Source organism: Aliicoccus persicus (genome assembly GCF_900110815.1).
GTDB lineage: Bacteria > Bacillota > Bacilli > Staphylococcales > Salinicoccaceae > Aliicoccus > Aliicoccus persicus.
Window position 1 is genome coordinate 626,307 of record NZ_FOIT01000001.1, and the last position, 115,343, is coordinate 741,649.

General features: G+C 37.7%; 109 protein-coding genes and 1 riboswitch. Of the genes, 36 read left to right on the forward strand and 73 right to left on the reverse strand.

What is annotated here, in order from left to right; genetic code table 11:
• Positions 1-643: 643 nt before the first annotated feature.
• The 9 genes from icd to BMW30_RS03070 all read right to left on the reverse strand — a co-directional run bounded on the left by icd (position 644) and on the right by BMW30_RS03070 (position 13,010).
• A complete protein-coding gene (gene icd / locus BMW30_RS03030; RefSeq protein ID WP_091473768.1) occupies positions 644-1,909 on the reverse strand; it encodes an NADP-dependent isocitrate dehydrogenase in 1,266 nt (421 codons plus the stop codon).
• Positions 1,910-1,930: 21 nt separating this feature from the next.
• Positions 1,931-3,049, reverse strand: coding sequence for a citrate synthase (gene citZ, locus BMW30_RS03035; protein WP_091473770.1), 1,119 nt, complete (start codon positions 3,047-3,049; stop codon positions 1,931-1,933).
• 136 nt (positions 3,050-3,185) lie between these two features.
• Positions 3,186-4,100, reverse strand: coding sequence for a membrane lipoprotein lipid attachment site-containing protein (locus BMW30_RS10510; protein ID WP_091473771.1), 915 nt, complete (start codon positions 4,098-4,100; stop codon positions 3,186-3,188).
• A 24-nt stretch (positions 4,101-4,124) separates the two neighbouring features.
• On the reverse strand, positions 4,125-5,885 hold the full coding sequence (gene pyk / locus BMW30_RS03045; RefSeq protein WP_091473773.1) for a pyruvate kinase: 1,761 nt from the start codon (positions 5,883-5,885) through the stop codon (positions 4,125-4,127).
• Positions 5,886-5,895: 10 nt separating this feature from the next.
• Complete coding sequence (gene pfkA / locus BMW30_RS03050; protein ID WP_091473775.1) at positions 5,896-6,852, reverse strand: 6-phosphofructokinase; 957 nt, start codon at positions 6,850-6,852, stop codon at positions 5,896-5,898.
• Between the two features lie 177 nt (positions 6,853-7,029).
• Positions 7,030-7,986 (reverse strand): acetyl-CoA carboxylase carboxyltransferase subunit alpha, encoded by a 957-nt coding sequence (locus BMW30_RS03055; RefSeq protein WP_091473776.1) that lies wholly within the window; start codon positions 7,984-7,986, stop codon positions 7,030-7,032.
• 3 nt (positions 7,987-7,989) lie between these two features.
• Positions 7,990-8,838, reverse strand: coding sequence for an acetyl-CoA carboxylase, carboxyltransferase subunit beta (gene accD, locus BMW30_RS03060; protein ID WP_091473778.1), 849 nt, complete (start codon positions 8,836-8,838; stop codon positions 7,990-7,992).
• Between the two features lie 25 nt (positions 8,839-8,863).
• Entirely contained in the window at positions 8,864-12,019 is a 3,156-nt protein-coding gene (locus BMW30_RS03065) for a DNA polymerase III subunit alpha (protein ID WP_091473779.1), read from the reverse strand.
• A gap of 16 nt (positions 12,020-12,035) precedes the next feature.
• Positions 12,036-13,010, reverse strand: a complete 975-nt coding sequence (locus BMW30_RS03070; RefSeq protein ID WP_091473780.1) for a DHH family phosphoesterase — start codon at positions 13,008-13,010, stop codon at positions 12,036-12,038.
• Between the two features lie 74 nt (positions 13,011-13,084).
• On the opposite strand from BMW30_RS03070, the gene BMW30_RS03075 reads away from it, so the two are divergent.
• On the forward strand, positions 13,085-13,495 hold the full coding sequence (locus BMW30_RS03075; protein ID WP_091473782.1) for a YtpI family protein: 411 nt from the start codon (positions 13,085-13,087) through the stop codon (positions 13,493-13,495).
• Between the two features lie 2 nt (positions 13,496-13,497).
• Here BMW30_RS03075 and BMW30_RS03080 read toward each other — a convergent pair whose 3' ends face one another.
• Positions 13,498-14,772, reverse strand: a complete 1,275-nt coding sequence (locus tag BMW30_RS03080) for a DRTGG domain-containing protein (RefSeq protein WP_091473784.1) — start codon at positions 14,770-14,772, stop codon at positions 13,498-13,500.
• Positions 14,773-14,808: 36 nt separating this feature from the next.
• Positions 14,809-15,492, reverse strand: a complete 684-nt coding sequence (locus BMW30_RS03085) for a metal-dependent hydrolase (protein ID WP_091473785.1) — start codon at positions 15,490-15,492, stop codon at positions 14,809-14,811.
• Positions 15,493-15,573: 81 nt separating this feature from the next.
• Between BMW30_RS03085 and BMW30_RS03090 the strand changes: the two genes are divergently transcribed.
• Positions 15,574-16,155 carry a hypothetical protein gene (locus BMW30_RS03090; protein WP_091473787.1) on the forward strand — a complete coding sequence of 194 codons (582 nt, stop codon included), beginning with the start codon at positions 15,574-15,576 and terminating at the stop codon, positions 16,153-16,155.
• Positions 16,156-16,204: 49 nt separating this feature from the next.
• Here the strand turns inward: BMW30_RS03090 and ald are convergent, their stop codons facing one another.
• Positions 16,205-17,326 carry an alanine dehydrogenase gene (ald, locus tag BMW30_RS03095; RefSeq protein ID WP_091473789.1) on the reverse strand — a complete coding sequence of 374 codons (1,122 nt, stop codon included), beginning with the start codon at positions 17,324-17,326 and terminating at the stop codon, positions 16,205-16,207.
• Positions 17,327-17,469: 143 nt separating this feature from the next.
• Here ald and BMW30_RS03100 point away from each other — a divergent pair, with 143 nt between their 5' ends.
• Positions 17,470-17,970, forward strand: coding sequence for a universal stress protein (locus BMW30_RS03100; protein WP_091473791.1), 501 nt, complete (start codon positions 17,470-17,472; stop codon positions 17,968-17,970).
• A gap of 59 nt (positions 17,971-18,029) precedes the next feature.
• On the opposite strand, the gene BMW30_RS03105 is transcribed toward BMW30_RS03100, so the two are convergent.
• The 5 genes from BMW30_RS03105 to sppA all read right to left on the reverse strand — a co-directional run bounded on the left by BMW30_RS03105 (position 18,030) and on the right by sppA (position 22,298).
• Positions 18,030-19,220, reverse strand: a complete 1,191-nt coding sequence (locus BMW30_RS03105; protein WP_091473792.1) for an acetate kinase — start codon at positions 19,218-19,220, stop codon at positions 18,030-18,032.
• 20 nt (positions 19,221-19,240) lie between these two features.
• A complete protein-coding gene (locus BMW30_RS03110; protein WP_091473794.1) occupies positions 19,241-20,143 on the reverse strand; it encodes a class I SAM-dependent methyltransferase in 903 nt (300 codons plus the stop codon).
• Positions 20,144-20,206: 63 nt separating this feature from the next.
• Positions 20,207-20,701 carry a thiol peroxidase gene (gene tpx, locus BMW30_RS03115; RefSeq protein WP_091473796.1) on the reverse strand — a complete coding sequence of 165 codons (495 nt, stop codon included), beginning with the start codon at positions 20,699-20,701 and terminating at the stop codon, positions 20,207-20,209.
• 25 nt (positions 20,702-20,726) lie between these two features.
• Complete coding sequence (locus tag BMW30_RS03120) at positions 20,727-21,287, reverse strand: RDD family protein (protein ID WP_091473798.1); 561 nt, start codon at positions 21,285-21,287, stop codon at positions 20,727-20,729.
• Positions 21,288-21,299: 12 nt separating this feature from the next.
• On the reverse strand, positions 21,300-22,298 hold the full coding sequence (gene sppA, locus BMW30_RS03125; RefSeq protein WP_180366190.1) for a signal peptide peptidase SppA: 999 nt from the start codon (positions 22,296-22,298) through the stop codon (positions 21,300-21,302).
• 112 nt (positions 22,299-22,410) lie between these two features.
• Between sppA and BMW30_RS03130 the strand changes: the two genes are divergently transcribed.
• The gene (locus BMW30_RS03130; RefSeq protein ID WP_377910930.1) at positions 22,411-23,217 is read left to right on the forward strand and encodes an NAD kinase; all 807 of its coding nucleotides are present in this window, start codon (positions 22,411-22,413) and stop codon (positions 23,215-23,217) included.
• A gap of 16 nt (positions 23,218-23,233) precedes the next feature.
• Here BMW30_RS03130 and thiI read toward each other — a convergent pair whose 3' ends face one another.
• From thiI to BMW30_RS03145, 3 genes are read right to left on the reverse strand one after another with little or no spacing between them, the layout of a single operon-like run.
• Positions 23,234-24,430 (reverse strand): tRNA uracil 4-sulfurtransferase ThiI, encoded by a 1,197-nt coding sequence (thiI, locus tag BMW30_RS03135; RefSeq protein WP_091473803.1) that lies wholly within the window; start codon positions 24,428-24,430, stop codon positions 23,234-23,236.
• Positions 24,427-25,548 (reverse strand): cysteine desulfurase family protein, encoded by a 1,122-nt coding sequence (locus tag BMW30_RS03140; protein WP_180366191.1) that lies wholly within the window; start codon positions 25,546-25,548, stop codon positions 24,427-24,429. Before BMW30_RS03140 ends, thiI begins: the two co-directional genes overlap by 4 nt.
• A 46-nt stretch (positions 25,549-25,594) precedes the next feature.
• Entirely contained in the window at positions 25,595-27,295 is a 1,701-nt protein-coding gene (locus tag BMW30_RS03145) for a septation ring formation regulator EzrA (protein WP_091473808.1), read from the reverse strand.
• 98 nt (positions 27,296-27,393) lie between these two features.
• Here BMW30_RS03145 and BMW30_RS03150 point away from each other — a divergent pair, with 98 nt between their 5' ends.
• From BMW30_RS03150 to BMW30_RS03165, 4 genes are all read left to right on the forward strand, one after another.
• Positions 27,394-27,864 (forward strand): GAF domain-containing protein, encoded by a 471-nt coding sequence (locus BMW30_RS03150; RefSeq protein ID WP_377910933.1) that lies wholly within the window; start codon positions 27,394-27,396, stop codon positions 27,862-27,864.
• A 237-nt stretch (positions 27,865-28,101) separates the two neighbouring features.
• A complete protein-coding gene (gene rpsD, locus BMW30_RS03155; RefSeq protein ID WP_091473810.1) occupies positions 28,102-28,704 on the forward strand; it encodes a 30S ribosomal protein S4 in 603 nt (200 codons plus the stop codon).
• A 67-nt stretch (positions 28,705-28,771) separates the two neighbouring features.
• On the forward strand, positions 28,772-29,134 hold the full coding sequence (locus BMW30_RS03160) for a hypothetical protein (protein ID WP_091473812.1): 363 nt from the start codon (positions 28,772-28,774) through the stop codon (positions 29,132-29,134).
• A gap of 79 nt (positions 29,135-29,213) precedes the next feature.
• On the forward strand, positions 29,214-30,170 hold the full coding sequence (locus tag BMW30_RS03165) for an LCP family glycopolymer transferase (protein ID WP_091473814.1): 957 nt from the start codon (positions 29,214-29,216) through the stop codon (positions 30,168-30,170).
• A gap of 49 nt (positions 30,171-30,219) precedes the next feature.
• Here BMW30_RS03165 and BMW30_RS03170 read toward each other — a convergent pair whose 3' ends face one another.
• Genes BMW30_RS03170 through BMW30_RS03180 form a run of 3 tightly spaced genes read right to left on the reverse strand, consistent with a single transcriptional unit; the run spans position 30,220 to position 32,423 of the window.
• Positions 30,220-30,603 carry a fimbrial protein gene (locus BMW30_RS03170; protein WP_091473816.1) on the reverse strand — a complete coding sequence of 128 codons (384 nt, stop codon included), beginning with the start codon at positions 30,601-30,603 and terminating at the stop codon, positions 30,220-30,222.
• Between the two features lie 16 nt (positions 30,604-30,619).
• Positions 30,620-31,825 (reverse strand): M20 metallopeptidase family protein, encoded by a 1,206-nt coding sequence (locus BMW30_RS03175; protein ID WP_091473818.1) that lies wholly within the window; start codon positions 31,823-31,825, stop codon positions 30,620-30,622.
• On the reverse strand, positions 31,797-32,423 hold the full coding sequence (locus BMW30_RS03180; RefSeq protein ID WP_091473820.1) for a GNAT family N-acetyltransferase: 627 nt from the start codon (positions 32,421-32,423) through the stop codon (positions 31,797-31,799). Before BMW30_RS03180 ends, BMW30_RS03175 begins: the two co-directional genes overlap by 29 nt.
• 386 nt (positions 32,424-32,809) lie before the next feature.
• Between BMW30_RS03180 and BMW30_RS03190 the strand changes: the two genes are divergently transcribed.
• Positions 32,810-33,409 carry a histidine phosphatase family protein gene (locus BMW30_RS03190; protein WP_180366192.1) on the forward strand — a complete coding sequence of 200 codons (600 nt, stop codon included), beginning with the start codon at positions 32,810-32,812 and terminating at the stop codon, positions 33,407-33,409.
• Positions 33,410-33,457: 48 nt separating this feature from the next.
• Here the strand turns inward: BMW30_RS03190 and BMW30_RS03195 are convergent, their stop codons facing one another.
• The 7 genes from BMW30_RS03195 to BMW30_RS03225 all read right to left on the reverse strand — a co-directional run bounded on the left by BMW30_RS03195 (position 33,458) and on the right by BMW30_RS03225 (position 40,480).
• The gene (locus BMW30_RS03195) at positions 33,458-35,401 is read right to left on the reverse strand and encodes an FtsX-like permease family protein (protein WP_091473825.1); all 1,944 of its coding nucleotides are present in this window, start codon (positions 35,399-35,401) and stop codon (positions 33,458-33,460) included.
• A complete protein-coding gene (locus BMW30_RS03200) occupies positions 35,391-36,146 on the reverse strand; it encodes an ABC transporter ATP-binding protein (protein WP_377910938.1) in 756 nt (251 codons plus the stop codon). Before BMW30_RS03200 ends, BMW30_RS03195 begins: the two co-directional genes overlap by 11 nt.
• Before the next feature lie 101 nt (positions 36,147-36,247).
• Positions 36,248-37,246, reverse strand: a complete 999-nt coding sequence (locus tag BMW30_RS03205; protein WP_091473827.1) for a sensor histidine kinase — start codon at positions 37,244-37,246, stop codon at positions 36,248-36,250.
• Positions 37,243-37,929: a response regulator transcription factor gene (locus BMW30_RS03210; protein WP_091473829.1), complete on the reverse strand. Its 687-nt coding sequence runs from the start codon at positions 37,927-37,929 to the stop codon at positions 37,243-37,245. Before BMW30_RS03210 ends, BMW30_RS03205 begins: the two co-directional genes overlap by 4 nt.
• 9 nt (positions 37,930-37,938) lie before the next feature.
• Positions 37,939-39,117, reverse strand: coding sequence for a DUF418 domain-containing protein (locus tag BMW30_RS03215; protein WP_091473831.1), 1,179 nt, complete (start codon positions 39,115-39,117; stop codon positions 37,939-37,941).
• A 54-nt stretch (positions 39,118-39,171) separates the two neighbouring features.
• Entirely contained in the window at positions 39,172-39,480 is a 309-nt protein-coding gene (locus BMW30_RS03220) for a hypothetical protein (protein ID WP_091473832.1), read from the reverse strand.
• 58 nt (positions 39,481-39,538) lie between these two features.
• Positions 39,539-40,480, reverse strand: coding sequence for a dipeptidase (locus BMW30_RS03225; RefSeq protein ID WP_091473834.1), 942 nt, complete (start codon positions 40,478-40,480; stop codon positions 39,539-39,541).
• 82 nt (positions 40,481-40,562) lie between these two features.
• On the opposite strand from BMW30_RS03225, the gene BMW30_RS03230 reads away from it, so the two are divergent.
• The gene (locus tag BMW30_RS03230) at positions 40,563-41,894 is read left to right on the forward strand and encodes a YjiH family protein (protein WP_091473836.1); all 1,332 of its coding nucleotides are present in this window, start codon (positions 40,563-40,565) and stop codon (positions 41,892-41,894) included.
• Positions 41,895-41,964: 70 nt separating this feature from the next.
• On the opposite strand, the gene BMW30_RS10515 is transcribed toward BMW30_RS03230, so the two are convergent.
• The 3 genes from BMW30_RS10515 to tyrS are packed head-to-tail and all read right to left on the reverse strand — an operon-like array spanning position 41,965 to position 44,720.
• Positions 41,965-42,810 (reverse strand): TPM domain-containing protein, encoded by an 846-nt coding sequence (locus BMW30_RS10515; protein ID WP_091473837.1) that lies wholly within the window; start codon positions 42,808-42,810, stop codon positions 41,965-41,967.
• Positions 42,810-43,412, reverse strand: a complete 603-nt coding sequence (locus BMW30_RS03240; protein ID WP_091473839.1) for a LemA family protein — start codon at positions 43,410-43,412, stop codon at positions 42,810-42,812. The genes BMW30_RS10515 and BMW30_RS03240 overlap by 1 nt, the downstream gene beginning before the upstream one ends.
• Positions 43,413-43,454: 42 nt before the next feature.
• Positions 43,455-44,720, reverse strand: coding sequence for a tyrosine--tRNA ligase (gene tyrS, locus BMW30_RS03245; RefSeq protein WP_091473841.1), 1,266 nt, complete (start codon positions 44,718-44,720; stop codon positions 43,455-43,457).
• Between the two features lie 560 nt (positions 44,721-45,280).
• On the opposite strand from tyrS, the gene BMW30_RS03250 reads away from it, so the two are divergent.
• Entirely contained in the window at positions 45,281-47,875 is a 2,595-nt protein-coding gene (locus BMW30_RS03250) for a transglycosylase domain-containing protein (protein ID WP_091473842.1), read from the forward strand.
• Between the two features lie 142 nt (positions 47,876-48,017).
• Here the strand turns inward: BMW30_RS03250 and BMW30_RS03255 are convergent, their stop codons facing one another.
• Positions 48,018-49,685, reverse strand: coding sequence for a formate--tetrahydrofolate ligase (locus BMW30_RS03255; RefSeq protein ID WP_091473844.1), 1,668 nt, complete (start codon positions 49,683-49,685; stop codon positions 48,018-48,020).
• A gap of 94 nt (positions 49,686-49,779) precedes the next feature.
• Positions 49,780-51,498 carry an acetate--CoA ligase gene (gene acsA, locus BMW30_RS03260; protein WP_377910971.1) on the reverse strand — a complete coding sequence of 573 codons (1,719 nt, stop codon included), beginning with the start codon at positions 51,496-51,498 and terminating at the stop codon, positions 49,780-49,782.
• 99 nt (positions 51,499-51,597) lie between these two features.
• Between acsA and BMW30_RS03265 the strand changes: the two genes are divergently transcribed.
• From BMW30_RS03265 to BMW30_RS03275, 3 genes are read left to right on the forward strand one after another with little or no spacing between them, the layout of a single operon-like run.
• Positions 51,598-52,230, forward strand: a complete 633-nt coding sequence (locus tag BMW30_RS03265) for a GNAT family N-acetyltransferase (protein ID WP_091473848.1) — start codon at positions 51,598-51,600, stop codon at positions 52,228-52,230.
• An 11-nt stretch (positions 52,231-52,241) separates the two neighbouring features.
• Positions 52,242-52,871, forward strand: a complete 630-nt coding sequence (locus tag BMW30_RS03270) for a CBS and ACT domain-containing protein (protein ID WP_091473849.1) — start codon at positions 52,242-52,244, stop codon at positions 52,869-52,871.
• Between the two features lie 3 nt (positions 52,872-52,874).
• Positions 52,875-54,017, forward strand: coding sequence for an acetoin utilization protein AcuC (locus tag BMW30_RS03275; protein ID WP_091473851.1), 1,143 nt, complete (start codon positions 52,875-52,877; stop codon positions 54,015-54,017).
• A 60-nt stretch (positions 54,018-54,077) separates the two neighbouring features.
• Here BMW30_RS03275 and BMW30_RS03280 read toward each other — a convergent pair whose 3' ends face one another.
• The 9 genes from BMW30_RS03280 to BMW30_RS03320 form a co-directional block, all read right to left on the reverse strand.
• A complete protein-coding gene (locus BMW30_RS03280) occupies positions 54,078-55,070 on the reverse strand; it encodes a substrate-binding domain-containing protein (RefSeq protein WP_091473853.1) in 993 nt (330 codons plus the stop codon).
• A gap of 122 nt (positions 55,071-55,192) precedes the next feature.
• Positions 55,193-55,603, reverse strand: coding sequence for a hypothetical protein (locus BMW30_RS03285; RefSeq protein ID WP_091473855.1), 411 nt, complete (start codon positions 55,601-55,603; stop codon positions 55,193-55,195).
• A 34-nt stretch (positions 55,604-55,637) separates the two neighbouring features.
• On the reverse strand, positions 55,638-56,099 hold the full coding sequence (locus tag BMW30_RS03290; protein ID WP_091473857.1) for a DUF948 domain-containing protein: 462 nt from the start codon (positions 56,097-56,099) through the stop codon (positions 55,638-55,640).
• A 66-nt stretch (positions 56,100-56,165) separates the two neighbouring features.
• Positions 56,166-57,464, reverse strand: coding sequence for a UDP-N-acetylmuramate--L-alanine ligase (murC, locus tag BMW30_RS03295; RefSeq protein WP_091473859.1), 1,299 nt, complete (start codon positions 57,462-57,464; stop codon positions 56,166-56,168).
• Positions 57,465-57,479: 15 nt separating this feature from the next.
• Positions 57,480-59,198 (reverse strand): FtsK/SpoIIIE domain-containing protein, encoded by a 1,719-nt coding sequence (locus tag BMW30_RS03300; protein WP_091473861.1) that lies wholly within the window; start codon positions 59,196-59,198, stop codon positions 57,480-57,482.
• A gap of 15 nt (positions 59,199-59,213) precedes the next feature.
• Positions 59,214-59,798 carry a YtpR family tRNA-binding protein gene (gene ytpR, locus BMW30_RS03305; RefSeq protein WP_091473863.1) on the reverse strand — a complete coding sequence of 195 codons (585 nt, stop codon included), beginning with the start codon at positions 59,796-59,798 and terminating at the stop codon, positions 59,214-59,216.
• On the reverse strand, positions 59,799-60,608 hold the full coding sequence (locus BMW30_RS03310) for a DUF1444 family protein (RefSeq protein WP_091473865.1): 810 nt from the start codon (positions 60,606-60,608) through the stop codon (positions 59,799-59,801).
• Between the two features lie 15 nt (positions 60,609-60,623).
• Positions 60,624-61,616, reverse strand: coding sequence for a PTS sugar transporter subunit IIC (locus tag BMW30_RS03315; RefSeq protein WP_091473867.1), 993 nt, complete (start codon positions 61,614-61,616; stop codon positions 60,624-60,626).
• Positions 61,617-61,622: 6 nt separating this feature from the next.
• The gene (locus BMW30_RS03320) at positions 61,623-62,696 is read right to left on the reverse strand and encodes a M42 family metallopeptidase (RefSeq protein ID WP_091473869.1); all 1,074 of its coding nucleotides are present in this window, start codon (positions 62,694-62,696) and stop codon (positions 61,623-61,625) included.
• Positions 62,697-62,763: 67 nt separating this feature from the next.
• Here BMW30_RS03320 and BMW30_RS03325 point away from each other — a divergent pair, with 67 nt between their 5' ends.
• A complete protein-coding gene (locus tag BMW30_RS03325; RefSeq protein WP_091473871.1) occupies positions 62,764-63,063 on the forward strand; it encodes a hypothetical protein in 300 nt (99 codons plus the stop codon).
• Here BMW30_RS03325 and BMW30_RS03330 read toward each other — a convergent pair.
• The 7 genes from BMW30_RS03330 to BMW30_RS03360 all read right to left on the reverse strand — a co-directional run bounded on the left by BMW30_RS03330 (position 63,050) and on the right by BMW30_RS03360 (position 70,558).
• Complete coding sequence (locus BMW30_RS03330; protein WP_091473873.1) at positions 63,050-64,243, reverse strand: MalY/PatB family protein; 1,194 nt, start codon at positions 64,241-64,243, stop codon at positions 63,050-63,052. The genes BMW30_RS03325 and BMW30_RS03330 overlap by 14 nt on opposite strands.
• A gap of 85 nt (positions 64,244-64,328) precedes the next feature.
• Entirely contained in the window at positions 64,329-64,961 is a 633-nt protein-coding gene (gene trmB, locus BMW30_RS03335; RefSeq protein WP_091473875.1) for a tRNA (guanosine(46)-N7)-methyltransferase TrmB, read from the reverse strand.
• A 15-nt stretch (positions 64,962-64,976) separates the two neighbouring features.
• Complete coding sequence (locus tag BMW30_RS03340) at positions 64,977-65,768, reverse strand: phosphotransferase family protein (protein ID WP_091473877.1); 792 nt, start codon at positions 65,766-65,768, stop codon at positions 64,977-64,979.
• A gap of 394 nt (positions 65,769-66,162) precedes the next feature.
• A complete protein-coding gene (gene pepV / locus BMW30_RS03345) occupies positions 66,163-67,572 on the reverse strand; it encodes a dipeptidase PepV (RefSeq protein WP_091473878.1) in 1,410 nt (469 codons plus the stop codon).
• A 70-nt stretch (positions 67,573-67,642) separates the two neighbouring features.
• A complete protein-coding gene (locus tag BMW30_RS03350; RefSeq protein WP_091473880.1) occupies positions 67,643-68,164 on the reverse strand; it encodes a hypothetical protein in 522 nt (173 codons plus the stop codon).
• A 60-nt stretch (positions 68,165-68,224) separates the two neighbouring features.
• Entirely contained in the window at positions 68,225-68,920 is a 696-nt protein-coding gene (locus BMW30_RS03355; RefSeq protein WP_091473881.1) for a pseudouridine synthase, read from the reverse strand.
• Positions 68,921-70,558 carry a putative polysaccharide biosynthesis protein gene (locus BMW30_RS03360; RefSeq protein WP_091473883.1) on the reverse strand — a complete coding sequence of 546 codons (1,638 nt, stop codon included), beginning with the start codon at positions 70,556-70,558 and terminating at the stop codon, positions 68,921-68,923. It lies immediately after the preceding gene.
• A gap of 76 nt (positions 70,559-70,634) precedes the next feature.
• Between BMW30_RS03360 and BMW30_RS03365 the strand changes: the two genes are divergently transcribed.
• Entirely contained in the window at positions 70,635-71,888 is a 1,254-nt protein-coding gene (locus BMW30_RS03365; protein WP_091473885.1) for a BaiN/RdsA family NAD(P)/FAD-dependent oxidoreductase, read from the forward strand.
• 52 nt (positions 71,889-71,940) lie between these two features.
• On the opposite strand, the gene leuS is transcribed toward BMW30_RS03365, so the two are convergent.
• The 3 genes from leuS to BMW30_RS03380 all read right to left on the reverse strand — a co-directional run bounded on the left by leuS (position 71,941) and on the right by BMW30_RS03380 (position 76,265).
• A complete protein-coding gene (leuS, locus tag BMW30_RS03370; RefSeq protein ID WP_091474029.1) occupies positions 71,941-74,355 on the reverse strand; it encodes a leucine--tRNA ligase in 2,415 nt (804 codons plus the stop codon).
• Between the two features lie 254 nt (positions 74,356-74,609).
• Complete coding sequence (locus BMW30_RS03375; RefSeq protein WP_245705616.1) at positions 74,610-75,089, reverse strand: methylated-DNA--[protein]-cysteine S-methyltransferase; 480 nt, start codon at positions 75,087-75,089, stop codon at positions 74,610-74,612.
• Positions 75,090-76,265 carry an MDR family MFS transporter gene (locus BMW30_RS03380; RefSeq protein ID WP_091473887.1) on the reverse strand — a complete coding sequence of 392 codons (1,176 nt, stop codon included), beginning with the start codon at positions 76,263-76,265 and terminating at the stop codon, positions 75,090-75,092.
• Between the two features lie 71 nt (positions 76,266-76,336).
• Here BMW30_RS03380 and mnmL point away from each other — a divergent pair, with 71 nt between their 5' ends.
• A complete protein-coding gene (mnmL, locus tag BMW30_RS03385) occupies positions 76,337-77,311 on the forward strand; it encodes a tRNA modification radical SAM protein MnmL/YtqA (protein ID WP_091473889.1) in 975 nt (324 codons plus the stop codon).
• The gene (gene mnmM / locus BMW30_RS03390) at positions 77,283-77,843 is read left to right on the forward strand and encodes a tRNA 5-(aminomethyl)-2-thiouridylate-methyltransferase MnmM (protein WP_091473891.1); all 561 of its coding nucleotides are present in this window, start codon (positions 77,283-77,285) and stop codon (positions 77,841-77,843) included. The genes mnmL and mnmM overlap by 29 nt, the downstream gene beginning before the upstream one ends.
• Before the next feature lie 508 nt (positions 77,844-78,351).
• On the opposite strand, the gene BMW30_RS03395 is transcribed toward mnmM, so the two are convergent.
• A complete protein-coding gene (locus BMW30_RS03395) occupies positions 78,352-79,158 on the reverse strand; it encodes an alpha/beta fold hydrolase (protein WP_091473893.1) in 807 nt (268 codons plus the stop codon).
• Positions 79,159-79,236: 78 nt separating this feature from the next.
• Here BMW30_RS03395 and BMW30_RS03400 point away from each other — a divergent pair, with 78 nt between their 5' ends.
• Together BMW30_RS03400 and BMW30_RS03405 are read left to right on the forward strand one after the other, a co-directional pair.
• Positions 79,237-79,743, forward strand: coding sequence for a gamma carbonic anhydrase (locus BMW30_RS03400; RefSeq protein WP_091473895.1), 507 nt, complete (start codon positions 79,237-79,239; stop codon positions 79,741-79,743).
• Between the two features lie 17 nt (positions 79,744-79,760).
• The gene (locus BMW30_RS03405; protein WP_091473897.1) at positions 79,761-80,756 is read left to right on the forward strand and encodes a proline dehydrogenase family protein; all 996 of its coding nucleotides are present in this window, start codon (positions 79,761-79,763) and stop codon (positions 80,754-80,756) included.
• Between the two features lie 38 nt (positions 80,757-80,794).
• On the opposite strand, the gene BMW30_RS03410 is transcribed toward BMW30_RS03405, so the two are convergent.
• On the reverse strand, positions 80,795-82,219 hold the full coding sequence (locus BMW30_RS03410) for an FAD/NAD(P)-binding protein (RefSeq protein WP_091473899.1): 1,425 nt from the start codon (positions 82,217-82,219) through the stop codon (positions 80,795-80,797).
• Between the two features lie 45 nt (positions 82,220-82,264).
• Positions 82,265-83,173, reverse strand: a complete 909-nt coding sequence (locus BMW30_RS03415) for a nuclease-related domain-containing protein (protein WP_091473901.1) — start codon at positions 83,171-83,173, stop codon at positions 82,265-82,267.
• A gap of 182 nt (positions 83,174-83,355) precedes the next feature.
• On the opposite strand from BMW30_RS03415, the gene BMW30_RS03420 reads away from it, so the two are divergent.
• Positions 83,356-83,616 carry a hypothetical protein gene (locus BMW30_RS03420; protein WP_091473903.1) on the forward strand — a complete coding sequence of 87 codons (261 nt, stop codon included), beginning with the start codon at positions 83,356-83,358 and terminating at the stop codon, positions 83,614-83,616.
• Between the two features lie 69 nt (positions 83,617-83,685).
• Here BMW30_RS03420 and metK read toward each other — a convergent pair whose 3' ends face one another.
• The gene (gene metK, locus BMW30_RS03425) at positions 83,686-84,870 is read right to left on the reverse strand and encodes a methionine adenosyltransferase (protein WP_091473905.1); all 1,185 of its coding nucleotides are present in this window, start codon (positions 84,868-84,870) and stop codon (positions 83,686-83,688) included.
• Positions 84,871-84,951: 81 nt separating this feature from the next.
• A riboswitch (SAM riboswitch) is annotated at positions 84,952-85,055 on the reverse strand.
• A gap of 148 nt (positions 85,056-85,203) precedes the next feature.
• Between metK and pckA the strand changes: the two genes are divergently transcribed.
• Positions 85,204-86,784, forward strand: coding sequence for a phosphoenolpyruvate carboxykinase (ATP) (pckA, locus tag BMW30_RS03430; RefSeq protein ID WP_091473906.1), 1,581 nt, complete (start codon positions 85,204-85,206; stop codon positions 86,782-86,784).
• A 239-nt stretch (positions 86,785-87,023) separates the two neighbouring features.
• The gene (locus BMW30_RS03435) at positions 87,024-88,508 is read left to right on the forward strand and encodes an AcpB/EbpR/MafR family transcriptional regulator (protein ID WP_091473908.1); all 1,485 of its coding nucleotides are present in this window, start codon (positions 87,024-87,026) and stop codon (positions 88,506-88,508) included.
• 47 nt (positions 88,509-88,555) lie between these two features.
• On the opposite strand, the gene BMW30_RS03440 is transcribed toward BMW30_RS03435, so the two are convergent.
• Complete coding sequence (locus BMW30_RS03440; protein ID WP_091473909.1) at positions 88,556-89,311, reverse strand: alpha/beta hydrolase family protein; 756 nt, start codon at positions 89,309-89,311, stop codon at positions 88,556-88,558.
• Positions 89,295-89,753, reverse strand: a complete 459-nt coding sequence (gene ytkD, locus BMW30_RS03445) for an RNA deprotection pyrophosphohydrolase (RefSeq protein ID WP_245705617.1) — start codon at positions 89,751-89,753, stop codon at positions 89,295-89,297. Before ytkD ends, BMW30_RS03440 begins: the two co-directional genes overlap by 17 nt.
• Positions 89,754-89,804: 51 nt before the next feature.
• Here ytkD and yidD point away from each other — a divergent pair, with 51 nt between their 5' ends.
• Complete coding sequence (gene yidD / locus BMW30_RS03450; protein WP_091474033.1) at positions 89,805-90,047, forward strand: membrane protein insertion efficiency factor YidD; 243 nt, start codon at positions 89,805-89,807, stop codon at positions 90,045-90,047.
• 329 nt (positions 90,048-90,376) lie between these two features.
• On the opposite strand, the gene menE is transcribed toward yidD, so the two are convergent.
• Genes menE through BMW30_RS03475 form a run of 5 tightly spaced genes read right to left on the reverse strand, consistent with a single transcriptional unit; the run spans position 90,377 to position 96,461 of the window.
• Positions 90,377-91,765, reverse strand: a complete 1,389-nt coding sequence (gene menE, locus BMW30_RS03455) for an o-succinylbenzoate--CoA ligase (RefSeq protein WP_091473912.1) — start codon at positions 91,763-91,765, stop codon at positions 90,377-90,379.
• 60 nt (positions 91,766-91,825) lie between these two features.
• Positions 91,826-92,647 carry a 1,4-dihydroxy-2-naphthoyl-CoA synthase gene (gene menB, locus BMW30_RS03460; protein ID WP_180366198.1) on the reverse strand — a complete coding sequence of 274 codons (822 nt, stop codon included), beginning with the start codon at positions 92,645-92,647 and terminating at the stop codon, positions 91,826-91,828.
• Positions 92,647-93,438, reverse strand: coding sequence for a 2-succinyl-6-hydroxy-2,4-cyclohexadiene-1-carboxylate synthase (gene menH, locus BMW30_RS03465; protein WP_091473916.1), 792 nt, complete (start codon positions 93,436-93,438; stop codon positions 92,647-92,649). Before menH ends, menB begins: the two co-directional genes overlap by 1 nt.
• The gene (menD, locus tag BMW30_RS03470) at positions 93,425-95,101 is read right to left on the reverse strand and encodes a 2-succinyl-5-enolpyruvyl-6-hydroxy-3-cyclohexene-1-carboxylic-acid synthase (protein WP_091473917.1); all 1,677 of its coding nucleotides are present in this window, start codon (positions 95,099-95,101) and stop codon (positions 93,425-93,427) included. Before menD ends, menH begins: the two co-directional genes overlap by 14 nt.
• Positions 95,076-96,461 carry an isochorismate synthase gene (locus BMW30_RS03475; RefSeq protein ID WP_091473919.1) on the reverse strand — a complete coding sequence of 462 codons (1,386 nt, stop codon included), beginning with the start codon at positions 96,459-96,461 and terminating at the stop codon, positions 95,076-95,078. The genes menD and BMW30_RS03475 overlap by 26 nt, the downstream gene beginning before the upstream one ends.
• A 122-nt stretch (positions 96,462-96,583) precedes the next feature.
• Here BMW30_RS03475 and BMW30_RS03480 point away from each other — a divergent pair, with 122 nt between their 5' ends.
• The 5 genes from BMW30_RS03480 to BMW30_RS03500 all read left to right on the forward strand — a co-directional run bounded on the left by BMW30_RS03480 (position 96,584) and on the right by BMW30_RS03500 (position 101,175).
• On the forward strand, positions 96,584-97,498 hold the full coding sequence (locus tag BMW30_RS03480; RefSeq protein WP_091473921.1) for a 1,4-dihydroxy-2-naphthoate polyprenyltransferase: 915 nt from the start codon (positions 96,584-96,586) through the stop codon (positions 97,496-97,498).
• Between the two features lie 112 nt (positions 97,499-97,610).
• Positions 97,611-99,398 carry a hypothetical protein gene (locus BMW30_RS03485; protein WP_377910955.1) on the forward strand — a complete coding sequence of 596 codons (1,788 nt, stop codon included), beginning with the start codon at positions 97,611-97,613 and terminating at the stop codon, positions 99,396-99,398.
• A gap of 47 nt (positions 99,399-99,445) precedes the next feature.
• Positions 99,446-100,216, forward strand: a complete 771-nt coding sequence (locus BMW30_RS03490) for a class I SAM-dependent methyltransferase (protein ID WP_091473922.1) — start codon at positions 99,446-99,448, stop codon at positions 100,214-100,216.
• Positions 100,217-100,239: 23 nt separating this feature from the next.
• Positions 100,240-100,557, forward strand: coding sequence for a hypothetical protein (locus BMW30_RS03495; RefSeq protein ID WP_091473924.1), 318 nt, complete (start codon positions 100,240-100,242; stop codon positions 100,555-100,557).
• A gap of 15 nt (positions 100,558-100,572) precedes the next feature.
• Complete coding sequence (locus BMW30_RS03500) at positions 100,573-101,175, forward strand: DNA-3-methyladenine glycosylase (RefSeq protein ID WP_091473926.1); 603 nt, start codon at positions 100,573-100,575, stop codon at positions 101,173-101,175.
• 112 nt (positions 101,176-101,287) lie between these two features.
• Here the strand turns inward: BMW30_RS03500 and BMW30_RS03505 are convergent, their stop codons facing one another.
• The 4 genes from BMW30_RS03505 to BMW30_RS03520 all read right to left on the reverse strand — a co-directional run bounded on the left by BMW30_RS03505 (position 101,288) and on the right by BMW30_RS03520 (position 105,070).
• Positions 101,288-101,986, reverse strand: a complete 699-nt coding sequence (locus tag BMW30_RS03505) for a hypothetical protein (RefSeq protein WP_091473928.1) — start codon at positions 101,984-101,986, stop codon at positions 101,288-101,290.
• Between the two features lie 8 nt (positions 101,987-101,994).
• Positions 101,995-102,681: a hypothetical protein gene (locus tag BMW30_RS03510; RefSeq protein WP_091473929.1), complete on the reverse strand. Its 687-nt coding sequence runs from the start codon at positions 102,679-102,681 to the stop codon at positions 101,995-101,997.
• Between the two features lie 109 nt (positions 102,682-102,790).
• Positions 102,791-104,002, reverse strand: a complete 1,212-nt coding sequence (locus BMW30_RS03515; protein WP_091473932.1) for a hypothetical protein — start codon at positions 104,000-104,002, stop codon at positions 102,791-102,793.
• A gap of 108 nt (positions 104,003-104,110) precedes the next feature.
• A complete protein-coding gene (locus tag BMW30_RS03520) occupies positions 104,111-105,070 on the reverse strand; it encodes a LysM peptidoglycan-binding domain-containing protein (RefSeq protein ID WP_091473933.1) in 960 nt (319 codons plus the stop codon).
• 97 nt (positions 105,071-105,167) lie between these two features.
• Here BMW30_RS03520 and BMW30_RS03525 point away from each other — a divergent pair, with 97 nt between their 5' ends.
• The 3 genes from BMW30_RS03525 to BMW30_RS10780 all read left to right on the forward strand — a co-directional run bounded on the left by BMW30_RS03525 (position 105,168) and on the right by BMW30_RS10780 (position 107,447).
• On the forward strand, positions 105,168-105,782 hold the full coding sequence (locus BMW30_RS03525; protein ID WP_091473935.1) for a thermonuclease family protein: 615 nt from the start codon (positions 105,168-105,170) through the stop codon (positions 105,780-105,782).
• An 84-nt stretch (positions 105,783-105,866) separates the two neighbouring features.
• Positions 105,867-106,808, forward strand: a complete 942-nt coding sequence (locus BMW30_RS03530; protein WP_091473937.1) for an agmatinase family protein — start codon at positions 105,867-105,869, stop codon at positions 106,806-106,808.
• Positions 106,809-107,321: 513 nt separating this feature from the next.
• Positions 107,322-107,447, forward strand: a complete 126-nt coding sequence (locus BMW30_RS10780) for a hypothetical protein (protein WP_281242133.1) — start codon at positions 107,322-107,324, stop codon at positions 107,445-107,447.
• 218 nt (positions 107,448-107,665) lie between these two features.
• Here the strand turns inward: BMW30_RS10780 and BMW30_RS03535 are convergent, their stop codons facing one another.
• The 3 genes from BMW30_RS03535 to BMW30_RS03545 all read right to left on the reverse strand — a co-directional run bounded on the left by BMW30_RS03535 (position 107,666) and on the right by BMW30_RS03545 (position 110,231).
• Entirely contained in the window at positions 107,666-108,190 is a 525-nt protein-coding gene (locus BMW30_RS03535) for a hypothetical protein (RefSeq protein ID WP_091473939.1), read from the reverse strand.
• Between the two features lie 8 nt (positions 108,191-108,198).
• Positions 108,199-108,879 (reverse strand): hypothetical protein, encoded by a 681-nt coding sequence (locus BMW30_RS03540; RefSeq protein WP_091473941.1) that lies wholly within the window; start codon positions 108,877-108,879, stop codon positions 108,199-108,201.
• Positions 108,880-108,986: 107 nt separating this feature from the next.
• Entirely contained in the window at positions 108,987-110,231 is a 1,245-nt protein-coding gene (locus BMW30_RS03545; protein ID WP_091473943.1) for a hypothetical protein, read from the reverse strand.
• Between the two features lie 213 nt (positions 110,232-110,444).
• Between BMW30_RS03545 and BMW30_RS03550 the strand changes: the two genes are divergently transcribed.
• A complete protein-coding gene (locus BMW30_RS03550) occupies positions 110,445-112,055 on the forward strand; it encodes an alkaline phosphatase (RefSeq protein ID WP_091473944.1) in 1,611 nt (536 codons plus the stop codon).
• Between the two features lie 253 nt (positions 112,056-112,308).
• Here BMW30_RS03550 and BMW30_RS03555 read toward each other — a convergent pair whose 3' ends face one another.
• Positions 112,309-112,593: a hypothetical protein gene (locus BMW30_RS03555; protein WP_091473946.1), complete on the reverse strand. Its 285-nt coding sequence runs from the start codon at positions 112,591-112,593 to the stop codon at positions 112,309-112,311.
• A gap of 448 nt (positions 112,594-113,041) precedes the next feature.
• Between BMW30_RS03555 and BMW30_RS03560 the strand changes: the two genes are divergently transcribed.
• The 3 genes from BMW30_RS03560 (at position 113,042) to BMW30_RS03570 (ending at position 115,341) form a co-directional block, all read left to right on the forward strand.
• Positions 113,042-113,710, forward strand: coding sequence for an Ltp family lipoprotein (locus tag BMW30_RS03560; RefSeq protein ID WP_091473948.1), 669 nt, complete (start codon positions 113,042-113,044; stop codon positions 113,708-113,710).
• Positions 113,711-113,883: 173 nt separating this feature from the next.
• Positions 113,884-114,069: a hypothetical protein gene (locus tag BMW30_RS03565; RefSeq protein WP_091473950.1), complete on the forward strand. Its 186-nt coding sequence runs from the start codon at positions 113,884-113,886 to the stop codon at positions 114,067-114,069.
• Between the two features lie 27 nt (positions 114,070-114,096).
• Positions 114,097-115,341: an aminoacyltransferase gene (locus BMW30_RS03570; protein WP_091473951.1), complete on the forward strand. Its 1,245-nt coding sequence runs from the start codon at positions 114,097-114,099 to the stop codon at positions 115,339-115,341.
• The last annotated feature ends 2 nt before the right edge of the window (positions 115,342-115,343 follow it).

Sequence of the window (115,343 nt, forward strand, 5' to 3'; positions counted from 1 at the left end):
ATTAATGTTCAACTTTCACACGTGAGTTCATTGAAATGAACACTTGATGCAATTAGTGTTCAACTTTCACATGTTACTCCAGGATTGGAACTTCGCGACGAAAAATTATGCTGAAGTTCCAATTTTTCTTCGGTGTGGGAACTTCACAACGAAAAATCACCGCGAAGTTCCGCGAAACAGAATCTCTATCTACTTGTTGATGATAAAACGTGGTGATATGGACATTTATGCAAGATACACTAAATCAAAAGAACAGCATATGACTCATATCAACGATATTGTCCTAGGGAAGAGTGATTCCTAACACATAATCGTCGTTTTGTCCTAAGGAGACTTGCTCCTTGACACATAATCGTCGATTTGTGTTGCTCGTTGGCGTGATTCCAGTTTTAATGGACAGCGAGCGCTGCCCGTTGGCGGAATTCGAGTTTTAACGGACAGCGAGCGCTGCTCGTTGGCGCGATTCGAGTTGTAATGGACAGCGAGCGTTGCTCGTTGGCGCGAATACAGTTTTAACGGTCGGCGAGCAACGTTCGTTGACCGTTGTTGCTTCTCACCCTCACCGCACACCAAACCTACACCAACCCACACAAAAAAGCCACCCTCCATCAATCAAAGGGTGGCTCAGATCTCAAAACCAAGATTACATATTTTTAACGAGTTCTTCACCGAACTCTGAACATTTCACTTCAGTTGCGCCATCCATCAGACGGGCAAAGTCATACGTCACAACTTTAGAAGCAATTGTCTTCTCCATTGATGCTGTAATTAAATCAGCAGCTTCTTGCCAACCTAAATGCTCAAGCATTAACACACCACTCAAAATAACTGATGAAGGGTTCACCTTATCTAGTCCAGCATATTTAGGTGCCGTACCGTGTGTTGCTTCAAAAATTGCATGACCCGTTTCGTAGTTGATGTTCGCACCTGGTGCGATACCAATACCACCAACTTGTGCAGCCAGTGCATCTGATACATAGTCACCGTTTAAGTTCATCGTCGCAACAACATCAAAGTCTTTTGGACGTGTTAAGATCTGCTGTAAGAAGATGTCTGCAATCGCATCTTTAACAATTAACTTACCTGCTGCTTCAGCTTCGCCTTGTTTTTTATCGGCAGCTTCGCGCCCTTCAGCTTCAGCGATCTTATCGTATTCGTTCCAAGTGAAGACCTTATCACCAAATTCACGTTCTGCTAAGTCATAGCCCCATGACTTAAAGGCACCTTCAGTGAACTTCATGATGTTCCCTTTGTGTACAAGTGTGACTGATTTTCTGTTGTTATCCAAAGCATACTGAATTGCTGATCGAACAAGGCGTTCTGTACCTTCTTTAGATACTGGTTTAATACCGATACCAGATGTCTCAGGGAAACGGATGTTTTTCTGACCCATTTCATTTTGTAAGAAATCAATCACTTTCTTCACTTCGTCCGTGCCTTCTTTAAACTCAATACCTGCATAGATGTCTTCAGTGTTTTCACGGAAGATTACCATATCAGTATCTTCTGGACGTTTCACTGGTGAAGGTACACCTGTGAAGTATCGAACAGGTCGTAAGCAAGCAAACAAGTCTAGCTCCTGACGGAGTGCAACGTTCAATGAGCGAAATCCGCCACCTATTGGTGTCGTTAATGGTCCTTTAATTGCAATTAAATACTCATCGATTGTATCGAGTGTTTCCTGAGGTAACCATTCGCCTGTTTGATCGAATGCTTTTTTTCCCGCAAGTACTTCTTTCCACTCAATTTTTTTCTCGCCATTATATGCTTTTTCAACCGCTGCATCTAATACTTTTACTGCTGCGCTCCATATATCTGGACCTGTTCCATCACCTTCGATGAATGGAATAATCGGATTATTTGGTACATTTAATACACCGTTCGTTGTTGATACTTTTTCTCCAGCCATGTATATCCTCCTAAAATTATATTAATTTCTCTCATCAATTGATGTATATTTTCTTACATCTGGGCCGACATACTCCGCACGTGGTCGAATCAGACGGTTGTCAGCATATTGCTCAAGAATATGCGCTAACCAACCTGACACACGACTCAATGTGAAGATCGGAGTAAATAAATCATGATCGATACCCAGTGAGTGATAGACTGTCGCACTGTAGAAGTCTACGTTTGGCAATAAACCTTTTTCATTCTTCACAATTTCAGCAATGCGAGATGACATTTCATGAAGTTCAGGTTCGCCTTGTTGTTCAGTTAACAACTTAGACATCTCTTTTAAGTACTTCGCACGTGGGTCACCTTCTTTATACACGCGGTGTCCCATACCCATAATTTTTTCTTTATTTTCAAGTTTACTGTGAATGTACGCATCCACGTTATCAAGTGAACCAATTTCACCTAACATTTTCATTACTGCTTCATTTGCACCACCATGAAGTGGTCCTTTTAAAGCACCTGCTGCAGCAACGACACCTGAATATATATCTGATAATGTCGCCACACATACACGTGCAGTAAATGTAGAAGCATTTAACTCATGATCTGCATGAAGAATCAACGCTTTATTGATTGCTTCTTCTTCAACATCACTTGGTAACTCACCATTTAACATATATAAGAAATTTGCTGCGAATGAAAGGTCAGAATTTGGTTCTATAATATCTTTGTTATTTCTAACACGTGCTATTCCCGCAACAAGTGAAGCGACTTTCGCTTGAATGCGAATTGCTTTTTCCTTGTTCTTTTCTTCACTCATATCATCTGCATCTTCATCAAAATGAGCCAACATAGAAATCGATGTACGCAGTGCTGCCATCGGATGCACCTTCGTTAAATCATAAGATTTAAGATGTGCTTTCATACCATCTTCTAAGCTCATGTATGAATTTAGTTTTGCTTTGAAATCAGCAAGTTCTGCTTTGTTAGGCAACTTTTGATTCCAAATAAGATAAACGACTTCTTCAAACTGAGCATTCTCTGTTAAGTCGTCAATTTCATAACCACTATATGTCAATTGCGTTCCGATGATCGAGCTAATTTTCGTCTCAGCCGCAACGATACCTTCGAGACCTTTCTTTTCTGCCATATTCATTCTCCTTTGTAGATTTTATCAATGTCAGGTTAAGACATTTTTGTATCCTTATATATAATTTTAAAGTATTTGAATGAACTTCTCAATATAAGAAACATTTATAGTACTTATTTACAATGATAAGTTTTTGTTACTCAGCGTCCTCATTATCTGTACCTTCTACTTCTGTTTCATCAGTTTCAGCTTCTTCATCCGATTCAAACGAATCGACATTCTCTTCTGCCTCTTCCTCTGTCACTTCATCATTACCTTCAGATGCGCCTTCTGGTGAAGATAATTCTGATGGTGCACCATCAGGTAACACGATAAAATCAATGTTGCCGACATTCAATACTTCAATATCTGTTTGGATACCGATATCGGAATCTGTCGTTGTAATCGTAATATTTAAGTTTGCATCCGTGTAAACAAAATCGCTATTAAAATTAATTTCTACTTCACCGCTCACATCTTCTGCACGTTCTTCAAACAATGCTAAATCATTTTCATCAAGGAATGGTGTTAAATCACTCAATTCATTAATCTCACTAATGATTGTATAGCCATCCGTCGAGTTTGTTAATTCAGCTTCGCTAAACTTATCCAGTGTTTCTAGCAAATCACCATAAGTGGCCCCTTCATTTGTGATGTCTGCCTCTAGGTCAGTAAACTCTTCATTTCTATGTGTGAAGCTGTTGCCATCTTGTAAATAATAATGCGTGACTGTATTACCATCACTATCTAAAAACTGAAGCTGTAAATTCCCATCTTCATCTATCATTGTCGACGAAGTACTATCTGTGATATCTTCTTCAATCGTCATCTGAGTCGTCAACACGACTTCGTGACTGATGACATCACCATGAAGTGATTGAGCTTCTTCGATTACAGCTGCTGCGGTATCGATCGTTTCTTCGCTTGTTTCTTCACTTGTCTCTTCTGATTCCTCTTCGTCTGTACTTTCCTCTTCTGTATCCACTTCTTCTTCTGGTTCTTCTTCAGGTTCATCGTTACCACAGGCAGCAAGTAATAGTACAACGCCTGTTGCTAATAAAATCTTCTTCATACAAACACTCCTAACTCCGTAAGGTTATAATACTTTCGCGTGACCGTTAAAGACATTGTTCTGTTCTGAATCCACGGTTACGGTCATATCATTTTTCAAGATTGTCAATGCTTCTTTTGCACCGACTATCGTTGGTAATTCTAAGTTTAATCCGACGATTGCACCGGTAGAAGTCAGTCCACCTTCAACCGTTACCAGTGCTGCTGCTTCTTTCAAATACGGTGTCATCTCTTGAGTGACTGACTGAACAACAACGACTTTGTTTGCAAGTTGTGTCTCTGATAAATCCTCAATGGTATGCGCAATTAATACTTGGCCAACCGCACTTTTACGTCCGATCCCTTGTGCTCGAATTAACACATCACCAACGATGTGCAGTTTCATTAAGTTCGTCGTACCCGCTTCACCTGTCGGTACACCAGCAGTAATAATCAATAAATCACCTGTTGATGCATATCCTTTTTCAATCGTCACACTCACAGATGTATTTAACACACCATCTGTATCATATATGCCATCCGTAACAATCGGTGTGACACCCCATACAAGTTGCAATTGTCTCGCAACATATTCATGTGGTGTAACAGCAATGATATTCGATTTCGGTCGGTATTTTGAAATCATACGTGCGGTGTGACCCGATTCAGTTGAGGCAACAATTGCTTTTGAATCGAGATTGAGTGCAGTATGTGCTACCGATACTCCAATCGCAGTGACAAGATTCGTTTCTTGTTGTTTCGTACGATACGATAACATTTTTTTATAGTCTTGTGCTTCTTCTGCTCTTACTGCGATCTTTGCCATCGTGCTTACCGCTTCTTCAGGATAATCTCCTGCAGCTGTCTCACCACTTAACATTACCGCATCGCTGCCATCGTAGATTGCATTTGCAACGTCACTTGCTTCTGCACGTGTACAGCGTGGATTATGTTGCATTGAATCTAACATTTGCGTTGCCGTAATGACCGGTTTACCAAGTTCATTACAGATGCGAATCAGGTCCTTTTGAACCATCGGCACGCTCTCCGGTGGAATTTCAACACCCATGTCACCGCGTGCAACCATCAATCCTTCTGATACTTCAAGGATTTCATGGATGTTATCAATACCCTCTTGGTTTTCAATCTTTGGAATGATGTTAATGTAATTCGCATCATTATTTTCTAACAGTTCTCTAATTTCCAATACATCGCTATTGCTTCTGATAAATGATGCAGCAATAAAATCTACTTTTTCTTCAATACCAAATAAAATATCAGCTTTGTCTTTCTCCGTTAATCCAGGTAGTTTCAGCGATACGCCAGGTACGTTCACACCTTTTTTATTTTTCAACAGACCGTTGTTCATTACTTTACAAGTGATTGTCCCATTGGCTTTATCGATGGATTCTACGATCAATTCAACCAGTCCATCATCTAGCAAAATGGTATCTGACTCTGAAATATCTTCAATTAATTGATCATAAGTAACAGAGAATCGTTCATTATTTCCGAGTACTTCAGTCATTGAAATGTCGATCGTTTGTCCTCTCTCTAACTCGACTTGATCATTTTCCATATTGTGTGTGCGGATTTCAGGCCCTTTCGTGTCGAGTAAAATTGCGACTGTCTTATCCAATTTTCTTGCAATCATTCTTATGTTGTCTATTCTCGCTTTATGCTCCTCGTGGTCTCCGTGTGAGAAGTTAAGTCTAGCAACATTCATACCTGCTAAAATTAGTTTTTCTAACATTTCTGGTGATTCAGATGCCGGACCGATCGTACAGACGATTTTTGTTTTACGCATTGATATCCTCCTAAATAGATAGCTCTTTCGATAATTTATATAGTTTTTCATCGTATGGTTGTGCTTCTTTAAATACTTGATGAAATTCAGTTTTGTTTAGTTCGTTGTTCATCATCCCAACGGCATAACCACTTTCTCCAGCCGTTAATAATTCTACTGCGTATGCGGCTAGCCTCGATGCGAGCACACGATCGCGCCCAGATGGTTTACCACCTCGTTGAATATGTCCGAGTACACTTTCTCTTGTATCGACGTTGATGTAGTGTCGTAGTTCCTTCCCGCATTCCGCAGCTGACATCACGCCTTCAGCGACGATGATAATCGAATGCTTTTTACCACGATCCATCCCCATTTGGATACGTTCGGCAACTTCTTTAATATCCATCGGCGACTCAGGGATAAGAATTGTCTCCGCACCACCGGCAACGCCTGCCCATAATGCCAAATCCCCTGCATGACGACCCATAACTTCAATGATAAACGTACGTTCATGACTCGTCGCAGTGTCTCTGATTTTATCGACTGAGTCGATAATCGTATTGAGTGCTGTATCAAAACCAATTGTAAAGTCAGTTCCATAGATATCATTATCAATCGTTCCAGGGACACCAATTGTTGCAATGCCTTCTTCATGCAAACGCTGTGCACCATGAAATGATCCGTCACCACCGATTACAATCAGTTTATCAATACCATGATTCTTTAAATGTTCAATTGCTTGTTTACGTGCTTCTTTATTTTTAAATTCAGGACAGCGTGCGGAATACAGTACAGTACCACCGCGTTGGATAATGTCACCAACATCACCAAGTTCTAGCTTTTTAATGTTGCCTGTCATCAAGCCTTGAAAACCTTGATAGACGCCATAGACCTCTATACCATTGAAAATACTTTTTCTGACGACGGCGCGGATTGCTGCATTCATTCCAGGTGAATCTCCACCGCTTGTTAAAACCGCAATTTTCATTTGAAAGTGCCTCCAAAATCTATAAATTCACTTCTTAAAAATACCATATTATATATACCCTATTCTATACTAATTAAAGGATGATTAAGAACTTTTAACCCAATTTGCACAATCATTACAATTGAATTGACACGATTCAAAAAAACTGAGGCAAATGCCCCAGTTTCTTATTAGTTTTTATTCTTCAATTTCTTCAAACTGACCGATGTTCATATACTTTTCAAATCGGTCCTCTTTTAATGCGTCACCATCGAGTGCTTTTAACTCTTTTAAATGTTTTTCAATCATTTCATCAACACTCGAGAACATCGCTGGTTTATCTTTATGTGCACCACCGAGTGGTTCTTTGATAATATCATCGGCGATTTTTAGTTCAAATAAATCATTTGCTGTAATCTTGAGCGATTCTGCTGCTATTTCCTTAAGTGCAGCGTCTTTAAATAATATACTCGCAGCGCCTTCTGGAGATATGACTGAGTAAGTAGCATTTTCGAGCATAAGCAGTCGATTACATACGCCAAGTGCGAGTGCGCCACCTGAACCACCTTCACCGATAACAATACTGATCACAGGCACTTTTAAGCCGGCCATCTCAACTAAGTTTCGTGCGATTGATTCACTCTGACCACGTTCTTCGGCAGCTTTACCTGGGTACGCACCTTTCGTATCGACGAAACAGATGATCGGACGATTGAATTTATCAGCTTGTTTCATTAGGCGAAGTGCTTTGCGGTATCCATCTGGATGTGCCATACCGAAGTTACGTGCAATATTGTCTTTCGTGTTTTCACCACGCTGATGGCCAATTACTGTAACAGGCTTGCCCTTATACGTTGCAATACCACCGATTACTGCTTTGTCGTCACTGTAGACACGGTCGCCGTAAAATTCGATATAATCTTCAAATAATGCATCGATATACAGCTGAGTTGTTGGACGTTCAATAAACCGTGCAATTTCAACACGTTGCCACGGTTTTAAATGATTATAAATCTCCTCTTGCTTATCAACAAGTTTGCGTTCAAGAAACTCTATCTCTCGCGTCAAATCCTGTTTGTTTTTAGTCGCATATTTTTGTAATTCTTTAATTTTTTCGTCGAGTTCAACGAGTGGTCGTTCAAAAGAGAATGCCATCGGTTATACCTCCTTGTGCATGCTTAATATTTTCGACAATGTCCGCTTCATGTCTGTGCGATTAACAACACGATCAAGCTGACCGTGTTTCACAAGAAATTCCGCTGTCTGGAAGTCGTCTGGCAACTTTTCTTTTATTGTCTCTTCAATGACACGTCGACCAGCAAACCCAATCAGTGCGCCCGTCTCAGCCAAGTTAATATCGCCGACAGATGCAAAGCTTGCTGACACACCGCCTGTTGTTGGATTCGTCATATATGCAATATAAAGTAGCCCTGCTTCATCGTGGCGCTTTGCCGCAACACTCACCTTTGCCATCTGCATCAATGAAATGATACCCTCCTGCATTCTGGCACCACCTGAAGCGGTGAAGATGATGATGGGCAAGCGATTTTCAGTCGCATAAGTAAAGCTGCGCGCTAGCTTTTCACCAACAGCACTTCCCATACTTCCCATTCTAAATCGAGCATCCATGACACACACGACGGCTTCATTACCGTATATCATGCCGCGTGCTGTTAAGACTGCTTCATTTAAACCCGTCTTCTTCATGTCCCCTTCTAATTTTGACTCATAGTCCGGAAAATCAAGCGGGTTCACCGATACGATTCCGTTGAAAAGTAACTCGTACTCACTGTTATCCATTAGCGCGTCCAAACGGTCAGGTGCAGTAAACGGCATGTGATGATTACAATTACCACAGACGTTTAAACGCTTCTTTAAGTCTTTAGTAAATAATATTTTTTTACAATTCGAACATTTGGTCATAATTGCTTCGCTTTGATCCGATGTTTCTTTATTTTGTATATCATTGGCACGTTTATTTAACTTATAAAACAAATCTTTTAACATAATTTAAAATAGCCTCCAACTGTTTTCACTCAGTTAACCGAATATCTACAGGGGAAATTGCTTCAAGTAATATTGGTATATGTTCTCGTTTGACGTATCCGAGTGGTGTTTTTTGCTCAAAATCAATGACAGGAATTCCCATTGAATCAAGTTGATTGATTACATTATACTGATTAATGTTCCGAATATAAATTAATTTCGTGTTTTTTATTTTGAAATCCGTATATTCATCAATGGTCATTAAGTTGTTAATGACGAGTTGATCTTTCCCATCACGTTTTTTTATTGCCCCATTTGCAACGACTGTCTGCTCTTTAATTAAATGAAATACGTCACCATAAGTCGATGGAAAAATGACCGCATCCATCTCAATTTGCCCATCGCTCACAGTAAGAAATGCCATGTCTTGGCTGCGCTTCGTTTTTATCTTACGTATATCTGTTAAATACACCAGGTAATCTCCGACTTTCTCTTTGTCAGTCAGTCGAGCAGGTCGCGCGAATTCCAGTGCCTTTCGCTCTTCGATTATCGGATGATCACTGATAAAAAACCCGAGTACTTCTTTTTCAAAATTCAGCTTATCCAACACTGGCATCTCTTCTATATGTTCAGCTTTAAAATGAAAACCCATCTCGCTTAATACAGATTGATGTGCATAATTTTCATCTGCAACTGATACGCCAGACACCATTTGCAGCAACTGCTTTCTAGAGTAACCAAAGCTATCTAGTGCACCGCTTTTTATAAGTGCTTGAATGGCATTTTTATTGAGTGATTTATCATCAATTCTACTATTCAACTCGAAGAGATCTTTAAATGCACCGTTTTCGTTGCGTTCTGCTACGATGCGTTTTGCGAGTTCTACATTGATTCCTTTAATAAATGCTAATCCGAGCCGAATGTTTTCATTTGTTGTATTAAACACTTGTGATTCGTTGATACACGGCGGTTCAACTTTAATCTTATAGACATCCATCTCTTTAATTAAATCATTCAATTTCGTCGCATCACTACGATTGTCCATCAGCATCGTCTGGAAGAATATATGACGGTAGTACAGTTTAATATAAGCCATCCAATAAGAAATCTTAGAGTAAGCAACCGCGTGAGATTTTACAAAACCATACGATTCAAACTTTTGAATGTAGTTATATATTTCTTCAGCAACGGATTGATCATAGCCCTTATTTAAGGCACCGGCAATAAACTTCGAACGCATGGATGACAGTGCATCATGATCTTTTTTACTCATCGCACGACGTAAAATATCAGCTTCGCCGTATGTAAATCCACCAAACGACACGACGATTTGCATAATTTGTTCTTGGTAAATAATGACACCATATGTACTTTTTAAAATATGTTCTAAATCAGGATGAAGGTACTTAATATTCTCTGGATTTCTCTTCCCTTCAATAAAAGTAGGGATACTTTCCATCGGACCTGGTCTGTATAGAGATACCATCGCCACGAGTTCATTAAAGTTTGATGGTTTCACTCGTCGGAGTGCCTCACGTATACCTTGTGATTCAAATTGGAAAATACCAGTCGTTAATCCAGAAGAAAATAAGTTAAAAATACGTGGGTCATGTGATTCAATGTCAATATCAGACAATTGAAATGACGGGTTTACACGCTTGATGTTTTGAATCATATATTTAATATGTGTCAGCGTCTTAATAATTAATATATCGATCTTCAACAGTCCCACTGCTTCGACCTGTTCCATCGGCCATTGTGACATTAAGAAACGCCTTTGACCATCATACTCAAACGTCACTGGAATGCTTTTATTGATCGGTGCATCCGAAATTAAGACACCTGATGCATGTGTGACAGTGTGGTTTGGTAAATTTATAATTTTTTGTACAAGTTGTTCGAGTACGATATATTTCTCATCGACATCACGGAGGTCTTGAAATGCTTTTGAGTTAAACACATCAGGAGAATCATTCGCCGATCTAAGAATACTCGAGATGTAATTTAGCTCCTCTGTTGAAAAGTCCAACACCCGTCCAATTGCACGCGTTGCAGCACGAAGCGATAGACGGCTAATATTCGCAATGTGTGCCACATGCATATCCCCATATGTATCAATTAAGTAATAGATCACTTCATTGCGTCTCACGTCATCAAAATCAATATCGATATCTGGCATCGTCACGCGTTCTGGGTTTAGAAACCGTTCGAAAACCAAGTCATATTTTAAAGGATCAACCTCTGTAATGTTAAGTAGATACGCGACTAAACTTGCACTGGAGGATCCACGGCCAGGGCCAACTAATATACCACTCCGTTTAGCAAAACTTACTGCATCATGAACAATTAAAAAGTATGACTCGTATGACATATTACATATGACATCATACTCATACTTTAGTCGTTCATGATACTCTTTTGTCGCTGGTGTTTTATCTGGTAGAGCTGTTGTTAGCAGTTGCCATAAATAATCTTTCGCACTTAAATTCGTGTTGTGTTTAAACGATGGTAATGTGCGTTCTACACGCGGTAAATTCACACGGCACTTCTCTACTAGTTCACGGTGATTATTCAATAAACTGCGTTCTTGCTCGGTTAAATCACTCATTAATCGAACGTAATGATCGCCTTCTGTATGAACTAAGTCATGTGCATCAACGCGTGTATTATCACGAATTGCTTCAACGACTGTGAGTACCGATTCATCTTTAGCATTTAAATAGTAACTTGGCTTTATGAAGAGTTGAGTTAAATCAGGTTCATTCATCAGATGTGATTGATACATATCATCGCTCGGAATATTCAGCACTGACTTAAGTGTGAGACTCTCTTCACGTAAGAAGACGATGAGACATTCATCCATCATTGTCGCTAGCGTTTCAGCTGGAATTGTTTCCGTTTGTTTGAACGTGAAGTATGCAGAAATACGTATTAGCGCACGAAATCCTGTTTCATTTTTTGCATACGTAATAATTGTGTTAGTCGTCTCACCGTACGACACAGCAACTTCCATACCAACGATCGGTACCATATTATGTTTGCGCGCTAATTTTATAAACGGATATACACCGTGTAGGCGATTGCGATCGGTAATTGCAACTGCCGCTTGATTGTCTCGAGATACTTTTTCTACGAGGTCATCTAGTCGTATTGCACTTGACAAAAAATCATAACCACTGCGTACATTCAAGTTAATCATCATATCACCTAACGTTGAATTAATCGTTCTTCAGCTTTGTATTCAGCGCATCAATAATTGCTTCAATGCGCTTCATGCTACTTGCACGAACACCGCTAGCAAGCGGATGCCCACCACCGCCGTAATAATCCGCAACATCGTTAATCACGACTTTTTTCGAGCGTAATCTCACCCGATAAAAATCGTCTTCTTCAATCGCAAGAAACCAAACTTTAACATCTTCAATATCTCTAAAAACATTAACAAGTAAACTTGCTTCACTCGATGTTACATCATACTTCTCTAATGCTTCCTTAGAGACAACGGTATATAGTAGTCCATGTTCATTGAGCACTGCGTTATCAATAAGATAACCAGTAAATTTAAACGAATTATATGAAGTCTTTGACAATTCATTCTGCATGGCTGTTGCGTCAAAATCAAATGATCTCAGCTCACTCGCTACACGGAGTGTTATTTTGCTCGTGTTGTCATATAAAAATCTTCCAGTATCACCGACTATACCCGCATATAAAAGACGTCCTGATTCTGAATCAAGATAATCATTTTCGTAGCCCCAGCAATTTGTAAGTAAGTAGATAAGTTCACTTGTCGATGACACGCTTGTCTCAACGATATTGATTGAACCAAATTCATCGAGATTCGGATGGTGGTCGATCTTAACAATTTCTTTGACATTCGTTAAGTCACCATCAATGCGCTCTACATTTGCTGTATCTACAACGATAGCTAGCGGCTCATCAAGTGTTTCATATGCATCCATATATCCCAAAACATTTGCTAGTGATGGTTCGTCCTCACCGAATGCACGAATTTTTTTGGATGGAAATATATTTTCTAGGATTTTTTTAAGACCGAGCTGTGCGCCAAGCGCATCAGGATCTGGTCGTTGATGTCTTAAAATAATGATGTTGTCATATCGATTAATTAAGTTTAATAATGGTTTAAAATTTGCTTTAAGTGCGTCTAATTTATGAATCTCGTTTAAAATCAAGGTTAATTCATCCCTTTAACATTTACTAAAATACGTCTTTAAATTATACTATATAATTGATTGGAGTTGTATTTATGGACATAGAAACAATCTATACACTTGTCGTTTCCATTCTCATCACACTCGCATTTATTGCGTTTGCTCTATTTATTTTTTATAAAGTGAAACAAGTGCGAACGGAACAATTTCGAGGTGGCCGTAGACAATATTATAATTCTTTATCGAGGATATGGTTTGGAGCGTTTCTCATCATATTTGGTACGAGTACGATCGTACAGTTCCAAACAGGTGTTGCATACATAATTGGTGCTGTGTTTATATTCTTCGGATTATTGAATATATTATCGTTCAACCGCAGACGCAAACACTTTAAGAGCGTTATCCCCGATGAGGATCGAGAGATCAATGAATGGTATGAAAGCCAAAACAAAGATGCTTCTTTTAAGCATTCTTCGACAAAAGTGTTATCAAAAAAACGCGCGTAATTTCACGCGTTTTTATTTTGTTCATATATTTGTACTTGTAATAATGCTTTTGAATATATGACGTTGTGACTCTCTGCCTCCACTTCAAGGCGTAAAAACTGATGCCCAATATCAATGACGACACCGCTGAGCGTAATTTCTTGTTGGAGTTGTATGACCTTCATTTGAGTCACGTGATACGTATCAATATGATAGCTATAAATATTATATGATGAAAGCACTGTCCGGACGAGTTTTTCAACAAGTGACATAAAGCTGCTTTCTTTTAAACTCCCAAACTCATCCGTCATCATGGGTAACACTTCTACAGTTAGCTTGTTATCAGATAAATCGATTCGTCTTTCTATTACATTTTCATTTAAGTCTTCACCGAACAATTTCTCAGGTACCATTTCCTTAAAGACATCTCTTCGATGCACGACACCAACAAACTGACCATCTTCAACGACCGGTAAAATATTAAGTTGCTCCCACGTCATCAATTGTCGCATACGCTTTAATGTTGTTTTTGGCGCGAGCTCGATATCATCAATAATAAAATTTTTATAGTTATGTTCGTCCACAATATGCAGTTCTGATGATTTCACTGTCCCGAGGTAGCGGTTTTTATCGACAAGTATTGTAATTTTATCGTTTGGGATGTAAGTGAGTCTATTTGACTTATAGATGTCTAACACATACGATTGTTCTTTCATTACGAAGTCCGCTGCACGTATCATTTCGTTACTGAGAGACATGCTGTATATTTCACGTTGAATTGTCGTTGCGACAGTAAACGTGTCATATGGTGTCGAGATAACTGGTAATTTTAATGCTTGTGCTTCTTTTAAAATATCAGAGGACATACCAAACCCACCGGTGATGAGTAGCCCCGTATTCGTTTTTAATGCTGCTCTTTGAACATCTTCCCGGTTTCCAATGATCAGTAGCGCACCTGGTTCTAAGTACGCTTTTAATGCACCCAGTTCCATCGCACCGATGATAATACGGCCGACTGTTTTCTCAAGCTGTTCTGAACCCGATATCAACTGACCGTTCGTGATCTGTTTAATCTGTTCGAATGTTAACTCTTTAACATTCTCAACTTCCCGCTTCGTAACTCGAATGGATCCTACACGTGGAATTGTTTTTACAATGCCCTCTTTTTCTGCTTGTTTAATCGAACGATAAGAGGTCCCTTCAGACACGTCTAGATGTGAAGAGATTTGACGGACCGATATTTTAGCACCTTCTTCAAGGCTATATAAATACTCCATAATGCGTTCGTGTTTACTCAAGCGAATCACCTACTTTTACATCCATTATACCCATCTTTAAATATCTATAGAATCGCCTGACTTTAAGACATTAACCTTTTTATCGACTTTGTTAACAAATTGATCCGTGTCCACTTCAATTGGTGGGAAAGTATTGTAATGAATAGGTATTGCAAGATCGGTGTTTAACATTTCGTTGACTGCATACGCAGCATCATCAATGCCCATCGTAAAATTATCACCGATCGGTACAAATGTAGCATCGAATGGACCATACATATCAGAAATCAATTTAATATCACCGAATAACCCCGTATCACCCATATGATAAAATTTAGCGTCATCATTCGAGACAATTACACCTGCTGGCATACCCGTATAATGCACAGTACCGTCTTCCATTTCGTAACTTGAGCTGTGGAACGCATGAACAAATTTAACTGTGCCAAATTCAAATGATTTCTGTCCACCGATTCCCATATTAACCACTTCACAATCAAGCGTTGCCATAAGATTCGCCAATTCATTTACGGCGATTACTGGTGCATTATGTTTCTTTGCAAGTTCGACAGTATCACCCACGTGGTCGTTATGTCCATGCGTTAAAATAATATAATCTACTTCAACATCTTCCACGCTAATATTGCATTGTCCGTTATCACTGATAAATGGATCAATAATCACTTTCTTACCATTGCTCTCAAAGTATACGACTGAATGACCATAATACGTAATTTTCATTTTGATTTACTCTCCTTTTTAAGCTGTTTATCAGTATCCTAGTACCCTTAACATGATAAAATTATACATGAGGTGACACAGATGAAATACATTAACTTAAGTCAAACACTATCGAGTTCTGCATCGAGTCAAATATTTAGTGAAAATGACTTAGAATTAGCAAACTTGGTGTTAATAGAAGCAAAGAAAGAGATGCACCCAAATATCGAACTGTTTGCATCCATTAATTACATACGAGAATCACAACAATTTTTAAATGAGCAACTGATGCTTGCTGCAACATCAAAAATTCTTGAACATACAGATGGTGTCGTTGTTGATGAAGTCTTTACTAACGATCATCATGGATTGAATGATAGGTTTTTAAAGGAATTGAGCATGTCAGTCGGTCAAAAACATTTAATAATCGGCCCGACGTTTAGTCAAGTGCCATCATTTTTACAAAGTAAGTTAATCGAAGAATTGATTAATTTTGATGTTTCAGGTGTGATGTACGATGTACGAAAAAATGACATGGAAGATTACGCTGCATTACAACCTTTAGCAAAATTACTCATGCATGTGAAGAAGCGAACATCTATCATACCGCTTGTTAAAACGAAAGAAGACGCTGACACGCTTGGTAAAATACTGCCTGTCAACGTCATTGCTATAGAAGAATAGAATTTAAAAAAGTACACCGAATTGGTGTACTTTTTGTATACATATTTAATTAAACACGCGCAAGCACTTCATACACGTCTTCGTATTCTAATCCTTGTGCTTCTGCAACTGCTTTAAATGTCACTTTACCATCTAACGTGTTAATACCTAAAGCAATTGGACCGTTGTCTAATGCAGCTTGTTTATAACCTTTAGAAGCAATCTGTAACCCATACAGCATCGTCGCATTGTTTAGTGCGACTGTAGATGTTCTTGGCACAGCACCAGGCATGTTCGCCACAGCGTAATGCACCACGTCATGTTTTACATATGTCGGATCATCATGCGTTGTAATCTTATCCGTCGTTTCAAAAATACCACCTTGGTCAATTGCAATATCAATGATAACTGAACCTGGATCCATTGATTTAATCATTTCTTCTGTAACTAAACGCGGTGCACGTGCACCTGGAATAAGTACAGCACCGACAACAAGATCACTTGATTTTACTTCATCAGCAATGTTCAATGGGCTCGACATCATCGTTTGAATACTTGATCCAAACAAGTCATCCAACTCTCTTAAACGTGCAGGACTTAAGTCAATAATTGTTACATCTGCACCTAAACCGACAAGAATTTTTGCGGCATTTGTTCCGGCAACACCACCGCCGATTATTGTGACTTTCGCTTTTTTAACGCCTGGTACACCACCGAGTAGAATACCTTTACCACCTTTAATTTTTTGTAAGTATTCTGCACCGATTTGCGCTGCCATTCTTCCTGCAACTTCACTCATTGGTGTAAGTAGTGGTAGGCTTCTGTCCGGCAACTGGATTGTTTCATATGCAATGGAAACAACTTTTTTCTCAAGTAATGCTTGAGTGAGTGCTTCCTCAGGTGCGAGGTGTAGATATGTAAATAATATTAATCCTTCTTTGAAGTAATCATATTCAGATTTAAGTGGCTCTTTAACTTTAACCACCATGTCAACATCCCACGCTTGTGCTGCAGATTCTACAATTTCTGCACCTTGCGCTCTAAAATCTTCATCAGTAAAGTTAGAACCTTCACCGGCGCCAGATTCCACTAATACTTTATGTCTAGCGAGCACATATGCATGTACCCCACCTGGTGTTAAACCCACTCGATTCTCGTTGTTTTTAATTTCTCTTGGTACTCCGATTAACATTTGGCATACTCTCCTTTTTAATGATTGTATCATAGAAAATATCGATAATGTATCCTTATTTTATGCATAAAAAAGCATGAATATATGTTATAATATAAGTATAAGAAATAGGATGAATATAAATTCAAAAGGAGGAATTTTTCGTGGAAAAGTACAACAATATTATGATTGCAGTCGATGGTTCTCGTGAAGCAGAGTGGGCATTTAACAAAGCAGTTGAACTTGCTACACAAAATGATGCAAAGCTATCAATTATCAACATCATTGATACGCGTTCATTTGCAGCATTAGAGCAATATGACAGAAACGTTGCGGATAAGTCTAGAGAGTTTTCAGAAAACCTTCTCGATGGTTACGAAAAAATTGCAAAAGAAGCGGGTATTGGTGAAGTATCTAAAATTATTGATTTCGGTTCTCCAAAAGCTATTTTACCGAGAAAAGCTGTAGAGAAAACTGGTGCAGATCTCGTTGTCTGTGGTTCAACTGGTTTAAACGCAGTGGAACGCTTCATCATCGGTTCAGTATCTGAAGCGGTCGTTCGTAACTCAGAAGTCGATGTCCTTGTTGTAAGAACAGAGAAAATCCCACAATCATTCGAGCCAGTCGTTGCACAACCTGAAAAGTTAGAGCCTGAAGTAGAATAACATCGTACGTAAAAAGCAGCGCATTGAGTAAAAACTACTCGACGCGCTGCTTTTTTATTTTATCCTTGTGTCAATCTAACAACATCTCTAGCAATCATCAGCTCTTCGTCTGTCGGTATAATTATAATTTTTACCGGACTGTATGGATGATTTAAGAAGACTTCTTCCCCACGCACTTTATTCATTGAAGGATCAAAGTAAACCCCCATAAATTCAAGACCGCTGACGACTTTCTCTCTGACGATGTCAGAGTTCTCTCCAACACCTGCAGTAAATATAATTGCATCGAGTCCACCCATTGCAGTTGCATAAGAACCCATATATTTATGAATACGACTACCGAACACATCAAGTGCTAAAATTGCACGCTTGTTTCCTTTGTGTGCCTCTTGTTCGATGTCTCTTAAATCACTTGAAAATCCGCTGACCCCAAGCAATCCAGATTCTTTATTGAGTACATCGAGCACTTCAACTGCCGTTCGATTTGTTTTATTCATGATATATGGAATGAGTGCAGGATCTAAGTTACCAGATCGCGTCCCCATCGTCACACCTGCGAGTGGTGTAAACCCCATCGAAGTATCTATGGATTCGCCGCCTTTAACGGCTGCAATACTCGCACCATTTCCAAGGTGACAGCTGATCAATCGCAATTCTTTAAGCGGTCGACCGAGCAGCTCTGCGGCACGGTTCGTCACATATTTATGACTCGTCCCATGAAAACCATATTTCCGTATGCCAAATTCCTTATAGTAATGATATGGCAAACTGTATAAATATGATTTTTCTGGCATCGTTTGGTGGAATGATGTATCAAATACAGCGATGTGTGGCACGTTTGGTAACAGCTTGCGGAATGCTTTAATGCCCATTAAATTCGGCGGATTATGCAGTGGTGCAAGTTCGCTGAGTTCATCTATGTTGCGAATTGTTTCATCATCAATAATGACGGAATCATCATAGATTTCTCCACCATGTACGACGCGGTGACCGGTCCCTTCAATATCATTGATATCTTTTATAACGTTAAAGCGTTTCAGCTCAGTCAACATGACCTCTACCGCTTCTTTATGGTCACTGAATCGTGTCTCTAACACTTCTTTTTCACCATTATAGTGCATCGTGAAGACGCCATTGTCCATACCGATACGTTCTGCTAAACCGGATGCAATCACACGCTCTTTTGGCATGTCGAATAATTTAAATTTAAAAGAAGAGCTTCCAGCATTAATCGCCATTATGATAGACATAATTTAATCCTCGCATTCCATTACTTGGTTTCATTTTCACCATTATCATACCAATTATTTAGATCGTTTAGAAATGTTTTTATAGCGTTCGCATTTTTAAAATCTGGTACTTTTAAGAGCAATACGTCTCGATTATCCTCAGATGGTTTCACATTTTCTAACACCATAATAGATTTCCCACTGTCCTTCGATTTAAAAATTGTTTCTGGAAGTGTTAAAAACATCTTGAGTGAAACATGTTCTTTAATATATGTTTTTATCGTGTCGCTGTGCGATTCTAATATATTTGATGGCACGATGAATACGCCGACACCGCCAGGTTTCACCAGTTGCATACCGCGTTCAAGTAAGAGTAAATGTGCATAGCTCATCCCCTCTTCAAATGCGGTAACATAACCTTCTACTTCTACCGGGTAATAGCCAATCGGTAAATCACCAATGACAGCATCCATGTCATCGATGAACATGTCTTCAAGTGCATTCTGCGGATAAATTTCCATCTTCGTTTTCAAGTATTCACAAAGTGCGACATTGAGCTGTGCTAATGATGGATCAATTTCAACCCCATGTAAGTTGACCTCATTCAGTTGCTCTTTGACCGTCATCGATAGATGGCCAGAGCCACTCCCGATATCGAGTAAGTTAAATGATTCTCTATTATATAGTCCGAGAATATGACTGATTAAGTATCCGATTGAATCGGGTGTCAACTGATGATTCGCTTGGATTTTTTCCTCTTTCGACTGTTTTAAATAAGCAAACTGAAACGCTTTGCGCATGTCAGTATACGTGGTATCACTTGCATCTACTTCATAAAGAGCTTCTCCAAGTGCATCTAGGCGAGACTCTGGCATACTTTCCGCCAATCTATCCACTTCATTAATAATAATTTGATATAAAATTTCTAATTTAGATTGTTCCATATGATCACCTTAAATAATAAATGGCTGTCCAAGCCTTGGACAGCCATGAAATATTTCTAATTTTTATAGTCCGTTTAAAACGTCTAATGCTTTTTCATAGTCTGGTTCGTTTGTACCTTCAGATACATATTCAATATATTGTACTGTATCGTTCTCATCAATGACGAACACACTGCGTGCAAGCAAGCGTAAATTTGGCATTAATACGCCGTATTTATTAGCGAAATCTAACAGTTTATGGTCGCTTAATGTGACAACGTTATCTACACCTTCAGCACCACACCATCTCTTTTGAGCGAATGGTAAATCGTTAGAAACTGTTAATACCGTCACGTTGTTTTCGCCAGCTGCTTCGTTAAACTTTTTTGTCTGTGTGCTACATACACCTGTATCGAGCGATGGTACAACACTGATCAAACGTTTTTTACCTGCATAGTCATTCGATGAAACTTCAGATAAGTCATTCGCAACAGCAGTAAACTCTGGCGCTTTATCACCAACTGATAATGCTGTGCCTTCAAGCTTAATAGGATTGCCTTTAAATGTTATTTCTGTCATTTGAATCCCCCTCAATTTTAAACGCTTATATATTTGTTGTACTAGATTCTTGTGAAATTTTCAAGTTATCTAACTTTTCTTCAGACGAAGAAATTTCTTTCGATATTTCTTCACGATACGTATCAAATTTTTCATTTACGACGAAAGTATCGGCAAAATAGTCATGGATTCCCGTTCTTCTTTCTGTAAAAAGAACAGCCAAATAAGGCAAATAGAATAATGAGTTATTAATAAAACGTCCAATGATTTCACGGTAAATCACTTGAGACCACGTCAGTTTACCGCCCGTTTCTGATTTCACTTTAATGCCTGTGACCATCTTGCCAAGTGTCTGATTCAAATAGTATGTCATCAAAACGAAATAGATAACCATCAGTACTGCTGAGACAATATTTTCAGTCGATAAGTATGGCACGAACAAATAGCCCTCAGATAGATTCAGTGCATTTAAAAATGGGTAGACGACGATTTGAGATAAACCCCAGATCACTGCGATATCTATTAAATAACTCACGACACGCGTGGCAAAATTTGCCGTCGACATAATCACCATTTTTTCATCGTGAGTATGTGTTTCAGTTGTCATTTCGTTCACCTCTTATTCATTGTATAAATACATCGGTCTTGGGTGGACATTCAAATATTGAATGTAATCTAGTTGAGACGCATGATCTTCAAACAGTAAGCTGCCGAGCGTTTGTTTGATGCCTGGAATCGGTATACCGAAAAGAGGGTTCGCTTCTGGCATGCCATATTCAATCACTTGAGCGTTCTCGCCGACCTCTTCTTTAAGTGCTGCTAGTGCATCATCAAAGTTACCAATTTCATCAACAAGACCGTTCTCAATCGCATCTTCCGCCAAGTAAATACGACCGTCTGCTAGGTCGCGTACATCTGATTCATCCATATCACGACCTTCAACAATGACCTGTACGAAATCATCATGCATGCTATCTGTTAAATACTGAAAATATTCATCTTCTTCTTCAGTCATCGGTGTAAACATTGAGCCCATATTTTTCATGTCACCACTTGCCCATGTCGTCTCTTCGATACCTAAGTTATCCATCAGCTCTGAAGCGTTAAAACCACTCATAATCACGCCGATAGAGCCCGTCAGTGTTTCTCTAGATGCAAAGATCTTATCCGCTGGAGCAGAGATATAATATCCGCCTGATGCAGCCATGTTGCCCATCGTTGAATAAATCGTTTTATCTTGTTCTTTAATTTCTACAAGTAACTTATGTAATTCGGCACTTTCATAAACCCCACCACCTGGTGAGTCGACATGAAGTAATACCGCACTAATTGAAGCATCATCTCTAATCTCTTTCAGTGCTTCAAGCGTCAATTCATGATTATATCCTACAGCCCCAAATGTAGATGCCGGTTGATTCATTATTGCACCTTCAACATTTACGATGGCGACTTTGTTTGTCGGCGCACCCATTTCATATGTGCTTTTTGGTACCTCATCTATAAAATCAGTTTGCATAAATCGATCAATGTCAGCGGATAACATCATATTCATGAATGAAAATCCAATTCCGACGAAAAATAACGTTGCTGCAATTATCAATGCGACAATTCTTTTCATTGCGAAAACCCACTCCAATTCTATATTTTCAATAGATTTATGATAACATATTACTTGATTAATACTCATGTGATGAGACACTTCACACACGATAAAAAAAGGAGCAATGTGTTTGTCTAATTTTAAAACTGTTTATATATATGCACCCCACGCAAAAGAACGCGAAGCTGTAAAACCGGAACTCGAGACGTTGTTTAATCGTTTAAACATTGAGATCGTAGACGATAAAAGGACTGCGGATATCGTAGCATCGATCGGTGGAGATGGTGCATTCCTAAAAGCTGTCAGAGACGTTAATTTCAGAGATGACTGTGTGTATCTCGGTATTGCCACAGCGAACAAGACACACTTCTATGCAGATTTTCACGTCAATCATCTCAATGAATTAGAGGATGCATTTTTAAAAGATAATTTTGATCCAAGACGCTACCCAATTATAGAAGTACGCGTCAACGACAACCAGCCGGTCTACTGTTTAAATGAATTCACCATTCGCTCGAGTATTATAAAGACAATTCGCATGGATCTCTACATTAATAACTTTCTATTCGAACACTTCATGGGAGATGGCATCGTTGTGTCCACACCGACCGGCTCGACGGGATATAATAAGTCGCTAGGTGGCGCAGTTGTCGATCCGCTAATTCATGCCATACAAGTCACTGAACTCGCGAGTGTGAACTCAAATACACACCGTACACTCGGTACGAGTTTCTTGTTGCAAAAAGAACGCCCGCTGACTTTGCTGATTGATAAGAGCGTTGACTACTATCCGATTCTTGCGCTTGATAATGAGGCACTCGGTGTAACGAATACGGACAAGATTGAAATTAAAGTGAGCGATAAGTTTATCCGCACGCTTAGACTTGAAAACAATACATTTTGGCATAAGACGAAAAGAAACTTCCTACAAGAATAATTGTAGGAAGTCTTTATTATAGTATATCTTCAAACGATTCTTCTTCTTTTTCGTGTGACTCATAGACGATGATGTTTTTAAATCCTTCTTCAATCAATGGCTCAAAATCTATTTTATCTTCAAAATGCAATGTCTTATCTAACCTCGGATTGATCTTCGGATTTTTCGGTTTAAAGATTGTACAGCAGTCTTCAAATGGAAGAATTGATGTTTCAAATGTGCCATATTTATTTGCTAATTCAACAATTTCCATTTTTTCATGAGACAATAGCGGGCGAAGAATCGGGTAATTGGTCACTTCATTAATCACATGCATGCTGCTCAATGTTTGTGATGCCACCTGCCCGAGATTCTCACCATTCACAATCGCCAGAGAGCCCGTTCGAATAGCGAGTCGCTCTGCAATGCTTAACATCAATCGACGTGTAGAAGTCATCGAATAGTTATCCGGCACCTTTTTATAGATTGTTGTTTGAATATCAGTAAATGGATATATGTGCAGTTTTATCTTTGCACCGATGCGCTCTGACATAATATCAACGAGACGCTTTACTTTATCTGTTGCTTCTTTTGATGTATATGGTGGTGAATGGAAATGGATTGCTTCGATTTCAACACCTTTTTTCGCAACTTCTAAACCAGCAACTGGCGAATCAATACCACCAGATAACAAGAGCAATGCCTTACCACCTGTCCCGTAAGGTAACCCCCCTTGAAGATATTCATGCTCACAATAGACATATACACGGTCCACCTTCACCTGAATCATAATCGTATGATCTGGTGCTTTAACATTCACGTGCAAGTGTTCATTGCTCATCTGCACATGTGAACCGACCATCTGTTGGATTTCACCCGTGTCATACTCAAACGTTTTATCTTGTCGCTTCACTTCAATTTTAAAGCTTTTACCATCTGAAAACGATGATGCCATATTTGATGCTGTCTCTTTAATGACTTCGATATCTCGTTCTATTTTCAAAACTGGAGAGACACTTAATATGCCACTGATGTAACGAATGCGTTCTAAGACAGTCTCATATGATTCATCATTTAAATCAATCAATGCAGAGCTGTAGTCTGTTTTGATTTCAGCCTGCGTTCCAGCTAAAGCATTTTTTATATTTCGCTTTAATACATTGATGAACATATTTCTATTTCTTGTTTTTAACGTAATTTCTCCATATCTTACGAGTATATGATTATATTTCATTGTAGTACCTCACTCACTTCTCTTAATGCATAATTAATTGCGTCGATCAGTGCATCGACATCTGTCTCAGTATTGTGCATGCCCATCGATATTCGAACACTACCATCGATCGCAATTTGTTCCGTACCAATTGCTAACAATGTTTCATTCGGTTTGGCATGATTGGAATGACATGCAGATGTTGTTGAGACCGCCACATTCTTTTCGCTTAATATATTTACGATAACTTCCCCTTTTACACCTATAAAACTCATGTTGATTACGTGCGGGACATCTGATGGTTGAAATTGAATAGAAGGATGTTGACTAAACGCATCATTGATCTTCAATTTATAACCTTCTAATCTCTGTTGTACATTATCCATGGATTCTAGTGTTTCTCGAAGTGCACGCACCATCGCGGCAACACTCGGTAGATTCACTGTTCCGCTGCGTAGTCCACCCTCATGTCCCCCACCATGTAACAACGGTCGAAGAATATTTTTTTGTTTGAAAAGCACTGCACCGATACCTTTAGGACCGTAAAATTTATGACTGCTAATGCTCAGCGCATCAACACCTTCATAATTAATGTTTACTTTACCTATTGCTTGTGTCGCATCGACATGAAAGTATACTTTCGGATACTGACTCACAATCGATGCAATTCCTGCAATCGGTTGAATAGTACCGATGATGTTGTTTACAGCCATCACCGTAACAAAGACTACATCATCACTCATCAGTTCCTTTAAATGATCCAAATCGATATGTCCCTGTTCAGTCGCTCGAATATACTTTATATTGTAATTCGTAAATGTCTTTAATGTGTCAATGACGCTCGGATGTTCAAATTGACTGACGAGCACTGTGCTTCCAGACACTTCTTTTTTAGTGAGCATACTTTTGATCACCAAGTTGTTTCCTTCTGTCGCACCGGAAGTAAAAACACATTCATAAGTCGGTACACCAAGCATACTTGATAATTGACGGCGTGCTGTTTCCAACAATCGCGATGCTTCTTTTCCCCCATCGTGAATGCTTGCTGTATTATAATAATATTTTTCATTCGTTTTCACCCAAGTATCTAATGCCGGCTGACATATTTTTGTCGTTGCCGCGTTATCAAAATAGTGCATCATTTCACTCCTAAACATAAGAAAGACTTAGGAGTTGGCCCTAAGTCTAGTTATTTTCATTCTCAAAAGCATTGATGATTTTATTTACCGCGCCAGGTTCAACTTTCTCTAACGCATCTTGAACAATTTCTAATGCACGCTTATAACGGTTATCACTAAACAGACGTTCTGCTTCTTCTAGACGACTGTTAAATGCTTCGTCACTCGTGCGATATCTATTTCCATATTGAATCATAAGTTCTGTTAAACCTGCTTCGTAAAGTACTTCGTATACTTCTTGCTCGAATTTATTTAAATCTATCATAACATGATTCACTTTGTCTTTGATTAACTTGATGTTCATCGGTCGACGTTCAAAGTATTTTACTATCTCAGCAAGGTTTACGTCAAGTTCATGCTTCATGACAACGAAACGCTCTGGAACACTTGTTAAATTTGCCATCGTTAAATCACGATATATTTGGTCTTTACGCTTTTCAATATATGCGCTATTCTCCGTCGCCTCTTTTTCATCTTCACGCAACGTCACAAAATAATCTTGAATCGCTTCTTGTTCATTATTGATCTCATCGATATTTACCTTAATGTGTTCAACATTATCGACAAGTCGGCTATAACGCGTAATATTCTTTTTCGTTTCCGTCACAATGTCGTCGTATATATCAATAAGGTTTTCTATTTCATTTTCAAATTTATGAACGCTATGCGCATCGGCTTCGTTTACATAAAATTGATCTTTAATATAGTCGATTTCAGTTCTTAAAACGTAATTCGTATCTTTCGCCTTAAATAGCTTATCTGAAATTTTCTTTTGATACTCCTCAACTGTCGCTTTCGCTTTTACTTCATGTTCAACAAGTTCTAACATCTCATCCATCGTGCCGTTGATAGCATCAATTCTCTCCTGCGCTTCTTCAAGTTCTAACTGTGTAATGAGGGGTTCAATTTCATTAAGTTTGAACTTTAAGTCAGAGAGTGTATTTTCTACTTGAACATGTTCTAAATCATACCCTTGTGATTTTAATTCTCGACAGCCAAAACGAATGTCTTGGAATTGGTTGGGCAGCTCTTTTTGTACGACACGGATCATATTCGGAATAGCCAACATATTTTCTCTCAAGCTTTCCAAATCTTCTTTAATATCATTGATGTGTTGATTCGCAGTGTAATAGTTTCCATCGTTCGTTAATTTTTTGTATTCTTTTAACTCTGGTTCAAACGATAAGATAAGGCGTTCTAACGGTCGCTCTGACTCACCATATTGGTGACCGTTCGCGAGCACATCGCGCTTTGCCTCACGGAAGAGCTTATCCGATTCTGTATATAAGCGTTCTGATTGCTTGTTCAGATTCGATAGATTATCGATACCATCGACCATTGAATCAAAGTTTTCTTGAACCGTTTTAATCTCACCTTCAGCCACTTGCATGTTCTCTTTTGCATCATTAAATTTAAACTGTTCTAACAAAAGTTTAGATTGCTCTAATTTTTCTTCAGCTGAATTACCGTTCACGTCCAGTGAATGATGCCATCCATCGATCCATTCATTTGTTTTTTGTTCTGCTTCTCCGTGCATATTGAATTGCTTCATCTTCGCAATTGACTGATCAAATGGCAGGAGTCTAACACGTTCTAATTCTGATATTAAATTCTCTACTTCATTTTTCTTCATATTTCTTATGTATAATAATATGCCGACAGCAATGATCAAGACGACAATTATTCCAATTAGAATATATACCCACATGGTCAGATTCCTCCTAACATACTTAAGTATAAACTAAAATATTGAAACTCTAAACATTAAAATGTATAATTTGTTAAATATTTAAATGAGGTGACGCATTGTTTACAGCGACAGAGATAAAAAATTATGAGCAGCTACATCAAATGTTCGATGCATTGTCAAAAGATGAACATAATCAGACTTCTATATTAGCAAATGCATCAAGTTTACTAAACTATTTTTTAAAAGATATTAACTGGGTTGGCTTTTATTTGCATAACAAAGAGACAGATCAACTCGAACTTGGACCATTCCAAGGATTACCTGCATGCACGACTATTGCGATTGGCAAAGGTGTCTGTGGTTTAGCATATCGTAGCAATGATGTGTTTATCGTTGATGATGTGAATGCATTTCCTGGTCACATTGCATGCGATGCAAACAGTAAATCTGAAATCGTCGTTCCTATTTACAAAGATGGTAAGGGCATAGGTGTGCTAGATATCGATTCTCCAATTTATGATCGATTCACTGAAGAAGACCGAGTTGGTCTCGTTAAATTTGTCGATATTTTACTTAAACATCTTTAATCACTTCACACCTTGACTTTATAAGGTAAAAAGCTTATAATTCTATATTGTGTTAATAAACAGAGTAAGTAGCAGTTGATCATTATGAGTGAGTATGTGTTCCCCATATATAAAAAGAGCTGGTGTGCTGCGTAACCGAAGCTATAAGGCGAAGGCACTTTAGAACATATACGCTGATAAGTGGTAAACACCTTATGATGTTTGTTTCCATAAAACAAATATTAAGGAGGAGTCATTATGGCTCGTTACAGAGGTTCCATTTGGAAAAAATCTCGTCGTTTAGGTATTTCGTTAACAGGTACAGGTAAAGAACTCGAAAGACGTCCTTACGTACCAGGTGATCATGGTCCAACTCAGCGTAAAAAATTATCTGAGTATGGTTTACAATTACAAGAGAAACAGCGTTTACGTTACATGTATGGTATTAACGAACGTCAATTCCGTACAATCTATGACCGCGCTGGTAAAATCAAAGGTGTTCACGGTGAAAACTTCATGATCTTACTTGCATCTCGTTTAGATGCAGTTGTTTATGAATTAGGTTTAGCAAGAACACGTCGTCAAGCGCGCCAGTTAGTGAACCACGGCCACGTTTTAGTGGACGGTGGACGTGTAGATATTCCGTCTTACACATTAAAAGCTGGTCAGGTTATCTCACTTCGTGAGAAAAGCCGTAACCTTGATATCGTTAAAGAAGCAATCGAGTATAACAACTATGTGCCTGAGTACTTAACTTTCGATGAAGATAAGTTAGAAGGTACATTCGTACGTCAACCAGAACGTTCAGAATTATCTGCAGAAATCAACGAACAGTTAATCGTTGAGTACTACTCAAGATAATTTGTTACAAAGTCTTGCAGCGCGAATGCTGCAAGACTTTTTCATTAAATAAAAAGGAGTGTAGCTTATGCAATTTGAAGTGTTACTTTTCACGCTTAGCTTCCTATCCATCTTTGGAATGGGCGCGTTATTTCTTATCTCACTCATTATACTCATCATTTTAGCAATTATGAAAAAGCGCATTAGAGTCGTTGGTATACTTACAATCGTATTCTTTGTCTTAACGATCGCAAGTATCGTTGCTGCCTACATCACAGGACCAAGCTTTTCAGTAGACTATGAGAATGAAACGATGTTGTTTGAGTTCGCGGGTGAAACGTTTGAATTTGATATGAACCAGGATATTCAACAGCAAGTCGACGAATTTTTACTTGAATATGAAGAATCTCTTGAAGAAGAAAATGCTACACCATCTGATGAGAATAATTAGAATTAGTAATACAATTGTTTGAACTCTTGTATAAATGTATTTTATAATGACCTCATGTAAGACTAAAGGAGAAAGTTAAATGGCTAGAGCTAAAAATAATGCGATGTCACTCGCAATTAAATTGTTCATTGCAATTCTCATTATCGGTTTAATCGTCGTGATTGCAGCAGGTACATATATATTTTTCCAGCTACAAAATACAGCAGGACAGATGTATGATTCCTCATTTGATTCAATTACGAGTGAATACCGTGATGTAGAAGTAAATCTATCTGATGGCGACCCGATTTCTGTTGCTATATTTGGTACAGACAGCGATGCGGACCGTGATCTACAACTCCGTGGTGATCGCTCCGATACAATCATTATCGTCACGTTGAATCCTGAAACAGATACAGGCACAATCATGAGTATCCCACGTGATACACAGACAACAATTTCCGGTATCGGTAGTGTGGAAAAAATTAACCATGCCCACTCGTACGGCGGACCGACGATGGCTCGTGATACAGTTGAAAGTTTCTTAGAAGTACCGATTGACTATTTCGTATCGGTTGATATGGATGGGTTTATGAATATCGTTGATGAGCTTGGTGGCGTCACCGTGACAAGCCAAGATACATTTAGCATAGAGAACTACAACTTCCAAGCCAACCAAACATATACGATGTCTGGTGAAGAAGCACTCATGTATACAAGAGCACGTAAAACTGCAGGATCTGGTGGTGACTTCGGGCGTCAAGCAAGACAACAACAAGTCGTTCAAGCGATGGGTAATGAAATCGTTGGGTTAAACACAGTGACGAATTTCAATAGTATTCTTGACGTACTTGGTGAAAATGTAATCACAAATGTTAAGTTCTCAGAAGTTTATGATTTAATATCAAAATATCAAGATGCGGCAAATTCACTTGAGCAAATTGAGCTTGAGGGTGAAGGTGGTATCCAGGGGGATGGACTTTGGTACTACAATCCATATGATTCATCTTTAGAAAATGCACGCTCTATTATGAAAGATAATTTGAACTTAAATTAACCAAAAAAAGCTAGAATCCGGCTTGGATTCTAGCTTTTTTCTATATAAACTACTCTTCCACTTCTCTGAACTCGATTGCCTCTTTATTACCGATATTAAAGCTGACTCGAATATGTGTCGTTTCCTCAGGTATGTCAACAACTTTTGGAAATTCGCCGCCGGTAAACAGTTCTGTTTCTATAAATGAAAAATCATTATAGTATGAAATGTAACTTGAACGCGTTACTTCATAGGTGTTCGATGGATCAACACGCAATGGGATGGTTGTCATCATATCACTATCATTGACCATGATGCCACGGTAATTGACATACCCACTCTCTATGATCGTCTCATCATTAATTTCACTTGGCTCACTATTTAAAAATGCAATATCAAGTGTACAACTACTTAGTAATGTACTAAACATAATAATACTAAAAAAAAATTTCATGAACTTTATCCTTTTCCTAGTTATTTAGCTGATCAAGTGCACTTATTGTTAATTTTAATAAAATATCGATACCAAATTCAAATGCTTTTTCATTTACATCAAATTTAGGGTGATGTAATGGATACGATGGTTCATCCTCGTCGATACCTAACCAATAGTATACACCTGGATACTCTAATAAAAATTTGCTGAAATCTTCACCCGCTAAACTTGGCCGAAGTGTAGGAACAGAGGTACTACCATACGATTCCTGAATTACGTTTCTGACGACACTCGCCCACTCTGGATCATTTACTGTTGCAGGATATCCGGTTTTTATTTCAACATCGACTTCAGCACCATGTGCATCAGAAATTTCATTCGAAATATTCAATAGTCGTGTTTTCATTAACTGACGTGATGCATCCGATAAAGATCGCATCGATCCTTTTAGTTCTACAACATCCGGTATAACGTTTGGTGCAAATCCACCATTAATCTGTCCAATTGTTATGACTGCCGGATCAAATGGATCCACATTACGACTCACTATCGATTGAATGGCTGTGATGATTTGATTCGTCACGATGACAGGATCAACTGTCGTATGCGGTTGAGCCGCATGTCCACCTTTACCTTTGACGGTAATTTTAAAACGATCTGAGTTACCCATTATCGGTCCTGCCATGACGCCAAACTTCCCAAGTTCTAACCCTGGCCAAACATGTTGTGCGAATATTGCTTCTGGCTTGTACGTATCAAATACGCCCGCCTCTAACATAGGACCCGCTCCACCGATCGGTGCATCTTCCTCACTCGGTTGAAATACTATGATAACACGACCATTAATTAAATGTTGATGACGCTTCAAAATTTTACACACTGCAAGCATCATCGCAGTATGCGCATCATGACCACATGCATGCATGACACCTACGTGTTTCGACTTATAAGATACATCATTTTGTTCAGTAATCGGCAAGGCATCTATATCAGCTCTTAAAGCAATTGTCGCACCAGGTAACTCACCTTCAATAATAGCAGTGACACCAGTATCTAGAACAGACTCATAAGGAATTTGATGTGCCTCTAGTACTTCTTTAATATGCAGTGTCGTCTGGTACTCTTCCCCACTTAACTCTGGATACTGATGTAACAAACGTCTGAATTCAATAGCTGAAGTGATGTCTTCTTGTAAAAAAGTGAAGTTATTCTCATCTTTTGTAATAGTGAATCTCTCCATTCTCTAAACGCGTTCCGATATAATGATGACCGTTTTCAATCATCCAATCGGTATCTTGATATGATACATGTATTGACTTTCCAAATTCATATAATGATTCACCGTGTAGGTCTCGCATCATAATATGACGCAGTTTATTGCCATATTTGTATTTTGTTTTTAAGATGCGAAAACCTAACTTAAATTTATCTTTTAAACTCGGGATATTATTCGGTGAGACAGTCGCTAGTATATATTTTAAATCACTAGATCGTTTTAGATCATCGATTAAATACTTCCCCATCTTCGTCTGTAGTTGTTGGCCGCGATATTCTGGATGAACGAGTGACACTTCGGAATAAATTGTTCCTTCCTTATCTATCCCAACATCATCTGCCAAATGATCATCCATATCATGACTCGGCACAAGGAAGGCACGGAATGCAATGAGGTGTTCACCATCAAAAATACCAACGGCAAATTGACTGTTTAATAATATTTTAAATTCATTCACAGATAATGTTTCAAGCAACTCTTTTTTGTCTAAATAACTATAAACTATATTTTGTAATGTGACAACATCTGACAAATACTTCACAGTAATGTATTGAATTACCATATTTTCACACAACCTTCATTGAATTATCATCTCATGTTTACATTCATTATAAAAAGGTATATAGGAGTAGAAGGTGAGGAGATGATATCTAATGCCGATTTTACTTAAGGTAAGTGACACATCTAATCAAATGATAGATTTTGAAGTGATAGAATCTCATCAATTGGAAAAAGAAACTTTAAATAACATCTTCAACATGTATTTTTGTAATGATACATTAGACGATACTAATAAGATTTTAAAATTAATTTACCCCAATCATACTGAAATCTATACACAATTCAAAATCAATTATCTCAGAAAGCGCTAAATGAACTCCATTTAGCGTATTTTTTTTGTATCCATGTTAAAATTATACACGAGAATAGTTGAAAGGGAATGATTGTGTGCAAGTAACATTGGTTAGACACGGTTTAACGGATTATAACTTACATGGTAAAGTCCAAGGGATTTTAGATGTTCCACTCAATAGCATCGGTTTAGATCAAGCTAAATATGCGAGTGAATTTCTTAAAAATGAAACATTTGATGCGATTTATTCTTCCCCACTTTCACGTGCAGTAAAGACTGCTGAAGCAATTAATAAACACTTCGATCTTGAAATTCAAACAATTAATGACTTAAAAGAACAAAACTTCTACGATTTTGAAGGTGCTGATATAAAAGAACTCATTCAAAATTATCCAAATGGAATTGATGAACACATTGAAAGTTTTGAAAGTCTATCAGAACGTGTGAAAGTTGCGCTCGATAAAATATATGAGGAACAAGGACCTGGCAAACATATCTTGCTGACGGCACATTCACGTACAATTAAAGCAATTTTAAATCACTTTGATAATGCTGTTTGTATTAAAACATCCCCGCTTGAAAACTGCAGTGTCAGCCGTATTTCATATGATGGAAAAGATGGTAATGTATTAGAGATGAACACATTGACGATGACGAACGAAAAGGAAAATAAAAATCAAGGCATGGCGCATTAGAAAAAGCTTTGAAATCTATTTTTAGATTTCAAAGCTTTTAATTTTAATCTATAAACTTTCTTTAATAATTTTTCTATAGTATAACAATGACAACATCCCGAAGATTGAGTATAGGAATGTGTAAATAACGATTACCGTAACTGTCGGTACGATGAGCTCAGTTCCAAATAAGAACCAGCCTGCACGAACAGCAAAAATGGAGTGTAGTATACCAATAATAAGTGGTATACCGAATGAGAACAACATCTTTAGTGCAACACCACGGAGTAACTCTGACTCTGTAAACCCGAGCTTTCGTAGTATTGTGAAGTTCCCTTTCTCGTCATCACCTTCTACAATCTGTTTAAAGTACAATATACAGCCAGAAGCAACTAAGAATGCAAGTCCAATGAAGCCCATGATGAACACTGTAAGACCCATGATCTGCATCATGTAAATGGAATCTTCGATCTTACTCGTATAGCCATACCACACATCTTCATCATCAGAAGTCATAACTTCTGCTAAGAATGCATGAACGTCCATACTATTGTTCTCAACATCTATACTATTAACCTCTTCTATTGAGAGCACTTTATCGCCCATTTCTGCAACTAGTTCTTCATACACTTCATCGTCTACAACGACTGTATTTGCACCGAATGCATACATCGGTGGTATAACTGTATCTTCATGACGCTCTATAATTTCAATTGTCTTACTGTATTCTCCGTTAGAAAAAGAGAAGAAATCAGATTCAGTCGCGTTCAGTACTTCTTCAATGATATCTGCAGTACCTGTCACAACACCTGTGTCACCTTCTAAATCATATCCCTCAAGGTGACTATCAGAGACGATATTTACATATGTCATGAAGTTACCAGATTCATTGTTGATTGATTCATTTTCTTGTTCTGATTCAATAGTCACAAAATCAAACGTGATCCATTCATACCTATATCCTGCATTATCTAATGCTTCACTTATCTTCTCCACTGGTACCTCTCCAGAAGCATTTAAAGAGTAATCATATGGATGGCTGGATTCCACCATTCGCTCTGCTGAATAGTAAGAGATGTAAGCAAGTGACATTGCCGTTAAACTAATCGCTGTGATCGTTGTGATTAATGTCAGTAGAAATGCATTTGATTTCATTTTAAACATGATTGTCGATGTTGCAACGACATCGTTGACGTTCACATGGCCATTCTTTGATTTTCTATAAATATTTAATATGAGGGCAACGGTAAATTTAAAGATAAAATATGCACCAACGATAGTTAGAAACAGAATGATCAGCATGAGTGGGAATAGTATAACAGGATATTCGAAACCGATATCATATAAGTTCTCACTTAAAAAGTAACCTGCAACGATCATTACAAATCCAACAATACCTAAAATATACGTGAGTACATTTGGATGCTTATACTTCGTCTCTGTAATGCCTCCAAGATTCATCAATGTTATCAATTTCGTTTTCTTAATAAAGTATACGTTTTGAATCGTTAAGATGATAAATATAAAAACAAAGAGTAAAAATGTATACAACAATGATGTTGTACTAAACTGGAAATCTACAACCGATTCAATACCCATCAATCTAAAGAGAATCATGTTTAATAGTCTAGAGAACAAAAGACCGACAAGTATCCCCGTAACAACACTGCCAAAATAAATGATGACATTTTCAGTAAATAACATGCGCAATATTTTGTTGTCAGTCATACCAATTAATTTATATAGGGCGAATTCTTTATTTCTTCGCTTAATGAACAATGAATTCGCAAACATCGTAAATGTGACAATGATGACAAGTATAACAACTGCCCCTGCCAATAAAGCATCGAGTCCACCGTCTTGCTCTCCAACTTGTACTAGTGTCATCTCATTCGTCGCAAGTAAGATGAATGAATAGAACAGTGTCACACTGAATATTAAAGAGAGGAAGTATAAGACGTAGCGACTAAAATTTTTAAAAAAGTTTTTTAATATAATTTGATTAAACGTCATGTCTCACACCGCCAAGCACGCGTTGCGTATCTAAAATTTCTCTGTAATACATATCCTGCTTCTTTTCACCACGAACGAGCGTTGAGTACACTTGTCCATCCTTCAAGAAAATAATACGGTCTGAATAACTGGCAGCTGTTGGATCATGCGTCACCATCATGATTGTCGCCTGATTTTTCTGCTGTAAGTCTCTTAGCTTTTGTAACAAGTCCGTAGCACTTTTAGAATCCAATGCACCGGTAGGCTCATCTGCAAAAATCATTTTTGGCTCATGAATAAACGCACGGGCAGCTGAAGTTCTCTGCTTCTGACCACCTGAAATTTGATATGGGTATTTGTTTACAGATTCTTCAATACCTAACTCCTTAACTAAAGTATCTACCAGTGTATTCGTCTCATTTTTTGACACGTCACGAATTGACATCGGCAACAATATGTTTTCTTTCACTGTCAAAGTATCGAGTAAGTTGTACTCTTGGAAGATAAAACCGAGATCATTTTTTCTAAACTCTGATAATTGACGATTACTTAGCTGCTCGATATTTTGGTTATCAATAATAATCTCACCACTTGACGGTTGATCGATTGAACTGAGTACATTTAGTAATGTTGTTTTCCCTGAACCAGATGCACCCATAATTGAAACGAACTCGCCCGCTTCAATCTTTAAATCAATGCCTTTTAACACTTCCGTTTTGTTCTGACGCGTACCATATGTCTTAACTATATTTTTTGCTGTTAGCATTCGAGTCATCTCCATTTTTATGATTAACTTAAGTATAGTACGTCTTTAAAACGTTCGCGTTTGATTCATATTACAAAGAAAAAAACGATATGACATTTGTGTCACATCGTTCTAATTTCTGTCATATGGTTCAATTTTGGAAACGTGATAGCAAATATCGTATGTTCTCCGTACACCGATTCCACATCAATCCCAATTTCTAACGCATTCGATGCTTGTGCTGCTAAATAGAGCCCCATTCCGGTCGACTGGTTATCATTTTTATGGGATGTAGACGTAAAGCCAGCATCAAAGATTCGTTTGATGTCCGCTTCTTTAATACCTCGCCCGTAATCTTTAATCGAAAATATAACATAACCATCAGCCATCGTCGTTCTTATTTCAATATCATTATTCTCCGAATACTTAACTGCATTTGAAATAAGCTGATCAATGACAAATGTCACCCACTTCACATCACTCACCACTTCAGTTACATTAAAATGGATATCGAATCCAATTCCTTTATGTAAGCAAATGGTCCGTAATTTACGAATGGACTGATTGACGATGTCCGGAATTTTTATCATTTCAAAATGCAGATCATTCTCAATATTAGGCAAACGTTTTAAATAGAGTATTTCGTTGAGCTTCTGATCGAGACGTTGCCATTCGGTTAAAATTTTAGAACGATCCTCTTCTTTTAAATCATTGATCATCAATTGCATCGTTGTCAGTGGCATTTTTAAATCATGGATAAAACGCGTCATCTCGTCTAAATTCTCTTTCGTCCTGCTCGATTCTATTTCAACCATTTTATTATATTCTTGCTTCAATCGTCTTAACACATCAAAATAATCCTGCTGAAATGCTGAACGTTCACTTGGTAAGTAATCAATTTCCTCATGTTTCTCAAGTTTTCTTACACTTCTATAGAATTCTTTTTTTCTGTTGAAATCAATGCCCACACCAATTGCTGTGATGAACAGGTTGATTAAAACAATATAGATCAGTGCATGAATAGGCACTAATGGATCAATATAACTGATAAAAAGAATAGAAACATTAATGATAATGAGCAATATAAAATATGGATAATACTCCTTGATGTACATCTTCATGACAATTCTTCTTTCAGCAAGTAACCATATCCTGTTTTTGTCACAATTGCTTGCGTTAAACCGATTTGTTCTAGTCTTTTTCTCAAGCGATTCACATTGACTGTAAGCGTGTTGTCACTAATAAATCTAGCATCATCCCAAAGTGCTTCGATAATCTCATCTCGACTAACGACTTGATTTACCTTTTGAGAAAGTAAGGATAATATAAACGCTTCATTTTTTGTTAGCTCAATCTCTTCATCACCAAGTGTCACTCTTAATTTCTTAAAATCAAAGATAGCATCCCTGAATTTAAAAACATCTAACGCTTGTGGATGATATTCATACGTGCGGCGAATCAGTGCTTCTACTTTCGCTTTTAACACATCAAAATTAAATGGTTTTTGTACATAGTCATCCGCACCAAGCTGCATCCCCATTACCATATCTGTCGGATGGTCCCTCGACGATAGGAAGATGATAGGTATATTCGAAACATCACGAATCATTCGACACCAATAAAATCCATCATACTTTGGTAATGTAATATCGATTATGACGAGTTCTGGTGACATTGCAATGAATGTTTGCATTACATTTGAAAAGTCTTCAATACCTTCAATTGTGTAATCCCATTCTTCAAATCGATTTTTCAATTCATTAAATAATGTCGCATCATCTTCTATGATTAAAATTTTTGCCAATATCATCACCTACCGTTCATTTTGACGTCGTAATGGTACAAATTGCATGTACGTTAACATTCTCCAAATCCACTCAAATGGTCCAAATTTAAAGTACTTCATCCATACATGGCTGAGTAACACTTGCACGATAAAGAATGCGAGACTGAATGGAACAAAGTAAACGGCATCCATTTGGTCATACAAATTCGTTACTTTAAAAAATGCAACCATAAATATACTTTGCATTAAATAGTTCGTCAAAGCCATCTGTCCTGCTGGTTGTAAAAAGCGCACTAGAGCGGGTATATAATGTAGGACAACTATAAATATTGAAAGATATCCAAGCGCAACAAGTGGTCCACCAATCGTGTAAGATAATCCGCTCATAGTATCACTCACGAAATCCGTTGAATAGGTCAATGCATGACCTGTATACAGCTTAATTGGTATACCAATCGCGAGCGCAATGATACCAAAAACGAGTATCTTCTTTATATGTAACTTAAAGGTATTGTGTAAATTTCTTTGCCCGACATACAAGCCAAGTAAAAACATTGCTAATACGATTGGCATCATGACGACAATGCCTGCTAGACCCCACATGAATAAAACACCATTTGCACCAACTAAATCCATATAGTTACCATTATGCATGATCTCAGTAAGGTTAAAGTTAAATAATCCGGCATTATCTTCTTCAACTTCAAAGCCACGCATTAAAACAGCAAGCCCTAGTACTAATAATGTGCCTGCACTAAAAATAACAATCGGAACAATTAAGTTAACGATAGGTTTTACACGGACAAAAAGTATTAACCAAAAGCCCGTGATTGCATATAGCGTTAAAATGTCCCCATACCAAATAAATACGCCATGGAGTACACCGATGATTAACAAGACGGCAAGTCGTCGGACAAATAACTTATTCGGATTGTCTACCTTCTGTTCAGCACGTGAGATAAACAGATAAAAGCTCAACCCAAAAAGAAATGAAAACATTGTAAAAAAGCTCGATGTTACAAACGAATTGATAAACCATAGCGCACGTTCATTCCAGACACCTGAGTAAATTGATGTGTCTTCTGAAATATCTATGTAAGATCCTGCAAACGACATGATGTTCATCATTAATATACCAAACAGTGCAATGGCTCTAATCGCATCGATTTCATTTATTCTTGATTGCTGTGAGGTTGGTAAATGCATAGAAGACTCCTATCATATAATCAGATTGATATCGCTTAAAAGAAAAATGCAGAATTAGAGAAAAAATCTAATTCCGCTATATAACCAATCGAGGTTTAGCCAATTGATTTCCTGGCCAGTGAAGTACATATATCCAACGTAAACTAATAAACCAACGAGGGGTAAAAACACAAACAAGAAAACAAATAGCTTAAAGACTTTTGTAAAGATATAAAAAAGCAATCTTAAAACAAGCAATGCAATAAACACATATAACACATTCAGTGCATTCAACTCTATCGGATAGAGTTCATAGTATTGTATTAAAACGACAATAATTACTGCGAGTACAGCATATAAAATTAACTGCAAAATATATTTCATATTCTACCTACTCTCGAACCAAGTGAAGTGGTTCTGGGTTTCTTTTTCCCGTTTTTAACTAGCAAAAATTATTTTGGAAATTCAAATGTGTGATTTTCTCTGCTAATACATGCCCATAACGTTCTTCAAGTTTAGCAACAAAATTAGGATACTCACCTGCATGACCGAGATCTTTTACATAATCAAAGATACCGTCAAAATCTGATCCTAATCCGATATGATCCGTACCACCTAAATCGATGATGCGATCAATATGTGGGAATAAATCTTCAATCACACAATCTCCTGATTTTATAAATGGTGGGTTGAAAACAAGGTTAATCATGCCGCCCTTTTCAATGATCTGAGTGATCTGAGAATCTGTCAGATTACGCAGATGATCCATTACTGCACGTGAATTCGAGTGACTTGCGAATACACGGTCCGCGCGATCGATAATATCATTAAAACCATTTTCATTTAAATGACTGACATCGACTAACACGCCGTATTCATTACATAAATCAATCACATCAAATCCAAAGTTAGTGAGTCCAGCTAAACGTTTTTCTCCAACACCATCAGCAACGAGGTTTGCATTATTCCATGTTAAGCCAAGACTCAACACACCAAGTCTAAACAAAGTTTTTAATTTCATCAAATCATTTCCGAATGCATCAGATCCTTCTAGCGTTAACACCGCACCGATTTCATCATCTTTTAAATCATTAATTTCACTTAGATGCTTGATGTGTACCATATTCGGCTGTGTTAAAATCTCATCATAAAAACAGTCGACTTGTTCCAAAGCGTGTTGCCATTTTTCGTTGTCAGGAATTGCCGGCGATAAAAATATTGCGAAAAATTGAACTTTAACGTTACCTGCTTTTAATCGTTCTGCATTGGTATCAATCTCACTGCTGTTCGAGAAATTTAAGTTGCGCTTTTTAAACATGTACGTCTCTCTTTTATCTGACTGGAGTTTCAATAGTGCGTCACAATGTGTATCAATAATTTTCAATGTGTAATCTCCTTTTAATTATGTACCTTTTTAAACATTTATGCGTATAATAACACTAAAATCATTTATTGGAGGTTAATCAATGCATAAAGAAAGTACGTATTTAAAATTTATTATACCATCTTTACTCGGCTTATTCTTTTTCTTAATGCCAATTTCTACAGAAGATGGTACATCAATTCCAATTGCAATATCAGCGAATTGGATATTGGATGTACTCGGTAACGATATTACAGTCATTTTAGTTACTCTTATCATCGTTATTACCGCAGTCTTTACTGTACTCCTTAGCTTTAACATCATCAAGGTTAAAAATGAACTGTTGAACAGCTTGTTCAACGTTAGTATTATGTGGGTCATCATTCGACTGCTTGCGGGGATATTAGCACTGATGGCATTCTACTATGTAGGGCCAGAACTTATCGTATCCGCAGATACTGGAAACTTATTGTTAAGGGATTTATTACCGACATTATTCTCAGTATTCTTATTTGCGGGTCTTTTACTACCCTTGTTACTGAACTACGGTTTTATTGAATTTATTGGAACGTTCTTTACGAAAGTGATGCGACCACTCTTTACTCTACCTGGTCGTTCTACAGTCGATAACCTCGCTTCATGGGTCGGAGACGGCACTGTTGGTGTCTTACTCACAGCGGGTCAATATGAAAAAGGGTTCTATTCACTGCGTGAGGCATCCGTAATCGCCACGACTTTCTCAGTCGTTTCTATTTCATTTTCTATCGTTGTTCTAGAATACATTGGATTGATGAATTATTTTGGACTATTTTATGGCACGATCATTCTCTGTGGTATCGTCTGTGCGTTGATCATGCCAAGGATACCACCGCTTTCAATGATTAAGGATACCTATTATGTTGAAGGTGTCGAGTTAAATGAAGAAGTGCCTAGAAGTCATAGCATGTTTAGTTGGGCATTGACTTCAGCGTTAAAGAAAGCAAAGAAAGCAGAAGGTTTTCAGGGTTATGCACGCGAATCCATTAAGACAGTGTGTGAAATGTTATTCACTGTACTACCAGTCGTTATGGCAATCGGTACACTTGGTACGGTCATAGCTGAAGGGACACCTGTATTTGAATATTTAGGTGCACCGCTCGTTCCAATTTTAGAATTTATGAATGTACCAGAAGCATACCGTGCAGCTGAAACAGTATTTGTAGGTTTTATTGACATGTTCTTACCTGCAGTATTTATTGCAGATGTAGAAAGTGAAATGACACGATTCATTGTCGGTACGTTAAGTATTACACAGCTGATTTACTTATCAGAAGTCGGCGGTGTTATATTAGCATCAAAAATCCCTGTCGGCATTGGTAAATTGTTTATTATCTTCTTATTAAGAACGATTATTTCACTGCCGATTATTATTCTCGTTGCACACCTTATATTTTAAAATGTAGTTACCAAAAAGAAGGTATTGGAATCTATTTACTAAAAACCAACACCTTCTTTTTAATTTTTAATTAGAATCCTCGACCAGCACCACCGCCGCCGCCGGATCCACCACCGAATCCGCCAAAGCCACCGCTTGAACCACCGCCAAAACTACCTCCAGAGCCACCTGTTGGGAATCCCCAGAAAGTACCTCTGCGTCCACGGCTACGTCCACCTGTGCCGCCGCCTCCGCCTCTAATCATCCAGAGGACAAAGATAATAAATATGAGTGTTATGAACAATCTAAATATTTCTCCGACACTGCTAAAACCTGAGCCATCTGACGAATCTTCAATCGGTGTATCCCGTGTAAATTCACCATCTTCATAGCCAAATGCTTCTAATGATTCATTATACAGTGCTTCATACAAAGCAACGAGACCTTGTTCATAATATCGATTCGCTTGGGAAGAATTATTTTCAAATTCTGCTGCTCTTTGAAAATAATCCAATGCTTCTTGATCGATAATACGTCCGATTTTTGCATCGTTTAAATACCCTTCGACGCCATAGCCAACTTGAACGTCTACTCCACGATTCGTAAATTCGTTGCCGTTATCCAAGTTCAGAAGTATGACGATACCGTTATCTTCGTCTTCTTTACCGACGCCATAGCCTCGCAATGCCTCTAATGCGTAATCCTGTCGGTGAATTTGTCCGGTCGTTGGCATAGTCAGGAGTAGCATCTCAACACCTGTGCCTGATTCCAGATGTGTACCGAGGTCATTTAAATTACGAACACTTTCCTCTGACAACACATTTGCATTATCTTGAACAAAATAATGTGTTGTGTCGAGTGGTGGTAAATCTTCCGCCTGAATAGACGGAATAATCATCACACTCATCAACAGTAAGAGGAACATTTTTTTAATCATTATTCTATACCGTCATCTTGGTCAGTATTAAAATCAACTTCAGGCACCTCACGACTTTCGTCACTCGCTTCAAAATATTCTTTTTCATCAAAACCAAAAATACCTGCGACTAAGTTACCTGGAAACGCGCGTGTGTTACGGTTAAATTCCTGTACTGAACTGTTATAGTCCTGTCTAGCAACTGCAATTCTATTTTCAGTACCTGCAAGTTCGTCACGCAATCCGGTAAACTGAGTGTCTGCTTTTAAATCCGGATAGTTTTCTTGCAGTGCGATCAAACGGCTTAACGCAGAAGTCATATTATCATTGGCTTCTGATAGTTCATCTACGTTTGATGCATTCCCGATATCTGTACGTGCTTCTGCAACTGCTTCAAAAATTTCACTTTCATGATCCGCATAGCCTTCAACTGTACTTACTATGTTTGGTATTAAATCATTACGACGTTCCAGTTGTGTTTCAATTTGTGCATATTGTGAGTTTACATCTTCATCAAGATCTACAAATTGGTTGTATTTAGGGACTATTAGAATGAGTGCTGCAATACCAATTACTAGAACTAAACCTACGACTACTGCAATCGGGATAATAAACTTTTTCATATTTCCTCCTAGGGTTTAACTGACATCTAACAAAAGAATTTGTTATTTAAATTTTACGACAAAATATTTCTTTTTGCCACGTCTAACAATTGTGAATGTATTATCTAACATGTCAGCATTCGTTAACTCATGGTTGACATCCTGTTGTCTTTCACCATTGATATAAATCGCGCCATTTGTAATATCTTCTCTCGCTTGTCGTCGTGAAGAACTAATACCCGATTCTACTAACACATTAACTAATGTGAAATCGTCCCCATTGTAATCATGTGACGGTACATCTTTAAATGCATCTTGAATTTGATCTACATTTAGTGCTTTAATATCTCCGTTGAACAGTGCTTCTGTAATATTTTGAGCCTCATTGAGTGCTTCTTCACCGTGAATGAAAGCAGTTACCGTTTCGGCTAAAGTACGTTGCGCTTTGCGTAAATGCGGTTCATTTTTTACACTTTCTTCTAACGCTTCAATCTCTTCACGATTTAAGAACGTGAAGTATTTAATCAACTTGATCACTTCATCATCACTTTGATTCAACCAAAACTGATAAAATTCATACGGTGATGTACGCTTCGGATCTAACCAAATATTGCCGGATTCAGTTTTACCGAATTTTTTTCCGTCTGCTTTAGTGAGTAGTGGAATCGTTAACCCTTCTGCTTCAGTTTTACCAAACATGCGTCGCATCAACTCTAGGCCACTTGTAATATTCCCCCACTGATCACTACCGCCGATTTGTAATTTACAATCATACTTCTGGTTTAAGTGACCGTAATCGATCGCTTGAAGAATCGTATATGTGAATTCTGTATAAGAAATTCCAGTTTCGAGTCGTGATTGGATGGCATCTTTTGCAAGCATGTAGTTTAAGCTCACATGTTTTCCGTAATCTCTTAAAAATGAAATTAAATCAATTTCATTCAACCATTCTCTGTTGTTCACAAATATCGGTGTATTATCAGATGCTGTTTCAAAATCAAAAATATGATGCATCTGTGATTTTAGACCTTCGATGTTTTTATCGATTTGTTCTTCTGACAATAGTTTACGTTCATCGCTTTTAAATGATGGATCACCAATCATACCCGTGCCCCCACCAATTAAAATAATCGGTGTATGACCATGTTCTTGAAAGCGTCTCAACGTAAGCAGCGGTACTAAATGACCAATATGTAAACTATCCGCTGTTGGGTCTGTCCCTTGATATATTTTTACATTTTCAGTTTCTAGTAGCTTTGCTAAATTTTCTTCATCTGTAATTTGATGTACAATGCCTCTGTACTTTAAATCTTCTAATAACTGACTCATGAAATCATCTCCAAATTATAATTATATTAAAAATACACCCAATCTAACAATTAGATTGGGTGCTTGACACGGTACCACCATTCAGTTTTACTTATAGGGCAAAAAGATAAGCGTAAGTGTATTCACGATATCTCATGTACTAATTTCCACCACCCATTAGCTCTCTAAAAGTCATACAAATATCATTACTTCTCTTACATCTTGTTGGATATTCTATTGACTTAAATTATAATAAAATACGGTTCGTAAAGTCAACTTCAATAAAATCAACCCTTCGAGCTTTGAATAAATCATATTTGTTCTTAGCCCTATATATTAGTTAGGCGATTCATAATATATATTACTTCACCTTCAAACCCTTTTAGTCTGTTAGTTTAATAATAGTATTGTAAAAAAGGAATAAGTGGTTAACAAGTAATATAAATTAAATCCCTCTATTTTTAAATGGATAATTGACAAAATCATGAATCTCATTTAAATTTTTAGTGTTTTTACACCACAAAATATTCTTAGAAAATATCATAATGTGTTATAATCCTATTATACTGGGAGGTTACTGAATGAGTAATAACAATGGTTTTTTTAATCGCCTCACTTCATTTTTTACAAGAAAACAAGAAGTTAAGGAAAAAGATAAGATACATGGTAGTTCATTAAAGGAAAAATATAATAACGCGCGCGACCGCTTTGATAAGGTCGGTTCCCCATTTAGGGTCGCTTTTTACACCGTTTACGATACTGTATGGAATGTCGTTTTATTTTTAATTGTAACACTATCGTTATTCGGTATATTTGGCGGTGCGATCGGACTCGGTTATATCGCAGCACTGGTAAACGACCATGAAATTCAAACCGCTGAAGAAATGAAGCAGTCGTTAACAGAGATGACAGAGAGTACGACCGTGTCATTTGGCTCTGGTGAAGAGATCGGAACACTTCGAACTGATTTAGTACGTGAGAAGATTACATACGATGAAATGTCACCATATCTCATCGATGCATTGATTGCGACTGAAGATGAATATTTCTATGAACATAATGGAATGGTACCAAAAGCATTTATCCGTGCTTCATTACAGCAAGTTGTTTCTGATAATACGACGGGTGGTTCAACAATTACACAACAGTTGATTAAGAACCAATTGCTTACTACTGATACGACATTTGACCGTAAAGCAACAGAGATTTTACTATCTTTCCGTGTTGAGAAACTACTAGAAAAAGATGAAATTCTAGAAGCTTACTTAAATCAAGTGTCATTCGGTCGTAATGCAAATGGCCAAAACATCGCTGGTGTTGAAGCAGCAGCACAAGGTATATTTGGAATTTCGGCAAATGAACTCAATATTGCACAAGCAGCATTTATCGCAGGTATGCCTCAAAACCCTTACGCTTATACACCATTTACACAGCTCGGGGAAGTGAAAGACCAAGATTACTTGGAACCGGGGCTTCAGCGATTGTCATATGTACTGAATCGTATGCATACTGAAGGTATGATCACTGATGAAGAATATGAGGAAGCTCAAAATTACGATATCATCGGTAATTTAACGACACGCGTTGAAACACCAAATGAATTATATCCACATTTGACAGATGAAATTGAACGTCGTACAGTGCAGATTTTAAAATATGTACTCGCAGAAGAAGATGGCTTAGATCGTAGTGATGTAGACAATACACCTTTAATTAACGAAGAATATACAATTCGTGCAAACAGTGCACTGCGTAATCAAGGGTATCAAATCACAACAACGATTGATAAGGAAATATATGATACGATGCAACAGATCAAAGATGATTCACCATATTACTATGGTGAAAGAAGTTCAGCTGAAGCTCTCGATGCACAACCTGGACAGACAGAAGAAATGTTACAACATGAAATCGGTGTGATTTTAAAAAATAATAAAACTGGTGCAATTATCGGTTTTGTCGGCGGACGTGATTTTGAACGTTCAGCCATCAACCATGCGACGATGACGAAGCGTCAGGCAGGCTCTATTATGAAACCTCTTGCTGCCTATGCACCAGCAATCGATAAGGGACTCATCGTCCCTGACACAGTATTGCTTGACCAGAAGTTCGAAATTACGCACGAAGGTTGGGCACCGACAAACTACGATGCTGAAAACGAGTATGGATTAGTCACAGCATATCACGCACTGACGAACTCATTTAACTTGAGTACGCTTCGACTGTGGAGCCAAGTTAAATCAGAACGTCCACAAGACTATTTAACGCAAGTGGGAATTGATATTCCTCTGAATCAATATGCTGATTTAGAACGTACGACACTCGTTGATTCATTTGCACTCGGTTCACTCGACATGTCTGTAGAGGAAAGTGTTGATGCATTCTCAAGTCTTGCAAATAACGGTATGTTTGCCGACAGCTATATGATCGAAACAATTACCGGTCCTGATGGAGAAGTTGTCTACCAACATGAAGTCGAACCGATTAGAGTTTGGGAAGATTCTACTGCATACTTAACTTCAGAAATATTAGAAAATGTATTTAGAGAAGGTTCTGCCTACTACATCAGTGACTATTACGACCAGGTGTCAGGCACTTATGATTGGGCAGGTAAGACAGGTACAACAGACACTTTCGTTGACTCATGGTTTACTGCATATAATCCCGAAGTAACACTCGGTGTTTGGATGGGTTATGACCAACGTATTCCTCAAGTATATGAGACGTACCAAGAAGAGCGTCACCACATTTACGCGTGGAGAGAATTTGCGAGTCGTTTATCTGAAGTTAACCCAGAACTAATGGGTGCAAATCAGTTCAGATCACAGCCATCATCCGTATCACAAGTAAGATTCTGTGCGCTCACGATGGAACTTGAGTCCGATTGTGATACACGATATGACAGAGTAATCACCGGCCTCGTTGCAAATAACACGTTGTTAGAACCAAAAGAAAATATTACAGATTATCGCATTCAAGAGCGTCTTGGTGCAGGATTCTATGGTATCTCTCCAGCATTAAATGTTTCTCATTATCAAGGACAAGTCAGACAGGATTGGAGTCGAACATATACGATTGGCTCGTCTTCATCATCTCAATCTGATAATGCTAACAATGGTAATCAACAAGAGACAGAACAATCTGGCGATGACGGCACAGAAGACGGATCTTGGTAAATTTAAATTTAAGCATATCTCCTATTTAGTTAGGAGATATGCTTTTTTTATTATCACGTTTTCTTTGTTATAAAGATGTGCAACCAAAAAATCCTCTATAGCTGATAGAAATCAACTATAGAGGAGATATTATTTTGTAAGTTTAGAATAATCCTTTTGAATTACCATCTTTGTCAACGTCCATGTGAACTGCTGATGGTACTTTTGGTAAACCAGGCATTGTCATGATGTCACCTGTTAATGCAACAACGAACCCAGCACCTGCTTTAGCAATTACTTCACGTACAGTAACTTCGAATCCTTCCGGACGACCAAGTAATTTTGGATTGTCACTAAGAGAATACTGAGTTTTCGCCATACATACTGGGAAGTGTCCCCATCCGTTTTTCTCGATCTCAGCAATTTGTTTTTTCGCTTTGTCTGTTAATACAACACCTGAACCACCGTAAACTTCTGTTACGATTGTGTTGATTTTATCAGCGATTGGCATCTCATCTTCGTATAAGAACTTAAAGTTTTGTGGTTGATCAAGTACTTCTAGTACTTTCTCTGCAAGCTCTACGCCGCCTTCTCCACCTTTTTCCCAAACTTTAGTCAGTGCAATACGCACGCCTAAATCGTTACAGTAGTCTAATACGAATTGACGCTCTTCATCTGTATCAGTTACGAAGTCGTTCAGTGCAACAACTGGCTCAACTCCGAATTTTCTAGCGTTTTCAATGTGTTTTTCTAAGTTTTTAATACCCACTTTAAGTGCATCAACGTTTGCTTCACCTAGATCTTCTTTCGCTACGCCACCGTTCATTTTTAACGCACGGATTGTCGCAACAAGCACGATTGCATCTGGTTCAAATCCAGCTTTACGCGCTTTGATGTCCATGAATTTCTCTCCACCTAAGTCAGAACCAAATCCACACTCAGTCACAACGATATCTGATAATTTACGTGCAGTGTTTGTTGCGATAACTGAGTTACATCCATGTGCGATATTTGCAAATGGTCCACCATGAATTAATGCTGGTGTACCTTCCATCGTTTGTACTAAGTTTGGTTTAATTGCTTCTTTTAACAATAATGCAAGTGCACCTTGTACTTCTAGTTGTGCAACCGTTACTGGCTTACGATCATACGTATATCCGATAACAATTTGAGAAAGTTTTTCTTTTAAGTCTTCGATATCATTTGATAGACAAAGCACAGCCATGATTTCACTTGCAACAGTAATATCAAAACCATCTTCACGTGGCACACCTTGTGCAGGGCCACCGAGACCAATTGTTACGTTTCGCAGTGCACGGTCATTCATATCTAATACGCGTTTCCATGTCACACGTCTTGGATCGATATTTAACTGATTTCCTTGGTGAATGTGGTTATCGATGAATGCAGCTAACGCATTGTTTGCAGTTGTAATTGCGTGCAGATCACCGTTGAAGTGTAAGTTAATCTCTTCCATAGGTAGTACTTGCGCATGTCCACCACCAGTTGCGCCACCTTTAATACCCATTACAGGGCCTAATGAAGGCTCACGAAGTGCAACCATTACATTTTTACCAAGTTTATTGAACGCGTCTGATAAACCAACCGTACATGTTGATTTACCTTCACCTGCTGGTGTTGGGTTCATTGCAGATACGAGAACAATTTTAGATGATTTTTCATCACCTTCAACTTTATGAATATCTACCTTTGCTTTATACTTACCATACATTTCAAGTGCTTCATTTGGAATGCCGGCTTTCTTAGCAATCTCTTCAATCGGTTGAATTGAAGCTTGTGATGCAATTTCCTGATCTGTTAAATGTGCCATACAATTAAACTCTCCTTATCATGTAGATTACTCTCTTATTATTACATATTTCATCTAAAACAAAAAGGCTCTATACACGATTATGACATTTACCTTAGTCGTCATCGAGTGCACTTAAATCACCTTCTGGTAAGTTTAACTCCCAAGCTTTCAACACACGTCGCATAATCTTACCGCTGCGTGTTTTCGGTAATTTATCTTTAAATTCGATCTCACGTGGTGCAGCATGTGCTGCAAGTCCATTTTTAACGAACAAACGAATGTCTTCTTTTAGTTCATCTGATGGTTTATATTCTTTTTTCAATGTAATAAACGCCTTGACAATTTCGCCTCGAATCGGGTCTGGTTTACCGATGACACCTGCTTCTTGAATTGCTTCATGCTCGACGAGTTTTGACTCGATTTCAAACGGTCCAACACGTTCACCTGCTGTCATGATGACATCATCAACGCGTCCTTGGAACCAATAATAGCCATCTTCATCTTTATATGCTGAATCTCCCGATACGTACCAGTCATTAATAAAGTATGAATCGTACTTCGCATCATTCTTCCAAATTTTACGCATCATTGCCGGCCATCCGCGTTTTAAAGCAAGGTTACCCATGCGATTTTCTGGCAATTCATTTCCCTGATCATCAACGATTGCCGCTTCAACGCCTGGCAATGGTTTACCCATGGACCCACCACGAATTTCCATACCCGGGAAGTTGACGATACAGTGTGCACCTGTCTCAGTCATCCACCATGTGTCATGTATTCGTCTGTTGTATACATCCATCCCCCATTTTACAACTTCAGGATTCAGTGGCTCACCGACTGAAAGTACATGTCTCACATGAGATAGATCATACTGATTGACGACTTCATCACCAGCACCCATCAGCATTCTAAACGCAGTTGGTGCACTGTACCAAACCGTCACTTTTAAGTCTTCTAATGCGCCATACCAAGACTCTGGTGAGAAGCGTCCACCGACAACAACATTCGTCACACCATTTAACCATGGCGCAAATATTCCGTATGATGTACCTGTCACCCAGCCTGGGTCTGCTGTACACCAATAAACATCATCTTCTTTTAAATCAAGCACCACTTTACCTGAGTAGTACTGTTGAATCATTGCATATTGTGCGTGTAATACACCTTTTGGTACACCTGTTGAACCACTTGTGTAATGTAAGATGAGTCCATCTTCTTTATCTAGCCAGACGATATCAAACGCAGTGCTCGCATCATTCATTCCTTTTCTAAAATCTACGATTTTGTCATCTGCAGAGACATCATCTCCAATTACAACAATCTTCTCTAGAGATGGCAACTCATCAACAGGTACACGTGTTAACAATTCTGGTGTTGTTACAAGCACGCGCGCACCACTGTTTTCGAGGCGATCCTTCACTGCTTTTTCCATAAAGGCCTCAAATAATGGTCCTACAATTGCGCCTAATTTTAAACTACCAAGCAATGCGAAATAGAGTTCCGGTGAACGGGGCATAAAGATAAAAATCCGATCACCTTTTTCGATGTTTGCATTATCTTTTAGTACATTTGCCGCTTGGTTTGTTTTATCTTGCATTTCTTTAAATGTGTATCTTTCAATTACATCGTTATTTTTGAAGATCAGTGCTTGCTTGTTACCCAGACCTTTTTCAACATTATAATCGATGCATTCATATGCCATATTAAATTTTCCAGTTTCATACCATGAGAACTGTTTTTCTATCTCTGCCCAATCATGTGATTCATAGGCTGCATCGTAATCTTTCATATTTGGATACTGATCCGTTACTTTATACTTTTCGACTTGCACCATCACCAACTCCTTTATTTAATCTTACTTCTCTTTATTATATAATAAATATGTATTTAATTTCAAAACCATTTATATTCATAAAACGGAGGTGACACCGTGATACATCACAAGCAATACTTTAAGAGCGATCACACTAGTCAATCACATCAATTTATTGTTGAGGGGCCGGTAGATCCGGAAATACTCAAAAGATATCAATTTGATGACGGATTGGATTCGTTTCGTCTACCTGAAGAGCAATTTGAAGCATTGATTGAAATTGCTGAATTACCTGAAGGTAGAATTATCATTGCGCGCGAGGACGATTTAATTGTTGGCTATATCACGTTCGTTCATCCCGATCCATATGAACGATGGAGCGACGGTAATTTACCTTATATATTAGAACTTGGTGCTGTTGAAGTTACACCGAAGTTTAGACAGTTTGGTCTTGCGTCAAGCATGCTAAAGCTGTCATTCCAAGATAATCAAATGGAAGAGTACATCGTGATTACGACAGAATATTATTGGCACTGGGACTTAAAATCATCAAACCTCGATGTATATGAGTATAAAAACATGATGATACGTTTTATGCAGCAGGTTGGTTTTGAAGTATACCAAACCAATGACCCAGAAATTACATCACATCCAGCAAATACTTTAATGGCAAGAGTTGGCGCAAATATTGATGATACGAAGCGCATTCAATTCGATAAAATACGATTCAAAGATCGCTTTTTCTTTTAGGAGGATAACAAATGTTAGTAGAGCGCATAATGACGCATGATGTTAAAACATTAACGAAAGACGACACGATAAAAGATGCAATAGAAATGATGAAGAAATTTTCATTCCGACATATTCCAATCGTCAACGTACGCGATGAAATAGAGGGTATTATTTCTGAAAGTGATATTAAGATTACTGTACCGGAATCAATCACAGGACTTGATACCCAGACATTCCTCAGTACACCACTATCTGAAGTGATGATTAAACACCCTACGACGTGTCACCCACTAGACTTTGTCGCTGAAATTGCACTTGATTTTTATCAGTATACTATTGGCGCAATACCTGTCGTTAGAAACAAGAAAATAGTCGGTATCGTAACGCAAAAAGATATGTTGAATACGTTCATAGAATTGACGGGTATTACAGAACCCGGATCGATTATCGAAGTGGATACAGAAGACCAAACCGGTGTAATATATGAACTCGGCAAAGTGTTTAAAGAATTAAACATAAAGATTATCAGCGTGTCAGTATATAATAATAAGGATATATCTAAAAATAAAATCATCGTATTACGCATACAAGCAATGAATCCATTAATCGCAATTAATAAGTTAAAAGATAAAGGCTTTAAAGTGTTGGAGCCACAGTAACTTATGAAAGAAGCAACTTATATATACGATGATGAAATTTTGAAATACAGATTCAATGACACACACCCTTTTAATCAAATGCGCGTTAAGATGACAACGGACTTATTGATGAGCGCACAATTTTTACAGAAACAAGACATCGTTAAACCACGCATTGCAACGGAAGCAGAACTCGAACTTGTACACAGCAAATCATTCATCGATGCTGTGCGTAAAGCAGGTCACGGTGAATTGGATGAGAAAGAGGCATCAAAATTTGGACTCGGTACAAATGATACGCCGATTTTTGACAATATGCATGAACGGTCAAAATTGCTAGTCGGTGCGACCTTAACAGCAGTTGAAGCAGTGATGGAAGGAAACAGTAGAAAAGCATTGAGCCTTGCTGGTGGTCTTCATCATGGATTTTCTGGTCGCTCAAGTGGATTTTGTATTTATAATGACACAGCAGTGGCCATTGAGTTCATTAGAAAAAAATTTGGTAAAAAAGTGTTGTATATAGATACGGATGCACATCATGGAGACGGTACACAGTATATCTTTTATAGTAAGGATGATGTGATGACATATTCCGTGCACGAAACAGGCCGTTACTTATTCCCAGGGACGGGTCATATTACTGAACTCGGAGATGATATCGGCTACGGTTATTCTATCAATTTACCACTCGATGCTTATACAGAGGATGACTCCTTCAAACATGTGTTTTCAACTAGTTTAGAGCGTGCAATTGAACGCTTTAAGCCCGATGTCATCTTCAGTCAAAACGGCGTAGATAGTCATTTTAGAGATCCGATGACACATCTTAATTTAACGAGTGAAAGTTTTGAATACATTCCGAGGTTTGTGGACTCACTCGCTAAACGTTATACAGATGGAAAATGGATTGCAGTTGGTGGTGGCGGTTATAACTTATGGGAAGTTGTCCCGAGAATGTGGGCACAAGTGTGGTTAGCGATGACTGGGGAAACTGCGCCACGTGGACAATTACCTAAAGAATTTATTGAAACATATAAATCAAAGTGCCCAAGTACATTTCCAATGCTTTGGGAAGACGCGCTTCATGACTATATTGAGATTCCGCGACGTACTGAGATTACGGAGAAAAATATTGCAACACTTGAGCGTTTAATGAATCATTTATAACAAGTATATATTCATAAAAAATGATGTTTTCTGATTTTCAGAAAACATCATTTTTTGTTTCTATTTTTTTGTTGAACCACGGTAATCTATGTAGTGTGGTAGAATCACATCTGGATGACTGACCGCTTCACCCTTCATGTATTTCGTCAATAGGCGCATCCCTACTGCTCCGATGTCATACAATGGAGTTCGCACACTGGATAGTGTTGGACGTGACATATGTACAAGTCGTGTGTTTGCACAGCTCAATACTTCCATATCTTCTGGCACATTTTTGCCATCTTCTTGAGCCGCATGAATGATTCCGATTGCAATTGCATCATTCATTGATATGACGATATCCAAATCTTTTTCTTTAAGAATTTTATAGATTTCAGGTGCTTCGTCATATTTACTAAAACCATCGATCACCCATTCATCTTTAAATTCTAAATTATTTCGTTCAAATGATCGACGTATACCACGTTCGAAATGATACATTAGTTGTTCTGAATAATAGCCTTTAACAAATGCACATTTCTTATGACCCTTATCAATGAAGTCTTGAATGACAGTATCCATTGCAGCTTCAACATCGATATTAACACTCGCAAACTTATCATCATGTTCACTCGTACCACAAAGTACTACTGGTATCGATGTATTTTCAATATCTTTTAATGTGTCTTCATTCAAAATTCCACCGAGATATATAATACCGTCAACCTGTTTACTCATGAAGTTGAACAAAGCATCGCGTTCTGCTTCAGGATTGAAATCTGTATTCGTAATAATTGTTTGGTATTGATACATCTCTGCCACATCATCTAAGCCACGCACGAGTGCTGAATAATACAAACTCGAGATGTCCGGAATGATGACGCCGACTGTTGTCGTTCTCTTACTTGCTAATCCTCGTGCAACTGCATTCGGACGATAATTTAATCGATCGATAACTTCTTGTACACGTTTACGTGTTTCTGGCTTTACGTTCGGGTTACCATTTAACACACGCGAAACTGTAGCCATCGATACTTTTGCTTCTTTTGCTACATCATATATAGTAACAGTCATGTTACACCTCGATTCTCAATGAAATCCTTTTCATTACTAATAATAGCATGCTTTTACAAATTAAAAAACATCAATATAAAAGATGTGACGAATGTTCTGCATCTTCTATATTGATATTGTTTTTAGTTATGCTTCGAGACATCGACCACACGATTGTTACGTGTGGATACGTCTGGCAACACTTGTTCTGATTGATTTGTTTCTACTTCTTCATCTTCAATGTTCTCATCTTCTGTTGTTAACGCTTCTTCTTTTGTTTCAGTCGCCACTTTAACAGGTGTATCAATATCAACATCCGTCTGTACAGCATCCGGTGTATCAATCGTACTTTCTGCTAACCTAAGCGGTGGTTCTGGAAGTGTTTTATCTTCTTGGTTCTTCTTGGTTAAGAAAAATAATGCGATAAATACGCCAACCATAGCACCAAGTATAATACTGATTGTGAGATCTCTTGAAGAAGTTGAAACTTCATTCTCACCATTGACTTCCACCAAACTTCTATCCTTTTGAATGGCTGGGAGATTGTCAGTCATCACGTCATCCCCTATTCTATAATGATGTAACTATTTATTTTTCATCATTGTTATTCTGGCTTGCATAAGCTTTTTGTCTATCTTGACGAATTTTCCACTTATCAAACAATTCCATTGCAACGTTAGACCATTGAACCACTTGTGAAATCTGATCTTCGTTTTGTGAAATATTTGTCGTGATAGAATGCGTTACTTTTTCAACAGAACTGTTTAAGTTATTCACTGTGCTACCGATGCCACTTACAGCTTCAACAACACCGTTTAACTTCTCAGATTTACCTTGGAAATCTTCCGCCAAACGATTCGTCTTGTGTAACAGATCCGTCGTTTCACGCGTGATACCTTGTACCTGTCCTTCCACACCGTTTAATGTTTTTGCGATGTGATCTAAATTTTTCTTAACTGATAGAAGTAGCATCACTAATCCCACACATAAAATGAGGAAAGCAAGTGCAGCTACACCAGCTGAAATGTATAAAATAATTTCCCAATCCATAATAATACCTCCATATTTTTATTTAAATTATATCCTAAATTTCAATATTTAAACTTAGTTGAAAAATTAAATCACACTTTCAGTAAAAGCTTTTTCATATTTCTGGATATCGCCTGCACCCATGAAGATAATGACAGCATCTTTATACTGATGTAATGTCGACATATCATCCTCTTTTAAGAGCTGAGCGTTTTTCGTAATCTTCACGAGATCCTCGCTCGTTAACATGCCACCTTCTTCGCGTGCTGATCCAAATATATCTAAAATATACACATCGTCTGACTCTGCGAGTGCCTCTGCAAATTCTTTTAAAAATGCTTCGGTTCTAGAGAATGTATGCGGTTGAAACACAGATACAATGTGCTTATCCGGATATTTTTTTCGGGCTGTTTCCAGCGTTGCTTTGATTTCAGTCGGGTGATGTGCATAGTCATCGACTAAAACAAGATCATCCACATGTGTTTCAGTGAAGCGACGTTTAACGCCTTTATATGTCATAAACGCAGCCTTTGTGTTTTCTACATTTAAGTCTTCCAAATAACACACCGTAATCACCGCCAGGGCATTAAGTACATGGTGGTCACCAAACAGTGGAATTGTAAATGTTTCATAAAACTCACCTTTAATATGGACGTCGAATACAGTCCCTTCTGTCGTGACTGATACATTTGATGCAACGACGTCAAACCGTTCATCAAAGCCGTATAACCATACATCCTGTGAAAGATTCATCGCTTCTACGTGTGCATCTCCACCATAGGCGACGACAGTCTTCGATTGATTTGCCATCTGAGTGAATGCATCGATGACATCTTGTAAATCTTTAAAATAATCTGGGTGATCAAAATCAATATTCGTAATGATTGCATAATCTGGGTGGTAACTTAAAAAGTGACGCTTATATTCACATGACTCATAGACAAAGTGTGTGCTTAAATCAACACCCACACCAGTGCCGTCACCAATTAAATATGTCGTCTTACTATTGCCATTCATCACATGTGACAACAGGCCTGTCGTCGATGTTTTACCGTGGGCACCACTGACTCCGATGGACACATATTCTTTCATAAATTCCGCTAAAAACTTATGGTATCGAATGACTTCGAGGTTCAGTTCACGCGCGCGTTTTATCTCCATGTGTTCATCGTTAAAAGCATTGCCTGCAATGTAAACATAGCCTTCTTTTATATTTTCAGCATCAAAGGGGAGAATCGTAATGTTCTTCTCACGCAATTGGAATTCTGTGAAAACGACACTTTCAATATCTGAACCTTGTACTTCATGTCCAAGTCCATGTAATATTTGTGCAAGTGCGCTCATTCCAGCCCCTTTTATACCGATAAAATGAAATTTCTTCTTCATTTCTTTCCACCATCTTTATGTCAGATTTGCTTCTTTAATATGCGTGATTACGTCTTTAAGTGTGCTCTGTGTTACCGTACCAAGCGTTATGCGTGTCGGTTTAGATGTTGTTGGTAACTGTATCAAACAATCCGCGTAATATTGTGATAACTCTTCTGCACCATTCATGATCCGATGTTGTGGATCTAAAAATGTAATACGTGTTTGCATCAATCTAAGTAGTTCAAAACGTAAATCATAAGAAATATCTGATTGTTTCACGATGCAATGAATACCGTATGCCTTACCCTTTTGTAACAACTGTTGTAGTGCACTGTACGCATATTTATTTTTTTCTTTTAAAATTGTATGTAAGTCATCGATGACAACAACGATGATACTTTTTCTTAGATGCGGGCTCAATCGTTGATTTAGACTTTGAATGTTGCGAACATGCACACGCCTAAACTGATTTTGTCGCTCAATGAGCTCGGCTAATATAGAATCAAACGCGTCATCATCAGTGATTTCTTTATGTGTATCAAATGAATATGGTAAATCCACATATTGTTGATAACGTCTTTTTTCAGTGATAAAATGCGTTTGCACTTCAAGTGGTGTGTGGTTCATCATCAATGATAATAAAATACTATTTATGATTAACTTCGTTGAATCGACACGACCCCCATAGATTAACATATGGCCAGCTTTTGTCAGTTGGAAGGAGCACATCTTATCTTCAATTGTTTTACCAATTGCGACTTTAAAGTCATTTTTTCTCATCTTCAAACTACTCGTATTGAACAAAGTACTGAATGTAATGATGTTCTTTTTTGTCAATGGAACTTCTAGATTGATAATACCTGAGTTTAAGTTCTCTGTCGTAATTCGAACATGCATGTCCTCTAGATATGGTTTCAATAATGTCTGTAATTGATTGAGTTGACCGATTCTTAAATTTACTTTTACCTTTAACTTATAACTTCCAAACATACCATTTGAAACATAATTCAATATATCTATCGGAATATTGATATGATTAAAGGCATTGATAATACGCTCTGTTATTTTAGGGTCCTCAAGATCATAATTCGTGTTTTGGGGCGCGCCTAATAAGTAGAGCGATGGGTATGAAAAACGTGGTCCAACGCGCTTTTTTTCAGACGTTGTTTGCTTTTTTTGGACTGGCTTTTGTACATCTGATTTTGAAGTCTTTTGTTCGTTAGAAACATTGATTGGGCTGAGTGGTGTAATTAAGCTGAGTTGCTCTGTCCCTTTCGTATGCTTACCTTTTTCGGTATCTAAAAACACTGCAGATGTTGGACTCGATGCCAAGCGTTGATTATGGAGCAGACGCTGCCTTTCCTTTACTGCTTGTTTCTTTTTTTCTTTGCGCACACGTTCTCTTTTAATCTCTTCAACGATTGAAGAGCGATAGCCACCATCTCTTGGTGGCTGATTTGTTAATTCTGCGGGTGTTCTGTTTGGTTTTTTCGTACCATGAATTGCTGAAGGAATATCGCGGGCTTTTCGAATGGTATAACTCGAAGACTTATTTTCAACATAAGTCTGTTTTGTTGACTTACGATTTTCACGCTGCATTAAGCGACCCGTACTCTCACTTTGTGATTGCGCATCACTTGGTGTCAAATTCGGATCTGCTTTTAATTTTTCATAATCAAATACAGTCTGTGACTTATCTGTTTTCTTACTGTACATCTCTTCAGATGTACGTGGTCTTCTCTGTCTACTCATTCTTTTACCCCCCCGTTACAAGTTAAATTCGTCTCCAATTTTTCCATCATCCAAAACGTAAATACCTTTTGCACCACTGTGAGGTAATCCTAATTCTTTTTTTGAACATATCATACCATTTGACGCGACACCGCGTAACTCTGACGGTTTAATATATAAACCATCTGGCATAAATGCACCGACTTTTGCAACAACAACTTTTTGATTTTTATCGACGTTTGGTGCACCACAAACGATTTGTAGCACTTCTGTCCCTACATCTACTTTTGTCACTTGTAAGTGATCTGAATCTGGATGCGGCTCAATTTCATCCACATGACCAATGACAAATTTATGGGTAAGATCTGGAGAAATTTCTTCAATACCATGTTTGTCAAGCAGGTTATTTATCGTGTTTACTGTTTGCTCATCCGCTCGTATATGTTCAAATGAATCAATTCCGAGTGACTGATGTGCATTAAAAATATTTAATCCGACAATCTCATCATTTTCTTTAATCACTGTTATATTCTCATGATTTTCGTAAACAGGATGATCCGATGGTTTTAATGTCACAAACAAACAATCATTGTCCATATATTCGTTAAATGTTAACTTCATTTACTTATCCTTCTTTTTGTTATGTTTTTGTTTTCCTAATATAAACACCGGTTGAAGGCGTTTGTCTTGATAACTAAATGTCAGGGATGTAATCGGTGTCAATCCTTCTGCGAAGTATTGCATCATCATCTGAGCCATGACATCATAACCGACAGAATTTCTCACATCTACGATAATTAATACATCTTGGTGAGGTAACCCAACAAGCATCTCACCTTCTATTCTATCATGAAAATCATTTAAGAATTCTTCATTTAAAATTCGTGTTGCATCATAACCATCATTGTGATTGATAAAGTAAAAAACATTCTCTTGAATCACCTGCTGATTTTTAATTTCGACTGGTAACTGTTTGAGCTCTCGCTCCGCAATTACTTTCATTTCACCAACTGATAAGTTCATCGTTTTAAGCAACGCTTCATCAATCAGACGATAGCTGTTATCAAAATCGACCGCATAGTAAATGTTTGTCTCTGCCGTATGTTCATCATAGACAAACGCATCACCCTTTTTCGTTTCCTTGAAAAAACTCGTCGAACGAACGACGGGCAAAATCTTTGCATTTTGTTCGATTGTTTCTTTACCCATGCGCGTCAGTGATTCATCTAAATAATAGACGATTTCATCGAGCAATGACTCGTCCTTGCTCGATTTTGTCAGTAATTTGTTCAAATCAACTGAAACGCCTTGTTTATTATCAAGGCGCTCAATTCGTAATGATTCAGCTTCACGGTCAAATTTGTATTCAAAATCATCACGCGTTTCATTCAAGCGTTCAATAATTTTATCTCTCAGTTGAAAAACATTCATTTTGAAACCCCCACACTACTTTTCTCCAATACGTAACTTTTGATCACCTGGCTTGATTAAAGACAAGCGTGTCATCACATAATAGAATAACAAAGTAACGACCGCTGGCAAAACAATCTGGAATATGAGGATAAGCATAAACACTTCAAAATTTGCTCCCATCGTTTCAATGGTCATAATTTGGCCGACAAAACCACTCGTCCCCATACCAGCACCTGCTGCATTCGTTTCCATCGGGAAAAACACGGTCATGATCGGTGCGATAACCGCACTCGCTAACACAGGTGGTACGATGATGAATGGATTCAATATGATGTTCGGAACGAGTAACATTGACGTTCCAACACCGATTGAAATGAGCCCAGAGAATCCATTGTCCTTATATGCTGTAACTGCTAGCCCAACCATATGACAACAACAGCCGATGAGTGCAGCACCTGCTGCAATACCGCTAATATCTAACATCAGTGCTAATGCTGCGCTGGATAGCGGTGCTGTCAAGACGATACCGAAGACCACGGCAACGAGCATCCCCATTATGAATGGTTGTTGTTCAGTCGCATACATGATGAATTGACCGATACTTGTCATAAAATCACCGATTACAGGGCCTATCAGTTTTCCGACAAAATACCCGATAATAATTGTTAAAAACGGCGTCAAAATAATATCTAACTTCGTTCTTGAGGCATAAAGTCGAGCAATTTCAATCGTTATGACAGATGCAACGAAACTTCCTGCAACACCACCGAGATCATATGCTGCGTGACTGATAACTAAGACAGAAAAAAGCACCAAAGGCGGTGCTTTTAATCCATAGGCGATGGCAGCACCAATCGCTGCCCCCGTTAATGCCATGGTAAAATTACCGATATCTACTAATCCGGATAAGCCCTCTACATATGTACCTAAAGTTCTAATAATTAATCCGATGATTAACGATGAAAATAAACCGAGCGCCATAAAACTCATGCCATCTATAAACCAACGATGCAACCATTTTTTCATCTATTCTTACCCTCTAAGTTCCTTAAGTTTGTCTTCATTTATACCACGAATCAATTGTTCTAACATTGATTTTGCTGCGAGATAGTCATCTGTATTTAACACAGAATGACTCGTATGAATGTATCGTGCAACAACACCAACTACCGCACTGACGACACCATTACCTGAAAGATGAATGCTACCTGCATCTGTTCCACCTGGAGATTGGAAATATTGGTGTTTAATATCATGTGTCTTTGCTGTTTCTAATAGATAATCACGCATCGGTTTAGAAAGAATCATTGTGCGGTCAATAATACGCACGAGTGTACCTTCTCCGAGTTTTCCAATGTCTTGATCAGATCCCGTTAAGTCATTTGCCGGTGAACAATCCACTGCAAAAGCAACGTCCGGTTCAATCATATTCGCTGCTGTCTTCGCACCGCGTAAACCGACTTCTTCCTGCACAGTTGCACCGATGTATAAGTCGCAGTCGAGTTCAACATCTTTTAATGCTTCTAACGTTTCAATTGCAATTAAACAACCATATCTATTGTCCCAAGCTTTTGCTAAAATCTTTTTAGGGTTTTCTAGCACTTCAAAGTTTACAGCCGGCACCATTGAATCGCCAACTTGAATCCCCATCTCTTCGACTTCTTCTTTTGAGCTCGCACCGACATCTAACAGCATATCTTTGATTTCAGTTTTTGAAGTATCTCCTTTTCTGAAATGTACGGGCACACTACCTATAACACCAGTGATTTCTTTATTTTCACTCGTGCGTACTTTGAAGCGTTGTGCAAGTAGCACGTCAGTTGGCCAGCCACCCAGTGGTTGAAACTTTAATAATCCTTGCTTTGTAATTTGTGTAATCATAAAGCCGACTTCGTCCATGTGACCAGCAACCATTACCTTCGGTGCATTTTCTTTTTTAGAGCGTTTTACTGCAAAAATTCCGCCAAGTCCGTCTTGTATCACTTCGTCACTTAATTTCTCAAGTTCTTCACGCATATATTTACGAACCTGATCCTCAAAACCTGGGGCACCATGTAATTCTGTTAATGTTTTCATTCTTGTCATTGTTTTTTCAGATAAACTCATTGTCTTGTTACTCCTCGTATTATATATATTTTTTGTGGTAAACTATTATTGAATAGGGGGTAAAGATATGAATAAAAAATCAGTAATTTTCGTACTCACATTAAGTATTATTGCGATTCCACTTGCATTGTGGTTAACCATCTATAGAAAAGTGAATCCACAAGTGATTGTTGACAACCTGCATCATATGTTCGATGACGTTACATTCGTTTCATTGAATTACGACTTAAAGGTGACTGAACTTCTTGGCATTAATTCCAAAGTGTACAGTGGTGTCGTACATACGAAACATCAAGATAAAATATCTGAGTATGCATTTTTAGCAAATGCTTATACTGGAGAAATCATAGAGATTACGGAGACGTAATCTCTTTTAAATGTTCAAAACTCTTCTTCAACGCTTCTAATCCTTCAAGTAAATAATCCCGTCTCGTTGCGACGTTTAGTCGAATCCATTGATCGCTCGATTCACCATAAATATGGCCCGGAGAAATCGCGACATTACCGACCTCAATCAATGCTTTTTGAACATCTTCACCCGTAAATCCGACCTGTTCGAAAGATATCCAAGCTAGGTATGTTGAATTCGGCACTTCAAACGATAGCGTTTCTGATAAATGCTCATCTATAAATGATTTGACAAGCTTCATATTGTCTTCAATATACGCATTTAAAGCATCAACCCACTCCGCACTATCATAATAAGCGCCTTGCAATGCAGCAAGCGTCAAGCTGTTCTCAGTAATGATATTAAGCTCTTTTTTAATACGCTGATCATATGATTCTTTCAATGCTTTATGTTTTGTTAAATAGTAGCCAAACGGCAAGCTTGCCAAGTTAAATGTTTTTCCCAAGCCGCTGACGACGATGAATGGATCATTTTTGTCAAACTGTTTAAACATCGAAGAAAAGTCAACATTTCTTACAAAGTCCATATGTATTTCATCACTGATTAACTGTACATTATTGCGCTTACATATGTCGTAAATCTTCTTATTTTCATCCGCTGTCCAAACCTTCCCTGTCGGGTTGTGTGGATTGCAATGTACATAGATTTTCGTCTTTTCATCTTTACACAGTGATTCAAACTGATCAAAGTCGAGTTCAAAACCATTTTCTGTCTTCGATAAAGGACATTCTAGGCGATTGCGATTATTATTTTCGATAAGGTTTAAAAACCCATTATACGATGGAGATGTAATTAAGATCGAGTCTCCAACATCTGAATATCTCTCCATATATTCTCTGATAACAAATAGAACGGTTGGACTTGATCCGATATAATAACCATCTAGATCTATATTAAATCGTTCCTTCCACCAGTGTTGAATCGGTGCATAAAAATTGGCATCACTGAGCATCGTATATCCCAATATGCGTGCATCTAGACGATTCTGGATACTTTGATGCACACCATCTGGAATTTCAAAGTCCATATCCGCTACCCAAAATGGTGCTAAGCCCTCTTTATTGAAAAGCATCGATGTACCATCAAACTTAACACAATCCGTGCCTAGCCGAGATGTTACTTTGTCAAAATCTATCATTCAAACACCTTCCTAATTTATTCATATACTCATTTTAACATTCTTACACTTTGATTTATAGGACAATGAAAATAAAAAAAGCACCTCAGAAGGATGCTTTTAATTGATATATTAAGTTTCCACGTGATGAAAACTTATCTTCATATTCAGTTCTAATGTTTTCGGGTGATTCCATTTCGTGCACATTTAAATTGATTTCATGAAATTTCATACCGAAATTATTTAAATGCTCAAGTGAAAATTCAAACAATCCACGGTTATCCGTTTTAAATTGAAGCATGCCATCTACTTTTAGTATCTCTTTATATTGTTTTAAAAAGTTTTTGTGCGTTAACCTGCGCTTTTCATGACGATTTTTCGGCCAAGGATCCGAAAAGTTTAAATAAATGTGTGAAACCTCATCTGCATTAAAGTAATCTCGCAAATGATTCGCATCGAGCAGAACAAGTTGTAAGTTATCCAGTTCCATTTCAATTGCTTTCTCAACAACTCGAATCATTATGTTTTTATCGAGTTCTACACCAACAAAGTTAATCTCTGGATGGCGCTTTGCAAGTGTTGTAATAAATCGACCCATACCCGTTCCGATTTCAAGGTGAATGGGTTGTTGTTTTTTGAATCGAGATGTTATGTCCAATTGATGTGATTCATCGATATCAATAAACGATTTGTGTTCACTTAAAAAGTCAAGTGCCCACGGTTTATTTCTCATTCTCATCTAACTAATCCCTGCCTAAATAAATTGATCTTGCCTTCTTACATGATCAAGGAAAATAATCCATCGATTCATATCATTAAAACGCTTGTTATCTTCATACCATTGAATCATTGTAACCGTCTGAATCAATGTATACCACTTCATGCGCTTTCTTAATTGTATATCTAACTCTAATCCATAATGCGATAACCATTCTTCCCAAGAATCACGATCTATATATGTATATAGCATCATGCCAAGATCAATTGCCTTATCTGCAATCATTGCACCTTCCCAGTCTACAAGGAACAATTCATTTTGATCTGAAAGCAACCAGTTGTGATGGTTGACATCACCATGGCACACCGCAATGTCTTTCTCTGACAATGTGGGTTGATGAGTTTCCAAATAGACGAGTGCATCGCGGACTGTTTTATTTTTAATTACTTCTGTAGATAGTGTTTGATTCACTTTATCAAGTAGTAAAGAGGGTTCCATCGGTGCCATACCGAGCTTTTTAAGCATTGTTAGCAGACGCTCAGATGAATGTATCTTATGTAATAATTCTGGCACGCGAGAAGAAGACATCTCTTCTTTTTTAAGTTCTCTACCATTTTTCCAGTCTTGAGCTGTGACCACTTCCCCAGTCTCAATCCGTTTAGTCCACAATAGCTTTGGCACAATTCCTTCTGTAGATAATGCCAGTAAGAATGGGCTTGAATTTCTCTTTAAAAACAATTTTCTACCATCTTGCTCCGCTTTGTATGCAGAACCTGATTCTCCATTTACCGTTTCTAACACCCATCCCAATTGATAAAAATGTTCCATGATCACACCTCGCTTTCTGACATAAAAAAAGCGCTATTTAACTTCGAACATAGCGCTTTCGAATGATGTGTTATAAAGTGTATGATTTTTCTAGGGAGAATTCAAGGTGAAAAACATACGTTAAATTTGATCATTCAAGAGAATTTAAATGAAAGCATTATAATATATAGCTTTCTCACATATTAATTATTTTCGAATTATTTTAATGTTTGCAAGACATCAAATTTTGTTAAAAATATGTTAACTCGATAGAATTTTACTTATTTTTTAAATAGCACCATTCTAACGATACAACATTGAAAACGCCTATTACTAAGCCAATTTGCATAGTTGTATTGGTGTTATATTGTTCTTTCATGTTATAAAATATCGTTACACCATCATCACTCTGTTGTTAAATTTCATCTGAAGTCACGATGCGATGAAGCGCTTCTAAATAAATCGTTGTGACGCGCAGAAGCTCATCAATTTTCATACGTTCATTTTTTTGATGCATCGTATCTAAACTATCTTCAAACATTGCTCCAAAAGCGACACCCTTATCGAGTGTTCTCGCATAAGTTCCCCCACCGATTGTAAATGGTTCACGTGGGTCATCTACATGGTTTCTATACGAATCGACCAATACTTTAATTAATGGGTCATCTTTCTCGACATAATGTGGGGGCATACCACTCGCATCTTCTATTCTAAATTGCTCTTGATCTAATGTTTTCTTCAAACGATCAATCGTTTGATCGAAATCTACCCCAAATGGATAGCGATAGTTCACGCCGACATGTCCACCATCGATTGCGTCATACTTGATAATTCCACTATTCACTGTCGTTTCGCCCATCTCTTCATGCGTGCTAAATATATCCATTTGAGAACCATCAAGATTATCGACAACGAAACGGTTCATCACATCTACAAAGTGCTGTCCACGACCATCCAGTGATAACTCCGATAAAAACTTCAGTAAAATATGACCCGCATGCACGCCTTCTTTCGGTGTAGATCCGTGTGCGCTCTTACCTGAAACTTTTAATTCTAAATTGCCATTGATACCAACATTGCCCTTAACATCATTATCTGCGATAAATTGCTCAAACTTCATTTTTATATCTTCAACGTCTTCTGTTTGGAGTCGTGCAATTGCAGCGTCCGGCACAACATTGTAGGCACTGCCTGAATTGAAATCGATTAATGTAACGGGTGCTGCTTCTACATTCTCCTCGTCTACATTTTGAACGAGATTAAAAGTTGAAATCCCCTTTTCTCCATGTATTAACGGGAATGCTGCATCTGGTGCAAACCCGGCATCTGGCATTGCTTCGCTATCAAAGTACGCACGTGTACATTCCCAATTGGATTCCTCATCTGTACCGATGATTAATCTTAAACGCTGATTAAAATCGACGCCTTGATCTTTTAATATTTTCACCGCATAGTAGGCAGCCATCATTGGTCCCTTATCGTCTTGGACGCCACGTGCGATTAAATAGCCATCTTTAATCGTCGGCTCAAACGGTGGTGTGTCCCAACCGTCAGCAGATACTGGTACGACGTCTACGTGACCTAATACACCAAAAATCTTGTCACCACTACCATGTTCGATGTGTCCGGCTAAATTATCAACAGATTTTGTCGTCATCCCGTCACGTTCACCGATTGTCATCATGTAGTTTAATGCTGCAAGTGGGCCTTCACCAACCGGTGCTTCTTCTGTAGTTTCACCACGCACACTTTCGATTGCGAGCAATCCTTTTAAATCATCAATCAATTGATCTTTGTACTGATCTACCAATGCTTTATAGTCCATCACAATACCTCCATAAATTAAATAAACGCTATCTAATTATAGATAGCGTTTTAACCTTATTTATATCATACTACTTCTCATCATTTTTCGTAACGATTGTCTTGTTATCCTCAGAATCATCTAACACTTCTGATTCATCTTCCAGTTCATCGTTCACTTGAACCGGTGCTTCATCGTCGAAACGCGATTCTTGCACTTCATCCGACTCTTCTGATTCATTTTTGTTTCTAATATCTTGAACTTTGTTTTTTGCATCTGATTTAATTTTTTCAAATTCTTCTTTTGTTTTTGACTGCAACTCTTCAGATTTTGATTTAATCTTGTCAAATTCATCTTTCGCTTTGGACTGGATGTCCTCAGTATATGCTTTCGGATCTTCTTTTACTTTGTTGTATTCTTCTTTAGCTTTTCCTTGGAACTCAGTTGCACTAGTAGAAACTTTCTCTTGAATATCTTCTGCATATTTTTTAGGGTCTTCTTTTGCTTTGTTGTACTCTTCAACGACACGATCTCTATTTTCTTTTTTGCTGAGTTGTTTTGCAGCATAACCAATACCAACTAACGCAGCAATTCTTAATAAGAATTTAAACATATTCATTCTCCTCTTTACTATTCGATTTGTTAAAAATAATCTACCCTACATTGTTTAAATTCAAACATGACTGAATAATAATTTTATCTCGTCATCGGTTAGTTTTCTTGACTCAGAAAAGTTGAGGTTCGGGTCTAAAACTAGGCGTCCAAAAGACTTTCTGTGCAGCTCTTCTACTTGATTTTCTACCGCATGCATCATCCGTTTCACTTGATGAAATTTACCTTCTGTAATCGTCAGTTCGATACAGTCATCTCGCAGCACTTTTACTGATGCTGGTTGTGTTGTGAAATCACTGAGTTCAACACCAGTTTCCAACTGTTTAATCGCTTCATCTGTAATTGCTTTCTTCAATGTAACAACATACGTTTTATCGACCTTTTTTTTCGGTGACAACAATTGATGACCAAGTTGCCCATCGTTCGTGATAATCAGTAAACCCGTCGTGTTTCTGTCCAATCGGCCGAGTGGAAATAACATTTCTTTTTGTGGATGCTGAATCAAGTCCATCACGGTTTGATGTTTATCGTCTTTTGTTGCCGTGATGACTCGCTTTGGCTTATTGAGCATGATGTAGACGTGTTTCTCGAGACTGACTACTCTGTCATCTAATTTGATGATGTCATCATCTGAAACATATGTTTTTCCAACAGTTTCAATCTGTTCATTGATAGTCACACGCTTTTCTTTTATGATCTTTGTGACATCTTTCCTACTTCCCATTCCTGCATTCGATAAAAACTTATCGAGTCTCATCTATAACACTCTCAACTTTCGTCTGATTTTCTGTGCAGTTTCACCGAGCACCGCATCTGCAAGTCCTGTCTTAAATATGAGGACGATATAGACAACAACAGCAATAGGTATTGTCGCAACTAACATGATGATTGCGTCCATCGTTCCTGTAATATCTAAGTGGCGATTCAATAAGAAGTAGATGACTTCGACAACGAGTACCATAACGATTGAGTAAACAACCATTTCAGTTAACGGACGCAACAGCGTTCTAGATTTGAACTTAGAGAAATACTTAATCGTTAGCAAATTAAGTGTTATTCCAACCGCTAAACTAATCATCGTACCGAGAACAGCACCGACAGTATAGAATTGCATAATCAGTGGGATATTAATTAATAACTTCACTGCAAACATGATGACGATGTAAACCATCGTATACCACTGCTTGTTGATCCCTTGCATGATTGAACATGTAACAGTAAATAAAGCAAATAAGATTGCCACAGGTGCATAGACCAGCAAGACGAGATTTCCGAACTCATTATATTCATAAAATGCGGTATAAATCGGTGCCGATAAAATCAATAAACCAAGCGCTGCTGGAATGGTGAAAATCAATGTCGATAATAACGTAGTTTTAATATGAACATTGACTGAATCCAATTGTTTTAAGAAATAATTTTTCGTGATGAAAGGAATCGATGACACACCAAATGCAGATGCAAAAGCGGTTGGAATCATAACGAGCTTGTGTGTCGTTAAGTTCAAAATCGTAAACCACTCATGATGATATTTCTCAGGTACATTCGCCATCTCAAGCGCGTTATTGTGTGTCAACTGGTCGATGAGCATCAATGTTGATATGCTAATTCCCATCAATATAATCGGTACACTGTAACTGATTATTTCTTTGTACATGACTCTATAAGACAGTGTCTCACCCGTATCATCGGATGCGACCATCTTATCGATGTGCGGCTTTCGCTTAAACCAGAAAAACATCAGTGTAAATAATGCAGCAAATCCACCGATAAATGCAGCAAATACTGCCACTTCGTTTGCCGTACGAATACTGCCGTTGATCACTTCGATGACGATGTAAGTTCCCGCTAACAAGAAGATGATACGAACAAGTTGCTCTAAAACAAGCGAAGCAGTCGTCGGTCCAAACGATTCAAATCCTTGGAACACACCGCGCCATGTAGCAAATAACGGGATGATGATAATTGCGAAACTGATCACGCGAATAACGCGTGTAATATCTTCCGTTGACCAAATGGCATCTCCTGCATACAGCGTCTGTATATCTGCCAATATCGGTGCCATAAAGAACAAGATAATAAACGATATAATCCCTAAACCAAAGGACACAATAAAACTAGAAAGGTACAATTTCTGACTGGTCTTGTACATTCCTAGCGCATTATACTTCGCAATGAATTTTGACACTGCCCCTGGTAACCCTGCAATCGCAAATGACAGCATGATTGCATATGGCGTATAAGCATATCCATATAGAGCTAAATTTTCTTCTCCACCCATTATCGAGTAAAATGGGATTATGTATAACATGCCCATGATTTGTGTCGATACTGCACCGACAGTTAATAACCATGAGCCTCTGAGCATTTTTTCTGAATCATTTTTTTGTGACATATACGTACCCTACCTATTACAATATAATGTTCATTATAAATGAATTCAGATGAATTAAACAAATAAGGTGATAAAAATGTACGATACAATCGTAATCGGTGGTGGCGTCAGTGGTTTAATGGCTGCTGTTAGTGCCAGTGCAAACAACAAAAAAGTTTTGATCATTGAAAAGAATAATCGTTTGGGTAAGAAACTACTTATCTCTGGTGGCGGTCGTTGTAATGTGACTAATCGTCTCCCATATGAAGAAATCATCAAGCACATACCGGGCAATGGTAAGTTTTTGTATGGACCATTTAGTGTGTTTGATAACGAAGACATCATCAACTTCGTCGAATCATCAGGCGTTGCCTTAAAAGAAGAAGACCATGGTCGAATGTTCCCTGTAACCAACAAGGCGAAGGATGTCTTAAATGTATTTTTAGATAAGCTCGATCAAAACAATGTTGAGATAAAATTCGAAACGATTGTGGAATCAATCAATGTGGACAATGACAAAGTCGTTTCAGTGACGACAACCACAGGTGACCAAATTAAAACACATCATATCATCGTTGCGACAGGTGGTAAAAGTGTACCGAAAACAGGTTCTACCGGTGATGGCCATACGTTTGCAAAGGCTGCTGGGCACAGTATTACAGAATTATTTCCAACAGAAGTGCCAATCATCTCCAATGAACCATTTATTGTAGAAGGTATGTTAAAAGGGTTGAGCTTAAAAAATGTTGCGCTGAGTGTATTAAAGAAAAATGGTAAACCAAGAATCACACATCAAATGGATATGATATTTACACACTTTGGTGTGAGTGGCCCAGCTGCGCTCCGCTGCTCACAATTCATCTTCAAAGAACAGCAATCTCAAAAGCAGAAAGAGATAACGATGATGATTGATTTTTATCCGGAGCAGTCGCTTGGACAAATCACACATGAATTTAATCAATTACTAGAATCTAATAAAGACAAATCACTAAAAAATATTTTGAAACAGATGATGCAGGAGCGCTTGGCACTATTTTTACTGGCACATCTCTATATCGATGGTGAAAAATCCGGTCATCACATTAAAAAAGAAGAAATCGAAAGCATCATTCAATTTTTAAAACAGTTTAAGTTTAATGTACATGGCACAAAATCTATCGAAGAAGCATTTGTTACAGGTGGTGGCGTGCATTTAAAAGAGATCACACCACAAACGATGGAAAGCAAGTTTGTTCATGGGCTTTACTTCTGTGGTGAAGTATTAGATATTCACGGCTATACGGGTGGCTATAATATTACGAGCGCTCTTGTCACTGGTTATGTTGCCGGACATAGTGCAAATAATAATTAAAAAGAACATCGTGCTTAAAAATTTATGCACGATGTTCTTAAATTTTAAAATGCTATTTCGCCACAATATTTACAAGCTTACCAGGAACAACAATCGTTCTGTTGACCGTCTTGCCTTCAATCGCTGCTTGGATTTTTTCATTATCCATCGCAATTTGTACAAGTTCATCTTTTGTTGCTTCTGGACTAACATCTATCTTATCCTTCACTTTACCATTGACTTGTGCAACGATTTCTACAGTTTCTGTTACAAGTTTCGATTCATCAAATGTCGGCCATTCTTCATAAGTGATCGTCGTTTCTCCACCAAGTTTTTCCCATAGCTCTTCAGCGATATGTGGTGCGATTGGAGATAGTAATTTAACGAATCCTTTGATGAGTTCCATATTGATTTTATCTTGTTTATATCCTTCGTTGATGAACACCATCAATTGAGATATCGCCGTGTTGAAATGTAAATTTTCGTAATCCACAGTCACTTTTTTAACCGTCTCATGATACACCTTCTCGAGTTCTGATGTCTCCTCATCTGTCACTTTCTCCGATAAACTGCCATTCTCATTGACGAGTAGACGCCATACACGATCTAAGAAACGGCGGGAACCATCTAGTCCTGTTTCACTCCACGCAATGGCTGCATCAAGTGGTCCCATGAACATTTCGTACAATCTCAATGTATCTGCACCATGTGTATAAACGATATCATCTGGGTTAACGACGTTCCCTTTTGATTTACTCATCTTTTCATTACCTTCTCCAAGAATCATCCCTTGGTTAAATAATTTTTGGAATGGTTCTTTCGTTGGCACAACACCGATATCGTAAAGCACTTTATGCCAGAAACGTGCGTACAGTAAATGCAGTACCGCATGTTCTACACCACCGATGTAAAGATCTACAGGCAGCCAATGTTTGATTTTCTCTGGATCAGCAATCACTTCACTATTATTTGGATCGATATAGCGAAGATAATACCAACAACTACCTGCCCACTGTGGCATCGTATTGGTTTCACGACGGCCTTTGACGCCATCTTCACGCGTCACATTGATCCATTCTTCATTGTTAGCAAGCGGTGATTCGCCAGTGCCGGATGGTTTAATTTGTTCCATATAAGGAAGCTCTAATGGCAGTTCCTCTTCAGGCACTGTTGACATCGTGCCGTCTTCCCAATGAATGATTGGAATCGGCTCTCCCCAGTAACGCTGACGTGAGAATAGCCAGTCGCGTAATTTATACGTCGTCTTCTTCGTTCCAACGTTTTTATCTTCTAGTAATTCAATCGCTTTTTTAATACCGTCATCTTTGTTTAAACCATCAAGCGGTCCTGAATTAATGTGCGCACCGTCACCGACAAATGCTTCTTCTTCAACATTGCCACCTTCAAGTACTGGAATAATCGGCAAGTCGAATTTTTTTGCAAATTCAAAGTCACGTTGATCGTGTGCGGGTACCGCCATAATTGCACCTGTACCATATGACGCAAGGACGTAATCCGCAATCCAAATCGGAATCTTTTCATCGTTCAATGGATTGACTGCATATGCACCAGTAAACACACCTGTCTTATCCTTGTTTAAATCCGTGCGTTCCAAATCAGACTTATGTGCGGCTTTCTCTTGATAATTCAGTACATCTTGACGCATATCTTCAGTCGTAATTTCATCGATTAATTTATGCTCTGGCGATAACACTGCGTATGTTGCTCCGTAAAGTGTATCTGGACGCGTTGTGAACACTTCAAAATCAGATTGATGTCCATCAATTTTAAACGTCACATTCGCACCTTCAGACTTTCCAATCCAATTGCGCTGCATATCTTTTAATGATTCTGGCCAATCCAAATCGTCTAAATCTTCAAGCAGTCGATCAGCATATTCCGTAATTCTCAGCACCCATTGGCGCATCGGTTTACGCACAACTGGGTGACCACCACGCTCTGATAATCCGTCGATGACCTCTTCATTTGCAAGTACTGTTCCGAGTGCTTCACACCAGTTGACAGGTACTTCATCCACATATGCCAAACCTTTGTTATACAGCTGGATAAAAATCCACTGTGTCCATTTATAGTAATCCGGATCTGTCGTATTAACTTCACGATCCCAATCATAACTGAATCCTAATGATTTTATTTGTTTCTTGAAGTTCGCAATATTCAACTTGTTAAATTCATGGATAGAATTTCCTGTATCAATTGCATATTGTTCTGCGGGTAATCCAAACGCATCCCACCCCATCGGATGAAGCACGTTATACCCTTGCATGCGTTTCATACGCGAGATGATATCTGTTGCGGTGTAGCCCTCTGGGTGACCGACATGTAGTCCAGCCCCTGACGGATACGGGAACATATCCAGTGCATAAAACTTTTTCTTGTCTAGTTCGTCTTCTGTTTTAAACGTTTTGTTCGTTTCCCAATATTCTTGCCATTTCTTTTCAATTGCTTTGTGATTATAGCTCATTATTTTTCCCCCTAAATAAAAAGTCCCATGTCTAATAATTAGACATGGGACGATCATTTATATTGACCGCGGTACCACCCGCATTCACTTTATGTGCGCTTTAAAATTTAATTGGTATGTTTCAATTAGGCAAGTTCCTCTTCATCATATGTTGATTCACAGCACCATCAACTCTCTGGGACATGACTTCCAAATACTACTCCTAATTACATTTAGTTTATCTTAACAGTGATGAATATGCAACAATGATTATCTACTTATTTCCATATGACGCCTTCGTGATCGAGCAGTGCTTGTTTTTTATCGGTACCGCTTGTGTAACCGCCTAGAGTACCATCAGAACTAATGACGCGGTGACACGGAATGACAATCGATATCGGATTTTTTCCATTTGCATTCGCGACAGCGCGTGAATAATTTGCGCCACCACATTTTAATGCCAGTTCCTTATAAGATAGTGTTTCTCCGAATGGAATCTTTCTCAGCTCATCCCAAACAGACTGTTGGAATAGTGTCCCTTTCATATATTTAATGGGAAACGTAAAAGTCACTAACTTGTTATCAAAATATAAATCAAGTTCATTAAAACATGTTTTTGCAACGTCACTTAAGTCATCCGTATTTTTATCTTCTGGATCATCCACGTAATCGATGCGACATACATAGGTATCATCGACTGTAACAATTTCTAAGTACATATCTAACTTCTCTGCATGGTAAAAATAGCTCGTATACATTTAAACAACTCCCTTTACACGTTTCGTAAATAACGCGATAAAAATGTAACCGATGAACAATAATCCTACGATGACAAAGAATAACACTTGCATATTATAGGCATCCACAATCATACCACCGAGTAACGGGCCAACCGCACGTCCGAGTGTCGCTGTTGAAGTGACCACACCCTGGTACGAACCTTGCTTACCTTTTGGCGCTAAATTATTTGCAATCGTCGGCAATGCTGGCCACACAAACATCTCTCCAAACGTCATGATTACCATACCGATTAAAAATCCAGTGAATGCAACTTGAAATGATGTAAATACAAAAGCGATGATGAAGATGCTGAGCCCGATGATCAACTGTATGTTTAAACGGTCTTCAAAGCGATTGACGATTGGACGAATCAACGGTTGTGCAAACAATATCAGTAACCCGTTAGCTGTCCAAAGAATGCCGTACTGACTTAAGCTAATATTCAGTTCTTGCGTATATGTTGCAATCGTCGTCTGCCACTGCACATAGCCCGTCCAACATAAGAAGAACACAACACATGCCATCATTAGTGAAACAAACCGTGTACGATTCATATCAACATTAATGTTCGTAAGCTGTGTTTGCATTGCCGTATCTTCTTGTGGCACTTCATAATTAAATTTCGTAAATGCAATAAACACGAACACGACAAACAGTATGAGGTTCGCATAAAATATGTAATCAAATGAAATTTGAGCAACAAAACCTGCTGCAGCTGTACCGATTGATACACCGAGATTTTGTGCTAAATATATTGCATTAAATGTCTTGCGACCACCCGACGGCCAAACGACACCAGCCATCGCATAGATTACAGGTACAATAACACCATACCCGAATCCGATTAAAATAAGTAATATAGCATAGACGGGCCATGCATGATTGATGACTAAACCAATTAAGCAGACGAGCACAAAGAGCATCGCAAATCTGAGTGTCTTTTTACTCCCTATCCGGTCAAACACCCAGCCACCAAATAAACTGCCGATAACACCTGTCAATGCGTTAAGCATCAAGACAATGCCGGCAGTTGTTAAAGACTGATCTAAAAATTCATTCATATAAATCGTATGCATCGGCCACAAAAATGATGAGCCCGTTACATTGATTGCCATACCTATGACTAACCACCAGACAATTCTTGGCATATTCATCCCTCCTTTTTGAAGTTTACTCCTATCCTTTATGTGATACAATCCTTTTTAGAAAGTTAAGGTGAGATAAAATGAACCCTTTTAAATACAGTTTTGATCACAAGCGTTATCACACGTTTAATTATCATTTAAAACAACATTTTAATCAGAAAATATTTAAAGTTGCACTCGATGCAGGTTTCGATTGCCCGAATCGAGATGGCACGGTTGCATATGGTGGATGTACGTTTTGCTCTGTCGCAGGTAGTGGTGACTTTGCGGGAGATCGTGTTGATTCAATACCAGTACAATTCGAAAAGATAAAAAACAAAATGCACAGTCAGAAATGGCGTGAAGGTAAGTATATCGCTTATTTCCAAAGTTTCACGAACACACATGCACCGCTTCATGTCTTGAAAGAAAAATTCGAAGCAGCACTTGCCATCGATGGCGTAGTCGGTTTATCGATTGGTACACGACCGGATTGTTTACCGGATGATGTCGTGGAATATTTAGCTGAACTAAGTGAAAGAACCTATCTTTGGGTAGAACTGGGTCTGCAAACCGTCCATGAGAAAACATCGAAACTCATCAACCGCGCGCATACGATGGATGTCTATTATGAAGGTGTGAAGAAGCTGCGCAATCATAATATCAATATTTGTACGCATATCATCAACGGATTACCGACTGAAGACTATGACATGATGATGGAGACAGCCAAAACAGTTGCCCAAATGGATGTCCAAGGAATAAAGATTCATCTCCTTCATTTGTTAAAAGGAACACCAATGGTGAAGCAATATGAAAAAGGATTGGTCGAATTTTTATCGAAAGAAGACTATATCAATTTGGTCGTCGATCAGCTCAGCGTGTTACCTCCTGAAATGATTGTGCATCGTATAACAGGAGATGGACCCATCGATCAACTGATCGGTCCGATGTGGAGCGTCGATAAATGGGATGTTTTAAATACTATTGATAGAGAACTAATCGAACAAGACGTCTTTCAAGGCAGTCGATACGAGGAGGATGCACATGCTAAATCGTATATTGCCACACGCTAAAACCGTTACTAGAGAAATCGTTGAGCCGTCAGATATCGTTGTTGATGCAACGTGTGGGAATGGACATGATACGTTGTTTCTATCAAATTTAGTACCCGACGGAAAAGTATACAGCTTTGATATACAACCTGCTGCGATTGAATCGGCGAAAGAAAAAACGGGTGACAGAAAGAATATCACCTATATTTTAGATTCACATGCAAATGTGGAATGCTATATTACTGTGCCCATAAAAGTGGCGATGTTTAATCTCGGTTACTTACCTCAAGGCGATAAGTCGATTACAACAATGCCCGCTTCGACAATCGAAGCTGTTGATAAGTTGTACGATTTACTTGAAGTTGGCGGACGGATTGTCATTGTCGTCTACCATGGACACGCGACTGGTAAAGTTGAAAAAGATGCACTGCAAAAGCATTTGATGGGATTTGATCAGAAATATACACAGGTACTGCAATATCAATTCATTAACCAGGCAAATGAAGCACCATTTTTGATTGTAATTGAGAAGATAAAGGCGCTTAAGGTCTGAAAGTTGAGTTTGCATGTCTATGAGCAAGTCTCATTGGCGCGTAAATCCGTTTGCATGCCTATGAGCAAGTCTCATTGGCGCGTAAATCCGTTTGCACGCCTATGAGCAAATCTCATTGGCGCGTAAATCCGTTTGCACGCCTATGAGCAAAGCTCATAGTCCGTCAAATCTGTTTGCGAGTCCGTGAGCGTATCTCATAGTCCGTCAAATCCATTTGCGAGTCCGTGAGCTCATCTCATAGCCCGTCAAAGCCATTTGCAAGCCCGTGAGCTCAGCTCATAGTCCGTCAAATCTGTTTGCAAGCCCATGAACTCTTCTCATAGTCCGTCAAATCTGTTTGCGAGTCCGTGAGCTCATTTCATAGTCCGTCAAAGCCGTTTGTAAGCCCGTGAGCTCAGCTCATAGTCCGTCAAATCCGCATATCCAATATTAAAATCACAAAAACAGCGTTGGATCGCAAAAAGAATCCAACGCTGTTCTTCTAATTTCACAGACTTTTATCCCCAAATCAATCAATCATAACCCCAATGCTATACAATCTCGTCGTCAAAAATTTGTCGATTAAATACATCGGTAATTCAACATTTTCTTGTTGCAATATGCTATGATTCTCTTGTTCTAACATATGAACTTCAACATATTGACTGCGCATATTCTTTAAGCTTTTTGAAGACATGAACGGTTCTATAATTTCATTTTTTGTGCTAAACAAACCGAGCATTGGTACACCTTGTGTGTTTTCAATATTATCGGATGTTTTTTTCATTTGATTCGTCACGACACGATACCATTGGTAACTTACCTTTTCTATCATCAATTCATCATTTTCATATTTTTCAAGATAAAATGGATCATTGGTGAAATAGTTAAGTTTGATTCCAGGATCGAATCGACTTTCGTCGCTCGTCGCTCTAAAACTAGTTCGAATCGTATTTTTTCTATTGATAAACGACTGACGCAGTGCCAACATCGGATTGATTAATATGAGTCCATCTGGATGTATTTGCTTTAATCGCAAGGCTTCTAATATGACGAGTCCACCAAGTCCTTGACCAAAAAAATAGATTGGCAAATTATACTCAGCAGCGGTTTCGTTCCAATCGACAATTCGGTCTGTGTAAGATTCGAAGGAATTGATATGCCCCTTGTTCAGTCGTGTTGTTTGACCATGTCCTGGTAAATCTCCAGTGACGACATGGTACCCACGTCTTCGGAACTGGAATATTAATTCTGTATAATAATCATGGTGTTCTAACATGTCGTGAACGACAACGATAACACCTTTCGGTTCTTTATCAGTTTCCCATTTCCACATAAGATTTCCTCAATTCAAACATTTATATGATAAAATAATTATATCAAAAAAATAGTGAGAAAGGATGTATTAACTTTGATGGAATACAAAGGGATAAAACCCGTCATTCATGAAAACGCATTTATCGCACATAATGCGACCGTCATTGGTGATGTGGAAATCGGTGAATTCTCATCCGTATGGTTCAATTCCGTCTTGCGTGGCGATATCGCTCCAATTCGTATTGGTAACTATACGAACATCCAAGACTTATCAATCTTACATGAATCTCCAAATATGCCACTTGTTATAGAGGACCACGTAACTGTTGGTCATAAGGTGACATTGCATAGCTGCACGATTAAAGAGGGTGCACTAATTGGAATGGATTCAACAATTTTAGATGGTGCAGTAATTGGTGAGAATGCATTTATAGGTGCAGGTAGTTTAGTGACCGGTGGTAAAGAAATACCAGCGAACACTTTGGCGATGGGAAGACCTGCTAAAGTTGTTAGAGAGCTGACTGAAGATGATCTAGCAGAGATGAAACGCATCAATGAAACTTATGTGAACCATATACCACATTATAAAAAATATGAAAAATAAAATTTAGGAGAATTATTATGGGATTATTCAGAGATACAGTTATACAATTATCTGAAAACAAAACATTAAATGATTTAACAAAGCAAATGGGTTTAAAATTCGGTGCACGTAAGTTCGTTGGTGGCGTCGATACTGAAGAAGCGATTGAAACATTCAAATCAATCAACGCAGATGGCATGAGCGTTACATTCGATAACCTTGGAGAATTCATCACGGATACGATGGATGCAACATATGAAAAAGATCTTATTTTAGAAATGATCAAAGCAATCGATGAGCATAAAGTAAACGCACACTGTTCTGTAAAATTGACTCAGATTGGTCTAGATATCGATTACGAATTTTGTAAAACGAACTTTAGAGAAATACTAGAAGCAGCAAAACAAGTCGGTATTTTCGTCAACATTGACATGGAGAGCTACAGAGTATACGATGCGACAATGCGCATGTTAGATGAAATGCTTGAAGAATTTGATAACGTGGGTACTGTTCTTCAATCCTATTTATTTGATTCAGAAGAAGATGTTATTAAGCATAAAGACGAAAGAGTCCGCATCGTTAAAGGCGCATACAAAGAAGACCCTAGTGTTGCATTACAAGAGCGCGAAAGTATCGACATAGCGTTTGAAGAGCTCATTAAAAAGCACCTGACTGAGGGAACAGGATTCACATCAATTGCAACGCACGATCACAACATCATATATAACATTATGGATTTCGTTGAACGTGAAAATATTGATAAGGATACTTTTGAATTCCAAATGCTTTATGGATTCCGTTATGATTTAGCAAAGCAGATTGTTAAAAAAGGTTATTCGATGTGTATATATGTACCATATGGCAATGACTGGTATGCATACTTTATGCGTCGAATTGCTGAACGACCACAAAACGTCAATCTTCTCGTGAAAGATTTGATGGATAATCCAGCAGTTAAAGCAGGCACGATTACTGCTGGAGGTTTAGTTGTACTCGGCATTATATCTTCGATTGTAAAGATGTTCAGAAAATAAAAATATAACCGATTGATGAATGGGTTGCTTACCATTCATCAATCGGTTTTTTTATTTTTAGCGGGGTTATTCGCTGTTTGTTTAATCTCGATAGCAATTTCACGCGTCATATCAAAAATATCGAAGACAGCGTTGGATAAGTATGTCATGCCAATCGTCAACTCTCCAAATGCAAAGAAGTTTTTTATCACACCATATTTTGGACTAACGACATGATAATGTGAATCTACTTTTAAACCGCCAAGATGATGAGGTTCTATCAGTTTCTTCATATATAAATGCTGAACGAGTGGCTCTTTCGTTGAAGTTATATCCATATTCGTGCCTGTCGCATTGATGACAACATCCATTTCATATTGTTTTTCATCAGCAGTAAGTATAAACAACTCTTTTTTCTCTATCTTTTCTAAATCTTCAATCATCTCTAACCGACCCGACTGTAACCACTCTATAATATGTGTTGCAACTTCACGCGGCATTGGTGAATAGTTACTTGAGATGTATGGTTGATATTCTTCAAACAATTTCTTTTGCTCTGCTTTTGATAGTAGATGTAGAAATGGTGTGAAAATTTTATTGAACTCAATTAAAAAGTATTCAAGTTTACCTACCGTATCCGGGTGATCGACATCAAACTGTAAATCTTTAATGATATCTCCTGATTTTCTCTCAAATAATTCCAGTGAGATTTCCTGATATCTCATCTCTTTAATAAATAAAGATTTAACATTTTCAAGTGTAAACTGTTCATCTTGAACATATTTGAGCAGCGTATCTCTCGTGAAGTATTCAAAATTAAAGTCGTAATGCGTACCACGAACTGCCGGTAACTCATTTGAACGATTGAACATATAAACTTTGCCTAAATTACGCTCTATCAATAAATAACGCAAACAATCGATGCCGCTTAAACCTGTGCCGACAATTGCAACGTTTTGTTTCACATCTTTCAATTCTTTAATGATCGGATAAGGATTATAGATAAAATTCTCCATACCTTTTAGTTCATATGGGTCCATATACTCAAGCATACCTATCCCTAAATAAACAATATCGTAACACTTTTCCTTATTACCAATTTGACAATGAAACAACTGACCGTCGTAGTCTAAGTGTTCAATCTTGTCTTTGATGACCTGAATGTTGTCATTTGCTCGAACGATAGACATTAAAACATCTTCCATATATTCACCAAATTGCCGTCTTGATGAAAATCGATCCACGACGTAACCTTGTTCTTTTAACCATCTCTCATAATGAGTTGCATCTTTATCGAGTGACATTTCTTGCACTGGCACATTCGCTCGTAATACATCACTGTCTTCAATATATGCCTGACCGCGTCCAATATGATTTTTACTATCCACCACATCAATTGCGACATTCTCATTAAGTTTTAGTTCAGATAAATGCTTGAGCAGTGACGTTGAGGAAACACCTGCCCCAATGAACAATATACGCATAGCCTTCCTCCTTTTTCATATTAAAAATAAGAGCCGAAACGGCTCTTATGGGTTTAATGCTTTCAGTTGATCCACGATGTCTGTTAAATCTTTTACTGTGTATTGGAATCTTCCATGGAAGACATACTTTTTAAAGTATTCATCTAACTCTTCATTACCGATTAAAACTTTAACCGATGGATCATTGGAGTAATTTGCGATTGAATAATTACCATTATCTTCAGGGTTAAAGAATACAACAGGCACAACATCAAACTGTAACTTCAACACATTTTTTAACTTTTCTGCAGTTAATTTTGCCTCTTCAATCATATGGTTAAAGTGGCTCACAGTAACATTTAAATCATCTTTTTTCTCAAAGATAAAAGTCTGTTCTTGTTTCTTATTGAGTCCGAGTAATTCAAAGAAGTTTTCTACATATGGTAATTGTTCAAAGTTCTGTTCGCTTACACCATGGATGATATGGCCTTTCCAGAATCTTGACTCCATTAGATAAATACCTGTACGTGTTAAAACAAGATGATCCACTTTACGTGTATTTGTGTAATTTCTAGATGGTAAATAGATGTTTGATAAGATATGCATATCTAAATCTCTTATCTTATCCTCTTTCACGAGCTGATTTTTCAAATCTTTCAATGCGAGATCCGTTAAATATTCACCTTTGTCAGATGTAAACTGCGACACACTGCGAAGACGTTTGTTTAACTGTTCAGTATCCTTATTATACTTTTCATTTAAACCAGATACTTCTTTTTTATGTGAAAGACGGTCTTCTTCTTGTGTTGCTTCATAATCTTCAATCAATGTTTGCTTCTCGTGGTCAAATTCTTCTGTTAATTTATTCACTCTGTTTCGACTGCGGAAATAATAAACGAGAAACCAGGTGAGTACAATAAGAAGAACAGCAGCAACAGCGATGAATATCGGGTCTAAAAATATATCTGTATTCATTTCAATCAACCTTTCTACCATTTATTAATGATGTTTTTTATATTATAGCAAAATTTTTAAAAATATTTTAAGGTTTTATGTTTTAGTTCGAAAAAAATGGGAATATAACTATTACCTTACGACAAAAACATATAAGTAAGGATTACAAATCAGTTAAGAAATTTCTTAGGAGGAATTTAGTTATGGAACTTAAAAAATATTTATTAGCAGGCGGTATTGCATCAGTATTAGTATTAGGTGCATGTAATGGTGAAGAAGGCGACGATACAGATGATAACGGTATGGACACGCCTGACGACACAGAAGAAGTAGAAGTTGATGAAACTGAAGATACTGAAGATGAATCAGCTGAAGAAGACGCTGACGCTGAAGAAGATGCTGATGCTGAAGAAGATGCTGATGCTGAAGAAGATGCTGATGCTGAAGAAGAAGACGCTGAATAATCAGTTGTCGACTAATATAAAAACACCCACATCGTAATGTGGGTGTTTTATTTTTGGTTATTATAGAAATTATTTATTGAAAAATGCTTGTAGCGCCTGTACTTTATCGGTGTTTTCCCATGGTAGGTTCAAGTCTTCCCGACCAAAATGTCCATAAGCGGCAGTCTTCTTATAGATTGGACGTCTTAAATCAAGCATATTTGCAATCCCGTCTGGTGACAGTGTGAATATTGCTCTTACTGCTTCTACCAATTCATTCTCACTCTGTTTACCTGTACCAAATGTATCGATTGATATTGAAATCGGTTGAGCAACACCAATTGCATACGAAAGTTGGATTTCACATTTTTTTGCAAGGTTTGCTGCAACGATATTCTTCGCAATGTAGCGTGCGGCGTATGCCCCTGAGCGGTCAACTTTTGTCGGATCCTTTCCACTGAAAGCACCCCCACCATGTCTTGAATACCCACCATAAGTATCCACGATGATTTTACGTCCTGTTAAACCGGCATCCCCTTGTGGACCACCAATAACAAAACGTCCGGTTGGGTTGATAAAATACTTCGTCTCATCATCCAAATATTTAGATGGTACAACTGGTTTAATGACATTTTCTAAAATATCTTCATAGATTTGATATGGCGACACATCGGCGTGATGTTGTGTTGAAATAACAATTGTATCGACACGTTCAGGTAAGCCTTCATCGTTATACTCGACCGTAACTTGTGTCTTTCCATCCGGACGCAGATACGGCAGTGTATCTTCCTTTCTTACTAATGTTAATTGTTTAGAAAGTTCATGTGCCAGCTGGATTGGCAGTGGCATTAACACGTCTGTCTCGTCACACGCAAAACCAAACATTAACCCTTGGTCGCCTGCCCCTGTTTCTATATTCTCAGTTTCTCTTGATTCAAAAGCATTGTTCACGCCTTGAGCGATGTCTTCAGACTGTTCATCAATAGCGGTCAATACTGACATTGTTTTGTAATCATAACCAAATCGTGCATCTGTATAACCGATATCTTTTACTGTTTCTCTAACAATTTTCGGCATATCGACATATGTGCTTGTTGAAATCTCCCCCACGATTAAACATAATCCTGTATTTACAACCGTTTCACACGCAACACGTGCATATGGGTCATGCTCAATTAAAGCATCGAGTATCGCATCAGATACTTGGTCGGCAATTTTATCTGGATGACCTTCCGTTACTGACTCTGATGTAAATAATCTTCGTTCCATTGTAATTCCTCCCGTTAAATTGTTGCCATCTCTTGTTACAAATAAAAAAACCTTTTTCTCATAATAAGAAAAAGGCTTACGCTCTTTGTCTTATCGTCCAGAAATTTTCTGCTCACATTAGCACCTTTCTATATACATAGAGGTTGCCGGGCATCGTCGGGTGTGAATCCCTCCGCCACTCTGGATAAGAGATAACTCAAATATGAAGTATAGATATCTTTTCTTAAAATTTCAAGTATAATCTAAAAAACTATGCACTTTCTTTATCTATTTTTGAATAAAATGATTTATGCTCTATGTTATAATAATGCTAACAAAAATAATTTGGGGGCTTGTTCTATGGTTGATTACAAATCGCTGATTGATGAGTTAGTGGGAAAAGAAGATAGTCGTAAACAATTAACTTCTGCTCAACTTGTTGAAGCATCTATTCGTCGTGGAGAAGGACGTCTTACTGAAACTGGTGCATTGACTGCAAATACAGGAAAGTACACTGGTCGTAGCCCAAAAGATCGCTTTGTCGTTGAAGATAGCGTTTCTCAAAACAAAGTTGATTGGGGTAGCGTTAACCAGCCGATATCACAAGAAGTATTTGATAATTTATTCAAGCAAGTCATGAATCATCTAAACCGTAAAGAAGAAGTATTCGTGTTTAATGGTTATGCTGGTGCAGATGATAAGACACGTATTAAATTACGCGTAATCAATGAATTTGCATGGCACAATATGTTTGCAAGAACGATGTTTATCCGTCCACAAACGAAAGAAGAAGGCCTTGAAATCGATCCTGAGTTCACAATCGTTTCAGCACCTAGATTTAAGGCAAACCATGCTGTAGATGGAACGAACAGTGAAGCGTTCATCATGGTTTCTTTAGAGAAGAAAATCATCTTAATTGGTGGTACAGAATATGCTGGTGAAATGAAGAAATCAATCTTCTCAATCATGAACTTCCTACTTCCAGAACAAGGTGTCATGAGTATGCACTGCTCAGCAAACGTTGGAGAAAATGGCGATGTGGCATTATTCTTCGGACTATCTGGAACGGGTAAAACAACATTGTCAGCAGACCCACATCGCGACCTTATCGGTGACGATGAACACGGATGGAATGCAGATGGTGTGTTTAACATTGAAGGCGGTTGCTATGCAAAAGCAATCAACTTAACTGAAGAGAAAGAACCAGAAATCTTTAATGCCATTAAATTTGGTAGTGTGTTAGAAAACGTCGTTTTAGGCGACGATAATGTGCCGGATTATGATGATAACGCATTGACTGAGAATACACGTGCAGCCTACCCGATCGACCATATTCCAAATGCACGTATACCGTCTAAAGCTGGACACCCGAAAACAATCGTCTTCCTAACTGCAGATGCGTTCGGTGTGTTGCCACCAATCTCACGTTTAAACAGACACCAAGCGATGTATCACTTCTTGAGTGGTTTTACATCTAAACTTGCAGGAACTGAGCGTGGTATTACAACACCACAACCGGTATTCTCTACGTGCTTCGGTTCACCATTCTTACCTTTACATGCATCTGTGTATGCGAACATGTTAGGTAAATTGATTGATAAGCACGATGTGAACGTTTATCTTGTGAATACAGGATGGACAGGCGGAGAGTATGGTGTTGGTCGCAGAATGGACTTAACACATACACGTTCAATGGTACGACGAGCAATTAGCGGCGAGTTAGAACTAAACGAATTCCAAAAAGATCCAATCTTTGGACTCAGCGTTCCGGTTAAAGTATCGGGCGTGCCAACAGAAATATTGATGCCACGTGACGCATGGGAATCTAAAGAAGCGTACGATGAAAAAGCAAACAACTTGAAGCAACAATTCATCGACAATTTTAAGAAGTTTGGCGATGCTGCTTCAGAAATCGAAGAAAAAGGCGGATTTACAGCGTAATTATAAAGTTTTAAAAGTAAATATTACTAAAAAAATACGGTTGATGACTATATGTCATCAGCCGTATTTTAAATTCGGTTTAACTATTTTTTTAATAATTTATTACTCTTATAACGCATCAATCCCAACTGATACAACACCTTTAGATAATGTTTCAATAATATTGTTATGGATATTTATAATATGAGGAACAATATCAATTATAAATTAAAGTTTTAGCGTTTATCAGAGGTGATTGAATGAAGCGAATGATTTCAAAAGTTGATCTAAGGCGATTGAAACTGATTGATGTTTTGACAAGTTCTGAAAATACTATTCCATTTGATGAATTATCAAAAGTTATGTCATCTTCAGAACGCATAATATTAGATGATATACGAGAACTAAATAAAGAATATGATGAGGCGTTACAGATTAGTATTATAAATGGTAACGTTCATATCAAAAAGAAATTGAATTTTGGATTCGAAGACATTCTTCACGATGTTTTAAGAAGCAACCAATCATTTCAAAATCTAGAAAGTCTATTCTTTAACCCATACAAAAGTATAGAAAAAATGGCCTTAGATAGCTATACCAGCACATCAACGATGTATAGGAAAGTCATGCATATCAACAACTCACTTTATGAAGGCTTTAATATAAAACTACGAACGACACCATTATCGATTGAAGGTAACGAATCAGATATTCGTAAATTTTATTATCAATTGTTTACTTCTAAATATAAATTCTTTGAGTGGCCGTTTCATGCGTATATTAATGAAAAAGAGCTGGAGTCATTTATGTACTCATTTATAAAAGAATTGCCACTCGATATTGATTTTGCATTCTTCAGAAATATGAAATTTATAATCGCCATTAACATCATTAGAATCAAAAAAGGATTTAAATCAAAATTAAGTAGTAACAATGATATAGACCCATTCATCCTAGAAGTGTTAGATAAAAATCATACACACTCGAAGTTTTCAAAGTTGATCAATTTAGAATTGAATTTAGAAACAATTAAAGATATTTTCTATGGATTTGTTGATGAGTTGATTTCCTATTCAAGTAACGAACTCATTGAAAGTGCTACGCGCAATATTACAATTAGCCAATCGTATTTTCAGATGTTAAACATAATTAAACAGTTGACAACTAAGTTTGATTTAACTATTCCTAATCAAGAAATAGTTATTACAAATCTCCATAACACGGTGACTCTCGGTCAAATAGAGGTCACATCAAATTTTGTTTCAGAGGATAGAATTAAGAGCTTCTTACAGTCAGCAAAAGACATATCTCCGCACTTTCTAAATGAAGCTAAGTATTTATTCACTGAGTATTTAGAAGATGTATTTGGTATTAAAGATGATGTCTTGCTAAATACAATGCTGTTTAACATTTACACCCATTGGCATGGATTGTACTCTCAACTTATAGCAAATAAAAATAAGGTGAATATTGTTGTATTAAGTAGTACAGATCATCTGCACGCACGTTTTATGGGAGAAGTAATTATGTATGATATACCAAATCATGCAGAGATTACTGTGATCGAGAATACTTTCATTGATGAAGTGGATTTATACTCATACGATATAATCGTTGCAAATTTTCCAATTGGTAAAGACTTAAAAAACACACAGATCTACGTCAATAACTTACCGACCTCTCAAGATTTACAAAATATAACTGAAGAAGTTAATCGTATATTTAAGTTAAAGAATGCAAATTAAATTGCAGCCGAATTGTTCACTTCGGCTGCATTTATCTTATGCATTAACTATTCTTCTACATTTCTCCAAAAGAGGTTTTTCATTCGTTTGACACTCGGTGGTGTTAACGCGTGACGCTCACCTTCAAATTCAAAATAGTCGTATGGATGATTTTTATATTGTAAATAATCGATCAATATACGCGCATTTTCAATATCGACTAACCGATCAATCGAACCATGTATAATTAACATTTTCGGTAGATGTATATCATGTAAAAATGCCTCGCGTGCATCATATGACTCAGGATCTTTTTTAGGATGCCCGACCATACGACGCATCATACCACGCAGATCTACACGTTCTTCGTACATTTGGTAAATCGAGCTAACCGCATTGAGCATAAGTAAACTATGCACTTTCTCATGTCTGAGTGTATTCATTGCTTGTAATCCGCCACGAGAGAACGCAATTAAATTAATGCGTGCATCAGGATAGTGATGACGAAACATTTTTATTAATGCAACAACATCTTCTATGTCCGCGCCTGCAAGTTCATCCATTCCTTCACTACCGTTGCTACCACGATAATACGGTCCGACAACAATCGAATCATCTCTCATGAATTGCAGAAGTCTGCCGAGTCTCACCCGCCCTACCTGACCTTTACCACCACGCAGATAGATATTGATGTTTTTTATATCATCCGCGTTTGGAGATACCATCAACGCACGCACGATATATTCGTCAGAATAATAGCTGACTTCATGTGCATTCCATTTTCTGTGTTCAAATGGATATTGCTTTTCACTTAAAAAATTCATGACTTTTGCTCATTTCATATAGATATTGCACACATTGATCAAGAAGTAGCGGACTTTTCAGTTTTTCTTCGAGTTCATTTAAGTGACTGACGAACACCGGACCTTGTGTTTCCAAGTAGTCATCTTGATTTTCAAGTGATAACACTTCTGCAAAAAATACAGCTTTAACAATTTCAGGATCACTGTCCACACGATAAAAACCAATATAGTCTAATCGATTTATGTGTCCGCCTGTTTCTTCAAACAGTTCGCGCTTTGCTGCCTCTTCCATCGATTCACCAGGTTCAATTTTACCACCTGGAAACTCAATACCCCTCAATGAATGGTGCGTCAGTAAATATTGTTTTTTATATTTTGGAATAATTAAGACATGTTCGATAGAGTCAGAAAATTGACCTACGTACAAATTCACATTATGATTATTCTTATCTATAAACTTCATAAAAATGTCCTCAATCGATTATTTTCATTACAGTATAACGAGGTGAAACCATTGCAACGACTATTTATATACTTTGTTCGATTATATCAAAGATTCATATCGCCTTTATTTCCACCGTCTTGCCGTTTTGAACCGACCTGTTCAAACTATGCAATCGAAGCGATTCAAGAACATGGCGCATTGAAAGGTACTTATCTCGGAACGAAACGTATTTTAAAATGTCATCCATTCCATCCAGGCGGCTATGATCCTGTGCCGTTTAAAGAGAAAAAAGAATCTGAGAAGAGCAAATAATCCCTCACGGGCAGGAAAATGGTTTTTCGTGTCTGTGAGCAAGTCTCATGGGAACGCAAATCAATTTGCGTGTCAGTGAGCAAGTTTCATTGAAACGCAAATCAATCTGCGTGTCAGTGAGCTAGTTTCATTGAAACGCAAATCAATCTGCGTGTCAGTGAGCAAGTCTCATTGGAACGCAAATCAATCTGCGTGTCTGTGAGCAACTCTCATTGGAACGCAAACCAATCTGCGTGTCTATGAGCAACTCTCATTGGAACGCAAACCAATCTGCGTGTCTGTGAGGAAGTCTCATGGGCACAAAACTACTAAACACCTTCAAAAATACATCAGAGATCTTTGTTAACTATAAATTTCTCTCTATTCAACAATCTTGAAATCTTTCCAGTAGATGTCCGTTCGATTTCCCTAACAAACAATACATCTTTCGGATGTTTGTATCGTGATAACTTCTCATCAAACACGAGCTGAAGTCGAGAAATAATATTAGCTTCTTCTTCGCATTCTAATATCAATACTGGCACTTCACCCCACACATCATCTGCCTTTTTTACAACGACACATTCAACATCAGGCAAAACACCGTGTACAACCTTTTCTATTTCACTCGGATAGATATTTTCTCCACCAGAGATGATTAAGTCTTGTCTTCGATCTAAAATGTACAAATACCCTTCATCATCAATATGTCCGATATCTCCAGTATTAAAATATCCATCTGATGTATTAATCTCAGCATTTAAATACCCCGGCGTAACAACAGGCAAGTTGACCAGCGCATTCGAATCCTCATTCAGTATGATTTCATTATTGATTATCTTTCCGACTGCACCGTCTAAAATTTTAGAGTCGTTATATGGAATCATTATCATTTGAGACATTGTTTCTGTCATACCATATGAGTTGAACACTCGAATATTCTGTTCTAAAGCCCGCTTCAACAGCGGTGTTCGAACACCAGCACCGCCAAGTAGTACACCTTCCAACCTAGTCCAATCAAATTCACAATCAATTAAGCGTTCAAGCATTATCGGGACAAAGCTCGTATGAGTGACTGCATGCGTGTTCATCAAATCAATAATTGACTGTTCATTGAATTTCTCATTGATAACAAGCGTGCACCCATTAATTAATGTTCGGAATACGATTGACAATCCTGATATATGAAATATTGGATTGACGAGCAACCACACACTATCTTCTGAGTACCCCATACCTGCCCTACATCTCGTATCTGATGCGAAGTGATTGCCATACGTTTGTTTGACCGCCTTCGCGCGTCCGGTCGTGCCTGAAGTAAACATAATCGATAAAATATCATCGTCATCATACGACTCAACTTCAAACGATACACTATCCATATCCATCAATGATTCATATGAGTAAACAGTTAAAGAATCACTATGTAAAGGCTGGGTAGCAATGACCACATCGACGTCTACATCTGCAAGTTGCTTAGTAATTTCGTCATGTGTCAATCGACTATTAATCATAACGATTTCAACACCCACGAGCATACACGCATTGATTAAAAAGTAAGCGTCACTACTGTTATGTATAAGGAGTCCGATGCGTTTCGTCTCCAGCGATTTAATGCGCTCGGCCAATGCCATGGATTGCTGATAAACCGCTTCAAACGTATAATTTTTATCTCTAAATATCATAGCGATTTTATGCGGATTATTATTATATTGTTCAATCAACCAGTGTGTGTTCATGTACACACCTCCTTAAATTCAATTTAAAAAGAGACCGATTGCTCAGTCTCTCAATTGATTCTATGGGAATTTAGGAAACTGATCGAAGTCAGGTTTGCGTTTCTCTTTAAATGCGTCGCGTCCTTCCTTCGCTTCATCTGTCGTGTAATAAAGTAAAGTTGCGTCTCCAGCGAACTGTTGTAATCCTGCAAGTCCATCTGTGTCTGCATTCATCGCTGCTTTTAAGAATCTCAATGCTGTTGGTGAGTGTTGCATAATCTCTTCACACCACTTCACTGTTTCATCTTCAAGTTCAGCAAGTGGAACAACTGTGTTCACTAAGCCCATGTCCAGTGCTTCTTGCGCATCATATTGACGGCACAGGTACCAGATTTCACGTGCTTTTTTGTGACCAACGATCCTTGCTAAGTAACCTGAACCGTAACCTGCATCGAATGAACCAACTTTTGGTCCTGTTTGACCGAATCTTGCATTATCCGCTGCAATTGATAAGTCACAAACGACATTGAGTACTTGTCCGCCACCGATTGCCCACCCTGCAACCATCGCAATGACTGGTTTTGGAATAACTCGTATCAAGCGTTGTAAGTCAAGGACATTAAGACGTGGAATATCATCATCTCCAACATAACCACCGTGTCCACGCACGCTTTGGTCTCCACCTGAACAAAATGCTTTCTCGCCCTCACCTGTTAAAATAATAACCGAAACTTCCTGGTCATCACGTGCACGTGAAAATGCATCGATCATCTCATTTACTGTAAGTGGTGTGAATGCGTTATGTACTTCTGGTCGGTTTATTGTTACTTTACCGATTCCATTGTATTTCTCATACTTAATTTCTTTATATTCTTTTACCGTTTCCCACACTCTAGTCATAATTAATTCTCCTTTACTTGTTGTAAAAATAAATTGACTTCTGATAAAAATGCTTCCTTTTGCTCGAGATGCACATTATGTGCCGCATCATCGACGATTACAAGCGATGTTCTCGGATGTTTTTTATCGATTGCTGTGTTAATAGTAACAAACTTTTCATCCGATTCTCCAACGATTAGAAGAATTGGTATGTCTACTTTAAGAAACAGGTCTCCTAAAAATGGTTGCACGCCTGTGCCATATACCATTAAACTGCGTGCGGCTTGCACTGGATCTTGAGACGCTCTATTCTCTTTTTGGAATTGATACGTTGATGGATCTAATCGTTTTTCAGACTCAAACAGCGGCATTTTCTCCCACTCCGATAAAAATCCATCAAAGTCATTCATCATATGTGTTGCTCGTTCTAAATCGATATTAAAGCGCGCTTGTTTCTTCTCTTCATCATCAATCCCAAGAGAGGTACTTTCCAATATTGCAGATTTAAATAATGTTGGATAGTAACACAATAGTGCACTTCCGATACGGCCACCCATTGAATAGCCGAAAAGATGTAGTTTCTTTAACTTTAAAGCGTCGATGACAGCCTTCACACGTTCGAGTACATCTAAAAAGGAAACATCAATGCTCTCAAGTTCACTATCACCAAAACCTGGCAGATCGATTGCAAGCACGTTCATCGATTTGCTTAGCTCTTGTGAAACGTCATTCAAACTATTCATATCTGCTAGGAACCCATGCAAAACGACGACAGTCTCATCAAAATTGTTATCAATAAATTTATAATTCAACATCAAGCTGACTCACCGCTTCAAATATTTTTTCTTTCAGTGACTGATGTGACTCTAGATTCATTGTGCGGTCTGTGATTATTTCAACGATGAGCCGACCTGGTTTTGATAAATCCAAGTGTTCCAACCCATCAACATCCTTAATACGTGAATAATCAAACTGGTAGAGCTGCGCGGCATGTTCAAACGACATATTCATTGGCGTACCAAATAAACGTTCAAAAACGGATGGTTCGCTGTATTGCGGTAAGAAGTTGAAAATACCACCACCATTATTGTTAAACAGAATGATGTTGATATTGATATCTTCTAGTTTAGAAATTAACAAACCATTCATATCATGATAAAACGCTAAATCTCCGATGATTAAAGTCACATTACGATGCTTAGCCATACCGAGTGCGGTTGATGTGACCCCGTCTATACCATTGACACCTCGGTTCGCAAAAATATCATGCACATTTTTCGTATCGTAACGCTCAACATCACGGACAGGCATACTATTAGAAACAAAAATCGCCTGATCTTCTGGAATCATGTTGAGTAACTCAAATGTAAAACGACCTTCATCATTATAGTTAGTCACAAGACGATTCAACGTATTCGTTATCGCATCATTCACTTTGTGTGTTGTGTCATAAAAATGATGATCAGCATTATCTATCACAATTTGTTTTAAATGGGAATTGACCATTCCGACGAAGCTTTCATTTGGTAACGTCGGAAATGTTTTTAAATCCTTAAATTCACTGAAATATAGTTGTTTCGTTGACTCAGGTAGTTTTTTCAAAAATATATTCGTTGATTTAGAAGTAAATGGATCACCAACACGTATGATGAAGTCAAACGATTCTAGTAAGTCCTCTCGGTGATTTAATACATAACTAAATAATAAATCATGATTTGTGATGACATCTTCATTTTTTTGAACAAACTGTCGTGAGTCTGCAATAATCGGTACATTAAGTGTGGACAAGTATTCTACAGATTCCCTCAAGTCCACTTCTGTTGCGCCAAGTAAAATCAAACCGCGGCCACTCAATTCTATTTTACCGTCTAATCGATGCTCGGTTATTACATCTGAATGTTTGGTAGAACGCGTAAACAAATCCAAGCGATTTAAATCAGGTAATAATGGCTCATCAATCTGAACATTTAGATGTACGGGACCTTGCTCTGAACCACTCAGAAACTGAGATGCTTGATTGATTACTGCTTCAACTTCTCTCGTATCATTCAACTCCGGATTCGTAACATTGAGTTCATAATAATAATTGACAAAGTTTTGATACATGTGCGTCTGATTCATCGTCTGAGGCGCACCAATATTTCTTAGTTCAGCTGGCCTGTCTGCTGTGATGACGACTAGCGGTACATTTGCATACTTCGCTTCACTTACCGCTGGCGTATAGTTGGCAGCAGCTGTACCTGATGTACATATAATTGCAACCGGTCGTCTCGAACCTTTGTATAATCCAAGTGCAAAAAATGCTGCACTTCGTTCATCTGGATGAATATATGTCTTTAATTTTGGATGTAACTCAGCCGCAATTGCAAGCGGCGTAGAACGTGAACCAGGGCTAATGACAATTTCATCAACCCCGTGTTCATATAAACTATCAATCATTGTAAATACTTGCTCAGTCAACCGTGTCTTGTGGTTCATCGTTAACCCCCAACAAATCCATCATCGGCTTGAATTTTACATGTGTTTCTTCAAGCTCAGATTCTACTTCTGATTCTTTTACGATCCCAACACCCGCATATAATGTCGCACTTCGATCTCTAATGAACATAGAACGGAGTGCTACTGCAAATTCTGCATCGTTATCCTCATGAATCAGTCCAAGTGGTGCCGCATATAATCCTCGTGCACCAAATTCTTTCTTCACAATATATTCCATCGCAACATCCTTCGGTAACCCACCAGTCGCTGGTGTCGGATGAAATCGCTCTAGAATCGAGAAAATATTAACATCTTTTTTAAGTTTAGCTTCTATATCAGTCTCTAGATGATAGATGAAATTACTTGCTAAAATTTTTGGCATTTCACTATACTGCACTTCATCGGAAAATTCATTTAAATGATGAACGATTTCATCGGCAACGAGTTGATGCTCGTATTTATTTTTTTCGTCATGGAGTAATATGTCTTGATTCTTTTTATCTTGTGAAGCATCAGTATCTTTTGCTATACTCCCTGCAATCGCACTCGTAAATAACGTTTTTCCTTTTATTTCGTATAAACGCTCAGGCGTTTTCGATACAAAAATAGCACCATGATTTTCAAAATATATCGTATAGTTTTGCGTATCATGATCGAGTTGTTCAAAAATATAATTTGTATCGATTTCCTGCTTAAACATGATCAAACGCTGGCGAGACAGTACGACTTTTACAAAGTCATCATCTAATCTATCTATCGTTTCTCTAACGAGTTCCTTCCATCCTTTAACAAACAAATCTTTAGAACGCGTAATTTCCGGAACTGTTACAGCACCAATTTTCGTTTTTGCAATGGTTGTAGACATCTCATGCACTTCATCTAAAATCTTATCTAAATCAACATTTTTAATTTTATCGGTAATAATTAATACTTTGTTGACAAAATCAAATTGATATTTAGCTAGGTGAAAACTTACAACATTAAAATCATTCCACTCATCCGTTGTTTCTTCAGCTGCAAACTTCATGCCACCAAAAAGGCTTAAACTCGATTTATTTTCATTTCCAAAATCGACATGCTGAATTGAATTAAACAGTTTATCTTTGTTTTCCTGTAACTGCTCATCATCGAATTTAGAACGACTTATGCTCTTTATATATTGGATACCCACTTTGTTATATGTATGTGGCGCATTTTTAGAGCGATACCAATAGCGCTGTCCTTTTTGAGCATCAAAATAGTGTAGCACTTGTGTCGGTTCTAAATTAGAATCACCGAATGAAAAATGCATTGAAATATATTTCTTATCACCATTTATTTTTATTTTCTGTATTGCCTCACGGTAAAATTTAATATCCACCTAATACACTTCTTTCACACGATTAATAGTTTCATTTTATCATTTATCCTGTTTACTGTGTTATATATAAAATATATTATGCTAGAATTAATGCGGATAAATTTTAGATAGGAGATTTTATAATGCAAGGTACAGAAACACTCACGGGTTTTAAAAAGTATATCAATCTAACACGACCCCATACATTAACTGCCAGCTTTGTTCCAATATTAGTGGGTTCAGCAGCAGCACTCGTCTATGACACGTTTCGCTTTGATATATTCATTTGCATGTTAATTGCTACGTTGTTGATTCAAAGTGCGACAAACATGTTCAATGAATATTTTGACTACAAGCGTGGATTAGATAGCAAGGAGTCTGTTGGAATTGCAGGTGCGATCGTTAGAAACGGAATGTCACCGCGTCAAGTGTTTACAATCGCAGTCGCATTTTATGTCATCGCTGCATTGGTTGGTCTGTACATCACATTCCAATCATCAATCATCGTATTAATTATTGGATTGATTGGTATGGCTGTCGGTTATTTTTATACTGGTGGTCCATTCCCAATTTCTTGGACACCATTTGGTGAAATATTTGCAGGCTTATTCATGGGGACAATCTTAATTGTATTGACGTTCTATATTCACTTAGGTGAGATCAATAGCTTCATCATTCTATTATCTCTACCTGTTGCAATTACGATTGGACTGTTGAACATGGCAAATAATATTAGAGACCGTGTAAAAGATAAAAGAAGTGGACGTAGAACATACGTTATTCTAGTTGGTAAGAATACAGCTATTCTAACTGCAGCAATAGCACTTTTTATTGGCTATGTGATTATTTTATATATTGGAACCATCCACGAAAACAGCAGCGTTTTTCTACTGCTTCCATTGCTATCTATTCCAATTGCTGTTGAAACGATTAAATTGCTACAACAAGGGAATAAACCTATAGAACTAATTCCTGCAATGGCGTCAATGGGTAAATTAAATACGGTTTTAGGATTGCTTTTAACAATTGGTTTATTATTACAGGCGATATTTTACTAAAGTTGAAAAATTACCATTGCGTGATTTAGTTCAAAATTCGTGTATCATGCTTGCTTATTGCTATTTCACGAATTATAATTGACTATGACTTAAAAAAATGGGGGGAAATTTAATGAGTCTTAAGAAATACTTGTTAGCTGGTGGGTTAAGTACTGTTTTAGTACTTGGTGCATGTAACGACGACGCTGATACAACGGACGATACATCTGACGATGAAGAGACAGATACAGAAGAAGTTGTAGAAGATGAAGAAGAAGATGAAGATGTAACTGATGAAGACGTAGAAGGCGATGCTGATGCGGACGCGGATGCTGATGCCGACGCGGATGCTGATGCCGATGCTGACGCGGATGCTGACGCTGATGCAGATGCAGACGCGGATGCCGATGCTGATGCCGACGCGGATGCGGATGCCGACGCAGATGCCGATGCTGATGCTGACGCAGATGCTGATGCGGACGCGGATGCTGATGCCGACGCTGATGCCGATGCTGATGCTGACGCAGATGCTGATGCGGATGCCGACGCGGATGCTGACGCCGACGCAGATGCTGATGCCGACGCGGATGCGGATGCCGACGCAGATGCTGATGCTGATGCCGACGCAGATGCTGATGCTGACGCGGATGCTGATGCTGACGCGGATGCTGATGCCGACGCTGATGCGGATGCTGACGCAGATGCAGATGCTGACGCAGATGCTGATGCGGACGCTGATGCTGATGCCGACGCAGATGCTGATGCTGATGCTGACGCAGATGCTGATGCGGATGCCGACGCGGATGCGGATGCCGACGCGGATGCTGACGCAGATGCTGATGCAGATGCCGATGCTGACGCAGATGCTGATGCGGATGCTGACGCTGACGCGGATGCGGATGCAGATGCGGATGCCGATGCTGACGCTGATGCGGATGCTGACGCTGATGCGGATGCTGACGCTGATGCTGATGCCGATGCTGACGCAGATGCAGATGCCGACGCTGATGCGGATGCTGATGCGGATGCTGACGCTGACGCGGATGCGGATGCCGATGCTGACGCTGACGCGGATGCGGACGCTGATGCGGATGCTGACGCTGATGCAGATGCGGATGCTGACGCTGATGCAGATGCAGATGCGGATGCTGACGCGGATGCTGACGCTGATGCTGATGCAGATGCGGATGCGGATGCTGACGCGGATGCGGATGCTGACGCGGATGCTGATGCAGATGCGGATGCTGATGCAGATGCGGATGCTGATGCAGATGCGGATGCCGATGCTGACGCTGATGCTGACGCAGATGCAGATGCCGACGCTGATGCGGATGCCGACGCTGACGCGGATGCGGATGCTGACGCAGATGCGGATGCTGACGCAGATGGCGTAGCTTTCGTACCAGTTAATGAAACTGATTTCTTACTCGGTGCAGATGATTCAGATGCTGACGCAGACGCGGATGCGGATTCAGATGCTGATGCTGACGAAGAAATCACTTACACTGGTGATGTTGGTGAATATACAGTTCTTGAGTACGGTTTCGGACAACTTCCTTTAGCTGAAGATGCTGAAGAAGGTGCAGAGCCAATTAACGTTGCGCTTGTATTATTCGAATACACGAACACAAGTGATATTCCAATTGCGCCACAAGAAGCATTCGGTACAGATCTAGCTGTTAGAGAACTGACTGATTCTTCAGAAACAACATTAGGTAACTATACTATGGACTTACCAGAAGACTTCTCTTACGCGGCTGAATTAGAAGCAGCGAAAGAGCAAGTAGCTCCAGGTGAAACTGTTACTGCGATTGTTGCTTACGGTCCGGTTGACGGAACTTTAGAAGTTAGACTTCAAAGCCGTGTTAACCCAATGAGTGACAACACAGATGAGTTAGACGAAGAATTAAGAATTCAGTAATAACAAATTAAGCGCCCTACGGGGCGCTTTTTTAATGGGTGAAACTTATGATCATTTCAACTTCGTATAAAACTAATCAATCCATCTTACATAAAGCACAACAACTAAGTTCTAAGTACTCTCTTACTTATGTTCCAAGAGGGAAAAACACACTAAAACAATTATTCCAGAAATATCAGTGTCCTGTAATTATCGTTACTGGCACTCATATTCGTTTTCATTCACAAGATGCAGAAATATATTTCCACCCAAATATCGGTCAAATACGTTCAAAACGCATTGTAGATGGTGAAACCGATGCACTCATCGAAATCAGTCAACTAAAGCCTGGTATGTCACTACTCGACTGTACATTAGGACTTGGGGCTGATAGTCTAATCGCTAGTCAAGTAGTCGGCGAGTCAGGTCGTGTCGTTGCGATTGAGTCAAATTTTGTCATGTATCTTATTACAAGTGAAGGTTTAAAATACTATCCATTTGACAATCCAATTCTAGAAGAAGCAAGTAAGAGAATTGAAACGTATCATCAAAATGCATTTGACTTTTTAAAAGCACAGGATGATGACTCTTTTGACGTTGTATATTTCGATCCGATGTTTGATTCAGATATTAAAGAAACAACCCCTTTGAATCATGTGAGAAAAATCGCGGACTACTCTACTTTAAATCATGAAACGATAGCTGAAGCAAAACGGGTTGCAAAACAATATGTTATAATGAAAAATCATTACTTAAGTGATACGTTTAAATCTCTTGGTTTTATCCAACAGAAACGTAAAACAAGTCAGTTTCACTATGGTGTAATAAAAATTCATTAACGATAATATAATAGGTGATTTTAATGGCTAACTTTTTAAAAGTATTTGTAAGAGATTTTATAATATTCTCAGCTTTTGTTTTATTGACATTTATGGCTGTTATACTCATTGCTGATTTAAATTTTGAAGATCATATCGGTACGATGATGATGATGATTGCAGCTGTATTTTTTGGATTACTCATCAGAGAGTTTATGGAACGTGTAATTGGTAGCCGACAAAAGAAAAAGCGTCTAGCTCAAGTTGAAGAAGAACAAAGACTGATGAAAAATTCTAAAAATATATCGAAGAAACCAAAAAGTACAACAAAAGTTGTTCCAAAAAAACGTAAGCGACACTAATTGCAGGTGATGGAGATGGACTTAAGCTTTTTATCTGGCAATACACTTGATGCGGCAAAACATTTACTCGGAAAAGAAATTATTTCATATGTAGATGGTATTGTAACAAGTGGTTATATTACTGAAGTTGAAGCATATCTCGGGTTAGACGATAAAGCCTCTCACACATACTTAGGCAAAAAAACAAAGAAAAATGAAATGATGTTTAATTCTTATGGACACCTATATGTCTATACGATGCATGGGCATCATTGCATGAATATATTGACACGTGAAACAGAATTTCCTGAAGGTGTACTTATTCGAGGAATCGAACCACATCAAAATATCCAGACAATGATCGAGCGACGTGGCAGGGACACACATATTAGTGATGGACCTGGAAAGCTAACAAAAGCACTCGGAGTTCGGCGTGATACACATAATGGTATTCGAATTAATAGTGGAATTATTGATCTAAAAGAAGGAAAGATTCCTCAGAAGATTGTTGCAACGAAGAGAATTGGCATCGACACGAAAGAAGAAGCTGTTGATTATTTATATCGATTCATCGTTGATGGCAATAAGAATGTCAGTCGATTTAGAGGAAGAGCACATGAGAATGGTGGGTGGATGTAATCATTCTATTTTTTAATTTTAAAAGTCGCTACTTCAGATCAGAAAACTGCTTTGAAGTAGCGACTATTTGAATGTTTATGATATTCGACACTGAAAAGAATTAAAATCATAATTAATAGACAACATTTGGGTCTACTTCACCTTCATATTCCCAGAAAACATGAGTTTTACCTTCTCCTGTACCAAACCTTACTCTAACTGATTCATAGTTAGGAATCATTGTTACGATTTGACCTTCTAATGTGTCACCAGGAGTAATTTCCCCACTCTGAAAGAATAAATCCTCATCAAAGACAAAATCTTCTAATTTTCGTGTGTCTGGTCTATTTATAAAATAAATATCAAAATCATCAGCGTTTATTGTATGTGATACATCAGCATCACTATCTTCTAAATTAATTTCAAAATCGATGATCACCCATTTTTCATATTCATTTTGTTTGTCTACTACTGTGAACAACTCATTCATTCCAAGGTAATCATACACTGTATCATCTGTAATTAAATTTGTCGTAACACTCATTTCCAATTCGATTTCTTCTTCTCCATCTAATAGTCTAACCGGATAAATAACTTCTTGTCCGACTTCAGCAGGGTTTATGTGTAAACCAATATCTTTCTCGTAGCTTTTGAACTCTAAAACTCTATCATATTCTTCCAACTGTTCTTCTTGGTCTAAGATTTGTTCCACTCTCTCACCGATTTGAACTAAAACTTCATCTGGATGCATCATTGCTTTGGCATCCACTTCAACATATCCAATAATCAGAAAATTCATCATTAAAAATGAAAGTATAAATTTTTTAAACATATCTTCACCTATTGATCCCTTTCAATTGTAGATATATTTTCAACATACGTTACATACTCGTCTTCACTATCTTCATGTCCATAAACAATATAAAATGGCTTATCAATTGGTACCTGTTTCGCGAAAATTGTTTCATATCGGTTTAGTTCATACAGTTCTACATCTGTTTTAAATTCATCAAATATAATTGTGTTCGACTCGATTGGTGTATTTTCATCTTCATATATCGTGAAATCATCTTGCTTCATCCATACGCCAATATTTGGATCTGTTGAATTTAGATTTCTTATGCTCATTTCAAAGGCACGCCATTCGTAACCTTCTTTTGCTTCTTCATAGCCTTCTAGACCTTCTATCATGGCTAAACTCTCATTAGCAGGTAATACGTTACTGACATAAAATGAAATTAGAGCATAAAAATCTTCAGATTCATCATATGATTCAGGCGTATAAGAGAATAAGTGATACGCAGTATCATTCCCAGGTAGCGGCGTTTCAAATGTTCCAAATCCCTGCTGATGATTTTCAAAATAGCGTAACTCAGCATCATTTTGATTAAAAAGCTTATTAAGTTCACTATAGTAAGCGTATATATTTATATCTTCTTCTTCTTCTTCTTCCGGTGTTTTTAACTCTAGATCTAAATACGTCATTGTTGTTCCTAAGAGCATTGCAGATAATAATCCACTAAACATAGTTTACCTCCATTAGTCACATTATTTAGTTTATCGTAAAACAAAATTTAAAAAATTGCACATAAAAACCGAGATAATAATTATTATCTCGGTATAAATATCCATTATTTTACTCTTCTTCTGAATCTTCTTCTGTGTCAGAATTGTCTTCTTCGCTGTTTTCTTCTTCCTCGTTGTCTTCTTCGTTGTTGTCTTCTTCTGTTTCGTTATTTTCTTCTTCGTTTTCATCTTGATCTACTTCTTCTTCGGATTCTGAATCTTGTTCATCTAGTGAACTAATGTTCTCGCCATCATATAAGAAGAATAAATCCTCGGCTTTAAATGTGTCAAAGTAAATTAAGAATGGTTCATCTTGAGGCACAAGTTTCGCTACATTACCACTCACTTCACCACCTGAATACACTTCAGTGTAAGTCAATGGTCTTGGTGGTAGTGCATATTCATTCGGTACAGATGACCCATTTTCAGAAACGATACTGATACTATCTGTTACACCGATTGACATATCCTCATCTTCAAATGAATCAAGATAGAATGTCATTGAAATAACTGCCCATTCATAACCATCTGGGGCATCTTCATTAAAGCGACTTTCTTCTTGTAAAATTTCATCCGCTTCCTCACCGACGACTATATTATCAATTGTAATTTCAGCTGTACCAAATACACGATTAAATCCATTTGAATATTCAAATACTTCAATCGCTACTGTATCACCTACATCAAATGGTTCTGAACGAGACCCACGTCCATCTGAAGTATCAAATACTTCAACATCTTCACGTTCATCTACTTCTGTTTCTTCTTCATCATCACTTGATGATGATACTCGATTTCCAAGTGAATCATATAAGCGAGATATCTCATCTTCTGCTTCATTTAAATGTCTTTCTAAATTGTTCAATCGATTCTCTAATGATTCTGTTCGTTCATTTAATCGAACAAACTCTTGGATTACTTCTTCTGGTAAATCATCTAGTGTAAGTGGCTCATCAATGACTTGCTCTTCATTTACTGTATCATTGTCTTCTGTTTCTTCGTCTTCAGTTTCATCTTCTTCTTCATCGATTGAATCTTCTTCATCATTAGATTCTTCACTTTCGTTGTCATTCGACGACGTGTCTTCATCTGTCTCTGAATCATCATCTTCTGGTGATTCCTCTTCTGTATCTTCCACAACTTCTTCCGTACTGTCATCGTTATCAGATACTTCTTCAGTATCATCACCATTACTTCTATCTTGGAATTCTTGAAGTGTTGCTGTACATGATGACATCATAAGAATAAGTGAAGTGGGAATTCCTACAATTAACTTTTTCATAACTGTCCTCCTGTCGTCGGTTACATGACTCTATTATAATTCATCTTCATATTAGCACAATTATAACATAGGTCTATGATTACATACCGTAAAAAGGTAAGCGCTTATTTAATAAAATTCACCCCAAAGTTGACCTACTTTTCCTTTGTTGTATGTTGTGATTGGGATAAATCGCCTTCTATTATTATTCATCTGACTTATCCATAAATAACCATTTCGATAATATATTCTATCATAAGAAACTGTATCATTTACATCTAACATTGTTGCCACTGGACTATAAATTGAAGGTGCATCATATCTTACATAAATTCTACTGCCTGATGTATTTTTGAAATGTCCATTGTCAATTTTATAGGTATTTTCAGTTTGATGAATTTTTAATTCTGTTCCAATTTGTAGTAATCTCGGATCTTTAATTTTGTTCATTTCCATCAGTTCTTGAGCCGTTATACCATGATACATCCTACTAATACCATATAATGTATCTCCTGATTTCACTTCATAGATAATGTCGTCGATTTTGCCAAGCAGTTTTGTCCCTTCTGCCAGCGCTTGTTGTGGATCATAGACTGGACACGCAGTTGTATTATAACCGGGATATTTGTTATGACCTCTCATAATACCCATTGCGATTCCATCTTGATCAAGTGCTTGATTTAACTCGGTAAATGAAAGAATTGCGGCGGTTGAGAGTTTATCGTATCGGTAATCACCTGCGATACAAATTCCAAGTGAAAAATCGTTACTGTTGCCGACATGATATGTGAGATCATCTAAATTTCTATTGAAACTAATTTCTGCACGAGGTCCATTTGATGTATTAATAATTCGACTCGGTGTAATCGTAAATGTATAACCAATACATGGCCAATTTAAATGATTAACATGATAGTTTGCAAATCCTTCTGGATTGCTTCCTGGAAGATGTACGCGCGTCGCACTATGGTGTATCCCTCTTTCTAATTTTGCGATTGGTGTTTTACGTTTCGGAATACGATAAGATCGATGAGTGACAAGAGAATTACGACGATCTACTAATTGTTCTAATTTTAGAAATGCTGACATTGTTAATACCTCCTAAATTTAAAGTCACTCATAATATCGAAAAGTAAAATTAAAAATGGCATAATAAGTCATGTAATCATTACAAAAGGAGAAAGAAATGAATAGGAAAAACATTAGAAATCAAAAATCAAATTATGGATTGCCTCTGAATAAGAGACAATTAAAAAGTATCGCAAACAAGAAATATGGAATTCCATTTATCATTATTCTTGTCATTGTCGTTGGTCTGATAACAATTTTTGGTGAAGATGAAGAAACGCCTCAGGGTACGACTGAAATATCAAACGGTGAAATAGTTCCTGGTGAACGCTATGAAGTTGAAGTCTCGCGATACATTGATGGTGACACAGCAGAATTTTATTTTAATGGAGAAGCCGAGCGTTTTAGATTCATTATTATAGATGCACCTGAAATTGATCGTGAGTATAATAATCACGACCCATATGCGATTGAGTCATTAGAACGTGTTGAAGAACTATTGGATAATGCTGATACGATTACTGTGGAATTTGATACTGGCGAAATTCAAGACAATTATGATCGTTATCTCGCATATGTTTATGCAGATGATGTATTGCTCAACGTCCAACTTGTAGAAGAAGGTTTGGCATCTGTTAGATATACAAATACAGATAATCGAAAATATATCGATGACATGTACGATGCTGAAGAGACTGCAAAAGAAAAGACATTAGGTATTTGGTCTGAATAGATGAAAGAGAACTTTCATTTGAATAAGGTTTCGAAAGTTAGGGTATATTTATATATGTAAAACTAATGTGAAGGGAAGTTAAGTATGAAGAACAATATATACGGGCAAACACCATCCCTACTTGGCTCTAAAAATTTAACGAAAACAAAAGATTATGACACTGACGTTATCTTTTATGGCGCACCTTTTGAAGGTGAAAGTACTTGGGGCGATTATACTGGTACTGAACTTGGACCAAAACAAATTAGACTAAGTTCTGCAAGAAACAGTACGTATTTGCCTGAACTTGATCATATTAATGTTGAAGATCACCTTACTATGGGCGACGTTGGTGATATACCATTCGTTGCACATGACAATGAAGAATCATATAAAAACATTGAAAAGTTTACGAGCGAGCTATGGAAAACTGGTAAGTTTTTAGTCGGACTTGGTGGTGAACACGGTGTGACCTATCCAATTTTAAAAGCACTTGCAGATCAAGGTAAAAAAGTTGGCATCATTCATCTGGATGCACACTATGATAATATGCCAGATTTTGATGGGGAACCGTATGCGAGAAACACGCCGTTTATGCGTTTGTATGAGACAGAAGGTGTACGCAACGAATCAATCATTCATGCAGGAATACATGGACCACGCAATAAGCCCGAAACAGGTAAATATGCGAAGGAAAATGGTGCGGTCACAATTACAATCAACGATATAAGAGAGACAAAAGATTTAAGAGCCTATGCAAAAGAAATCTATGACATGGCAAGTAAGGATGTCGATGTTGTTTATCTGTCAATTTGTAGTGACGTCTTGGACTTTGCTTTTAATCCGGGTGGCCCTGTTGATGGTAACGGATTAACATCATACGAGCTGCTAACGATGATTCATGAATTTGGTAAACTTGGCTTAGTCGGTATGGACTACGTTGAAGTGTACCCGATGATGGATGCGAATCAAAACTCAGCCCACTTTGCGAGCTACGCCATTTTATATGTATTAGCAGGTCACGCGAAATATTTATTGTACTCCTGATTTTGAATATTACAAGTATGTTACAGAGAATTATGTACAGAATGTGACAATGGTATGAGGGTGGATTGGTGTATTTGTGTTTGTTTTATGGCAACGAGCGGTGCTCGCTGTCCGTTAAAACTCGAATCACGTCAACGAGCGGTGCTCGCTGTCCGTTAGAACTCGAATCACGCCAACGAGAGGCGCTCGCTGTCGGTTAGAACTCGAATCACGCCAACGAGAGGTGCTCGCTGTCCGTTAAAACTTGAATCACGTCAACGAGCGAAGCTCGCTGTCCGTTAGAACTCGAATCACGCCAACGAGAGTCGCTCGCTGTCAGCACTTCGTCAATATGTATCATGAAGTACCCTTTAAACTGGACCCTGTGAAGTGGACAGTGGTGAGTACCCTAGAAAAAATTATAGACAGTACGTCACCTGTCATGTTTACTTGTAGACAATAGGTCACGAAACGGATATTTTTCTAGACACTCTAGTATAAACAACCATTATACACAGAACAGGAGTCAAAATTATGAGACAAGCATTTACAGAAGAAGAAGCTGTCGACTATCTTTATCGGTTTATTGTTGAAGGCAATCGCAATGTGAGTCGTTTTAGTGGTAAACCTGCTGATGATGGTGGATGGATATCAAATTAAACAAGGAACTGGACTTAGCATCCAGTTCCTTGTTTATGTCTTAGTACTAATATATGATATTGGGGTCTTCTTCTGCTTCAAATTCCCAAAATACATGCGATTTTCTTTCTCCTGTACCAAATCTAACTCTAACATCTCTATAATTGGGAATTAATTTTACAATTTTACCCTCAATGGTATCACCTGGAGACACTTCTCTACTCTCAAAGAATAAATCTTCATCGAAAGGAGGATCCCATAATACTGTTATCCGGCATGCGTGTGAAGTAAATACCGAAGTCATCCGCATGAATTGTATGGCTGACATCGACTTCGCTGTCTTCCACTGTGAGTTCAAAATCAATAATCGCCCATATCATACTGTCATTCTGACTATCAAGAATTGTATATAAATCATTCATACCGAGATGTTCATACACCGTCTCGTCTGCGATCAAATCTGCTGTAATACTCATTTCCAATTCAACTTTTTCATCTTCATCCATGACATTAAAGGAATATGAGACCTCTTGCCCCACTTCTGCTGGGTTAACATGTAATCCGATATCTTTGTCGTAACTCTTAAATTCAAGGACTCTATCGTATTCTGCGAGCTGCTCTTCTTGATCCTCAATTCTTTCTAATGTATCACCAATCATTTTCAACGTTTCTTCTGGTGACATCATCGCTTTCGTTTCTATCGTCGCAAATCCAATAACCAGCACATTCATCGTTATCATTGTATATATTAATTTTTTTAACATAGATTCACCTACTGATCCCTTTCTATAATAGAAGTATCCTCAACATACGTCACATATGAATCTTCACTGTCTTCGTGTTGATATACAAAGTAAAATGGTGCATCAATTGGAATCTGTTTCGCATACATTGTTTCAAATCTTTCTAGTTCATAAATCTGAACATTCGTAAACCATTCTTCAAAAACTATCTCATCATGTTCAATCGGTGTATCTTCATCTACATAAACATTAAAATCATCTTGATTAATCCATACGCCCACATTTGGATCGGTTGAATTATAATGTCGATAACTTATTTCAAACACACGCCACTCATAACCTTCTGCTGCTTCCTCATAACCTTCTAAATGTTCAATCATCTCGAGAGACTCTTCCGCTGGAAACATATTATTAATGTAGAAAGATAATAGCACGTAATATTCATCAGAATTGTCATATTCCTCAGGAACGTATGAGAATAAGTGGTACGATTGATTATTTCCTGGTAAAGGCGATTCAAAAGTACCAACATCTTGGTTCTCAAAATAGCGTAGTTCCGCATCATTTTGATTATAAATGGTATTGAGTTCAGCATAATAGGCATAAACATTAATACCTTCTTCTTCAATTTCTTCTACCGTTTTCATTTCTAAATCCAAATAAGATAATGTTGATCCGAGAAGCATTGCCGATAAAAACCCAGTAAACATATTGGACACCTCTTTATACAGTCTATTTAGGTTTATCATAAATCATAGCTTATAAAAATGCACATGAAAACCGAGCACATTATGAAGATGCTAGGTTATAATTCCCATTATTTTGTAATATCCCAAAACACATTTGTCGGATTAATACCTGTACCGAAAACTATTTGGTAATTTTTATCAATCGGGACTTTCTTCGCTATTTTACCTTCAAAATGACTCCCTTCAAACACTTCTTCTTCTTCAAAAAGATAACTGTTATACGTTGCTTCGTCTTCTAAGTGATACGGTGCGCCGTCAACAAAGATCTGAAAGTCACGTGAACGTAAGAAATACTGTGCGTCTGGGAAGCCGACTTGATTAATCTCGGCGTTAAATTCAAAGACAATCCATTTATATTCATTGGATACATCTGTTTCTACTAACTGTAAGATTTCGAAGGTATCTTCTTCTGCCATGATTTCACTGATAGACATCGTCATCTCAACTGGCTGCCCTTCTCCACCATCACCTCTCGAGATATAATGATATGAGACGGGTTCATTGATATTTGCAGGATTAACATATGTCCCAACATTGTCTTGATAATGACGCACATCGAATATACGTGTATGTGTACTCAACTGTTCTTCTTGTTCATCGATATTTTCGAGTAACCAATCTAATTCATTGTTATCATCACTTTCGAACGTTGTTTCTGTCATCTCTTGTGAGTCTACCTCTACGATATATTCATCGACATCATTACCAAATTGAAAATGCATTAAAAACGGCTGATTAATAGGGACCAACTTTGCAAAATATCCAGACACTTCTCCGGTTTCATATATCTCTGTGTCTTCTAACATGTTCTCGAATTTCGGATATTTTATTGGAGGCGCATCCATACCAGTATCAACAATAATGTCACGCTGACTAATGACTATGGGTTCATTCGGATGTGTGTTTTTTATCAGGTTAAAATCAAATTGAAAAATTCTCCATTCCAAGCCTTCTTCTACCTCATTAAAGTCTATTGAATCTGCAAGTAATTGTTCTGATGCTTCTTTAGCTAGAACATCGATTAAATGAACTTCAATGAGTGCGTAGCCGATTGTGTCATCATCTGTTGCACGCGTTTCGTATTGGAAAGGATAAATCCAGCGTTCATTGTGCTTTGCCGGTGACATCATCGTCCCTCGTAATGGATGATTTAAATATTCAAGTTCTAATTGATTTTGGTTATAAACAATTTGTGCATCCTCATGATATGTTTCGATATCTTCTGTCTCTATTTTTTCAATAGATTTTTCTTCAAATTCTAAATGAGACAGTGTAGATCCAAACAGCAATATGGAAACAAATAATTGAAACATTTAAGCACTTCCTCTGATATTGTTCCCTTAAGTATAGAACGTATTTTCAAGCACATCTATAGAATTTTCCCCTTTTCATCAATACTTTACAAAATACATGATTTATTAAAAATATTCATTAACTCTTAAACTTTATTTACAAAATCTTTATGTTATTTCTATATTAGATTTCATATACTCTAAGTATCATCTGAAAGGGAGAGATTTAAACCAATGAAAAAATTTGTTTTTGCTACAATTGCTACACTTTTAACGACAAGTCACTTAATGGCTAACTCTGCATTTGCACAAGACGAAGAAGATGAAAGATTAGAGGAAGATCGTTACCTAAATGATTCAATCGATATCTTTGCTGAATTGGATATTGAACTTGCAGAAGAAGATATGCCGAAAAATATTATTTATTTAATTGGTGACGGTATGGGTACTACATACAATACTGCTTATCGTTATTACAAGCATGGTGGATTCGAGTGGGATGTAGAACTTACTGAATTCGACAAGCACCTAGTTGGTCAACAGATGACACACCCATATGACGGTACAGAAGTAATCACTGATTCAGGAGCTTCAGCAACTGCAATGGCTGCTGGTGCTAAGACATATAACAATGCCATTGGTGTGGATCATGATCACAATACGCTCGTTACAGTATTAGAAGTATCTAAAGCAAATGCAAAATCTACTGGTATTATTGCAACGTCAACATTAACACATGCGACACCTGCATCATTTGGTGCGCATAATGAATCTCGTCATAACCACGAAGAGATTGCTGACCACTTCTTCGATCAAAGAATCAATGGAGAAATGAAAATTGATGTATTGCTTGGTGCTGGATTACAATACTTCGATAGAGAAGATCGTAATCTTGTTGAAGAGTTTGAAGGAGAAGGTTATGATTTTATCCAAGATTTAGAAGGACTTGAAAGTTCTGAAAACGATAAACTTCTTGGATTATTCTACGATGATTCATTCCCTAAGATGTGGGATAGAGAAGAAGGTACAGTATCACTTGAAGATATGACTAGAAAAGCAATTGATACTCTTGATCAAAACGAAGAAGGTTTCTTCTTAATGGTTGAAGGTTCACAAATTGACTGGGCTGGACATTCAAACGATGTGGCTTCAGCAATGAGTGAAATGGAAGACTTTGAAAATGCGTTTGCTGCTGCGATTGAGTTTGCTGAAGCAGATGGAGAAACTTTAGTCGTTGCGACTGCTGACCATAACACAGGTGGTTTCTCACTCGGTGTGGATGGCTACTACCAATGGTTAGCTGAACCATTACATGAAATGGAGCGCACGCCTGAATTTTTAGCTAGTGAGATTGTTGAAAATGGTGAAATTGGTGAAACATTAAGCACTTATGTTGGTTGGGAATTTACTGAAGAAGAACTTTCTGCAGTTGAAGAAGCATTAACTCAACCAGAAGATGAGCAATTCTTTGCTGTTGAAACAGTATTAAAAGAATCAGTAGATGTTAGAACGTATACTGGTTGGACAACTGGTGGACATACGGCAGAAGAAGTTAACGTCTATGCCTTTGGCCCAGGTTCTGAACTGTTCCGTGGTTTAACTGACAACCACATGCACGGTTTCATCACTTCTTACTTCATGGGTCAAGATGTTACTCGTGACGAAGTAGAACTTGAAGAAGCCGTGAATGAAGAAGCTGAAGTTGAAGAAGCTGAAGTTGAAGAAGATGTTGAAGTTGAAGAAGATACTGATGTAGACTCTGATGTAGAAGAAGAGTCTGAAGTGGAAGAAGACACTGAAGAGGAAGATACTGAAGAAGACGTCGAGGAAGACGACGCTGCTTAATCTCATAATCTGAGATAGGTGTTTTATCAGTTAAATAGCGAGTGAATCGACATGGCCATCTCATTATGATGATGGTCATGTCTTTTTTATGGTATATCTTTTGATTGTTAAATAGTGTGGCTACAGCATGATGATTTTAAACAAGGTTGTAGCGATTCGGATCTGGATTCGCTAAAACAGAATGGATTTCACAATGATTTTAGCGATTTCAATCAAAAAAAAGAAGCCAGACATTATGTCCAGCCTCTTTTCACTATTCTTCGTCGTTATTGCTCTCATCATCTTCGTTGTTTTCTTCATCATTACTATTTTGATCGTTGTTTTCTTCTTCTTGCTCATTATCTGACTCATCAGAAGTGCCGTTATCCGATCCGTTGTCTGACTCTACATCTTCATCTTCATCATCCGATGATGTATTTCCGACATCACCATCATACATGAAGAACAGATCCTCAGCTTTGAACGAATCGAAGTAAATTAAGAACGGTTCATCGACAGGTGATGTGCTACCTCTTAAGTTTACAGATGAAATAAACAATCTGTAAACTTAGGAGGTTTTCTTATGGTATGTAAAAACGGATTTGGAATCTCATGAGTAAGTTTCCAAATCCGTTTCTTTAACAAATGATTCAAATGACCCCTACGGGAATTCCTAACCTTATTATATCAATGGTTATGAGCACTAATTGACAGATTATTGACAGTAGAATTCCTGTGAAATTTATTTATTACGTAGTTCGATTCCTCTTTTAAAAGTGCTTTCATTGGAAATATGTTTAATATTTACTAGGTTATCTTGAAGAAAGTTTCTAAATTACAAGTTTGTGACAACGTTAATGTCAACGTATATCAATGAACCAAGAAACTTGTAATTATGTAGTTTTCTTCTTCACATAATATATATTGTGGGAATAGCAATAAAATTTGAATAATTACGCAACTTTGTTATGGTATCCTTTAATTAACAATTACTAGGAGATGAAATAATGAAAAGGTTATTAGTATTAATTGTTGCAATGTTGCTTGTACCAAATTTAGTTAAGGCAGAAGAAGAACTCGAAGATTTATTAACGAAGTTCGAAGTTGTTTCTGGTACATTTGATGAGTATTATGAGATTGTCACTTCGTTTGATGATGTAAGCGAAGTGATAGAAGATGAGATGTATATTATCGATGATAAAATTTTAACTATTGAAGACGATTTATATCTATTGGAAAATAATGAACTTGGACGACTTGATGAGCGTTTAGAACTGATAGAAAGTGAAATTGATTTGCTACAGAAACGACTTGAATTATTTGAATACTCCTTAACTTTAGTTGGATTATATGAAGAGAGTGATCAAGATAATTCAGAAGTATCTAATAGAGAGTTAAGTAATACCATATCTAAAGCAGAAGAATGGTCAGAACTTCTATTCTGGTCAAAGGTTAGTATCGCAGAACGTTTAGTTGAAATAGAGAAGTTCCCAGAAGATATAGCAAATCAAGCAGTAGAAGAAATGAACGCTGACTTTAATGATAACGCTTTAAATACCGCTCGTAATTGGTCAGATTTGCTAAATTGGTCAAACGCAACAATTTGGGAAAATCTCCAAGAAGTAGAAGGGTTCACTGAAGAAGAAGCTGACTATGCAATTGAAAATTTAGAATAACAATCAAGAGCCTTTAACAGGCTCTATTTTTATGCCATAACCAACTTCATTTCATCTAATACATCAGACACTTTCGCTCGCTCCACTTTCTCACTATATACTAAATTAAATTTTAGACTTTTTCAGCTAGTTATTGTGTTATTCTTTAATTAACAAATATTAGGAGGATTGCAATGGCTCGAGAAAAGAAGAAAGGTGGCTGTATGGGATGCTTAGGCGGAATGTTTATGACGTTTGTACTACTCTTCCTATTGGTAGAGGTATTTACAGGGTCAGATGATAACAGCAATGACAATGAAGAAGTAGAGCAGCAAGCAGAAGCGACAGAAACAAATGAAATAATAGTTTATCCCATGTAAAACGTTATTTTTAAAAGGAGTATTTATATGTATTTTAGTGAATTGACAAAAGAAGAATTTAACACATTTATGAAAGAAAATTTCTCCCACTATACACAATCTATTCAAAATTATGATTTTTTGAATAAAGAAGACAAAAAAGCTTATCTAGTAGGTGTTAAGAAAGAGAGCGGAAAAGTTTTAGCTGGATGCTTGCTTAATCAATCAAGAGCTTTAAAATATTTTAACTATTTTTATACACATCGTGGCCCTGTAATGAATTATAAAGATTTAACACTTGTTGAATTCTTTTTTACAGAACTCGATAAATTTTTAAAACAGCACAATTGTCTATACATAAGATTAGATCCTCATGTATTAGAAAGTATTCGTAATGCTGATGGAGAAGTTATACAAAGTTTTGATAATAAATTACTCATGCATTTACTTAAAAGACACGGCTATCAACATCAAGGTTATGATGTTGGTTACTCTAAAATAAGACAAATACGATGGTTATCTGTTTTAGACTTATCCAATAAGAGTCTAGAAACATTATTAAAAAATATGAGCTATCAAACAAAACGTAACATCAAAAAAACTGAAGAAATGGGTGTGGAAGTCACTACTTTACCTATCGATCAAACCGATAGATTCTTTAAACTATTTAAAATGGCTGAAGAAAAACATGGTTTCAGTTTCCGTGATAAAGAATACTTTATAAAAATGCAACACGTATACAAAAACAACGGCATGCTTAAAATTGCTTATATTAATTTAAACAATTATCTAAAAAAATTAAAACAAGAAGTATCAGAATCCAAAAAAGATATAGATAATCTAGAAAAGAAATTAGCTGATAATCCAAATTCTAAAAAAAGTAAAAATAAGTATAAACAAACTAACAATAGACATCAAAAATTATTAGAAAAAGTCGAAAAAGCAAAACGTTTAAAAGATAAACACGGTAATAATCTAGATTTATCAGCAGCACTATATGTCTTTAATAATCATGAAGTCTATTATCTATCAAGTGGTTCAAATCCAGAACTTAACGAATTCATGGGTGCTTATGCATTACAATGGGAAATGATAAAGTTTGCTAAAAAACATCAAATAGATAAGTATAATTTCTATGGGATTACTGGAGATTTTTCAAATTCTGCTGAAGATTATGGAGTTCAACAATTCAAAAAAGGTTTTGATGCACGTGTTGAAGAATATATTGGCGATTTTATCAAACCTTGCAAACCTCTTTTATTCAAACTTTTTACACTTAAAAACAAAATATAAAA

Excerpts from the sequence above, each read along its gene's own strand:
- icd (WP_091473768.1), bottom strand. The coding sequence starts at position 1,909 with ATGGCTGGAGAAAAAGTATCAACAACGAACGGTGTATTAAATGTACCA.
- citZ (WP_091473770.1), bottom strand. The coding sequence starts at position 3,049 with ATGGCAGAAAAGAAAGGTCTCGAAGGTATCGTTGCGGCTGAGACGAAA.
- BMW30_RS10510 (WP_091473771.1), bottom strand. The coding sequence starts at position 4,100 with ATGAAGAAGATTTTATTAGCAACAGGCGTTGTACTATTACTTGCTGCC.
- pyk (WP_091473773.1), bottom strand. The coding sequence starts at position 5,885 with ATGCGTAAAACAAAAATCGTCTGTACGATCGGTCCGGCATCTGAATCA.
- pfkA (WP_091473775.1), bottom strand. The coding sequence starts at position 6,852 with ATGAAAATTGCGGTTTTAACAAGCGGTGGAGATTCACCTGGAATGAAT.
- BMW30_RS03055 (WP_091473776.1), bottom strand. The coding sequence starts at position 7,986 with ATGGCATTCTCTTTTGAACGACCACTCGTTGAACTCGACGAAAAAATT.
- accD (WP_091473778.1), bottom strand. The coding sequence starts at position 8,838 with ATGTTAAAAGATTTGTTTTATAAGTTAAATAAACGTGCCAATGATATA.
- BMW30_RS03065 (WP_091473779.1), bottom strand. The coding sequence starts at position 12,019 with ATGATGATTAACTTGAATGTACGCAGTGGTTATGATTTTTTGTCAAGT.
- BMW30_RS03075 (WP_091473782.1), top strand. The coding sequence starts at position 13,085 with ATGGACATAGAAACAATCTATACACTTGTCGTTTCCATTCTCATCACA.
- BMW30_RS03085 (WP_091473785.1), bottom strand. The coding sequence starts at position 15,492 with ATGAAAATTACGTATTATGGTCATTCAGTCGTATACTTTGAGAGCAAT.
- BMW30_RS03090 (WP_091473787.1), top strand. The coding sequence starts at position 15,574 with ATGAAATACATTAACTTAAGTCAAACACTATCGAGTTCTGCATCGAGT.
- ald (WP_091473789.1), bottom strand. The coding sequence starts at position 17,326 with ATGTTAATCGGAGTACCAAGAGAAATTAAAAACAACGAGAATCGAGTG.
- BMW30_RS03105 (WP_091473792.1), bottom strand. The coding sequence starts at position 19,220 with ATGTCTATCATAATGGCGATTAATGCTGGAAGCTCTTCTTTTAAATTT.
- BMW30_RS03110 (WP_091473794.1), bottom strand. The coding sequence starts at position 20,143 with ATGGAACAATCTAAATTAGAAATTTTATATCAAATTATTATTAATGAA.
- tpx (WP_091473796.1), bottom strand. The coding sequence starts at position 20,701 with ATGACAGAAATAACATTTAAAGGCAATCCTATTAAGCTTGAAGGCACA.
- BMW30_RS03120 (WP_091473798.1), bottom strand. The coding sequence starts at position 21,287 with ATGACAACTGAAACACATACTCACGATGAAAAAATGGTGATTATGTCG.
- sppA (WP_180366190.1), bottom strand. The coding sequence starts at position 22,298 with ATGAAAAGAATTGTCGCATTGATAATTGCAGCAACGTTATTTTTCGTC.
- thiI (WP_091473803.1), bottom strand. The coding sequence starts at position 24,430 with ATGAAATATAATCATATACTCGTAAGATATGGAGAAATTACGTTAAAA.
- BMW30_RS03140 (WP_180366191.1), bottom strand. The coding sequence starts at position 25,548 with ATGCACTATTTTGATAACGCGGCAACGACAAAAATATGTCAGCCGGCA.
- BMW30_RS03145 (WP_091473808.1), bottom strand. The coding sequence starts at position 27,295 with ATGTGGGTATATATTCTAATTGGAATAATTGTCGTCTTGATCATTGCT.
- rpsD (WP_091473810.1), top strand. The coding sequence starts at position 28,102 with ATGGCTCGTTACAGAGGTTCCATTTGGAAAAAATCTCGTCGTTTAGGT.
- BMW30_RS03160 (WP_091473812.1), top strand. The coding sequence starts at position 28,772 with ATGCAATTTGAAGTGTTACTTTTCACGCTTAGCTTCCTATCCATCTTT.
- BMW30_RS03165 (WP_091473814.1), top strand. The coding sequence starts at position 29,214 with ATGGCTAGAGCTAAAAATAATGCGATGTCACTCGCAATTAAATTGTTC.
- BMW30_RS03170 (WP_091473816.1), bottom strand. The coding sequence starts at position 30,603 with ATGAAATTTTTTTTTAGTATTATTATGTTTAGTACATTACTAAGTAGT.
- BMW30_RS03175 (WP_091473818.1), bottom strand. The coding sequence starts at position 31,825 with ATGGAGAGATTCACTATTACAAAAGATGAGAATAACTTCACTTTTTTA.
- BMW30_RS03180 (WP_091473820.1), bottom strand. The coding sequence starts at position 32,423 with ATGGTAATTCAATACATTACTGTGAAGTATTTGTCAGATGTTGTCACA.
- BMW30_RS03195 (WP_091473825.1), bottom strand. The coding sequence starts at position 35,401 with ATGACGTTTAATCAAATTATATTAAAAAACTTTTTTAAAAATTTTAGT.
- BMW30_RS03200 (WP_377910938.1), bottom strand. The coding sequence starts at position 36,146 with ATGCTAACAGCAAAAAATATAGTTAAGACATATGGTACGCGTCAGAAC.
- BMW30_RS03205 (WP_091473827.1), bottom strand. The coding sequence starts at position 37,246 with ATGAAGATGTACATCAAGGAGTATTATCCATATTTTATATTGCTCATT.
- BMW30_RS03215 (WP_091473831.1), bottom strand. The coding sequence starts at position 39,117 with ATGCATTTACCAACCTCACAGCAATCAAGAATAAATGAAATCGATGCG.
- BMW30_RS03220 (WP_091473832.1), bottom strand. The coding sequence starts at position 39,480 with ATGAAATATATTTTGCAGTTAATTTTATATGCTGTACTCGCAGTAATT.
- BMW30_RS03230 (WP_091473836.1), top strand. The coding sequence starts at position 40,563 with ATGCATAAAGAAAGTACGTATTTAAAATTTATTATACCATCTTTACTC.
- BMW30_RS10515 (WP_091473837.1), bottom strand. The coding sequence starts at position 42,810 with ATGATTAAAAAAATGTTCCTCTTACTGTTGATGAGTGTGATGATTATT.
- BMW30_RS03240 (WP_091473839.1), bottom strand. The coding sequence starts at position 43,412 with ATGAAAAAGTTTATTATCCCGATTGCAGTAGTCGTAGGTTTAGTTCTA.
- tyrS (WP_091473841.1), bottom strand. The coding sequence starts at position 44,720 with ATGAGTCAGTTATTAGAAGATTTAAAGTACAGAGGCATTGTACATCAA.
- BMW30_RS03250 (WP_091473842.1), top strand. The coding sequence starts at position 45,281 with ATGAGTAATAACAATGGTTTTTTTAATCGCCTCACTTCATTTTTTACA.
- BMW30_RS03255 (WP_091473844.1), bottom strand. The coding sequence starts at position 49,685 with ATGGCACATTTAACAGATCAGGAAATTGCATCACAAGCTTCAATTCAA.
- BMW30_RS03270 (WP_091473849.1), top strand. The coding sequence starts at position 52,242 with ATGTTAGTAGAGCGCATAATGACGCATGATGTTAAAACATTAACGAAA.
- BMW30_RS03275 (WP_091473851.1), top strand. The coding sequence starts at position 52,875 with ATGAAAGAAGCAACTTATATATACGATGATGAAATTTTGAAATACAGA.
- BMW30_RS03280 (WP_091473853.1), bottom strand. The coding sequence starts at position 55,070 with ATGACTGTTACTATATATGATGTAGCAAAAGAAGCAAAAGTATCGATG.
- BMW30_RS03285 (WP_091473855.1), bottom strand. The coding sequence starts at position 55,603 with ATGACTGACAATCTCCCAGCCATTCAAAAGGATAGAAGTTTGGTGGAA.
- BMW30_RS03290 (WP_091473857.1), bottom strand. The coding sequence starts at position 56,099 with ATGGATTGGGAAATTATTTTATACATTTCAGCTGGTGTAGCTGCACTT.
- murC (WP_091473859.1), bottom strand. The coding sequence starts at position 57,464 with ATGAAGAAGAAATTTCATTTTATCGGTATAAAAGGGGCTGGAATGAGC.
- BMW30_RS03300 (WP_091473861.1), bottom strand. The coding sequence starts at position 59,198 with ATGAGTAGACAGAGAAGACCACGTACATCTGAAGAGATGTACAGTAAG.
- ytpR (WP_091473863.1), bottom strand. The coding sequence starts at position 59,798 with ATGAAGTTAACATTTAACGAATATATGGACAATGATTGTTTGTTTGTG.
- BMW30_RS03310 (WP_091473865.1), bottom strand. The coding sequence starts at position 60,608 with ATGAATGTTTTTCAACTGAGAGATAAAATTATTGAACGCTTGAATGAA.
- BMW30_RS03315 (WP_091473867.1), bottom strand. The coding sequence starts at position 61,616 with ATGAAAAAATGGTTGCATCGTTGGTTTATAGATGGCATGAGTTTTATG.
- BMW30_RS03320 (WP_091473869.1), bottom strand. The coding sequence starts at position 62,696 with ATGAGTTTATCTGAAAAAACAATGACAAGAATGAAAACATTAACAGAA.
- BMW30_RS03325 (WP_091473871.1), top strand. The coding sequence starts at position 62,764 with ATGAATAAAAAATCAGTAATTTTCGTACTCACATTAAGTATTATTGCG.
- BMW30_RS03330 (WP_091473873.1), bottom strand. The coding sequence starts at position 64,243 with ATGATAGATTTTGACAAAGTAACATCTCGGCTAGGCACGGATTGTGTT.
- trmB (WP_091473875.1), bottom strand. The coding sequence starts at position 64,961 with ATGAGAATGAGAAATAAACCGTGGGCACTTGACTTTTTAAGTGAACAC.
- BMW30_RS03340 (WP_091473877.1), bottom strand. The coding sequence starts at position 65,768 with ATGGAACATTTTTATCAATTGGGATGGGTGTTAGAAACGGTAAATGGA.
- pepV (WP_091473878.1), bottom strand. The coding sequence starts at position 67,572 with ATGGACTATAAAGCATTGGTAGATCAGTACAAAGATCAATTGATTGAT.
- BMW30_RS03350 (WP_091473880.1), bottom strand. The coding sequence starts at position 68,164 with ATGTTTAAATTCTTATTAAGAATTGCTGCGTTAGTTGGTATTGGTTAT.
- BMW30_RS03355 (WP_091473881.1), bottom strand. The coding sequence starts at position 68,920 with ATGAGACTCGATAAGTTTTTATCGAATGCAGGAATGGGAAGTAGGAAA.
- BMW30_RS03360 (WP_091473883.1), bottom strand. The coding sequence starts at position 70,558 with ATGTCACAAAAAAATGATTCAGAAAAAATGCTCAGAGGCTCATGGTTA.
- BMW30_RS03365 (WP_091473885.1), top strand. The coding sequence starts at position 70,635 with ATGTACGATACAATCGTAATCGGTGGTGGCGTCAGTGGTTTAATGGCT.
- BMW30_RS03375 (WP_245705616.1), bottom strand. The coding sequence starts at position 75,089 with ATGTATACGAGCTATTTTTACCATGCAGAGAAGTTAGATATGTACTTA.
- BMW30_RS03380 (WP_091473887.1), bottom strand. The coding sequence starts at position 76,265 with ATGAATATGCCAAGAATTGTCTGGTGGTTAGTCATAGGTATGGCAATC.
- mnmL (WP_091473889.1), top strand. The coding sequence starts at position 76,337 with ATGAACCCTTTTAAATACAGTTTTGATCACAAGCGTTATCACACGTTT.
- mnmM (WP_091473891.1), top strand. The coding sequence starts at position 77,283 with ATGCTAAATCGTATATTGCCACACGCTAAAACCGTTACTAGAGAAATC.
- BMW30_RS03395 (WP_091473893.1), bottom strand. The coding sequence starts at position 79,158 with ATGTGGAAATGGGAAACTGATAAAGAACCGAAAGGTGTTATCGTTGTC.
- BMW30_RS03400 (WP_091473895.1), top strand. The coding sequence starts at position 79,237 with ATGGAATACAAAGGGATAAAACCCGTCATTCATGAAAACGCATTTATC.
- BMW30_RS03405 (WP_091473897.1), top strand. The coding sequence starts at position 79,761 with ATGGGATTATTCAGAGATACAGTTATACAATTATCTGAAAACAAAACA.
- BMW30_RS03410 (WP_091473899.1), bottom strand. The coding sequence starts at position 82,219 with ATGCGTATATTGTTCATTGGGGCAGGTGTTTCCTCAACGTCACTGCTC.
- BMW30_RS03415 (WP_091473901.1), bottom strand. The coding sequence starts at position 83,173 with ATGAATACAGATATATTTTTAGACCCGATATTCATCGCTGTTGCTGCT.
- BMW30_RS03420 (WP_091473903.1), top strand. The coding sequence starts at position 83,356 with ATGGAACTTAAAAAATATTTATTAGCAGGCGGTATTGCATCAGTATTA.
- pckA (WP_091473906.1), top strand. The coding sequence starts at position 85,204 with ATGGTTGATTACAAATCGCTGATTGATGAGTTAGTGGGAAAAGAAGAT.
- BMW30_RS03435 (WP_091473908.1), top strand. The coding sequence starts at position 87,024 with ATGAAGCGAATGATTTCAAAAGTTGATCTAAGGCGATTGAAACTGATT.
- BMW30_RS03440 (WP_091473909.1), bottom strand. The coding sequence starts at position 89,311 with ATGAATTTTTTAAGTGAAAAGCAATATCCATTTGAACACAGAAAATGG.
- ytkD (WP_245705617.1), bottom strand. The coding sequence starts at position 89,753 with ATGAAGTTTATAGATAAGAATAATCATAATGTGAATTTGTACGTAGGT.
- menE (WP_091473912.1), bottom strand. The coding sequence starts at position 91,765 with ATGAACACACACTGGTTGATTGAACAATATAATAATAATCCGCATAAA.
- menH (WP_091473916.1), bottom strand. The coding sequence starts at position 93,438 with ATGTTGAATTATAAATTTATTGATAACAATTTTGATGAGACTGTCGTC.
- menD (WP_091473917.1), bottom strand. The coding sequence starts at position 95,101 with ATGAACCACAAGACACGGTTGACTGAGCAAGTATTTACAATGATTGAT.
- BMW30_RS03480 (WP_091473921.1), top strand. The coding sequence starts at position 96,584 with ATGCAAGGTACAGAAACACTCACGGGTTTTAAAAAGTATATCAATCTA.
- BMW30_RS03485 (WP_377910955.1), top strand. The coding sequence starts at position 97,611 with ATGAGTCTTAAGAAATACTTGTTAGCTGGTGGGTTAAGTACTGTTTTA.
- BMW30_RS03490 (WP_091473922.1), top strand. The coding sequence starts at position 99,446 with ATGATCATTTCAACTTCGTATAAAACTAATCAATCCATCTTACATAAA.
- BMW30_RS03495 (WP_091473924.1), top strand. The coding sequence starts at position 100,240 with ATGGCTAACTTTTTAAAAGTATTTGTAAGAGATTTTATAATATTCTCA.
- BMW30_RS03500 (WP_091473926.1), top strand. The coding sequence starts at position 100,573 with ATGGACTTAAGCTTTTTATCTGGCAATACACTTGATGCGGCAAAACAT.
- BMW30_RS03505 (WP_091473928.1), bottom strand. The coding sequence starts at position 101,986 with ATGTTTAAAAAATTTATACTTTCATTTTTAATGATGAATTTTCTGATT.
- BMW30_RS03510 (WP_091473929.1), bottom strand. The coding sequence starts at position 102,681 with ATGTTTAGTGGATTATTATCTGCAATGCTCTTAGGAACAACAATGACG.
- BMW30_RS03515 (WP_091473932.1), bottom strand. The coding sequence starts at position 104,002 with ATGAAAAAGTTAATTGTAGGAATTCCCACTTCACTTATTCTTATGATG.
- BMW30_RS03520 (WP_091473933.1), bottom strand. The coding sequence starts at position 105,070 with ATGTCAGCATTTCTAAAATTAGAACAATTAGTAGATCGTCGTAATTCT.
- BMW30_RS03525 (WP_091473935.1), top strand. The coding sequence starts at position 105,168 with ATGAATAGGAAAAACATTAGAAATCAAAAATCAAATTATGGATTGCCT.
- BMW30_RS03530 (WP_091473937.1), top strand. The coding sequence starts at position 105,867 with ATGAAGAACAATATATACGGGCAAACACCATCCCTACTTGGCTCTAAA.
- BMW30_RS10780 (WP_281242133.1), top strand. The coding sequence starts at position 107,322 with ATGAGACAAGCATTTACAGAAGAAGAAGCTGTCGACTATCTTTATCGG.
- BMW30_RS03535 (WP_091473939.1), bottom strand. The coding sequence starts at position 108,190 with ATGTTAAAAAAATTAATATATACAATGATAACGATGAATGTGCTGGTT.
- BMW30_RS03540 (WP_091473941.1), bottom strand. The coding sequence starts at position 108,879 with ATGTTTACTGGGTTTTTATCGGCAATGCTTCTCGGATCAACATTATCT.
- BMW30_RS03545 (WP_091473943.1), bottom strand. The coding sequence starts at position 110,231 with ATGTTTCAATTATTTGTTTCCATATTGCTGTTTGGATCTACACTGTCT.
- BMW30_RS03550 (WP_091473944.1), top strand. The coding sequence starts at position 110,445 with ATGAAAAAATTTGTTTTTGCTACAATTGCTACACTTTTAACGACAAGT.
- BMW30_RS03560 (WP_091473948.1), top strand. The coding sequence starts at position 113,042 with ATGAAAAGGTTATTAGTATTAATTGTTGCAATGTTGCTTGTACCAAAT.
- BMW30_RS03565 (WP_091473950.1), top strand. The coding sequence starts at position 113,884 with ATGGCTCGAGAAAAGAAGAAAGGTGGCTGTATGGGATGCTTAGGCGGA.
- BMW30_RS03570 (WP_091473951.1), top strand. The coding sequence starts at position 114,097 with ATGTATTTTAGTGAATTGACAAAAGAAGAATTTAACACATTTATGAAA.